The sequence below is a fragment of the Aeromonas sp. ANP5 genome, from assembly GCF_963870295.1.
Lineage (GTDB): Bacteria > Pseudomonadota > Gammaproteobacteria > Enterobacterales > Aeromonadaceae > Aeromonas > Aeromonas veronii.
Window position 1 is genome coordinate 115343 of the sequence record NZ_CAWMRY010000003.1, and the last position, 112936, is coordinate 228278.

Annotated in this window: 108 protein-coding genes, 7 tRNA genes and 1 pseudogene (1 of these 116 only partly in view); 54 read left to right on the top strand and 62 right to left on the bottom strand. The window is 57.5% G+C overall.

Annotated elements, in window-relative coordinates; all coding sequences use genetic code 11:
- The first annotated feature begins 50 nt into the window (after nucleotides 1–50).
- The 5 genes from AACT07_RS02965 to AACT07_RS02985 all read left to right on the top strand — a co-directional run bounded on the left by AACT07_RS02965 (nucleotide 51) and on the right by AACT07_RS02985 (nucleotide 6194).
- Nucleotides 51–1076: an ABC transporter permease subunit gene (locus AACT07_RS02965; RefSeq protein WP_069526540.1), complete on the top strand. Its 1026-nt coding sequence runs from the start codon at nucleotides 51–53 to the stop codon at nucleotides 1074–1076.
- A gap of 2 nt (nucleotides 1077–1078) precedes the next feature.
- Nucleotides 1079–2122 carry an ABC transporter permease gene (locus AACT07_RS02970; protein ID WP_021230406.1) on the top strand — a complete coding sequence of 348 codons (1044 nt, stop codon included), beginning with the start codon at nucleotides 1079–1081 and terminating at the stop codon, nucleotides 2120–2122.
- A gap of 151 nt (nucleotides 2123–2273) precedes the next feature.
- Complete coding sequence (locus AACT07_RS02975; protein ID WP_069526541.1) at nucleotides 2274–4091, top strand: extracellular solute-binding protein; 1818 nt, start codon at nucleotides 2274–2276, stop codon at nucleotides 4089–4091.
- 31 nt (nucleotides 4092–4122) lie between these two features.
- The gene (locus AACT07_RS02980; protein WP_069526542.1) at nucleotides 4123–5181 is read left to right on the top strand and encodes an ABC transporter ATP-binding protein; all 1059 of its coding nucleotides are present in this window, start codon (nucleotides 4123–4125) and stop codon (nucleotides 5179–5181) included.
- The gene (locus AACT07_RS02985; protein WP_069526543.1) at nucleotides 5178–6194 is read left to right on the top strand and encodes an ABC transporter ATP-binding protein; all 1017 of its coding nucleotides are present in this window, start codon (nucleotides 5178–5180) and stop codon (nucleotides 6192–6194) included. Before AACT07_RS02980 ends, AACT07_RS02985 begins: the two co-directional genes overlap by 4 nt.
- Before the next feature lie 101 nt (nucleotides 6195–6295).
- Here AACT07_RS02985 and AACT07_RS02990 read toward each other — a convergent pair whose 3' ends face one another.
- Complete coding sequence (locus tag AACT07_RS02990; protein WP_069526544.1) at nucleotides 6296–6907, bottom strand: YitT family protein; 612 nt, start codon at nucleotides 6905–6907, stop codon at nucleotides 6296–6298.
- Nucleotides 6908–7150: 243 nt separating this feature from the next.
- On the opposite strand from AACT07_RS02990, the gene AACT07_RS02995 reads away from it, so the two are divergent.
- The 6 genes from AACT07_RS02995 (at nucleotide 7151) to AACT07_RS03020 (ending at nucleotide 12151) form a co-directional block, all read left to right on the top strand.
- A complete protein-coding gene (locus AACT07_RS02995; protein ID WP_069526545.1) occupies nucleotides 7151–8530 on the top strand; it encodes a UDP-glucose dehydrogenase family protein in 1380 nt (459 codons plus the stop codon).
- Complete coding sequence (locus AACT07_RS03000) at nucleotides 8527–9549, top strand: NAD-dependent epimerase (protein WP_069526546.1); 1023 nt, start codon at nucleotides 8527–8529, stop codon at nucleotides 9547–9549. The genes AACT07_RS02995 and AACT07_RS03000 overlap by 4 nt, the downstream gene beginning before the upstream one ends.
- A gap of 97 nt (nucleotides 9550–9646) precedes the next feature.
- A complete protein-coding gene (locus AACT07_RS03005) occupies nucleotides 9647–10252 on the top strand; it encodes a DUF2076 domain-containing protein (protein ID WP_069526547.1) in 606 nt (201 codons plus the stop codon).
- Nucleotides 10253–10456: 204 nt separating this feature from the next.
- The gene (locus tag AACT07_RS03010) at nucleotides 10457–10645 is read left to right on the top strand and encodes a hypothetical protein (RefSeq protein WP_040068682.1); all 189 of its coding nucleotides are present in this window, start codon (nucleotides 10457–10459) and stop codon (nucleotides 10643–10645) included.
- A 210-nt stretch (nucleotides 10646–10855) separates the two neighbouring features.
- On the top strand, nucleotides 10856–11152 hold the full coding sequence (locus AACT07_RS03015; RefSeq protein ID WP_171903439.1) for a hypothetical protein: 297 nt from the start codon (nucleotides 10856–10858) through the stop codon (nucleotides 11150–11152).
- 144 nt (nucleotides 11153–11296) lie between these two features.
- Nucleotides 11297–12151, top strand: a complete 855-nt coding sequence (locus tag AACT07_RS03020; RefSeq protein WP_069526548.1) for a lytic transglycosylase domain-containing protein — start codon at nucleotides 11297–11299, stop codon at nucleotides 12149–12151.
- Between the two features lie 9 nt (nucleotides 12152–12160).
- Here AACT07_RS03020 and AACT07_RS03025 read toward each other — a convergent pair whose 3' ends face one another.
- A complete protein-coding gene (locus AACT07_RS03025; RefSeq protein ID WP_069526549.1) occupies nucleotides 12161–12724 on the bottom strand; it encodes a YgjV family protein in 564 nt (187 codons plus the stop codon).
- Nucleotides 12725–12781: 57 nt separating this feature from the next.
- The gene (locus AACT07_RS03030) at nucleotides 12782–13357 is read right to left on the bottom strand and encodes a Crp/Fnr family transcriptional regulator (protein WP_069526550.1); all 576 of its coding nucleotides are present in this window, start codon (nucleotides 13355–13357) and stop codon (nucleotides 12782–12784) included.
- Nucleotides 13358–13599: 242 nt separating this feature from the next.
- Here AACT07_RS03030 and ettA point away from each other — a divergent pair, with 242 nt between their 5' ends.
- The 3 genes from ettA (at nucleotide 13600) to AACT07_RS03045 (ending at nucleotide 17299) form a co-directional block, all read left to right on the top strand.
- Nucleotides 13600–15267 carry an energy-dependent translational throttle protein EttA gene (gene ettA, locus AACT07_RS03035; protein WP_005338959.1) on the top strand — a complete coding sequence of 556 codons (1668 nt, stop codon included), beginning with the start codon at nucleotides 13600–13602 and terminating at the stop codon, nucleotides 15265–15267.
- A 93-nt stretch (nucleotides 15268–15360) separates the two neighbouring features.
- Entirely contained in the window at nucleotides 15361–15690 is a 330-nt protein-coding gene (locus AACT07_RS03040) for a hypothetical protein (protein ID WP_005343410.1), read from the top strand.
- Nucleotides 15691–15955: 265 nt separating this feature from the next.
- Nucleotides 15956–17299 carry an NCS2 family permease gene (locus AACT07_RS03045; RefSeq protein WP_005343409.1) on the top strand — a complete coding sequence of 448 codons (1344 nt, stop codon included), beginning with the start codon at nucleotides 15956–15958 and terminating at the stop codon, nucleotides 17297–17299.
- A gap of 172 nt (nucleotides 17300–17471) precedes the next feature.
- Here the strand turns inward: AACT07_RS03045 and gltX are convergent, their stop codons facing one another.
- Entirely contained in the window at nucleotides 17472–18887 is a 1416-nt protein-coding gene (gltX, locus tag AACT07_RS03050; protein WP_069526551.1) for a glutamate--tRNA ligase, read from the bottom strand.
- A 252-nt stretch (nucleotides 18888–19139) separates the two neighbouring features.
- On the opposite strand from gltX, the gene AACT07_RS03055 reads away from it, so the two are divergent.
- The 3 genes from AACT07_RS03055 to AACT07_RS03065 all read left to right on the top strand — a co-directional run bounded on the left by AACT07_RS03055 (nucleotide 19140) and on the right by AACT07_RS03065 (nucleotide 22491).
- On the top strand, nucleotides 19140–21242 hold the full coding sequence (locus AACT07_RS03055; RefSeq protein WP_069526552.1) for a methyl-accepting chemotaxis protein: 2103 nt from the start codon (nucleotides 19140–19142) through the stop codon (nucleotides 21240–21242).
- 99 nt (nucleotides 21243–21341) lie between these two features.
- The gene (locus AACT07_RS03060; protein WP_042080585.1) at nucleotides 21342–22010 is read left to right on the top strand and encodes a LysM-like peptidoglycan-binding domain-containing protein; all 669 of its coding nucleotides are present in this window, start codon (nucleotides 21342–21344) and stop codon (nucleotides 22008–22010) included.
- Between the two features lie 271 nt (nucleotides 22011–22281).
- A complete protein-coding gene (locus AACT07_RS03065; protein ID WP_005338972.1) occupies nucleotides 22282–22491 on the top strand; it encodes a cold-shock protein in 210 nt (69 codons plus the stop codon).
- A gap of 228 nt (nucleotides 22492–22719) precedes the next feature.
- On the opposite strand, the gene AACT07_RS03070 is transcribed toward AACT07_RS03065, so the two are convergent.
- The 8 genes from AACT07_RS03070 to orn form a co-directional block, all read right to left on the bottom strand.
- Nucleotides 22720–22795: transfer RNA gene (locus AACT07_RS03070), tRNA-Gly, on the bottom strand.
- A gap of 24 nt (nucleotides 22796–22819) precedes the next feature.
- A tRNA-Gly gene (locus tag AACT07_RS03075) sits at nucleotides 22820–22895 on the bottom strand.
- A 24-nt stretch (nucleotides 22896–22919) separates the two neighbouring features.
- Nucleotides 22920–22995: transfer RNA gene (locus AACT07_RS03080), tRNA-Gly, on the bottom strand.
- A 24-nt stretch (nucleotides 22996–23019) separates the two neighbouring features.
- Nucleotides 23020–23095, bottom strand: a tRNA-Gly gene (locus AACT07_RS03085).
- Between the two features lie 25 nt (nucleotides 23096–23120).
- Nucleotides 23121–23196: transfer RNA gene (locus AACT07_RS03090), tRNA-Gly, on the bottom strand.
- A 33-nt stretch (nucleotides 23197–23229) separates the two neighbouring features.
- Nucleotides 23230–23305 (bottom strand) — tRNA-Gly (locus tag AACT07_RS03095).
- A 37-nt stretch (nucleotides 23306–23342) separates the two neighbouring features.
- A tRNA-Gly gene (locus AACT07_RS03100) sits at nucleotides 23343–23418 on the bottom strand.
- A gap of 178 nt (nucleotides 23419–23596) precedes the next feature.
- A complete protein-coding gene (orn, locus tag AACT07_RS03105; protein WP_042080584.1) occupies nucleotides 23597–24142 on the bottom strand; it encodes an oligoribonuclease in 546 nt (181 codons plus the stop codon).
- Between the two features lie 91 nt (nucleotides 24143–24233).
- On the opposite strand from orn, the gene rsgA reads away from it, so the two are divergent.
- Genes rsgA through AACT07_RS03130 form a run of 5 tightly spaced genes read left to right on the top strand, consistent with a single transcriptional unit; the run spans nucleotide 24234 to nucleotide 27068 of the window.
- Complete coding sequence (rsgA, locus tag AACT07_RS03110) at nucleotides 24234–25268, top strand: small ribosomal subunit biogenesis GTPase RsgA (RefSeq protein WP_069526553.1); 1035 nt, start codon at nucleotides 24234–24236, stop codon at nucleotides 25266–25268.
- Nucleotides 25269–25296: 28 nt separating this feature from the next.
- Nucleotides 25297–26169: an archaetidylserine decarboxylase gene (gene asd, locus AACT07_RS03115; protein WP_069526554.1), complete on the top strand. Its 873-nt coding sequence runs from the start codon at nucleotides 25297–25299 to the stop codon at nucleotides 26167–26169.
- A complete protein-coding gene (locus AACT07_RS03120; RefSeq protein ID WP_005349372.1) occupies nucleotides 26166–26435 on the top strand; it encodes a VF530 family protein in 270 nt (89 codons plus the stop codon). The genes asd and AACT07_RS03120 overlap by 4 nt, the downstream gene beginning before the upstream one ends.
- Complete coding sequence (locus AACT07_RS03125; RefSeq protein WP_005338984.1) at nucleotides 26425–26676, top strand: DUF2960 domain-containing protein; 252 nt, start codon at nucleotides 26425–26427, stop codon at nucleotides 26674–26676. Before AACT07_RS03120 ends, AACT07_RS03125 begins: the two co-directional genes overlap by 11 nt.
- Before the next feature lie 2 nt (nucleotides 26677–26678).
- The gene (locus AACT07_RS03130) at nucleotides 26679–27068 is read left to right on the top strand and encodes a hypothetical protein (protein WP_069526555.1); all 390 of its coding nucleotides are present in this window, start codon (nucleotides 26679–26681) and stop codon (nucleotides 27066–27068) included.
- A 97-nt stretch (nucleotides 27069–27165) separates the two neighbouring features.
- On the opposite strand, the gene AACT07_RS03135 is transcribed toward AACT07_RS03130, so the two are convergent.
- The 5 genes from AACT07_RS03135 to gpt form a co-directional block, all read right to left on the bottom strand.
- On the bottom strand, nucleotides 27166–28455 hold the full coding sequence (locus AACT07_RS03135) for a glutamate-5-semialdehyde dehydrogenase (protein WP_290438962.1): 1290 nt from the start codon (nucleotides 28453–28455) through the stop codon (nucleotides 27166–27168).
- Nucleotides 28455–29558, bottom strand: a complete 1104-nt coding sequence (gene proB, locus AACT07_RS03140; RefSeq protein WP_069526557.1) for a glutamate 5-kinase — start codon at nucleotides 29556–29558, stop codon at nucleotides 28455–28457. Before proB ends, AACT07_RS03135 begins: the two co-directional genes overlap by 1 nt.
- Before the next feature lie 179 nt (nucleotides 29559–29737).
- A complete protein-coding gene (gene crl / locus AACT07_RS03145; protein ID WP_005339003.1) occupies nucleotides 29738–30130 on the bottom strand; it encodes a sigma factor-binding protein Crl in 393 nt (130 codons plus the stop codon).
- Between the two features lie 62 nt (nucleotides 30131–30192).
- Nucleotides 30193–31461, bottom strand: coding sequence for an esterase FrsA (gene frsA, locus AACT07_RS03150; protein WP_005349360.1), 1269 nt, complete (start codon nucleotides 31459–31461; stop codon nucleotides 30193–30195).
- 172 nt (nucleotides 31462–31633) lie between these two features.
- A complete protein-coding gene (gpt, locus tag AACT07_RS03155; protein WP_005339007.1) occupies nucleotides 31634–32101 on the bottom strand; it encodes a xanthine phosphoribosyltransferase in 468 nt (155 codons plus the stop codon).
- Nucleotides 32102–33048: 947 nt separating this feature from the next.
- Between gpt and AACT07_RS03160 the strand changes: the two genes are divergently transcribed.
- The gene (locus tag AACT07_RS03160) at nucleotides 33049–34500 is read left to right on the top strand and encodes an aminoacyl-histidine dipeptidase (RefSeq protein WP_069526558.1); all 1452 of its coding nucleotides are present in this window, start codon (nucleotides 33049–33051) and stop codon (nucleotides 34498–34500) included.
- 81 nt (nucleotides 34501–34581) lie between these two features.
- On the opposite strand, the gene djlA is transcribed toward AACT07_RS03160, so the two are convergent.
- From djlA to AACT07_RS03175, 3 genes are read right to left on the bottom strand one after another with little or no spacing between them, the layout of a single operon-like run.
- The gene (gene djlA / locus AACT07_RS03165) at nucleotides 34582–35415 is read right to left on the bottom strand and encodes a co-chaperone DjlA (RefSeq protein WP_005358354.1); all 834 of its coding nucleotides are present in this window, start codon (nucleotides 35413–35415) and stop codon (nucleotides 34582–34584) included.
- 19 nt (nucleotides 35416–35434) lie between these two features.
- On the bottom strand, nucleotides 35435–36103 hold the full coding sequence (gene murU, locus AACT07_RS03170; RefSeq protein ID WP_069526559.1) for an N-acetylmuramate alpha-1-phosphate uridylyltransferase MurU: 669 nt from the start codon (nucleotides 36101–36103) through the stop codon (nucleotides 35435–35437).
- Entirely contained in the window at nucleotides 36100–37110 is a 1011-nt protein-coding gene (locus tag AACT07_RS03175; protein WP_069526560.1) for an aminoglycoside phosphotransferase family protein, read from the bottom strand. The genes murU and AACT07_RS03175 overlap by 4 nt, the downstream gene beginning before the upstream one ends.
- Nucleotides 37111–37381: 271 nt before the next feature.
- Here AACT07_RS03175 and AACT07_RS03180 point away from each other — a divergent pair, with 271 nt between their 5' ends.
- Nucleotides 37382–38608, top strand: a complete 1227-nt coding sequence (locus AACT07_RS03180) for a tyrosine-type recombinase/integrase (protein WP_069526561.1) — start codon at nucleotides 37382–37384, stop codon at nucleotides 38606–38608.
- Between the two features lie 166 nt (nucleotides 38609–38774).
- On the opposite strand, the gene AACT07_RS03185 is transcribed toward AACT07_RS03180, so the two are convergent.
- The 6 genes from AACT07_RS03185 to AACT07_RS03210 form a co-directional block, all read right to left on the bottom strand.
- Nucleotides 38775–39440: a KilA-N domain-containing protein gene (locus AACT07_RS03185; RefSeq protein ID WP_069526562.1), complete on the bottom strand. Its 666-nt coding sequence runs from the start codon at nucleotides 39438–39440 to the stop codon at nucleotides 38775–38777.
- Between the two features lie 103 nt (nucleotides 39441–39543).
- A complete protein-coding gene (locus AACT07_RS03190; protein WP_069526563.1) occupies nucleotides 39544–40173 on the bottom strand; it encodes a hypothetical protein in 630 nt (209 codons plus the stop codon).
- Between the two features lie 867 nt (nucleotides 40174–41040).
- A complete protein-coding gene (locus tag AACT07_RS03195; protein ID WP_069526564.1) occupies nucleotides 41041–43746 on the bottom strand; it encodes a DNA-directed RNA polymerase in 2706 nt (901 codons plus the stop codon).
- Nucleotides 43747–43879: 133 nt separating this feature from the next.
- Nucleotides 43880–45079, bottom strand: a complete 1200-nt coding sequence (locus tag AACT07_RS03200) for a ParB N-terminal domain-containing protein (protein WP_069526565.1) — start codon at nucleotides 45077–45079, stop codon at nucleotides 43880–43882.
- A gap of 763 nt (nucleotides 45080–45842) precedes the next feature.
- A complete protein-coding gene (locus AACT07_RS03205) occupies nucleotides 45843–46055 on the bottom strand; it encodes an Hha/YmoA family nucleoid-associated regulatory protein (protein ID WP_069526566.1) in 213 nt (70 codons plus the stop codon).
- A gap of 223 nt (nucleotides 46056–46278) precedes the next feature.
- Entirely contained in the window at nucleotides 46279–46857 is a 579-nt protein-coding gene (locus AACT07_RS03210; protein WP_069526567.1) for a recombinase family protein, read from the bottom strand.
- Between the two features lie 417 nt (nucleotides 46858–47274).
- Between AACT07_RS03210 and AACT07_RS03215 the strand changes: the two genes are divergently transcribed.
- Nucleotides 47275–47511, top strand: a complete 237-nt coding sequence (locus AACT07_RS03215) for a hypothetical protein (protein ID WP_069526568.1) — start codon at nucleotides 47275–47277, stop codon at nucleotides 47509–47511.
- Nucleotides 47512–47563: 52 nt separating this feature from the next.
- Here AACT07_RS03215 and AACT07_RS03220 read toward each other — a convergent pair whose 3' ends face one another.
- On the bottom strand, nucleotides 47564–48415 hold the full coding sequence (locus AACT07_RS03220) for a hypothetical protein (protein ID WP_069526570.1): 852 nt from the start codon (nucleotides 48413–48415) through the stop codon (nucleotides 47564–47566).
- 361 nt (nucleotides 48416–48776) lie between these two features.
- On the opposite strand from AACT07_RS03220, the pseudogene AACT07_RS03225 reads away from it, so the two are divergent.
- Nucleotides 48777–48995 (top strand): annotated as a pseudogene (locus AACT07_RS03225) (PAAR domain-containing protein); the annotation flags it as partial.
- 36 nt (nucleotides 48996–49031) lie between these two features.
- Nucleotides 49032–49853, top strand: coding sequence for a hypothetical protein (locus AACT07_RS03230; protein WP_253182220.1), 822 nt, complete (start codon nucleotides 49032–49034; stop codon nucleotides 49851–49853).
- Nucleotides 49854–50371: 518 nt separating this feature from the next.
- Here AACT07_RS03230 and AACT07_RS03235 read toward each other — a convergent pair.
- Nucleotides 50372–50716, bottom strand: a complete 345-nt coding sequence (locus AACT07_RS03235; protein ID WP_069526574.1) for a hypothetical protein — start codon at nucleotides 50714–50716, stop codon at nucleotides 50372–50374.
- The gene (locus AACT07_RS03240) at nucleotides 50716–51288 is read right to left on the bottom strand and encodes a helix-turn-helix domain-containing protein (RefSeq protein WP_069526576.1); all 573 of its coding nucleotides are present in this window, start codon (nucleotides 51286–51288) and stop codon (nucleotides 50716–50718) included. The genes AACT07_RS03235 and AACT07_RS03240 overlap by 1 nt, the downstream gene beginning before the upstream one ends.
- A gap of 168 nt (nucleotides 51289–51456) precedes the next feature.
- On the opposite strand from AACT07_RS03240, the gene lptD reads away from it, so the two are divergent.
- From lptD to AACT07_RS03270, 6 genes are read left to right on the top strand one after another with little or no spacing between them, the layout of a single operon-like run.
- Entirely contained in the window at nucleotides 51457–53901 is a 2445-nt protein-coding gene (gene lptD / locus AACT07_RS03245; protein WP_069526578.1) for an LPS assembly protein LptD, read from the top strand.
- A 26-nt stretch (nucleotides 53902–53927) separates the two neighbouring features.
- On the top strand, nucleotides 53928–55226 hold the full coding sequence (surA, locus tag AACT07_RS03250; RefSeq protein ID WP_069526625.1) for a peptidylprolyl isomerase SurA: 1299 nt from the start codon (nucleotides 53928–53930) through the stop codon (nucleotides 55224–55226).
- Nucleotides 55226–56221 (top strand): 4-hydroxythreonine-4-phosphate dehydrogenase PdxA, encoded by a 996-nt coding sequence (pdxA, locus tag AACT07_RS03255; protein WP_069526579.1) that lies wholly within the window; start codon nucleotides 55226–55228, stop codon nucleotides 56219–56221. Before surA ends, pdxA begins: the two co-directional genes overlap by 1 nt.
- Complete coding sequence (gene rsmA / locus AACT07_RS03260) at nucleotides 56211–57023, top strand: 16S rRNA (adenine(1518)-N(6)/adenine(1519)-N(6))-dimethyltransferase RsmA (RefSeq protein ID WP_005339016.1); 813 nt, start codon at nucleotides 56211–56213, stop codon at nucleotides 57021–57023. The genes pdxA and rsmA overlap by 11 nt, the downstream gene beginning before the upstream one ends.
- A gap of 4 nt (nucleotides 57024–57027) precedes the next feature.
- A complete protein-coding gene (gene apaG / locus AACT07_RS03265) occupies nucleotides 57028–57390 on the top strand; it encodes a Co2+/Mg2+ efflux protein ApaG (RefSeq protein ID WP_069526581.1) in 363 nt (120 codons plus the stop codon).
- 6 nt (nucleotides 57391–57396) lie between these two features.
- Nucleotides 57397–58218 carry a symmetrical bis(5'-nucleosyl)-tetraphosphatase gene (locus AACT07_RS03270; RefSeq protein WP_069526582.1) on the top strand — a complete coding sequence of 274 codons (822 nt, stop codon included), beginning with the start codon at nucleotides 57397–57399 and terminating at the stop codon, nucleotides 58216–58218.
- A 120-nt stretch (nucleotides 58219–58338) separates the two neighbouring features.
- Here the strand turns inward: AACT07_RS03270 and AACT07_RS03275 are convergent, their stop codons facing one another.
- From AACT07_RS03275 to AACT07_RS03285, 3 genes are all read right to left on the bottom strand, one after another.
- On the bottom strand, nucleotides 58339–58839 hold the full coding sequence (locus tag AACT07_RS03275; RefSeq protein WP_064338711.1) for a 2TM domain-containing protein: 501 nt from the start codon (nucleotides 58837–58839) through the stop codon (nucleotides 58339–58341).
- 123 nt (nucleotides 58840–58962) lie between these two features.
- A complete protein-coding gene (locus AACT07_RS03280) occupies nucleotides 58963–59409 on the bottom strand; it encodes a bleomycin resistance protein (RefSeq protein WP_083249904.1) in 447 nt (148 codons plus the stop codon).
- Nucleotides 59410–59412: 3 nt separating this feature from the next.
- Nucleotides 59413–60402 (bottom strand): luciferase-like monooxygenase, encoded by a 990-nt coding sequence (locus tag AACT07_RS03285; protein ID WP_069526585.1) that lies wholly within the window; start codon nucleotides 60400–60402, stop codon nucleotides 59413–59415.
- Between the two features lie 304 nt (nucleotides 60403–60706).
- On the opposite strand from AACT07_RS03285, the gene AACT07_RS03290 reads away from it, so the two are divergent.
- Nucleotides 60707–61048 carry a hypothetical protein gene (locus tag AACT07_RS03290; protein WP_069526586.1) on the top strand — a complete coding sequence of 114 codons (342 nt, stop codon included), beginning with the start codon at nucleotides 60707–60709 and terminating at the stop codon, nucleotides 61046–61048.
- A 183-nt stretch (nucleotides 61049–61231) separates the two neighbouring features.
- On the opposite strand, the gene AACT07_RS03295 is transcribed toward AACT07_RS03290, so the two are convergent.
- The 4 genes from AACT07_RS03295 to rplU all read right to left on the bottom strand — a co-directional run bounded on the left by AACT07_RS03295 (nucleotide 61232) and on the right by rplU (nucleotide 64958).
- The gene (locus tag AACT07_RS03295) at nucleotides 61232–62602 is read right to left on the bottom strand and encodes a YjiH family protein (protein ID WP_069526587.1); all 1371 of its coding nucleotides are present in this window, start codon (nucleotides 62600–62602) and stop codon (nucleotides 61232–61234) included.
- Nucleotides 62603–62968: 366 nt separating this feature from the next.
- A complete protein-coding gene (gene cgtA, locus AACT07_RS03300) occupies nucleotides 62969–64171 on the bottom strand; it encodes an Obg family GTPase CgtA (protein ID WP_005358317.1) in 1203 nt (400 codons plus the stop codon).
- Between the two features lie 200 nt (nucleotides 64172–64371).
- Nucleotides 64372–64629, bottom strand: a complete 258-nt coding sequence (rpmA, locus tag AACT07_RS03305; RefSeq protein WP_005339028.1) for a 50S ribosomal protein L27 — start codon at nucleotides 64627–64629, stop codon at nucleotides 64372–64374.
- A gap of 17 nt (nucleotides 64630–64646) precedes the next feature.
- The gene (gene rplU / locus AACT07_RS03310; protein WP_005304210.1) at nucleotides 64647–64958 is read right to left on the bottom strand and encodes a 50S ribosomal protein L21; all 312 of its coding nucleotides are present in this window, start codon (nucleotides 64956–64958) and stop codon (nucleotides 64647–64649) included.
- A 242-nt stretch (nucleotides 64959–65200) separates the two neighbouring features.
- Here rplU and ispB point away from each other — a divergent pair, with 242 nt between their 5' ends.
- A complete protein-coding gene (ispB, locus tag AACT07_RS03315) occupies nucleotides 65201–66172 on the top strand; it encodes an octaprenyl diphosphate synthase (protein ID WP_069526591.1) in 972 nt (323 codons plus the stop codon).
- Nucleotides 66173–66253: 81 nt separating this feature from the next.
- Here the strand turns inward: ispB and AACT07_RS03320 are convergent, their stop codons facing one another.
- The 10 genes from AACT07_RS03320 to AACT07_RS03365 all read right to left on the bottom strand — a co-directional run bounded on the left by AACT07_RS03320 (nucleotide 66254) and on the right by AACT07_RS03365 (nucleotide 77047).
- Nucleotides 66254–66442: a DUF2065 domain-containing protein gene (locus AACT07_RS03320; RefSeq protein ID WP_005339036.1), complete on the bottom strand. Its 189-nt coding sequence runs from the start codon at nucleotides 66440–66442 to the stop codon at nucleotides 66254–66256.
- Between the two features lie 105 nt (nucleotides 66443–66547).
- Nucleotides 66548–67432, bottom strand: coding sequence for a protease modulator HflC (hflC, locus tag AACT07_RS03325; protein ID WP_005339038.1), 885 nt, complete (start codon nucleotides 67430–67432; stop codon nucleotides 66548–66550).
- Nucleotides 67433–67435: 3 nt separating this feature from the next.
- The gene (hflK, locus tag AACT07_RS03330) at nucleotides 67436–68587 is read right to left on the bottom strand and encodes an FtsH protease activity modulator HflK (protein WP_005339041.1); all 1152 of its coding nucleotides are present in this window, start codon (nucleotides 68585–68587) and stop codon (nucleotides 67436–67438) included.
- A 91-nt stretch (nucleotides 68588–68678) separates the two neighbouring features.
- Nucleotides 68679–69965, bottom strand: a complete 1287-nt coding sequence (hflX, locus tag AACT07_RS03335; protein WP_005339043.1) for a ribosome rescue GTPase HflX — start codon at nucleotides 69963–69965, stop codon at nucleotides 68679–68681.
- Nucleotides 69966–70028: 63 nt separating this feature from the next.
- The gene (hfq, locus tag AACT07_RS03340; RefSeq protein ID WP_005339045.1) at nucleotides 70029–70292 is read right to left on the bottom strand and encodes an RNA chaperone Hfq; all 264 of its coding nucleotides are present in this window, start codon (nucleotides 70290–70292) and stop codon (nucleotides 70029–70031) included.
- Nucleotides 70293–70364: 72 nt separating this feature from the next.
- Nucleotides 70365–71294, bottom strand: coding sequence for a tRNA (adenosine(37)-N6)-dimethylallyltransferase MiaA (miaA, locus tag AACT07_RS03345; RefSeq protein ID WP_083249905.1), 930 nt, complete (start codon nucleotides 71292–71294; stop codon nucleotides 70365–70367).
- Nucleotides 71284–73140, bottom strand: coding sequence for a DNA mismatch repair endonuclease MutL (mutL, locus tag AACT07_RS03350; RefSeq protein WP_069526627.1), 1857 nt, complete (start codon nucleotides 73138–73140; stop codon nucleotides 71284–71286). Before mutL ends, miaA begins: the two co-directional genes overlap by 11 nt.
- Before the next feature lie 199 nt (nucleotides 73141–73339).
- Nucleotides 73340–75028, bottom strand: coding sequence for an N-acetylmuramoyl-L-alanine amidase (locus tag AACT07_RS03355; RefSeq protein WP_069526592.1), 1689 nt, complete (start codon nucleotides 75026–75028; stop codon nucleotides 73340–73342).
- Nucleotides 75029–75051: 23 nt separating this feature from the next.
- The gene (tsaE, locus tag AACT07_RS03360) at nucleotides 75052–75525 is read right to left on the bottom strand and encodes a tRNA (adenosine(37)-N6)-threonylcarbamoyltransferase complex ATPase subunit type 1 TsaE (protein WP_005358296.1); all 474 of its coding nucleotides are present in this window, start codon (nucleotides 75523–75525) and stop codon (nucleotides 75052–75054) included.
- 10 nt (nucleotides 75526–75535) lie between these two features.
- Nucleotides 75536–77047, bottom strand: a complete 1512-nt coding sequence (locus tag AACT07_RS03365) for a bifunctional ADP-dependent NAD(P)H-hydrate dehydratase/NAD(P)H-hydrate epimerase (protein WP_069526593.1) — start codon at nucleotides 77045–77047, stop codon at nucleotides 75536–75538.
- 60 nt (nucleotides 77048–77107) lie between these two features.
- Between AACT07_RS03365 and queG the strand changes: the two genes are divergently transcribed.
- Together queG and ppgK are read left to right on the top strand one after the other, a co-directional pair.
- Nucleotides 77108–78262: a tRNA epoxyqueuosine(34) reductase QueG gene (gene queG / locus AACT07_RS03370; RefSeq protein WP_069526594.1), complete on the top strand. Its 1155-nt coding sequence runs from the start codon at nucleotides 77108–77110 to the stop codon at nucleotides 78260–78262.
- A 111-nt stretch (nucleotides 78263–78373) separates the two neighbouring features.
- Nucleotides 78374–79114, top strand: coding sequence for a polyphosphate--glucose phosphotransferase (gene ppgK / locus AACT07_RS03375; protein ID WP_069526595.1), 741 nt, complete (start codon nucleotides 78374–78376; stop codon nucleotides 79112–79114).
- 104 nt (nucleotides 79115–79218) lie between these two features.
- Here the strand turns inward: ppgK and AACT07_RS03380 are convergent, their stop codons facing one another.
- Nucleotides 79219–79674: a hypothetical protein gene (locus AACT07_RS03380; RefSeq protein ID WP_043822996.1), complete on the bottom strand. Its 456-nt coding sequence runs from the start codon at nucleotides 79672–79674 to the stop codon at nucleotides 79219–79221.
- A gap of 505 nt (nucleotides 79675–80179) precedes the next feature.
- Between AACT07_RS03380 and metN the strand changes: the two genes are divergently transcribed.
- The 4 genes from metN to rfaH all read left to right on the top strand — a co-directional run bounded on the left by metN (nucleotide 80180) and on the right by rfaH (nucleotide 83280).
- The gene (gene metN / locus AACT07_RS03385) at nucleotides 80180–81223 is read left to right on the top strand and encodes a methionine ABC transporter ATP-binding protein MetN (RefSeq protein ID WP_005349261.1); all 1044 of its coding nucleotides are present in this window, start codon (nucleotides 80180–80182) and stop codon (nucleotides 81221–81223) included.
- Complete coding sequence (locus tag AACT07_RS03390) at nucleotides 81204–81857, top strand: methionine ABC transporter permease (protein ID WP_005339070.1); 654 nt, start codon at nucleotides 81204–81206, stop codon at nucleotides 81855–81857. Before metN ends, AACT07_RS03390 begins: the two co-directional genes overlap by 20 nt.
- A gap of 25 nt (nucleotides 81858–81882) precedes the next feature.
- Nucleotides 81883–82683 (top strand): methionine ABC transporter substrate-binding lipoprotein MetQ, encoded by an 801-nt coding sequence (gene metQ / locus AACT07_RS03395; protein WP_005339072.1) that lies wholly within the window; start codon nucleotides 81883–81885, stop codon nucleotides 82681–82683.
- A 96-nt stretch (nucleotides 82684–82779) separates the two neighbouring features.
- The gene (rfaH, locus tag AACT07_RS03400; RefSeq protein WP_005339074.1) at nucleotides 82780–83280 is read left to right on the top strand and encodes a transcription/translation regulatory transformer protein RfaH; all 501 of its coding nucleotides are present in this window, start codon (nucleotides 82780–82782) and stop codon (nucleotides 83278–83280) included.
- A 59-nt stretch (nucleotides 83281–83339) separates the two neighbouring features.
- On the opposite strand, the gene AACT07_RS03405 is transcribed toward rfaH, so the two are convergent.
- From AACT07_RS03405 to arcB, 4 genes are all read right to left on the bottom strand, one after another.
- Nucleotides 83340–85316, bottom strand: a complete 1977-nt coding sequence (locus tag AACT07_RS03405) for a HAMP domain-containing methyl-accepting chemotaxis protein (RefSeq protein WP_069526596.1) — start codon at nucleotides 85314–85316, stop codon at nucleotides 83340–83342.
- Nucleotides 85317–85590: 274 nt separating this feature from the next.
- The gene (locus tag AACT07_RS03410; RefSeq protein WP_005349248.1) at nucleotides 85591–85794 is read right to left on the bottom strand and encodes a hypothetical protein; all 204 of its coding nucleotides are present in this window, start codon (nucleotides 85792–85794) and stop codon (nucleotides 85591–85593) included.
- A gap of 315 nt (nucleotides 85795–86109) precedes the next feature.
- Complete coding sequence (gene dgt / locus AACT07_RS03415; protein WP_069526597.1) at nucleotides 86110–87474, bottom strand: dGTPase; 1365 nt, start codon at nucleotides 87472–87474, stop codon at nucleotides 86110–86112.
- 51 nt (nucleotides 87475–87525) lie between these two features.
- Complete coding sequence (gene arcB / locus AACT07_RS03420) at nucleotides 87526–89838, bottom strand: aerobic respiration two-component sensor histidine kinase ArcB (RefSeq protein ID WP_005339096.1); 2313 nt, start codon at nucleotides 89836–89838, stop codon at nucleotides 87526–87528.
- A gap of 206 nt (nucleotides 89839–90044) precedes the next feature.
- Between arcB and AACT07_RS03425 the strand changes: the two genes are divergently transcribed.
- A complete protein-coding gene (locus AACT07_RS03425) occupies nucleotides 90045–91031 on the top strand; it encodes a DUF2860 family protein (RefSeq protein WP_019446216.1) in 987 nt (328 codons plus the stop codon).
- 67 nt (nucleotides 91032–91098) lie between these two features.
- Here AACT07_RS03425 and AACT07_RS03430 read toward each other — a convergent pair whose 3' ends face one another.
- The 4 genes from AACT07_RS03430 to AACT07_RS03445 form a co-directional block, all read right to left on the bottom strand.
- Complete coding sequence (locus AACT07_RS03430) at nucleotides 91099–91797, bottom strand: DUF3334 family protein (protein WP_021231953.1); 699 nt, start codon at nucleotides 91795–91797, stop codon at nucleotides 91099–91101.
- An 89-nt stretch (nucleotides 91798–91886) separates the two neighbouring features.
- Nucleotides 91887–92333 (bottom strand): HIT domain-containing protein, encoded by a 447-nt coding sequence (locus AACT07_RS03435; protein ID WP_069526598.1) that lies wholly within the window; start codon nucleotides 92331–92333, stop codon nucleotides 91887–91889.
- Between the two features lie 73 nt (nucleotides 92334–92406).
- The gene (locus AACT07_RS03440; RefSeq protein WP_069526599.1) at nucleotides 92407–93048 is read right to left on the bottom strand and encodes a DUF2057 domain-containing protein; all 642 of its coding nucleotides are present in this window, start codon (nucleotides 93046–93048) and stop codon (nucleotides 92407–92409) included.
- A gap of 71 nt (nucleotides 93049–93119) precedes the next feature.
- Complete coding sequence (locus AACT07_RS03445) at nucleotides 93120–94019, bottom strand: LysR family transcriptional regulator (RefSeq protein ID WP_069526600.1); 900 nt, start codon at nucleotides 94017–94019, stop codon at nucleotides 93120–93122.
- Between the two features lie 97 nt (nucleotides 94020–94116).
- Between AACT07_RS03445 and AACT07_RS03450 the strand changes: the two genes are divergently transcribed.
- Nucleotides 94117–94719: a short chain dehydrogenase gene (locus tag AACT07_RS03450; RefSeq protein ID WP_069526601.1), complete on the top strand. Its 603-nt coding sequence runs from the start codon at nucleotides 94117–94119 to the stop codon at nucleotides 94717–94719.
- A gap of 128 nt (nucleotides 94720–94847) precedes the next feature.
- Here AACT07_RS03450 and AACT07_RS03455 read toward each other — a convergent pair whose 3' ends face one another.
- From AACT07_RS03455 to dapA, 3 genes are all read right to left on the bottom strand, one after another.
- A complete protein-coding gene (locus tag AACT07_RS03455; protein ID WP_040065098.1) occupies nucleotides 94848–95951 on the bottom strand; it encodes a phosphoribosylaminoimidazolesuccinocarboxamide synthase in 1104 nt (367 codons plus the stop codon).
- Between the two features lie 167 nt (nucleotides 95952–96118).
- Nucleotides 96119–97246: an outer membrane protein assembly factor BamC gene (gene bamC / locus AACT07_RS03460; RefSeq protein ID WP_047436190.1), complete on the bottom strand. Its 1128-nt coding sequence runs from the start codon at nucleotides 97244–97246 to the stop codon at nucleotides 96119–96121.
- Nucleotides 97239–98126 carry a 4-hydroxy-tetrahydrodipicolinate synthase gene (gene dapA / locus AACT07_RS03465; RefSeq protein ID WP_069526602.1) on the bottom strand — a complete coding sequence of 296 codons (888 nt, stop codon included), beginning with the start codon at nucleotides 98124–98126 and terminating at the stop codon, nucleotides 97239–97241. Before dapA ends, bamC begins: the two co-directional genes overlap by 8 nt.
- A 205-nt stretch (nucleotides 98127–98331) precedes the next feature.
- On the opposite strand from dapA, the gene AACT07_RS03470 reads away from it, so the two are divergent.
- From AACT07_RS03470 to AACT07_RS03480, 3 genes are all read left to right on the top strand, one after another.
- Nucleotides 98332–98865, top strand: a complete 534-nt coding sequence (locus AACT07_RS03470) for a glycine cleavage system protein R (protein ID WP_064337273.1) — start codon at nucleotides 98332–98334, stop codon at nucleotides 98863–98865.
- Between the two features lie 24 nt (nucleotides 98866–98889).
- Entirely contained in the window at nucleotides 98890–99354 is a 465-nt protein-coding gene (gene bcp, locus AACT07_RS03475; RefSeq protein WP_069526603.1) for a thioredoxin-dependent thiol peroxidase, read from the top strand.
- A 163-nt stretch (nucleotides 99355–99517) separates the two neighbouring features.
- Nucleotides 99518–100018, top strand: a complete 501-nt coding sequence (locus AACT07_RS03480) for a YfbU family protein (protein ID WP_005341125.1) — start codon at nucleotides 99518–99520, stop codon at nucleotides 100016–100018.
- A 59-nt stretch (nucleotides 100019–100077) separates the two neighbouring features.
- Here AACT07_RS03480 and yfbV read toward each other — a convergent pair whose 3' ends face one another.
- Complete coding sequence (gene yfbV, locus AACT07_RS03485) at nucleotides 100078–100518, bottom strand: terminus macrodomain insulation protein YfbV (RefSeq protein WP_005339116.1); 441 nt, start codon at nucleotides 100516–100518, stop codon at nucleotides 100078–100080.
- Nucleotides 100519–100822: 304 nt separating this feature from the next.
- Here yfbV and AACT07_RS03490 point away from each other — a divergent pair, with 304 nt between their 5' ends.
- The 5 genes from AACT07_RS03490 (at nucleotide 100823) to AACT07_RS03510 (ending at nucleotide 107578) form a co-directional block, all read left to right on the top strand.
- Entirely contained in the window at nucleotides 100823–102025 is a 1203-nt protein-coding gene (locus tag AACT07_RS03490; protein WP_005349210.1) for an acetate kinase, read from the top strand.
- A 55-nt stretch (nucleotides 102026–102080) separates the two neighbouring features.
- Nucleotides 102081–104261, top strand: a complete 2181-nt coding sequence (gene pta, locus AACT07_RS03495) for a phosphate acetyltransferase (RefSeq protein ID WP_005339119.1) — start codon at nucleotides 102081–102083, stop codon at nucleotides 104259–104261.
- 377 nt (nucleotides 104262–104638) lie between these two features.
- On the top strand, nucleotides 104639–104959 hold the full coding sequence (locus AACT07_RS03500; RefSeq protein ID WP_069526604.1) for a ComEA family DNA-binding protein: 321 nt from the start codon (nucleotides 104639–104641) through the stop codon (nucleotides 104957–104959).
- 96 nt (nucleotides 104960–105055) lie between these two features.
- A complete protein-coding gene (gene galU / locus AACT07_RS03505; protein ID WP_005339121.1) occupies nucleotides 105056–105967 on the top strand; it encodes a UTP--glucose-1-phosphate uridylyltransferase GalU in 912 nt (303 codons plus the stop codon).
- 213 nt (nucleotides 105968–106180) lie between these two features.
- A complete protein-coding gene (locus AACT07_RS03510; RefSeq protein ID WP_047436211.1) occupies nucleotides 106181–107578 on the top strand; it encodes a peptide MFS transporter in 1398 nt (465 codons plus the stop codon).
- A gap of 74 nt (nucleotides 107579–107652) precedes the next feature.
- On the opposite strand, the gene AACT07_RS03515 is transcribed toward AACT07_RS03510, so the two are convergent.
- Complete coding sequence (locus AACT07_RS03515; RefSeq protein WP_069526605.1) at nucleotides 107653–108624, bottom strand: response regulator; 972 nt, start codon at nucleotides 108622–108624, stop codon at nucleotides 107653–107655.
- Between the two features lie 240 nt (nucleotides 108625–108864).
- On the opposite strand from AACT07_RS03515, the gene AACT07_RS03520 reads away from it, so the two are divergent.
- From AACT07_RS03520 to AACT07_RS03530, 3 genes are all read left to right on the top strand, one after another.
- Nucleotides 108865–109563 (top strand): DnaT-like ssDNA-binding domain-containing protein, encoded by a 699-nt coding sequence (locus AACT07_RS03520; protein ID WP_069526606.1) that lies wholly within the window; start codon nucleotides 108865–108867, stop codon nucleotides 109561–109563.
- Nucleotides 109564–109634: 71 nt separating this feature from the next.
- Nucleotides 109635–110489: a DnaA ATPase domain-containing protein gene (locus AACT07_RS03525; protein ID WP_005349200.1), complete on the top strand. Its 855-nt coding sequence runs from the start codon at nucleotides 109635–109637 to the stop codon at nucleotides 110487–110489.
- Nucleotides 110490–110622: 133 nt separating this feature from the next.
- Nucleotides 110623–111258: an SDR family oxidoreductase gene (locus AACT07_RS03530; protein WP_069526607.1), complete on the top strand. Its 636-nt coding sequence runs from the start codon at nucleotides 110623–110625 to the stop codon at nucleotides 111256–111258.
- A gap of 110 nt (nucleotides 111259–111368) precedes the next feature.
- Here AACT07_RS03530 and AACT07_RS03535 read toward each other — a convergent pair whose 3' ends face one another.
- Together AACT07_RS03535 and AACT07_RS03540 are read right to left on the bottom strand one after the other, a co-directional pair.
- On the bottom strand, nucleotides 111369–112565 hold the full coding sequence (locus AACT07_RS03535) for an ABC transporter permease (RefSeq protein WP_069526608.1): 1197 nt from the start codon (nucleotides 112563–112565) through the stop codon (nucleotides 111369–111371).
- Nucleotides 112565–112936, bottom strand: partial view of an ABC transporter permease gene (locus AACT07_RS03540; RefSeq protein WP_069526609.1) — the end only. The gene runs 783 nt beyond the window's last position; only the last 372 of its 1155 coding nucleotides appear in the window; its start codon lies off the right edge, out of view; the stop codon is at nucleotides 112565–112567. Before AACT07_RS03540 ends, AACT07_RS03535 begins: the two co-directional genes overlap by 1 nt.

Below are 112936 nucleotides of genomic sequence, written 5' to 3' on the forward strand. Positions count from 1 at the left end.
CACCGGATTTGACTGGCCGCAAAAAAGAACAACAAGGACGAGGTTCCACCATGCTGTCGTATTTCCTACGCCGGATGCTTTTGATCATTCCGACGTTTCTCGGTATCACCCTGCTCGTCTTCACCATCACCCGTTTCGTGCCGGGCGGACCGGTCGAGCGCATGCTGCTGCAAGCCCAGGTTTCCCAGAATGAATCTGGCCGCTCCAGTGGCAGCAAGGGGGCACAGGCCCTCTCCGATGAACAGATCGAGGAGCTCAAGGCCTTCTATGGGCTCGACAAGCCGATGCTGATCGCCTACTGGGAGTGGCTGCAGAAGCTGGCGGTGCTGGATCTGGGCGAATCGACCCGCTACTACGAACCGGTGTGGGATCTCATCAAGGAGCGGCTCCCCGTTACCGCCTTCTTCGGGCTGGCAACCTTTCTGCTGAGCTATGCGGTCTCCATTCCGCTCGGGGTGGCGAAGGCGCTCAGGCACAACAGCCGCTTCGACTCGTTAAGCTCCATGCTTATCTACATGGCCTATGCCCTGCCCGCCTACGTGGTGGGGATCTTCCTCATCACCGTCTTCGCCTTCCATCTGGAGTGGCTGCCAATGGGCGGTTTTCCGGGGGATGACTTCGAATACATGGAGAGCAGCTGGGATCAGATCCGCACTGTCTTTGCCCACGCCCTACTGCCGCTTATCGCCTACGCCATCGGCGATTTCGCCATCCTCACCATGACCATGAAAAACAGCCTGATGGAGAACCTGTCGGCCGATTATGTGCGTACCGCCGTGGCCAAGGGGTTGCCGTTTCGCAAGGCGGTCACCGACCACGCCATGCGCAACAGCCTGATCCCCATCGCCAGTCACCTGGGGTCTGTGCTCACCGTTTTCTTTGGCGGCTCCTTCCTCATCGAGACCATCTTCAACATCGACGGCATCGGCCTGCTCGGTTACGAGGCGATCGTCGAGCGGGATTACCCCACCGTCATGGGCATTCTGGCCATCACCTCCATGCTGATGCTGATTGGCAATATCGTCTCCGATATCTGCGTTGCCCTTGTTGATCCCCGCGTGCGGTTTGGAGACTGACCATGAAGCTCAATCCGGTTACCTTGAAAAAACTCAAGCGCTTCAAGTCGATCAAGCGCGGTTACTACTCCTTCATCATCTTCACCACCCTGGTGCTGCTCTCCCTGCTGGCGGAGCTGCTGGTCAACAGCCGGGCACTGATGGTGAGCTATCAGGGCCAGCTGCACTTCCCCACCTATGGCGATGTGATCCCCGGTCAGCAGTTCGGGCTCGATTACGAGTACGAAACCAACTACCGCCAGCTCAAGGCCAAGTTTGCCGCAGAGGGCCAGGGCGACTGGGTGCTGCTGCCGCCGGTACCCTGGAACCCCTACGAGCAGGATTTCAAGGAGGATGCCTACCCGCCTTACGCCCCCAGCGTGGCCGAGCGCCACTTCCTCGGCACCGACACCAGCGGCCGCGACGTGCTGGCGCGGCTGGTTTACGGCTTTCGCATCGCCATCGGCTTTGCCTTTATCGCGCTGGCGGCCAGTTACGCCATCGGAGTCACCATCGGCTGTCTGATGGGCTTTCTCGGCGGCCGCTTTGACCTCATTCTGCAACGCTTTATCGAGATCTGGTCCCAGGTGCCGTTTCTCTACGTCATCATGATCCTGGTGTCGCTGGCCAAGCCCAACTTCGGCCTGTTTGTCGCCATCAACGTGCTGTTCGGCTGGATGGGGATCACCTGGTATATGCGCACCCTCACCTACAAGGAGCGGGCGCGGGACTATGTGATGGCGGCGCGGGCACAAGGGGCGACCACCGGGCGGATCATCTTCAACCACATCCTGCCCAACACCCTGATGATGATCGTCACCCTGGCGCCGTTCGCCGTGGTGGGCAATATCTCCACCCTGACAGCACTCGACTATCTGGGCTTCGGGCTGGCACCGCCGACCCCGAGCTGGGGAGAGCTGCTCTCCCAGGGCATCAACAATCTGGATGCCATCTGGATCGTCAGCTCGGTGGTGGCCGCGGTGAGTCTGGTGCTGATCATGGTCTCCTTTATCGGCGAGGCGATCCGCGAGGCGTTCGATCCGCGCAAATTTACCCGTTACCAATAAGCCAGACGGTACCAGCGCGCATCGGCAGGCGTCGGGTAACGAACAGTGATTAATGAAGGACGGGCCGCCGCCATCGGCGGTCCCGGGAGCAAGGGATAATCCCGTTATCAATCAAGACCCCCAGTGCAGGGGCCAGACCTGGAAGTCAAACATGAAAAATAAAATCAAATGGATAGGTGCTCTCTTTGTGCTGGTAAACGGATCCTGGGTCTGGGCGGCCAGCCTGCCCGCGGATCTCAAATGGGAGACCAATGAGACGGATCCTGTGTTCGCCTCCCCCAAGGCACTGCCGGGCGGCAGTCTCAATATGTTTGTGGAGAGCTTTCCGCTGACGTTCCGCACTGTGGGGCCTGACTCCAACGGATCGTTCCGTTCCTTTATTCTCGATAACCAGTTGCGACTCATCAGCTTTCACCCCAATACCGGCAACCCCATCCCCTCGCTCGCGACCCACTGGGCCATAGCGCCAGACAGCCAGACCGTCTACTTCAAGCTGGATCCCCGCGCCAAATGGTCGGATGGCAAGCCGGTCAATGCCGATGACTACACCTTCGGCTACGAGATGATGCGCTCCAAACACATCAAGGGGCCCTGGTTCAACAACTACTACACCACTGAAGTGGTAGCGGTAGAGAAGATCGATGATCACACCATCCTGGTCAAAGCGGGCAACCGCAAGGCCAAGATGGACCTGCTCAACACCACCGAGCTGTGGCCCCAGCCCAAGCACTACTACAAGCTGACCCCCAACTGGGTGAAGCAGTACAACTGGGCCGTGGTGCCCACCACAGGCCCCTACGTGATCAGCGACGTCAAGAAGGGCAAGTCGGTCACCTTCAGCAAGCAGAAGGATTGGTGGGCAAAAGACGATCGCTACAACCAGCACAGATTCAACATCGACACCATCAAGGTGCAGGTGATCCGCGACCACAACATCGCCTTCCGCCACTTCCTGAAAGGGGAGATCGATACCTTCGAGATGATCCTGCCCAACTGGTGGCATGAAAAAGCGGTCACCCCGGAGTACAAAAAAGGCTACGTGCAAAAGGTAATGGCCATGACCGATACCAAACAGGGCGGTCAGGGTGTGCACCTCAATGTGGCCAACCCCAAGCTGGCGGATGTGAACGTGCGCCTCGGCATCCAGCACGCCTTCAACATCGACAAGATGATCGAGACCGTGCTGCGCGGCGACTATGACAGAGCCACCACCTTTGACTCGGGCTTTGGCGAGTTCACTGACATCACGCTGCCGGAGCGGGCTTATGACATCGGCAAGGCGCGGGAGTACTTTGCCAAGGGCGGCTACAACAAGCCGGGGCCGGACGGCATCCTGCAAAATGAGAAGGGTGAGCGGCTGACACTGGCGCTCACCTACACCAGTCAGGAGCACTCCAAGCGACTGACCGTGCTGAAAGAGGAGGCCAAGAAAGCGGGTCTCGATCTGGAGCTTAACCTAGTGGATGGCGCCACCGGCTTCAAGGTGATGCTGGAGAAGAAACACGAGGCGGCCTGGCTCGGTTGGGGCGGCGGCGGTCTCTATCCGCAATATTGGGAATTTTTCCACTCCGCCAACGCCAACAAACCGCAGACCAACAACCTGTTCAACGTAGCGGACAAGGAGCTCGACGCGCTGATCGATGCCTACAACGTCGAATTCGACATGGCCAAACGGGCCAAGCTCTCCCAGCAGATCCAGCAGCGCATCTATGATCTCGCCATCTTCGTGCCCGGGGTGCAGCTCAACTATGTGCGCGCCAGCAGCTGGCGTTATGTGATGCTGCCGGAAGTGCCTGCCACCAAGAACACGCCGGATCTGCTCTACTGGCCGATGGACGGTTATCCTCACAGTAGTGGCGGTCTGCTCTGGCTCGATCCCAAGGTGAAGGAAGAGACCCGCAACGCCAAGGAGGCAGGGGAAGCGCTGGCGCCCATCAACCTGCTCGACAAGACCTATGCACGTCATTGATATTCAGGCCATTGCGAAGGGAGCAGCCGTTATGCCCAACACTCAGGCCCCCATTCTTGACGTACCGGATAACGGGGGGGAGTTCGCCGCTGATAGCGGCCAGCACCCAGCCCCAATCCTCGAAGTACGCGATCTCGAGGTGGAGTTCGCCGTCGATGACGGCAAGATCAAGGTGCTCGACGGGGTCAGCTTCAAGGTGGCTCCAGGTCAAACGCTGGGGATCGTCGGCGAGTCCGGCTGTGGCAAGAGTGTCACTTCACTCGCCATCATGGGGCTGCTGCCCAAGCCCCACGGTCAGGTAGTCGCCGGTTCCATCCGCTTTCAGGGGGAGGAGCTGCTGTCGCTTGCGCCGGATCAGATGTACAAGGTGCGCGGCAACCGCATCTCGATGATCTTTCAGGAGCCGATGACGGCCCTCAACCCGGTGCAGACAGTGGGGGAGCAGCTGATGGAGGTGTTTCGCCTCCACCGCCCGGAGTATGACAAGGCCCAACGCAAAGCCGCGGCCATCGCCATGCTGCAGAAGGTGGGGATCCCGGAACCGGCCCAGCGCTTTGCGGTCTATCCCCACAACCTCTCCGGCGGTATGCGCCAGCGGGTGATGATCGCCATGGCGCTCTCCTGCGAGCCGGACCTGCTTATCTGCGACGAGCCGACCACGGCGCTGGATGTCACCATTCAGGCCCAGATCCTCGAACTGATGAAAGAGCTGCAGGCCCAGACCGGGATGGCCATCATCTTTATCACCCACGATCTGGGGGTGGTTGCAGAGCTGTGTGACGAAGTGGTGGTGATGTACGCCGGCCGCGCGGTAGAGCAGGCCGATGTGTTCGAACTGTTTGACCATCCCCGTCACCCCTATACCCACGGTTTGATGAGCTCAATCCCGCGCCTGGAGGATGAGCCCAAGAGCCTGCTCAAGACCATCAAGGGACAGGTACCGGCCCTGCACGAGATGCCCGCTGGCTGCCGCTTCTCCAACCGCTGCCCCCACGCGACCGATCTCTGCATCAGCGCCATTCCGGCGGTGGAGCAGTTAAATCTGCACCACCATGTCGCCTGTCACTACTGGAAGGAGTTGACCGTATGAGCACTCTGTTATCGGTCAGGGATCTGAAACAGCACTTCCGGCTGGGAGGCGGGTTCCTGCGCAAGCAATATACGGTTCACGCGGTGGATGGCATCAGCTTCGACCTGAAACAGGGGGAGACGCTGGGGCTGGTGGGTGAGTCGGGCTGCGGCAAGTCCACCCTCGGGCGCAGCCTGCTCAAGCTGTTCGAGCCGACCGCGGGCACCATCACCTTCGAGGGGCGCGATATCACCGCCCTCAGCCCGAAGGAGATGCGCTCCCTGCGTCAGGAGATGCAGATGGTGTTTCAGGACCCTGCAGAATCTCTCAACAGCCGCCACACCGTGGGCCAAATTTTGGAGGAGCCCTTTATCATCCACGGTAAAGGCAACACTGAGCAGCGCCGCGCCTGGGTGCAGGAGTTGCTGGCGAAAGTGGGCCTGCCGGGCAGTGCGGTGGATCGCTACCCCCACGAGTTTTCCGGCGGTCAGCGCCAGCGGATCGGCATCGCCCGCGCCATCGCCCTCAAGCCCAAGCTGCTGGTGTGCGACGAGGCAGTCTCGGCCCTCGATGTCTCGGTGCAGTCGCAGATTGTCAACCTGCTGCTCAGCCTGCAGCGGGAGATGAACCTCTCCATCATCTTCATCGCCCACGATCTGTCGGTGGTTAAACACATCTCGGATCGGATCGCGGTGATGTATCTGGGACGGATCGTCGAGCTGGGGGATGCCCAGTCGCTTTATCTGGCGCCGCGCCACCCTTACACCCAGGCGTTGATCTCCGCCATTCCGGTACCGGACCCGCGCAGGCGCAGCCAGCGCATTCTGCTGACCGGCGATGTGCCCTCCCCCATCTCGCCGCCAAGCGGCTGCCACTTCCACCAGCGCTGTCCACATGCGACCGAACTGTGCAAAAGCAAGGCGCCCAAGCTTGAGGCGTGTGATGAGGCCCATCATCAGGTGGCCTGCCACACCCCGCTCGCCGTCGGTGGTCACGCTATCAGCGGCGACAGCAGGCTGGAGCAGGCGAGCTAGGCGCAGCGAACAAACACCAGGGTAGAAACAGACGAGGCGGCCATCAGGCCGCCTCGTGCTATCGGGTCACTCTTGTCTTATCGAGCCACGGCTGCCGCTCGTCAGGCAATCTGGTAGCGGCCCGGCTTGTGGTTGAGTGTCAACACCAGATTACAGATAATCGCCGCCACGATGGAGAGCGCCAGGATCCAGGGCTGCACCACGAAAAACGAGGCAACAACAATGGCGCAATCGAGCCCCATCTGCAGCTTGCCCGCCCGGATGCCAAAGCGATCCTGAATAAAGAGCGCCAGTATGTTGAAGCCCCCCAGACTCGACTTGTGGCGAAACATGATGAGCAGCCCCATACCAATCAGGGTGCCGCCGATCAGCGCTGCATAGAGGGGCTCTATCTTGCCGATCTGCAGCACCCCGTTGAGGTGATCGGTCATGTAGGAGACCGCCGCCACCGAGACAAAGGTGTTGAAGGTAAAACGTGGCCCCATCCGCAGCCATGCCAGCGCATAGAAGGGCAGGTTGATGCCGAAAAACAGCAGGCCGAAGCTGATACCGGTCACCTTTTGCAGCAACAGCGCCAGCCCGGCAGTCCCGCCAGTGAGCAGACCAACCTGATGAAACAGAAAGATGCCGAGGGAAACAAAGCCGGCCGCCGTCAGCAGGGCCAGCACATCCTCATAAATAGGATGAGCAGTGCGAATCGAGGTGTTGTCCATAACCTGTATCCAAGCGAAGTAAAGAGAGAGTGTCTGTCGCCTGCCGTTGCGGGCGGGCTGCGAGCCCTGTCCACAGGGCTTCGTTATGGGGTCCAGTCTATTTTTTGTGAAAAGGATCACAACAGTCAGGCTGAACGCCCCATTCTGGTGCCTGTCATCTGGCATTGACACTCGCTGCACCAAGATGCAGCATGCCGCGGTTTAAGCGCGCCATCCCCCCATTCACAGCACGAGGCACTTTTCATGAAGGTCACCATTTTTGGCACAGGCTATGTCGGGCTGGTGCAGGCCGCCGTTCTGGCCGAGGTGGGCCATCAGGTCTGCTGCGTGGATGTGGATGATGAGCGGATCGCCGCCCTCAGGCTGGGGCAGATCCCCTTCTATGAGCCGGGGCTGGCCCCGCTGGTCGAGAGCCATCTTGCCAGCGGCCGCTTGAGCTTCACGGTCGATCCCGCCATTGGCGTGGCACACGCCGACCTGCTGCTGATCGCCGTGGGTACCCCGGCTGACGAGGATGGCTCGGCCGATCTGCAACATGTGCTGGCGGTGGCCGACACCATAGGCCGACTGATGAGCAGCCCCAAGCTGGTGGTGACCAAAAGCACTGTGCCGGTCGGCACGGCGCAGCAAGTAAGAGAACACATTGAGCAGCAGTTGGCCGTGCGTGGGCTGGCCTTCACCTGCGATGTGGCGGCCAATCCCGAGTTTCTGAAGGAGGGAGCGGCGGTCAACGACTGCATGCGGCCGGATCGCATCATCATCGGCTGTGACAGTGAGCGGGCACTTGAGCAGTTGCGCGCCCTCTACGCCCCCTTCAACCGCAATCACGACCGGATCGTAGTGATGGATCTGCGCAGCGCCGAGCTCACCAAATACGCCGCCAACGCCATGCTGGCCACCAAGATCTCCTTTATGAACGAGATGGCGGCCCTCGCCGAGCAACTGGGGGCCGATATCGAGGCGGTGCGCCAGGGGATGGGGGCCGATCCCCGCATCGGTTACCACTTTATCTACCCGGGCTGCGGCTACGGCGGCTCCTGCTTCCCCAAAGATATCAAGTCGTTGCGCCATACCGCGGCGAGTGTCGGCTGCGACGCCCCGCTTTTAGCGGCGGTCGAGCAGGTCAACCAGCGCCAGCAACAGAAGATGGCGCAAACCCTGCGGACCTGCTTCGGGCCGGATCTGCGCGGCCGCACCTTCGCCCTGTGGGGGCTGGCGTTCAAACCCGGCACCGACGACATGCGCGATGCGCCGAGCCGCCCGCTGCTGGCCGCCATCTGGGCTGCCGGTGGCAGGGTGCAGGCCTTTGATCCCAAGGCAATGGGGCGTGCCCGCCAGATCTACGGCCAGCGGCCGGATCTGCTGCTCTGCCCCACTCAGGAAGCGGCACTGGAAGGGGCCGATGCCCTGCTGATCTGCACCGAGTGGCAGGCGTTTCGCGCCCCCGATTTCCAGCAGCTGAAAGCCCTGCTCAATCAGCCTGTCATCATCGATGGCCGCAACCTCTATGACCCGCGCCAGCTCAGCGAACTCGGGTTTGACTATCACGCCATCGGGCGACCACATCTTCCCGCCAAAAAACAGCCTGCCAACACCAGTTGCAACCCGGAGACTCAACCATGATCTATCTGGTCACCGGCGTCGCCGGTTTTATCGGCTTTCATGTGGCCAGCCAACTGTGCGCCGCAGGTCATCAGGTGGTGGGGATCGACAACCTCAACGACTACTACGAGGTGAGTCTGAAAGAGGCGCGGCTGGCCCAGCTGGCCAGTTTCACCAATTTTCACTTCGAGCGGCTGGATCTGGCGGATCGTGAAGCCATGGCGACCCTGTTTGCCAGCCACCGTTTCGAGCGGGTGATCCATCTGGGCGCGCAGGCGGGGGTGCGTTACTCCATCGACAATCCGTTCGCCTATGCCGACAGTAACCTTACCGGCATGCTGACGGTGCTGGAGGGGTGTCGTCACCACGGGATTCAGCACCTCATCTACGCCTCCTCCAGCTCGGTCTATGGCATGGGGGATCAGATGCCCTACTCCACCGCGCAGCAGGTGGATCACCCGGTCTCCCTCTACGCCGCCACCAAGAAGAGTGGCGAGCTGATGGCCCACGCCTACTCGGCGCTCTATGGCCTGCCCACCACAGGGCTGCGCTTCTTTACCGTCTACGGCCCCTGGGGCCGCCCCGACATGGCCATCATCAAGTTCACTCGTGCCATCCTCGCGGGCGAGCCCATCGACGTGTATAACAACGGCGATCTCAGCCGCGACTTCACCTACATAGACGATATCGTCGCGGGGATCCTCGCCGTCGCCGATCAGCCGCCCCGCCCCAATTCCGATTGGCGCGCCAGCGAGCAGAGCGCGGCCGAGAGCTCGGCCCCCTACCGCATCCTCAATATCGGCAACGGCCAGCCGGTGCGGCTGCTCGACTTTATCGAGGCGCTGGAAGAGGCCATCGGCAAACCCGCCATCAAGCGGATGCTGCCGATGCAGGCAGGTGACATGCACGCTACCTGGGCCGACAGCGAACCGCTGCACACCCTCACCGGCCTGCGCCCCGCTACGCCCCTCAAGCAAGGTGTTGCCGAATTTGTCCGCTGGTATTTCGACTACTACCAGCCCGCTGACGAGCGTGGGTAGCCCCTCGGTCATTGATGAGTTAATCAGATACCACTGATGCCCCGCGGGTTTTAGGATGGCTGAACGCACTGTCTGCGCACCATAGCGAGGATTTGAGATGCAACAACAGGAACAGGGTCTGATCGATGGACTGTTCGACCGCCTCAAGCAAGCGCAAGCCAGGGATAGCAAGCGAGACCAACAAGCGGATCAGCTGATCCGCCAGCATCTGGCAGAGCAGCCCGATGCACCCTACTACATGGCCCAGGCGCTGCTAATTCAGCAGGCTGCCCTTACTCGCCTCAACGAGCGGGTCAAGGAGCTGGAAGCCAGCCAGAGCGCCCCAAATGGTGGCAGTTTTCTCTCCGGCCTGTTTGGTAGCGAAAGCAGCCCTCCTCCGCGCTTTACGCCGCCACCGGCATCCGCTCCTGCCCAGCCAGCATCCCGTGCCAGCTCCTTTTTGGGCGGCGCCCTGCAAACCGCCGCGGGTGTGGCCGGTGGCGTGATGCTGGCCGATATGATCGGCGGACTGTTTCACAGCAACCGGCCCGAGGAGATCATCGACATCATAGAGCCAGCGCCGATCGCCAATCCGGTCGATGCGGAACCGGTGCGCTGGGACGGCTGGGATTCACCTCCCGATGCTGGCAGCAATTTTCTCGACGACGATAGCCAGAGTAGCGGCTGGGCCGACAGTGACGATAACAACGGCGGTTTCTTCTGACCGTCAAACCATTACTGGCCCCGCATCTGGCGGGGCCCAACTCGATACGAAACCCATGACTACGGAAAGTGTGATGACACCACGGATCGGCAGCGGCATGACGCGATATACTCAGCGCGCTTCGTGCCACCCGGGAACAACTCCCGACCCCAGGCGCTCTGTCCGTGGCCACGCAACACCCCCATGACGACAAGGAGCCACCTCATGATCCGAACCCTGCTTTTGACCGGTGCCGCCATTGCGGCCTATGCCCTGACCCAGAGCCACTCTCTGCTTCCCCTGCTCAGCCTGCTGGCCCTGCTTTCGCTCTGGGTTGTCAGCGAAATTGGTCTGATATATCGCCAGTTACCAGCTGCCCAACCAGACGAATCTACCTACCACTTGGATGTCTGAGTTTGTTAAGAAATCCTTATGCCAACGCTTCTTCATCTAACAAGGTCGATATCATGAACTCAACTCCCCCACTTTATTCGAGCCTGATACTACTTGCTTGCCTGCAAAGTGCTTCGCTGTGGGCGCAATCCCCATGCCCAACAGGGGATAACTGCTCAACACTTAGTAACAACCAACCAGTCTCCGTACTGGGTAGCAACGGTGGTAACGGTGGTAACGGTGGTAACGGCGGCAACGGCGGCAACGGCGGCAACGGCGGCAACGGTGGTAACGGCGGCAACGGCGGCAACGGTGGTAACGGTGGTAACGGTGGTAACGGCGGCAACGGCGGTGATGGAGCTGATGGAGCTGATGGAGCTGATGGAGCTGATGGAGCTGATGGAGCTGATGGAGCTGATGGAGCTGATGGAGCTGATGGAGCTGATGGAGCTGATGGAGCTGATGGAGCTGATGGAGCTGATGGAGCTCAGCCTGACCAATAATACGTCCCTTGCAATCTATTTTTAGATTGAGGGCACAATTGGCTAGCCTATAAGTTCCATACCGTTTTGCTCTCTGAAATCTCCACTCTATAACAACAGGATCCACTGGGTTCGTGGCGATAGCAGCCATGTTCCTCTACATCTTCTGTACTCAAACAGGAGATAACCCATGAGGCACATCAGCGAAAACGGACTGTTTTTGCTGCTTTTTTTGTCGTTGTTACTGGCAGGTACGCCGCGGGCGATGGCACAAGGCAGGGATTTCAGACAGGCCCCCAAGGCGCTGACGGCGATCAAGCAGGGTCAAGTGGCCCAGCAACACGGCAATCTGCAAAAGGCCATCGCCCTTTACTGTGTCGCCGCCAGCACCGGCAATCCCGAAGGATATTTCCGGATCGGCCGCCTGCTCGCCACCGGCCCCGCCTCGGTACGCAGCGCAAAGCTGGCCAACAGCTACCTCGCCATGGCAATGCGCCTTGGTAACCGACAGGCTGCCCGCTACTACAACGCCCGCATCGGCAATGCTCCCATGGGTGATCAGTGCGGTGTCGGCATGCGCGGCGGACAAGGGAGTTATTCCGCCTTGCCCAGCACACCGTTCAATGTCGAGGCATATCTGGCACGCCAGTCACCGGGCAAACAGAAGCTGGTCACCATGCTGCGTCACGCCGCCAAACACCATAAGGTGGATGCCCGGCTGGTACTAGCGATTGCCATCGCCGAATCCAATCTCAACAGCCGTGCCGTTTCCCCCAAGAATGCCCAAGGGCTGATGCAGCTGATCCCCGAAACCCAGCAACGGTTCGGGGTAACCCGGCCATTCGATCCAGCCCAGAACATCAAGGGTGGCGTCAGTTATCTCAAATGGCTGGATCGCCGCTTCGATGGCGACTGGGTACTGATCTCGGCAGCCTACAATGCCGGGGAAAAAGCGGTGGAACGCTATGGCGGGATCCCACCCTATGACGAGACGCAGGAGTATGTGAAACGGGTGCTCTACTTCGCTGGCCACAAACAGCCCTGAGCGGGAAAATCAGGAGCTCGCCCGACCGGAAGGCGGCACACGCCCCTTTCTGCGACCACTGTGGCGGCCACGCCCCCAATAATCGAAGCCATAGTGGCGGTAGTAACCCACCAGATTGCTGACCAGAAACAGCCCCTCCATCAGCACGGCGACCGGAGAGCCCACCAGCAGGTTGTTACCCAGCCAGCAGAGGGTACCGAGCAGCATCCAGCGCCGCAGTTGGCGATCGTCGGGGCAAAACGCGGCCCGGGTTTGCAGCAGGCTCGCCAGCAGCCCGATCCATGAGAGCAGGCCCTGATAGGTCGCCAGCGCTGCTGCACAGGCCAACCCCATGAAAAACCACATCAAGATGCGGCGAACCAGCCAGATGCTCACCAGAAAGCGCATGCTGGCCAGCAGCAACAGGCTGGCGGCAGACCACTGTCCGAGCAGGGCAAAGTGACCGGCATTGAGGGCGCAGGAGAGGGCCAGACAGGCCAGGATCCTACGGCGATCCCGCAATTGAAACGACAACAGATCGAGCAACAAGGCCAGGCTCACCACCAGCTGCGACCACAGAAACAGCGACATCATCCACACCTCATCCGTCATTTGGATGGCGCAGCTTGAGGGGATGGTCGGAGAGCGGCATTAACCCGTGTTAATGCGCCTGCGGATCCGTGACAGGGTGACCGGACTGATACCGATATAGTTGGCGAGCTGCACCTGAGTGAGCCGCATCGGCCAGTGGGGGAAGGTGTGGCAGAGCTCCCGATAACGTTCCTCGGGGGAGTGGAGCAGCAAAAACGCCTCCTTGCGCTCCTTGTAACCCAGCTGCTGGCGCAACAAGGCCATGCAGACCGGCTGCCAAACGGGCTCATCCAGCAGGGCAAGCGGCACCCGCACCACCTGCAACTCCGTCAGCGCCTCCAGCTGGTAGCGGGCGGGCGCCCCCGTGAGCCAGCTGTCATAGAGCAGGCAGAGCTCCCCTTCGAAGTAGAACTCCTTACAGCGCTCCTGTCCGTCCCGGGTGTAGTGGCAGGCACGGGCGATGCCCGCTTCGATATAGAAGGCAGCTTCCTGCTCTGCCCCTTGCGCCAACAGTGCCTGACCGGCGCGCAGTGTCTGCCGTGGCAAGCGCAGGCTGATGGCTTCGCTCAGCGCGGCGTCCAATCCCATTGTGCAGAGAAAGGCGGCCAGTGAGGGGGCTTGAGGAGATGGGTTCATGAGGGCTCCGGGACAAAACGGCAGCCCACATCATGCCCAAATTGCACGACTGATGCAGCAAGGCGTGACCGCTGCGGCAAAGGGGGGACATAGCCGGGTGCCACCTTTGCCCCCCCTCGTCCGTTGGTTTACAATCGACGGGTTTTTTGGAACCCGGTTGACCTGTGTCGACCTGGCCCCACCACGACATCAGTCTGTTAATGCCAAGACATTAACCTGCTGAAAAGGAAGAGAATTAGCCAATGGCTCAATTTATTTACACCATGAACCGGGTCGGCAAGGTAGTGCCGCCCAAGCGTCATATTCTCAAGAACATCTCCTTGAGCTTCTTCCCGGGCGCCAAGATCGGCGTGCTGGGTCTGAACGGCGCCGGTAAATCGACCCTGCTTCGCATCATGGCGGGTATCGACACCGAGATCGAAGGGGAAGCCCGTCCACAGCCCGGCATCAAGATCGGCTACCTGCCGCAGGAGCCGAAGCTGGAGCCGGAGCAGACCGTACGCGAAGCGGTCGAAGAGGCCGTTGGCGAGGTGAAGCGCGCCATGGCTCGCCTGGACGAGGTCTATGCGGCCTACGCCGACCCGGATGCCGACTTTGACAAGCTGGCCCGCGAACAGGGCGAGCTGGAGGCCATTATCCAGGCCCAGGGCGGTCACAACATGGAAAACCAGCTGGAGCGTGCGGCCGATGCCCTGCGCTTGCCGGCCTGGGATGCCAAGATCAAGCACCTCTCCGGTGGTGAGCGCCGCCGTGTGGCACTGTGCCGTCTGCTGCTGGAAAAGCCTGACATGCTGCTGCTGGACGAACCGACCAACCACCTGGATGCGGAATCCGTGGCCTGGCTGGAGCGCTTCCTGCACGACTACGAAGGCACTGTAGTGGCGATCACCCACGACCGTTACTTCCTCGACAACGTGGCGGGCTGGATCCTGGAGCTGGACCGCGGCGAAGGTATCCCCTGGGAAGGCAACTACTCTTCTTGGCTGGAGCAGAAGGACGCCCGTCTGGCGCAGGAAGCCAGTTCCGAAGCGGCCCGTCGCAAGTCCATCGAAAAAGAGCTGGAGTGGGTTCGTCAAAACCCGAAAGGGCGTCAGGCCAAGTCCAAGGCCCGTATGGCTCGCTTCGAAGAGCTCAACACCAACGACTACCAGAAGCGCAACGAGACCAACGAGCTGTTCATTCCGCCCGGACCGCGCCTCGGCGACAAGGTGGTGGAAGTGGCCAACCTGCGCAAATCCTACGGTGATCGGGTGCTGATCGACGATCTGTCGTTTGCCATTCCGAAGGGTGCCATCGTCGGCATCATCGGCCCGAACGGTGCCGGTAAGTCGACCCTGTTCCGCATGATGTCGGGTCAGGAGCAGCCGGATTCCGGCGCCATCACGCTGGGTGAAACCGTGGTGCTGGCCTCTGTCGATCAGTTCCGCGACAGCATGGATGACAAGAAGACGGTCTTCGAAGAGGTCGCTGACGGTCAAGATATCCTGCGCATCGGCAACTACGAGTTCCCGAGCCGCGCCTACATCGGCCGCTTCAACTTCAAGGGTTCCGACCAGCAGAAGCGGGTTGGCGAACTCTCCGGTGGTGAGCGCGGTCGTCTGCATCTGGCCAAGCTGCTGCAGACCGGCGGCAACGTGCTGCTGCTGGATGAGCCGACCAACGATCTGGATATCGAAACCCTGCGCGCCCTCGAGAACGCCCTGCTGGAGTTCCCGGGTTGTGCCATGGTCATCTCCCACGACCGCTGGTTCCTCGACCGTATCGCCACTCACATCCTGGACTATCAGGATGAGGGCAAGATCGAGTTCTTCGAAGGTAACTTTACCGAATACGAAGAGTGGAAGAAGAAGACCTACGGCGCCGAGGCGATCCAGCCCCATCGCGCCAAGTACAAGCGCATCGCCAAATAAGGCTGACTGCGTGTTGAGGGGAGCTTCGGCTCCCCTTTCTCTTGCCTTTTGACTTACAATCCTAGACGGATGCCTTTGCATGGATGTAGCACGATGACGACCCCTATAGAGAAAAAACTCACCATCCAGATCCGGGTTGAACCGGGTTGCCTCGGGCCGGATGGCAAGGAGCACATAGAGACCTTCTGTGCCGCTGCCGCCAAGATTTTTGCCGCCGTGGAGCCCGAGCTGGTGAGCTGGGTGCTGATCCCCCGCTACGACAAGCAACTACCGGAGCAGGAGTTCTTTATCGAGGGGCGCAAGCTGACCGAAGAGCAGGCCAGCCTCTTTCTGCGCCGCTTCGGCCGTGAACTGGGTGAAGTGCAAGACCGGCTCGACTCGGTACTGGCCCAGCTGGTCGAGCGCTACTTCAAAACCCTGTAAGCCCCCAATTTTCGATAAAAGGTTCTCTGCTGAGAACCTTTTTTTCATGCTCAAAAAGCAAACGTTTGAATTTTTACTCTATTCATTGATCTGCTTCGCAGATCCGGGGTTTGTAAACGGCGCCGCCTGTGTAAAAATGTGCGCGCTGTCACGGTATCAGGACGAGTCTGGTTACTTAACCGCCAGAAACAGGGCAATTTACCCCGCATGGATGGGATAGCCCGTTCCCCTGCTGCTTATTTCACGTCACCTATTGGAATCCAACATGAATCAACAACACCAAGCTGCCAATCAGGCCGCCGGGCAAGGATTGCTTGAGCGCCTGTTTGCCCTGCAAGGCCATGGCACTACCGCCCGCACCGAAGTGATTGCCGGTATCACCACCTTCCTGACCATGGTCTACATCGTGTTCGTCAACCCGCAGATCCTATCTGCGGCGGGCATGGACACCCAGGCCGTGTTCGTCACCACCTGCCTCATCGCCGGTATCGGCAGCATCCTGATGGGCCTGTTGGCCAACCTGCCGATCGCGCTGGCCCCCGCCATGGGCCTCAATGCCTTCTTCGCCTTCGTGGTGGTTGCAGGTATGGGCTACTCCTGGCAAGTGGGCATGGGCACCATCTTCTGGGGCGCCATGGGTCTGTTGATCCTCACCCTGCTGCGGGTGCGCTACTGGCTGATCGGCAACATTCCGCTCACCCTGCGGGTTGGCATCACCGCCGGTATCGGTCTGCTGATCGCCCTGCTCGGCCTGCACAACGCCGGGATCGTCGTGGCCAGCCCCGCGACTATGGTAACCGTGGGCAATCTCACCTCCCTGCCCTGCCTGCTGGGTCTGCTCGGTTTCTTCCTGATCTGCATCTTCTCCGCCCGCGGCGTCCACTCCGCCGTGCTGATCGCCATCGTGGTCACTACCGGTCTGGGCTGGCTGTTTGGCGATGTCACCTTCAAGGGCTTTGTCTCCATGCCCCCCAGCATCGAACCGGTGTTCGGCCAGCTGGATCTGATGGGATCGCTCGATATCAGCCTCGCCGGGATCATCTTCTCCTTTATGCTGGTCAACCTGTTCGACTCCTCCGGCACCCTGATCGGCGTCACCAACCGCGCCAAGCTGGCCGATGACAAGGGCCACTTCCCGCGCATGAAACAGGCGCTGATGGTGGATAGCGTGAGTTCCGTCGGCGGCGCCTTCATGGGCACCTCCTCGGTCACCGCCTTTATCGAGAGCAGCTCCGGCGTTGCCGTCGGCGGCCGTACCGGTCTGACTGCCATCGTGGTCGGCCTTCTGTTCCTGCTGGCGATCTTCTTCTCTCCGGTCGCCGCCATGGTGCCGGCCTACGCCGCCGCTGGCGCCCTTATCTATGTGGGTGTGCTGATGTGCTCCGAGCTGACCCGGGTGAAGTGGGAAGATCTGACCGAAGCGGTACCGGCCTTTATGACCGCGGTGATGATGCCGTTCAGCTTCTCCATCACCGAGGGGATCGCCGTGGGCTTCATCTCCTACTGCGTGATGAAGGCAGGCACCGGCCGCTGGCGCGAAATCAACCCCTGCGTGCTGGTGGTAGCCCTGCTGTTCGTCCTCAAGTTCGTCTGGGTCGACAGCCACTAAGCGGCACTCTGTCCCAATAAAAATGCCAGTCAGCTGACTGGCATTTTTTTATCCAAAGTATTTTCGGCCTGTGCTCTGGCCATAAAAAAATCCGAAACCTGTGGTTTCGGATTTTTGCTATTCAGTATGTGGCAGAGCGGAGTTATCCCCTCGCCTGCCATATCGGCAGCACTTACTCGGCAGCCATGCGGGCTTCGATGTAAGCCAGTGCGCGGTCGATACGAGCAAGTACGCGCTCTTTGCCGACCAGCGCCATCACGGCATCGATGGCGGGGGATTGGCCCAGACCGGTGACGGCTACGCGCAGCGGCATACCAACCTTGCCCATACCCTGACCCAGTTCGGCGGCGGTCGCTTCAATCAGCTCGTGCAGCGCTTCGGTGGTCCAGCTATCCAGTGCAGCCAGCTTGGTCTTGGCCAGAGCCAGCGGCTCGGCAGCCACGCCGCGCAGGTGCTTCTTGGCAGCGGCTTCGTCGATGGCCTCGTACTCTTCGAACAGGTAGCGGCTCTGGGCGGCCATCTCGACCAGGGTGTTACAGCGCTCGGCCAGCAGGGTAACTACCTCGGCCAGCGCCGGGCCATTGCTGGTGTCGATCTTCTGGTTTTCCATGTGCCATGCCAGATGCTTGGCAACATAAGCCGGATCCAGGCTGCGCATGTAGTGGTTGTTCAGCCACAGCAGCTTGTCGGTGTTGAAGGCAGAGGCGGACTTGGAGATGGCATCCAGGCTGAACAGCTTGATCATCTCTTCCAGGCTGAAGATCTCCTGATCGCCGTGGGACCAGCCCAGACGTACCAGATAGTTCAGCAGCGCTTCCGGCAGGTAGCCGTCGTCGCGGTACTGCATCACGGAAACGGCACCGTGGCGCTTGGAGAGCTTGGCACCGTCATCACCCAGGATCATGGAGACGTGGGCAAACTCCGGCACCGGCGCGTTCAGCGCCTTGTAGATGTTGATCTGGCGCGGGGTGTTGTTGATGTGGTCTTCGCCACGCACCACGTGGGTGATCTCCATATCCCAGTCATCGACAACAACACAGAAGTTGTAGGTCGGGGCACCGTCGGTACGGCGGATAATCAGATCGTCCAGCTCGGTGTTGGCGAACTCGATGCGGCCACGGACATGGTCATCGAACACCACTGAACCTTCGGTCGGGTTGCGGAAACGAATGACATGCGGCGCATCGGCCGGGTGATCGTGGGCGTGGTCGCGGCACTTGCCGTCATAACGGGGCTTCTCGCCGTTGGCCATCTGGCCTTCGCGCAGTGCTTCCAGACGCTCTTTGGAGCAGTAGCACTTGTAGGCGCGGCCATCGGCCAGCATCTCGTCGATCAGACCGTTGTAGCGATCGAAGCGCTTGGTCTGGTAGTAGGGGCCCTCATCCCAGTTCAGCTCCAGCCATTCCATGCCCTCAATGATGGCGTCGATCGCCTCCTGAGTGGAACGTTCCAGGTCGGTATCCTCAATACGCAGCACGAACTCACCGCCCTGGTTCTTTGCAAACAACCAGGAATAGAGTGCGGTACGGGCACCGCCGACATGCAAAAAGCCGGTCGGGCTGGGAGCAAAACGGGTTTTGACTTTCATCTTTAAGCCTTGTGTAGAGGGCCTTGGGCCAATTCGTTAGAAAAAACCGTCGCATTTTAGCACCGACAATCACGGATGGGAAAACCATGACGCCATTGCGGGCTAAAGTAGGGGATTAAATTTACTGGCGGGGCGCTTGCCGCCTGATATTTGAAGGGGATCGCAAAACAGAAGTTCTATTTCCTATTTGCTACAACCACTGTCGGCTTCGGTCGATATCCAAATAACACCGCTACTAAAAAGGAAGAGACGATGCAGTTCCGTTCTATCCAGAATCGCATTCTAGTGATGGCCGGGATCGCCATGACCACCGCCTTGGTCATCCTGATCCTGCTCAACCAATACTCGGGTCAGCAGACTCAACAACTCACCATCAGCTCCAGCCGTGAAGCGCTGCAGCAGGAGGCCTGGCAGAAGGTCAGCGCCAATGCCCGCGCCGAGGCGGCCACCATCACCCAACTGCTACAAAAGGCATTGGCATATGACCAACAACTTGCAGGAGTGGTTCAACTGGCCATTTCCAAGGAGCTACCACTGACGCGCCCCAACGTTGTTGCACTAATGAAAAAAACGTTGACCACAGATCCTCAGATATATGGCGTCTTGGCGGGATTTGAGCCCAACGCACTGGACGAGCAAGATAGTAATTATGTCGGCCAGAAGGAGCTGGGCAGTGACAGTAATGGCCGGTTTGTTCCCTATTACTACCGTGACGGGGGTACTATAGGCACAGACCTGCTTTACTCCATTACCAAAACAGATACCGACAGCTTCGGTAACCCAGCCAACGACTATTACAGTTGCCCCCAACAGCATAAAAGTGCATGCCTTATCGATCCCTATGTATTTGATGTCAATGGCAAGCAAGTCATGCTGAGTACCATCTCATCCCCACTGTTTATTGGCGGAGACTTCAAGGGGATCATCGGCGTCGATCTTGAGGTTACTGCCCTTAACCAGCAGGCCAAGAGCCTCAACAACAACATCTATGATGGCCAGGGGGAGACCCTGATCGTCAGCGCAGCTGGTGTGATTACAGGTACCAGCGGCAATGACAATATGCTGGGTAAGCATGCCAAAGAGTTGTTGGGCAACAACTGGAAACAGTACCTGCAACAGCAGGAGCAACGTGAAGAGCTCAACGACAATCTGCGTATTTCTGTACCAATCTCGGTTCCGGGAATGAGCCGCAACTGGGCCATCATCGTCACCCTGCCCTACAAGGTGGTTCTGGCGGGCGCCGATCAACTGGAAAGCCAGCTCAATGAGATGAACCGGGCCGCGGTGACCCAGCAATTGGTAGGCGCCGTTATCGTACTGGCGCTGGCGCTGGCCACCATGCTGGTGATTGCCCGCAGCATCACTGGCCCCATCCGTCAGATGGTCAGCCTGGTGGATGACATCGCAGATGGTGAAGGGGATCTCACCAAACGCCTCACGACCCGCTCGGTGGATGAGCTGGGGGATCTGGCCAAGGGGATCAACCGCTTTATCGACAAGCTGCAAGGGCTGCTCGGGGATGTGCTCAAGACTGCCAGCGAGGTGAACCGCTACGCCGGTGACACCGATCGCATCGCCGGTCAGACCGACAACAACCTGCAGCACCATCAGGCGGAGATGGAGCAGATGCTGACCGCGGTACAGGAGATGTCCTACGTCAGTCAGGAGGTCGCCACCCACGCCAACAATACCGCCGACTCGGCCAAACAGGCGCAAAGCGCGGCGGATCAGGGCAAGGAGCGCTTCCAGCAGGTGATCCAGTCGATGCACAAGGTCGCAGCAGAAGCCGGAAAAGGGGCAGAAGTGGTGGAAGGGCTGGCTCACGACAGCGCCCAGATCACCAGCATCCTCACCGTCATTCAGGGTATTGCAGATCAAACCAACTTGCTGGCCCTCAACGCCGCCATCGAGGCAGCCCGGGCTGGCGAACAGGGCCGCGGCTTTGCGGTAGTGGCCGACGAGGTGCGCAAACTGGCTGGCAATACCCAGCAGGCGGTGCAGAATACTCAGGAGTTGATCGAGAAGATCCGCCTGAGCTCTACCAATGCAGTCAATGCCATCACCCAGAGCCAGCAGTTGACCCATCAAGCGGTGGGCGAGGCGGATCTGGCGGAAGAGGCGCTCGGTAGCATCTACCAGGCCATCTCCACCATCAACGACATGACCTATCAGATCGCCTCCGCCGCCGAAGAGCAGAGCTCGGTCTCCGAGACCGTCTCCGGCAACCTGTCAAAAACCAACGCACTGGCCAACGACATTGCTCAGGATGCGACCGAAACGGCCAAAGCCAGTCAGGCATTGCGTCAGGCGGCCGACAAATTGCAGCAATTATTGGGTCAATTTCGTCTCAGCTGATAATTTTCCGCCTCAGGACTCTCCCCCTCGGGGGCGAGTCCGTTTACCATAGGCGACGAATTTGCCTGATGGCAGGCAATGTAGTGAGAGGTAAATGCCGTGCCCACCCCGGACCGTCGCCCACGAGGCCATAACAGACGAGCCCAGCAGCGTCGCCAAGACGAATCACAAGGATCCCTGCTCCATCGCATCAATGCCGCGACCCTGTCCCTGCGCCAACGTTTTGGCCAAGGGATGAGCAACCTCGGCCAACGTCGCCAGGATGCCAAAGCAGGCAAATTCAAGCTGTCCAGCCCGCTGCCCCGCAAAAACACCATAGGTCTGCTGATCCTGATCCCGCTCTGGTTGCTGGTACTGGCCTGGGAGCCGGCACCATCCGCCCCCAAAGCAGCCCCTTCCGGCTCACTGGAAGTGCCGCTGGCCGTGCCTGCTCAAGCTCTAACTGTCGGCAGTGGCGCGGCAGGCAGTACCCCCGCGGCAGCCAAGCCGGTCGAAGAGAAGGTCAACGGCACCTGGCTGCAACACGATGTGCAGGCGGGTGAGACCCTCTACTCCATCTGGCGTAAATTCGAGTTGCCGGGTGCCGAGCTGAGCCGCCTGATCGCCATCGAGGGGCCGGATCGCCCTCTGACCCGCCTGCAATCGGGCCGCTCTATCTTCATCCTGGTGGACGACACCCGACGCATCCAGCGGGTGGAGATCCGCTCCTACGGTCAGGCGGTCTACCGCTACGACCGGCAGGGCGAAGGGTTCGCCCTCAAGGAATAACAAAAACGGGAGGCGCTGGCCTCCCGTTTTTTCAGTCAAATCTCTTCAAATAAGCTACTGACTTCACAATATTTTTAGCTTGTTCAAAAAACGACAGGGGTCAAATTGACAAGGATCGGCGCTAACGTACAATCGATTGTGCTTTAGACAGGGATTGTTCTGCGTGCTACTGGGACAAAGAGACGTGGTCAGTCATGAGCCAACCCCTGCTGCAAGGCAAATGCAGCCCCACAGGGCTTAGTTTCATTTTGTTATTGATAGGATTTTGCACATGTCTGACATTCGCACCGGCCAGGTAAAATGGTTCAACGAAACCAAGGGTTTTGGCTTTATTGAACAATCCCAGGGTCCGGACGTATTCGTTCACTTCTCCTCCATCCAGAGCACCGGTTTCAAAACCCTGGCTGAAGGTCAAAAAGTCCAGTTCACTGTGACCCAGGGCAAAAAAGGCCCTCAGGCTGAGAACGTTACTCTGGTCTAAGCCCGCGCCAGTGAATCATGCAGGAGGAGCCAAGGCCCCTCCTCTTTTTTGCCCGCAATTCTTCCTGCCAACCACCTTTCCCTCGTACAACCCGCACAATGAACCCGTACCATCTTCCTGTTTGCAGAAGGCGGCGGAGACACGCTGAGTAAACGCCAGATACGACAAAGCATCGCAGTGCGATGTGAGGGGCAATTCAGAGGGATTATGAAGACTTCGAAGAGAGATTGGAGCGGGAAACGAGACTCGAACTCGCGACCCCGACCTTGGCAAGGTCGTGCTCTACCAACTGAGCTATTCCCGCAACAGAATGTCATTTACAAGTGATTGGAGCGGGAAACGAGACTCGAACTCGCGACCCCGACCTTGGCAAGGTCGTGCTCTACCAACTGAGCTATTCCCGCAACGGAATGTCACTTACAAATGTTTGGAGCGGGAAACGAGACTCGAACTCGCGACCCCGACCTTGGCAAGGTCGTGCTCTACCAACTGAGCTATTCCCGCAACAGAATGTCATCTGCAAGTGATTGGAGCGGGAAACGAGACTCGAACTCGCGACCCCGACCTTGGCAAGGTCGTGCTCTACCAACTGAGCTATTCCCGCATCGGAATATCACTTACAAATTTTTTGGAGCGGGAAACGAGACTCGAACTCGCGACCCCGACCTTGGCAAGGTCGTGCTCTACCAACTGAGCTATTCCCGCAACAATTTGGTTGTCTTTAGGCTGGCTGATGATTGGAGCGGGAAACGAGACTCGAACTCGCGACCCCGACCTTGGCAAGGTCGTGCTCTACCAACTGAGCTATTCCCGCATCGGGCTGGTTTGCACCAGTGCTATCATCAGATTTTTGGAGCGGGAAACGAGACTCGAACTCGCGACCCCGACCTTGGCAAGGTCGTGCTCTACCAACTGAGCTATTCCCGCAACTACCTTAAAACAGGCCGTACAGCATTTGGTTGCTTGCGCTACTGTACGGGAGCCGAATTATAAGAGCAGTCATTCCAATTGCAAGGGCTTTTTTGTCTGGTTGCGCGCGTTCGCTCAAAAGCTGGCCGAACTGTCGATTTTAGCAGCCAGCGCATGACAAACCCTTGCCGGGGAATCAGATCTTGAAGACGTGGCTGCGATAGAACTGCAGCTCGGCGATGGATTCGCGGATATCGTCCAGCGCCTGGTGGGTGCCGCTCTTCTTGAACTGATCCAGCAGTTCCGGCTGCCAGCGGCGTACCAGCTCCTTGATGGTGCTGACGTCGACGTTGCGGTAGTGGAAGAAGGCTTCCAGCTCGGCCATGTGCTTGACCATGAAGCGGCGATCCTGACCGATGCTGTTGCCGCACAGCGGGCTGGTGCGCTCCGGCACCCACTGGCGAATGAACTCGAGGGTCTCGGCAATGGCTTTCGCCTCGTCGTGCTGACTCGCCTTGACCCGGGCCACCAGACCGCTCTTGGTATGGGTGTTGACGTTCCAGTCGTCCATCTTGGCCAGCTCTTCATCACTCTGATGAATGGCGATGACCGGCCCTTCGGCCAGTACGTTCAGATCCTTGTCGGTGACTATGGTGGCAATCTCCAGTACCACGTTCTCTTCGGGGTCGAGACCCGTCATCTCCATGTCGATCCATACCAGGTTCTGCGCGCTGACTGTCATGATTGCTCTCTCTATTGGGAGGAATGGCGGAATTTTGCCAATTTGCATGTATCATACTGGCTTTGGATCTGTTCATAAACTGGCGAATCGAGTGGCAAAGAAAGCAAAACTCAATCTGGGTCAACAAAGGCGCGTCCAGGCCAACCGCGAACGGCGGCTGCAAAAAGATCACACCACAGTGGTGGATGACACCCTGTTTGGCCCCGCCATCGAAGGGGTGGTGATCAGTCGTTTTGGTCAGCACGCAGACGTGGAAGCGGTCGATGGCACCATCCACCGCAGCAACCTGCGGCGCAGCAGCATCAGCAGTCTGGTGTGCGGCGACAAGGTGGTGTGGCGTCCCGGCCTCAATGCCGCGACAGCGGGCGTCATCGAGGCGGTGCATCCGCGCCACTCGGTACTGACCCGGCCGGACTTCTACGACGGGGTCAAACCCATCGCCGCCAATATCGACCAGATCATCATCGTCTCGGCGGTGATGCCCGAGTTCTCCACCAACATCGTCGACCGCTATCTGGTGGCTGCCGAGGATGTGGAGATCCGCCCCCTCATTGTGCTGAACAAGGTCGATATGCTCGATGATGCCGCCAGAGCGCGCATCGAAAGCCAGCTCGAAACCTATCGCAAGCTCGGCTACGAGGTGCTGCTGGTGAGCTGCGAGAGCAGCGAAGGGCTGGATGAACTTAAAGCCGCACTGACCGACAAGATCAGCATCTTCGTTGGCCAGTCCGGGGTGGGCAAATCCTCGCTCACCAACGCCCTGATGCCGGGGCTGGATGTACTGACCGGCGAGATCTCCGAGAACTCGGGGCTCGGCCAGCACACCACCACCACGGCGCGGCTCTACCACTTCCCAAGCGGTGGCGATCTCATCGACTCCCCCGGGATCCGCGAGTTCGCCCTCTGGCATCTGGAGGCCGACCGCATCACCTGGTGCTTCGTTGAGTTTCGAGACTATCTGGGTGGCTGCAAGTTCCGCGACTGTACCCACAAGGACGATCCCGGCTGTGCCCTGCGCGCCGCGGTCGAGGCGGGCGCCATCAGCGCCGATCGCTTCCACAACTATCACCGCATCCTGGAAACCATGCAGGAAGCCCGTCACGGTCGCCAGCAAGCGCGCCTGTGACCCTAATAAACCTACGTTGATGATGAACATGAGCATTACTGACAACCTGAAAATTGCCGGTCAATACTGTCTGCCCAAGCACGCCCTCTCCCGTCTGATCGGCAAATTTGCCGCCGCCGAAGCGGGTAACATCACCACCAAAGTGATCGAGGCCTTTATCAAGCAGTATCAGGTCGACATGAGCGAGGCGCTGCACGAGAGTCCAGCCCACTACAAGAGCTTCAACGAGTTCTTCACCCGCGAGCTCAAGCCCGGTATCCGCCCCGTGGTAGAAGATGCCATGACTCTGGCCCTGCCGGTGGATGGCACCGTCAGCCAGCTCGGCCCGATCCAGCAGGGGCGCATCATCCAAGCCAAAGGTCACGACTACAGCGCCCGCGAGCTGCTGGGCGGCTATGAGGATCTGGTGGCGCCGTTCAAGGATGGCGACTTCGCCACCATCTATCTGGCGCCCAAGGATTACCACCGCATCCACATGCCGCTGGATGGCGTGCTGGAGAGCATGGTGTTCGTGCCGGGGGATCTCTTCTCCGTCAACCCGCTCACCGCCGAGAACGTGCCAAACCTGTTTGCCCGCAACGAGCGGGTGGTGGCCACCTTCCGCACCCCGCACGGCCCGATGGCGCTGGTGCTGGTCGGTGCGACTATCGTGGCCAGCATCGAGACCATCTGGGCCGGCAACATTGCGCCGACCAAAGAGAAGAAGGTGGTGCGCTGGGACTACGCCGGCGACGAGGCCATTACCCTGCAAAAAGGTGCCGAGATGGGGCTGTTCAAACTGGGCAGTACTGTCGTCTGCCTGTTTGGCCCGGGCATGCTGGCCGGTTTCGAGCCCCATCTGGCCAATGGCGTCACCACCCGCATGGGTCAGCCCTTTGCCAAGCTGGCGGAGCAGGCATGAGCGAGCAACCGAACGCCTCGCAGAAGAACAACCCGCTGCACGGGCTGACGCTGGAAGCCATCGTCACTGCGCTGGTCGAACACTACGGCTGGGAAGAGCTGGGGCAGCAGATCAATATCCGCTGCTTCACCGATAATCCCAGCATCAAGTCCAGCCTGAAGTTCTTGCGCAAGACCCCCTGGGCTCGGGAGAAGGTCGAAAGCCTCTACCTCTACGTCCAGCGCAAGCAAGCCAAATCGAAGAAGGAAGGGCAAGATGGCCTTTAAGATTACGTACACCTATAAAAAACAGGCCAAAGAGATCGGCTACGCGAACGATAAGTTCCGCAGCATCTACGACGCCATCGCCGCTGCCGAAGGGCTGGATCTCACCAGTTTTCACGCCATGGAGGCCCAGCTGGCTCAGGTTTGCCGCCGTGACAAAAAGAGCGTGAAAGATTATCAGGAGAACTACTTCAAAGAGTTGGGATTCTCCAACATCGTCATCGAACGGGATCTTCAGGAGTAACCATGCGCACCTTGACTCTGATGGCCGCCTCTCTGCTACTGGCGGCATGCAGTACACCGGAACAACATCTGGTTGGCAGCGATCGCGACAGCCACGGCTGTATCGGCAGTGCGGGCTATCAGTGGTCAGCACTGACTGGCAAATGTATGCGCCTGTTTGAAGAGGGTATCCGGCTCAATCCAACCGATGCCAGCCAGACCAGCAGCGCCTTCGTGCTGTTCAGCGCCGATCAGACGCAGGCCGAACTGCATCTACCAAGCGGCGAGCTGCTTGCGCTGACCCGTCAAGGTGCGGAGGGCAACTGGTCGTGGCAGGGCAGCGGCTACACCCTCTTTATCTGGAAGGGTTATGTGCTCAAGTCCGGTGACAAGGTGCTCTATCACGGGGAATAACCCCGAGGAATAGCGCACTGCGTGGTATCGGCGCGATACCCGCGAAAAAAATGCCGACCCAAGGGGTCGGCATTTTTGTATCTGACACAACCGGTTATCAGGCGCGGCTGAGGTAATCGGCCTGCCCTACCCACTTGTAGCTGGTAAGCTCGGTGAGCCCCATGGGGCCACGGGCGTGTAGCATCTGGGTCGAGACCGCCACTTCAGCGCCCAGACCAAACTGGCCGCCATCGGTGAAACGGGTCGAGGCGTTGACATAGACAGCCGCCGAGCCGGCGCCATTGACAAAACGCTCGGCATTGGCCAAATCATTGGTCAGGATGGCATCGGAGTGGCCGGCGTTGTGCTCGCGCATATGGGCCAGCGCCTCGTTCACATCCGCCACCAACTTGACCCCCAGGGTCAGCCCGAGCCACTCGGTATCGAAATCCTCCGGCCCCGCCTCGCACAGGTTATCGGCACCCGCCAACTGCGTCATGGCGTTGGACGCGGCCACCAGCATCACCTTGCGCTCGTTCATCAGCGTCACCAGCTGCGGCAGGAAAGCCGAAGCGACTTTCTCGTGTACCAGCAGAGTATCGAGGGCATTGCAGGCGGAGGGGCGCTGCACCTTGGCGTTGTCGATGACCGCCAGAGAGCGCACCAGATCGGCACTCTCGTCGACGAAAATATGGCTGATACCGAACCCGCCGATGATGACCGGGATGGAACTGTTCTCCTTGCACATCTTGTGCAGGCCGGCACCGCCACGGGGGATGATCATGTCCACATAGCGGTCGAGACGCAGCAACTCGCCGACCAGCGCCCGATCCGGGTTGTCGATGTACTGCACCGCCACCTCGGGCAGACCGGAGGCCGCCAAGGCATGCTGGATCACCCGCACCAGCTCCAGATTGGAGTGGAAGGTCTCGCGCCCGCCACGCAATATGCTGGCGTTGCCAGTCTTGAGGCAGAGGCTGGCGATGTCGATGGTGACGTTGGGGCGTGCCTCGTAGATGACGCCGATAACCCCGATGGGCACCCGACGACGAGAGAGCCGCAGGCCATTTTCCAGCACCCGGCTATCCATTTCGGCGCCGACCGGGTCATCCAGCGTGATCACCTTGCGCACATCCGCCACAATCCCGGCCAGCCGGGCCGGATTGAGCAGCAAGCGATCCAGCATGGCTTCTGACAAGCCAGCCTCACGACCGGCGGCAATATCTTTCGCGTTGGCAGCGAGGATCTGTTCACTGCGCGCCTCCAGCTCGTCGGCGATGGCGGCCAGCGCCCGGTTCTTCTGCGCCGTGCTGATGGAGGCCAGCTGATAGGCAGCTTCACGGGCCGCCTGCCCCATTTTCTCCAGACTCATCTCGGTTCCCTTTTGTTCATGCCGTGCCGCCCTGATTAGAGCAGCACCATATCGTCTCGATGGATGGCTACTGAACCATATCCATAGCCCAGTACCTGCTCAATCTGATCCGAGTGGACGCCGCGCAACTTCTCCAGCTCCAGATGGTCGTAACGGCAGATGCCGCGGGCCAGCTCAGCGCCCTTGGGATCGAGAATGCGCACCACATCGCCCCGAATAAAGTCGCCCTTGACCGCGACGATCCCCTTGGGCAGCAGGCTGGAGCCTTTCTCCTTCATGGCGGCCACTGCGCCCTGATCCACATGCACTTCGCCGTGAGGGGGCGGGCCTGCCAGGATCCAGCTCTTGCGCCCTTCCAGCGGGGACGCCAGCGCCGGGAACAGGGTGCCAATCCGCTCGCCCTTGGCAAGACGGCCGATCACCTCCGGCATCTGGCCGGTCGCGATCACCACGTTGACACCAGCGCGGCGTGCCACATCGGCGGCCTGCAGCTTGGTAGCCATGCCTCCGGTGCCGAGGCCGCTGACACTGTCACCCGCCAGCGAGCGCAGGGTATCGTCGATAGTCTGCACCTCTTCAATGAGCTGGGCATCGGGATTGGTGCGCGGATCGGCGGTAAAGAGCCCCTTCTGGTCAGTCAGCAGGATCAGCAGATCCGCATCCGCCAGAATGGCGGCCCGTGCGGAGAGGTTGTCGTTGTCGCCGACCTTGATCTCGGCGGTCGCCACCGCATCGTTTTCGTTGATGACCGGAATAATGCGGTGGTCGAGCAGGGTGCGCATGGTGTCGCGGGCATTGAGGTAGCGCTCCCGATCTTCCAGATCGGCGCGGGTCAGCAGCATCTGGCCGATATGCAGACCGTAGAGGTTGAACAGATCCTGCCATACCCGAATAAGCTGGGTCTGACCAACCGCCGCCAGCATCTGCTTGTTGGGCAGGGTTGGCGCCAGTGGCGGGTGACCCAGATGTTCACGCCCGGCGGCGATAGCCCCTGATGTGACGACCACGACCCGATGGCCTTGACGGTGCAAGGCCGCACACTGTCTGACCAGCTCGACCATATGGGCACGATTGAGCTGGGAAGACCCCCCTGTGAGCACGCTGGTGCCCAACTTGACGACTATGGTTCTGTTTTCCATGGGAGCATAAAGGCTAAAAAGTAAGGAATATCTTTATACCCACGGCCATGGAGCCCTGCAAGGCAATTAACGCCGGGGTGAGGAGATGAAGCAAATGCCCGGATGATTGCGGGCGGAAGGGAAGATGGCTGACTGATGGCCCGGCAAACAGCGGGATGCTGCTCGCCGGGCATCAGGGATCAAGCTGCGGTCACGGTCAACTCATTGGTGACCTGATCCGCTGGCGCTAACTGACACTCCAGAGCCGTCAGTTTGTCGCTGATGAGCTTGTAGAAACGGTTGAGGGTCCGCTCCACTTCTACCTGGTGCTTCTTGGGGATCGGCTTGTCCAGCCACTCACCATCAGCATTGTAGAAACCGAGCTGATAGTGGTAACGGAAATGGTGATCGTCCTGCTCCAGCACCAGCCACCAGCCCCAGAACTCCCGTTTGTCCGGCGCCGGCTTGGCGCTGACGCAGACCGACAGGCAGTCGAAACGATAACGCCCCTCTTCGCAGAGATCTTCGCGCAAATAGGGGCCAATGGCAGCAAACTGCCTCAGCAGTCGCTTGTAGGTCACTCTTTCAGACATGTTAACCTCCCTGTTAAACAAGCCGCGCCACCTCGGGATGGCGTCAGTTCTTTAGCGCAATGTCAGGTACATAAATGCTGTTTCAGCCACTCGACGATTTCGTCCAGCGCCTTGTCATACACCTCCAGCAAAGGCTGCTTGTCGAATACGATGGCCTTGCCGTTACGACTGGCCGCCGCCAATGCCCGTACATCCTGCTCGGGACAAATAAAATCTCGCTTGTGTCCAATACTCAATATCGGCACCGATGTGCGAGTCCCCAGTAATCCTTGAGTTTTAAGTGAAAAAACCTGGCACTTGGTACGCATGCCGTCCCACTGCGCCGCATCAGCCCCCAACCGGTTGGCCAAACTGTCCCGCATCATGCGCGGGCACTTGGCAAACAGCTCCTGATTGGTAAACACCTGATTGACCCCGGCGCCGACACAGACCACGGTGCGCAGCTTGAACGGTTCGATAAAGGCCAGTCTGGCTGCGATATTGCCCGCCAGACGCATCCCCACCATGGCGATACGCTGATGATCGACCCAGGCCACTTCGGAGAGGTAATGGAGCACCGCCTGATGGAGACGGCTGGTATCCTGCACCAGCGGCCAATGCTCGGCATAACCGACCCCGGGCATATCAAGGGAGAGCATGCCGATACCGTTGGGCTCGAGCCGTTTGAGATAGAAGTTGAGGAAATCGAGCTGCAGGGAGTCGATCCCGCCGCTGATGATCACCAGCGGCACCGGTTTTTCGGTCGTCGGCAGGTGGAGATAACCCTGAATATGCTTGCCGCGAAAAGGCACCTGGATCTCTTTGAGCGGCACCTTGAACAGGCGACCCGCCTCGCGATAGGCCATGTTACCGAGCAGCTGGGCCTGATCCGCCAGCTCGTCATCCTTGAGATGGGGATAGCTGGCGATGGAGTAGTAGCGCACCGCCTTGAGCAGCTGTTTCAAGGCGCCAGAAGGATCACCCTTCTCGCGCAGTTCGCGGCCCTGCTTGAAATAGTTGCCAGCCACCTGGCTCCACTCGTAGATCCAGTTGCCGGGCACATAGCCCTTGATGGTATCGAGATAGCAATCGTGGGTGCGCTCGCCGGTCGCCATGGCGATGCGGGCCAGGGTCTGCTCCACTTCGATGGGATCAGCCCCCTGCCAGGTCCAGGAGGGGCGGCGCAGCAGGCGATACCAGCTCTTTGACATGGATCCGTCGATAAACATCTCGTCTGACTCGGCTTGCGCCAGATCAGCCGCACTGGAGTTGGAGATCTCGGATGTTTCCAATACCTTCTTGACGCGGGTAAAGAGCTGTTCGGTCAGGTTTAGGTCTTCGTTCAAGTCCAAGATAGTATCCCATTCATATCAGGCAATAGCTCATCTTAACCACTTTTACTGCCCATCAGCCACCCTGCAACAGATTGATACACAAAAAAACAGGGCTCCAAATTGGAGCCCTGTGAAACCATTATTGCCGGTCGCGACCAATGGACGCAGTGAGCGTCACATCCCGCTCCCGTTACTTTTCGTCGCAGATCGGTGTGGCGAACTCCAGTGCCATATCCCACGGCTGTTCGATCCAGGTATCCTGCGGGATCGCCACTTCGAAATCGTCCAGCAGCGCTTCGCCCATCGGCTTGGCGAAAATCGCGATGAACTTGGCTTTCGGGTAGAGCTCGCGGATCGCCTTGGCGGTAGTGCCGGTGTCGACCAGATCTTCCACCACCAGCCAGCCTTCGCCGTCACCAGCGGTGGTGGCAGCCTTCACGACCACCAGCTCGCGCTGGCTGTCATGGTCATAGCTGGAGATGCAGAGGGTTTCCACATTACGAATGCCAAGTTCACGGGCCATCAGGGCTGCGGGCACCAGGCCGCCACGGCTGACCGCAATGATACCTTTCCACTGGCTGACAGGCAGCTGACGACGGGCCAGACGGCGAGCTTCACGTTGCAGGTTGTCCCACGACACATAGAACTTTTTCGGCATGTTATCGATCTCGAATAGTTATTTAAAAACAATCACTTAAAATAACAACATCCGCAATTATCCCTGCGGATGCCAGTAAATGGCGGCCCTTGCCCGACTGAATTCAGATTGCACTTCGACTGCCTCAGGGCTAAGCCTCGGCAGCAAATCTGATAACAATGGAAGCAAGATGGGCTTATCCGGCGATCGGTTAGATGATGTGTCCAAACCGCGGACAGGCTGTTGGGCCGATATGATAGCACCGTTTGCAGAGAAAATGCCTGGCAAACGTATGCCAAAAACAGGAAAAATCGGCATCACCCTCTCCATTCGGCACATCTAGAGCGCCAAACGACTAACCTGCCGTCCCTGCTGCCGAGTCCAAATGGGCTGTGCGGCAAATCGCAGATAAAAAAATAGCAGGGGGAGGATTTACCTCACGCACCTGCTGCTTTCTCGCCTCTGCCTGGTTGGGCAGCTCGTCTTAGCGACGAGTGACGAAGGGGTTAGGGTAGCTGAAACCCTGGGTATACAAAGAGGGGGCAAACCAATAGGTTGAGTTGCTGCCTGGCATATTGAAACTCCTGATTGCTTAACAAGTTACGTACCTTTAATGCGGGCTCAAATCCTTGAACGAACACTCGGTTCCATGGAGGCGCACTTGCTTTGCTTCAGTTCCCTGGAGGCTTTCATCGTCATCCTGACGGGTGGCGAACCACGGGAGCTAATTTACCAGTCGGTGCGTTAAATTCAATATTTTTGTGAGATCGGTCACACATTTTCTTTTCTATCGGTCAGCGTCGTCCGAACCTGACGATCGTACTGCCTGGTTGCCATCAGCCAGCACAAGCTGCCTGCGATTTGCGCTGATTGCTCACATTTTTGTGTGATTGACTGTATTATCGTTATCCTCTTCCCCGGCCCGCTGATGGGGCCCTGTTAATTCCGTGCTGGTAAGGAGTCCCGACGTGGCACAGCTTAGCTCTCTCTCTCCCAAACTGATTTGGCATTTCTTCGAACAGATCTGCTCCATCCCCCACCCTTCCAAACATGAAGCCAAACTGAGCGCCTGGATCATCCAATGGGCTCAAGGGGAAGGTCTGGCGGTCAAGCAGGACAAGGTCGGCAACATCATCATCAAGAAACCGGCCACCCCGGGGATGGAAAACCGCAAAGCCGTGGTACTGCAGGCCCACATCGACATGGTGCCGCAGGCCAACGCCGACACCAAACACGACTTCGCGACCGATCCCATCGATGCCTATGTCGATGGCGAGTGGGTCACGGCCCGTGGCACCACCCTGGGTGCCGACAACGGCATCGGCATGGCCGGTTGTCTGGCCGTACTGGCTGACAAGACCATCAAGCACGGTCCGCTGGAAGTGCTGCTGACCACAGACGAAGAGACCGGCATGACCGGCGCATTCGGTCTGGAAGCGGGCTGGCTGGAGGGCGAAATTTTGCTCAACACCGACTCCGAAGAGGATGGCGAGGTCTATATGGGCTGCGCTGGCGGTGTGGATGCCAATATCCGCTTCCCGCTCGAGCTGGTTGACGCCAGCGAAGGCGAAGCGTTCGAGCTGGCCGTGAAAGGGCTGCGTGGCGGCCACTCAGGTTGCGATATCCATCGCGGTCGTGGCAACGCCAACAAACTGCTGGTGCGTCTGCTCAAAGCAGCCGAGCCGCTGGGTGTTCGTCTGGCCGAGATCCACGGCGGCACCCTGCGCAACGCCATCCCGCGCGAAGCCCGTGCCACCCTGCTGGTGCCTTCTGCCAGCGTAAACGAGTTCAAGGCGATGGTTGACCGCTACACCGGGATCTACCAGACCGAACTGGCCGCCACCGAGCCGAACCTGACCGTGCTGGTCAACAACGCCGCCAAACCGGCCAAGTTGATGAGCGTCTCCCTGCAGCAGCGCCTGCTGGATGCCCTGATGGCCTGCCCGAACGGCGTGATGCGCATGAGCGATGCCATGCCCGGCGTGACCGAAACCTCTACCAACCTGGGGGTCATCAAGACTCAGGATGGCGAAGTGTACGTCCAGTGCCTGATCCGCTCCCTGATTGACTCCGGCCGCGAGAGCATCGAGCAGATGACCCGCTCCCTGTTCACCCTGGCAGGCGCCAGCTGCGAATTCACCGGTGCCTACCCGGGTTGGGCGCCGAACGTGGACTCCCCCATCATGGCGCTGGTACGCAATAGCTACCAGACCCTGTTCGGCACCATGCCCAACGTGATGGTGATCCATGCCGGTCTCGAGTGCGGTCTGTTCAAGAGCGCCTACCCAGAGTGGGACATGGTCTCCTTCGGCCCGACCATCCGCGGTGCCCACTCCCCTGACGAGAAGGTACATATCCCGGCGGTCGAGCGTTTCTGGCAACTGCTGGTGCACGTGCTGGAAGCGATTCCGGCCAAGTAAGCCAGCCCGGATAAAACAACAAAACAAAGCCCCGCACTGCTGCGGGGCTTTTTGTTGTCTGTTCCAACCTGACGTTGGCGCTTACCGGATGCCGCGCGCCTCGCGGATCCACTCCCAGGCTTGCTGGATCTCCTGGGTCTTCTCCTTGGCCATCTCCATCATCTCCGGCGGCAGCCCTTTGGCGGCCAGCTTGTCCGGATGATGCTTGCTCATCTCCTTGCGGTAGGCGCGCTTGATATCCTGATCGCTGTCGCTCTCGCTCACCCCAAGCAGCTGGTAGGCATTCTTGAGGCGATCTGCAGAGGGTGCCGCCTGCCGATACTGCTGACCACCGGAATGGCCCCCCTGATACTGGCCATGAGCCTGATTGAAGAAGTTCATCTGCGCTTCGGCCATCGCCAGAATGCGGGCCAGCTCGATGCGGCTGAAGCCCAGTTCGTCGGCAATGGTGTGCAAAATGGCGCGCTCGCCCTCCTCCACCCGCCCGTCGGCAAAGGCCGCCTGCAACTGCACTTCGAGGAAGAAGCGCAGAATATCGCGCTGCCCCAGACTGGCACGGCGGAACTCGGCCAGGGTCTCGCGTAGCGGGAAGTCGGCCTCTTTACCGAGACGAAACGACTCCTGCGCCCGGGCACGCTGTTCGCCCGCCAGCCGCATCCGATCCATCAGGTTGGAGGCAACCCGGATCTCCTGTTCGGTCACCTGGCCGCTGGACTTGGCAATATGGCCCATCACCGAGAAGGTGGCGTGGAAGAAGACGGCTTGCTGCTCCTGACTCGGGCCGCGACGAAACGCCCCCTGCAACCCCATGCCACGGTCGAAACGGTGGCCGATCCAGAGGCCAATCAGGGCGCCGATGATATTGCCGAGCAGAAAACCGAAGAAGGCGCCCAGCACCTTACCCCAAATACGCATGGTTCAAGACCTCTTGAAGTTAATGAGTGCGGGCCTGGAGCTGGTCATCCAGCTCGTGCAGTCGATCGACCGTGCCGATATCGCGCCACTCGCCAGCGAGCAGGCTGCCGCCCACCCGCCCTTGCGCCATCCAGTCACGGAGCAGGGGCGCCAGTTTGCGGGCGCCGCCCGCGAGACCGGCAAAGGCCGCCGGATCATATAGTCCGACCCCGCTGAAGGTAAACGCTGGCGTATCCATGACTCGCCCCCCTTGCAGGGCAAAGTCCCCGCTCGGGTGCTGGGGCGGATTGGGTACCAGCCAAAGGTGGGCCAGATCATTGCCAAGGGGCTGGCTGACCAGAGTGTGATAATCGAGATCGAGCCAGGTATCGCCGTTGATCACCAAAAAGGGGTCAGAGCCCAGCAGCGGCAGCGCCTGCACAATGCCGCCCGCGGTCTCCAGTGCGCTCTCCTCGGCTGACCAGTGGATGGTCACCCCAAGCGCACTGCCATCACCCAGGCTCTCGACCAGCTTGTGGCCGAGCCAGGCGTGGTTGATCACCAGCTCGGTCACGCCAGCTGACTTCAACTTTTCGATATGGTGGACGATGAGCGGCTTGCCCCCCACCGCCAGCAGCGGCTTGGGCAGCAGGTCGGTCAGCGGGCGCATCCGCTCGCCACGGCCAGCGGCCAGGATCATTGCCTTCATGGTTTCACCCCAGCGTTGGCGATCCCCGGCAACACCACCTGCTCCAGCCACTGACCAAAACGGGCCAATACCGGATAGGCACTACCGTGAGTGCGACAGACATCCACCACGTAGCCGAGGGTGCGGGGAATATCCTTGAGATAGCCGGACTTGCCGTCGCGATGATAGAGCCGAGTAAAGATTCCGGCAGCTTTGAGGTGGCGCTGCATGCCGGTCAGGTCGGCATCACGACGGAAACTGGCATAATCGAGCTCGCCAAGCAGACCCGCCTGTTGCAGGGTGGCAAAGCCGTGGCACATCCCTTCATCGATCACCTCGTCCGGCCAGCGCACGTAGCAATCTTTCAGCAGGGAAACCAGATCATAAGTGAGCGGCCCGATGACCATATCCTGAAAATCGATGATGGCCAGCCGGCTGCTCTCGGGGGTATCCCCGCCACACACCATCAGGTTGCGACTGTGAAAATCTCTATGCATCACCCCCTGCGGCTGGGCCAGATTGCAGGCGGTGAGACAAGCAAAGGTCTCGTCCAGCAGTTGCTGCTCTTCATGGCTCAGAGTCAGTTGCAGATGATGGCCAAGCAGCCACTCGGGGAAAATGCTGTTCTCCCGCGCCATAAATGCCGCATCGAAGGGTTCAAGCGCCAGTTCAACCGCCCCCAGGCGGGGCAGCAAATCAATCGCCTTGCCATACCAGGCCAGCACATTGTGCTCGTTCAGGCAGCTGATCAGCTGGGTATCGCCCAGGTCACTGACCGCCAGCAGACCCTGCTCATAGTCCACCGCCTTCACCTCTGGCGCCAACAGCTGACGCGCCTGCAAGGCGGCCGCGTTACGAACAAATTCATGATTTTTTTCGGTTTTCGGATTGGCATCCACCCACACCAGACCACCACCGCGATAGTAGCGGCGGAAGCTGGCATCACCGGAAATGAGGGTAAGCGTGAGAGTGGCATCACCGGAAATACGGCGTGCCCACTGCAATAGCAGGGAATCGCGATCGTGCATAAGTAGAGGACCAAGGTGGAAAGCAGCACTTGGCTGTTAGCCCTGGCCGCAATAATGCTTTATCATTGCCGGCTAACATAAAGCAATGACATGCAATGTCAACTCGATGAAACCTGTCGTAAAATGCATGCCTTGGATCAACCGTATCTATCACGGATTGCACGAGTCTTTCAGACCTACAATCCCAATAGATTCAATGCTGTATGTTATGCGGAGTGTTATGGATTGAGTAATTACGATTTGCCCCAAGATACCATAGGAGGGCTACGCAATGAAACATCTGCAACTCCGGCGCTACCGTTACTACCTGCATTGGAATGTCCCAAAAGAGCTTAGGGATCACAGCTTCTTCCGAGGCAAAGCGATTTATGCCAAGTCCCTCCAGACCAGCGATTTGCAGCAAGCAAGGCGAATGCGGGACGCTATCGTTTCGGAGTTCATGGGCTTACTAGAGCGAGTAAGAGAAGTTCCCAGACAACGGCATTTCAACACAATCCTCTCAGAGATACGGCAGACAGTTGAGTCATACCGCCCTTCAGACGCTCTCTGTGCAGCCTCCGACGCACCATTGGCCCCGATGATAGGTGTTCCCCTTCCCCCCGCACACATTAGCTTACGGAAAGCTGTAGACGGCTTCATAAAAGGGAATGAAGACAAGGTACACAAAGCCATTCTCAGCAAAGCACGCTCTGGGGCCAAAAGCCTCTTAACTGTTTTGAATAAGCGGGATGTTCCTCTTTCTAGCATTCAAGCGAGGGATGTAACTCTCTGGCTTCAAAGTATCAGTACAGATAAAAGCGATTGGACACGTAAAGGCTATCGCTCCGCATTATCATCATGTTGGGAATGGTGTTACTTAAATAAGCAAGCAGAAGGAACAAATCCATTTTTAGGAGCAAGATTCAAATCTGGAATTGCACCAAAGAAGTATGAACCATTCACACATGAACAATTATCAGTGATCATAAGCCGAGCATCACCTCAGTTGAAGGCCCTGATAAAGTTCGGGCTAGTTACTGGCTGCCGGATTGGGGAGCTTGTATGTCTAGGCGTTAATGATTTCGAGATAAAAGGGAATGTTCACATAATAAAAATAACTGATGGGAAAACTTACAACTCTATTCGCGGCATCCCACTACCGGAGCATTTATGGCATGAATTAAAGGACTACATCATCAATGGTCTTTGGCTTGATCGTTATGGGAAAACCTCTCCAGCAGGATGGTCAGCAAAGTTTGGTAGACTTAAAGCTGAAGTTACGGGGGAAAGGGATAAGAAAAATTGCTTCCATAGTTTCAGAGGCATGACCATTACAGCTTATGAAAATGCAGGTATCCCAGAAGGGATAACCTCACAGATAGTGGGGCACAGTAAACAAGGTTTAACCTTATCCTATGGACTTTATTCATCTGGATACAATTACATTCACCAGATAGCAGCAGTCGAGAAAATGTTAAATGAAGATACAATGAAAAACTTTTTAGCTCTATTAAAATAATTTAATAAGTTAACCATAGTAGAAAAAGTAACCGCAAAAAACCCTGTGGCTCTTGCTAGGGAGGCCACAGGGGAAAACATGAATTACCGAAAACAGTCCAAGCAAATAATTAATTACCGGAAGAGGTTTTCTCTCCTATAAGTGAGGGGATACTCCCCATTTATTATTAGGAGAAAAACTCCCCGTTCTTTGGGGTTTTAACATTGAGCATGAAAGCAGTCTTTTGATAATCCAGACCAGCCTTCAGCCCCTTGCTCACCAAATCCATAGCAGCAATTACAGCAGTAAGAGCTTCAGGGCATTCAGCTTCAGCCAAATAATTCTTAGCTGACCCATTCTTACCCGTCAGGACAGATGGGACATAACCAGTAGCCCCCTTACAGGCCAAACGATGATAATTACTGAAGGCATGGCGGCCCATAGCCCCTCCGCATTCCTTAATCGTATCGTTCATTTCCTGCCGTACCTTCTCGTACTTATCCAGCAGTTCAGGAGACACAGCTACAGATTCAGCAATAGCAGCAGCTTTATAGATGTTTCCCTTGGTCAGCTCATCAAACGCATCAAATACTGCGTCCTCGAACTCTTCAGAGCAGTATGCAGCGAATGCCAGCAGCCCCCGCTTATTTACCCATGTACCGCCATTTCGGCCCCGACTGGAAATTAGGGAGAATTTACCTATTTTATCTTCGTCAAGGTAACGAATCCAACCGTTCAAAGCGTTTACATGCCCACCTTCTTCAGCCCATGCTTGGCTTAGGACTGTTGCGCTATAGAGCCCTTGTTCATCTGAAGGGATTGTGAATTGTGTATTTTTAAATTTAATGTTCATTGTTTATGTCCATCCATGAGAGGGGCTAGGCTTCACCATTTAGATCCTAATGGAAATTATCCGAAATTCGGACATTTGCTTACCTAGCCCCAGATTCTATTTCTTACGCTTGTGTTTTACCCAGAAGCTCACGGAAGTTTGTGCAAGCCTTGGGGAGATTCTTGATAATGTATTCTGCACTCTTACGGGAACGTACCTTAAAGGATGTCCAGCTAATCAGCATGGCTACCAATTCAGTATTACCTTCATCAATAACGTCCCAGATTTCACCTGCACCAACAAGATCATAAATAGCGTCCATAATTTCTTGCTTGTAGGCTTTATTCTTGTCTGCCATTTCTACGGCATGATCCAGTTGCTCAGATGCTTTCTCGTAATCTTTGTAGTATTCATAGCTAGGGGCCAATGTAAATTCACCAATGTCGTAATCAGTGCCAGAAACATAAGATTTGTTGTCAAGGTAATAGGCATAAGCAGCAAGGCCAAGCAGGTTAGTATAAGTACCCATAGGCTTATCATTCCCTGACTTGATAATGTCAAGTTCAATGAGTTCAGCGCCGAGAGTATCAACGTGCCATGAATACCAATCGAAGGGAGCGGCTTTACGGTTAGTAATACCTTTCAATTCACAGTAGGCACGGTGAAGGTCATTCAGGTAATACATGCCATCAAAAATACGGACTTCAGCAATCGTGGAGCACAGTTCTACAGTTTGGATGTTTTGAGTTTTCATTTATTGGTTTCCTTTATGTTGTGCCTCTCCTGCCGTCCCTTCTCTTACTGCCCCACACGCTTAAACCAATAGGCAAGCAAGAGCAGCAGAAAAAGCACGACATAAAGAAGCGTGTGATGTTGTAGCCAAAGGGATTGGCTTGTCTTGAGATAGGGGGGATTAAGTGTATCCTCTGGCTAGTTGTGCCTGTTCAGACAGAGGGATTTATGAAAGAGAGTGCGATGGAAAAAAGAATAGAGAGAGCGAACCAACAATGGCAAAGAATTCAACGAACTAAACGTGCAATGCCATACTTGATCTATCAACTTGGCCCAAGTCTTGTGCCTTGCCATCCTCAGTGGCATGGCTTGGTACTACCTGTTGATGATCCATGGTGGGAAACGCACTTCCCACCCAATAGCGAGGAATGCAAGTGTTCGGTGCGTCAAGTTTCAAAGTATGAGTATCAGAAGATCCTGGCATCAGGCAGTGCCAAGACTCAGGTTGAAAGCTAGTTTAAATTCCGGTTCACAACACAGTCGGTGAGCAATTCAATAGCCTCTATACAGAGGAAACATCTGGCATACCTACAAGAAGGGGTTAACTTCACGCTGGCAGCTATCTGAGCGAGGCTTCATTTGGTGTGTCCAGCCCACTCCATAACGTGCTCTTACGTGAGATTGTTATAGTTCGCAGGGTAATCCCCTTGAAGATTTCACGTAGGAGCGCGTGTTGATAGCTACGCAGCCAGTAGATCTTTAATCTTCTTGTGTTTATTTATTGCTGTTCTTTTTTCTTGCATTAAAAAGAAAAGGCCCACTGAGTCCAGCGAGCCTTTACGGATCGTATTTCTCTCCTATAAGTGAGGCTAAACGCTATGACTTAAAGCTATGCAAAAGCGTATTGAGATTCCAAGATCTCTTCTATGTTGAGCTGCCCTTTACTATGCGGCTTGGGTAGCTTTTTAAGGTCGTCTTCCATCATCTGTCCCTTCAAATCCTCAATGATTTGCCCAAGCGGATCAGCCTTATAAAGCTCAACCATCTGTTCTCGAACAATACGGAACATCTGATCGGTATTAGCTGCATGTGTCCCGAAAGAATCGTGGATCAATGCGAAGTGCTTAATGCCTTCCTTCATGCAGGCGCATACAGTCATCATCAAGTGCGTGGCATCAAGAGAATGAACAACGTTAGGGGCTATTGCGTCCCTCTGTTTATTTTTATCTAGCTTTTCTGTCTTGTATTTAAATGATACCTGCATTCTCGGAGCCTTTTTACCCTCTCCATCCTCTCCATAAGTTGGATCGTAAAAAGATAGCCCCTTAACCACGCTATCAAGGCGGCCTGTCTTTTCATCCCTGTATCGCTGTTCAACACGGAATCCAAGCGGTGTTGTCCACCATACATCTGTACCAGCCTTATTGATCAAGCTGGCGAGCTTCTTCAGTTCTGCCATCACCTGTGCAGGGACAACCACAGTCTCAACCACAGCTTTATAAATTAGCCAAGCAAGGAAGCAGCCCGCCGTGTTCAGTTCGGCTTCGTCTTCCCAAGGGAACACATCCTTTACAGCTTTACCTTGTGTGTAGGCGATCTTCTGGGCCTTTTCATAAGCAGGATCTAGTATGTCTGCACGAAGCTGCTTCCCGAACCCGTATTCAGCAGAGCCGTAGGGATAGGTCATTACAGAACGCTTGGTAATAGAGCGTAAGAGCTTCCCATTCTTCCAAGCATCAGGCCAAGAGATCCACTTATCCGCCTGTCCCTGCCATCCCTCGTTCTTGACTCGCAATTCCCCAGAGACAACCTGATCCAAATAAGCGGCCACTTTGTCAGCCACAATTTGGTAAATGTCACTAGGCTTATCACCTGCCAAAAGGTTTACAGCTCGTCCTGTAGTCTCACAGCGGGTAGCCATGCCAAGGTGTTGAAGACCCGAACAGGAGCCATCTAAAGCGATAGGCATACGGCTTTCATACTTGGTAGGCCCGCCCTGTGTCTTCAATGCTTCATCTATTTCAAAGCAACAGGCTAGGAACTGGAACGGTTTATCAGCAGCTTCCCATTCACGGTACTGTAGCGGGCCACTGGCGATCATCTGGATCATGTCGATGTTCGCATCAGTCCACTTTACACGGTCAGCATGTGCGGCCTTATCTTCGCCCCAGACGTTCGCTGTGTGCCAGCGTAGCCAATACCAGCCCCGTTCCCCAAGCTCAATGCCTACGTCAAATTGAAGCATGGCCTTAATGTAGTCTGGCCCTTGTGGGTTGATCCCGCCTTGAGTTACAGCATAGACACGGCCACGGAAATCTACTTGGTGAGGCATGTAGCAAGATGAATAGGCAGACAGCTCCTTAGCTGTAGCCAAATTACGGGCAACGTCCATCCATTCCGCAGCATGAGAATGGTTGTTCTTATGCCGTAGTTCTTCCCGCTTCCTCCATTCAAGATGGTCGTTTACCCAACGCTGCTGGGACTTTGATAATGTGGCAATCCACACCTCCCTGTTATTGAATGCTTCGTTTTTCGTCTTGGCTTCATGCCATGTCTTTAGTATTTCTGCTGCTTCGTCAGAATAACGAGGTTTAGGCGTTTCTGTATGCGCTACCAGTTCAGGGAGTGACCCGATAGAAATCCCAGCATCTAGCGCATACTGTATCAGGTTCATTATCCGCTTATTGATTCGCCAGCCTGTATCTTGCGCATAGTTCACTGCATTAAAGACCGTTGCAAGGCGGGGATCGTTTCTTTCATCCAGACTCTCTAGGTAACTGCGTGTTGCTACCTTTACAAATGGAATTGGTAGCTGTGCTGTTGATAGGTAGCCACCACCAATAACTAGACCATTCCCCCAATTAGTTGGAGGTACGATCATTGGCGTATTGTAGTAGGCAATGTCTAGCTGATGCTTAATACCGTCAGCGATCCATTCACCAACCTTGCCGTTTATCCGCAGATAATACTCCGTCTTCTTTCCCCCTTGTACCATCTCTTCATAGAAGTATTTAGTCACTTCCTTAATAATGAGCATCACACGTAGACCAACGTTACCTTCAAACGTCTTTGTTTTAAGGGACTGGTCAACCCCAGCGACTTTACTAATAAATGAAAGGGTATCTACGCGCTTACGTTCCTCCCCTTTCTGACGCATACGCTTAATCGCCTTCTTGTATTCTTTGGCGTGGTTAGTTTGCAGCTCTTGCAGCAAGAACATGTGAGAAAGGCGCGCACCAATCTTCATACTTACGTTACAGCGGGACTTCCTTCCCATACTGAAATCAATACAGTCTGACAGAGCCTCAGCAATAAATAGGTGCAGGTTCTCTTTTGTCAGCTTACTTAATGCTTTACAGGATTCAGCGTCATTTGTCGGCTTACCTTTCTCATTTGCCTCACGCCACCTACTGATCTTATTCTCAAATACATTAATAAGCCGTTCCAGAGAGTGCTGAATAAGGTAATGTTCTGGCTTCCTCTGTGAGTGTCGGCCATCTTGAGCCAGCTTATCCATTTGTTTCTGGACACGGTTACGGGCTTCACGTTGGCACCTTTCTTCCCTAGCAATTTGGACATAATAAAGGTCGATCATTTTTTCTTCTCGTTGTTTTTGGTTTTGGATTTTCTCTCCTATAAGCGAGGGGAAAGGCCCATAGAAGAGAAGAAGGTGATGGGATGTTGTGATGGGTTGTTGAGGGGTCGATTGATGGGATGGTTAGGAGGCGTTATTGCTCACTATTTGCGATTTGACGTTTACTGAACTCCTCACGCGCAATCCGTTTAATTTCAAGCTGCTTGCGCTTCAGTTGTTTTACCTTCTCAGGGTCTTCAGAATTCGCTGTGTGCATTGCGATGAAGAATGCTTTAACCTCTGGGACTCCTACACTGACAAGCGCATTTTTTATGGTATTGAAACGTGTTGCGCCTACACTAGGCATCGCTTGTTGTTCTGCCGGAGCACACTTTTGACCAGTGCTGTCTGAAAGTGTGGTTTCCTCTTCTGGTGATACAGGTTCAGCTTCAGAAGTGATGATAGGTAGACCACTATGATAAGGAGCTACCGGAGCACACTTTTGACCAGTGCTGTCTGAAAGTGTGGTTTCCTCTTCTGCTTCCTCAGCCTCTTGTAGTGCCTTGGCTACTTGCTCTGCTTCTTCCTGCAATTTCTTAGGGTCGTTCTTCTCCTTACCAGCATCAATGATTTTCCTGATACCTGATTCGGACATACCAACCTCATTGGCCAGCTCTTTTACAGTGCTAGTCCCATTATCGAAACTAAGGCGAATGTAGGCATCACGAAGATCTGTGTGCTTCTGATGAAGGGTTTTGCCGTCCTCCCCTTTTAGATCCCTGTATGCTGTTTTCAGCATTCTTCCTGTTATTTTATTGTCGAACACCTTTTCACGGATAATCTCAAGGGAGAGAATTCCCTTATGACGAAATGCAGTGTCCCCAGAATCATAAAGCTTATCCAATACTGAATGGACATCCTTAGCTGTATTCCTCAATCCATGATGCAGGTTTGTTTTCATGGAATAGGCGGCCATCTCATTTTCAGACGCATACTCCTTCAATTCCCATTGTCCAGCGGGAATCTCTTCACGATTTAATTTCTTGTACGCTTCAAGACGGTGGAACCCATCAAGCAGATAGTGTTCACCATCGAACAGACCAATGTGTATTGGGGAATGCCATTTCACATTCTTCAGAATAAGGGCCTTATAATCTGAAATAGACACCCTGCTCATTTCAGTTCTGTATTGGTATTTTTCATCCACGATAATAGAAGCAATGTTGATAGGTGCTGCTGTGCATTCCTTCTCACTGGACTCTACCTGTGCTTCTACCGGTGCTGCCTCTTGTGCCACCTTATTCGCTTCCTTCTTCACTAGGCGTAGGCTCTTACCTTTTTGCTTCTTCCCCATTTCTATTTACCTTGCTTGCCGTGAGAATGTGCTGCACATCCTAGACACAAGGGAATAAAAGTTGAAGTATTTCAAATAGAACTATAGGAATGTACTTGATTTGACATAGAGGGATCTGGTTGCTCTGAGTCTCTGTTATCCCTTCATTATTAATACTACGTTATGGATAATGGACTCATTCCCCTTTGGCACTATTCCTACTATGTCAAGATAGGTAGGTATAATTACAATTACTAATCTTCAGATTGATTATTCTCGGGCTATGCTGAAGCTTCTCATAGAGTCTACTAGGTAGATACTATTATTAATTACATTGTTATAACCATAATAGATACACCCTATAGCTATCTAAATGTTACCCCAGAGGAATCTTTTATCCTATAAGTGAGGGGACACTCTGAGGTACAGGGAAGACATGGATAGGCCACACTTTCAGACAGCACTGGTCAAAAGTGTGCTCAGGGGAACAGAGGGAACAGCCAGGTCAAGCAGGTGATGGGACGGAAGGAGGGCGGAAGGGAGCAAGAGGGAACGGGAAGGGAACGGAAAGTTGACCAAACAGGGGCTTGCAGATGGACAGCGAAAGATTCAGCCACCAGAGCCCGCCTATTCGCCTCTCAGATCATTCTGGGCTGCGTGAGTGGCATTACATGGCCTTGTCACAGTCGATCTCAGAGACGCTTCTGGTGGCCTTCTCGTTCATTTCGTGGAGATTATTAAAAACAAGAAAGCCCCTGCTGCTACAAGGGCTTATGAGTAATGGTTAATCGACCAAGGCCCAAACGTAAGTAGGCACCTTGCCAGCATCCCAGATCCTACCGCTGGCGATCTCTGCCCTCCGGTGATCCACTGCTGCTAATACTGTTGCCGCTTCTGCTGTGCTCTGTGCCAGTGCCTTCTCGTACATCCTCTCAGCCACCTGCTCAAGGCTTTCTATGCTCTTGAACTTCCGCAGCTTTATCAGTAATTCGATCATCTTAAGCAATCCTCCCCGAAGCGATACAAGCGTGACACCATGCTGTGTGGAATGCGTCAGTCCAGCCGCTCACAGTGTATGTAGATCCGTTGATTGCGATCCGATAAAATCCGTTCCCAAGTGCTTCAATCCTCATTCTAACTCTCGCAGGTTGTATGGTTGATTGATCCGCTAGGTCTATCGACAGTTGGCGCTGTTGATAGGCCGCTCCCTCTTCTCTTGCTTATGCTTTCTCTTCACCTTCCCAGTAACGTTTAACGGTTCGTGTACTTACCCCGAGCCTTTCGGCTGTTTTGGATTGGCTCAGGCCCTCTCTTTGAGCCTTGGCGACTGCCTCTCTGGTTTCGGTAGCCGCAGGGCGCCCCATCTTCTTACCTTTAGCCTTGGCCCGTTCAATGCCTTCTCTGGTGCGCTCCTTGATCCTCTCTCGCTCAAACTGAGCAAAGGCAGCCATCAGTTGCATCATCAGCATTCCTTCCGGCCCTGTGATGTTCTTCACTGGTAGGTCAAGGCTGACTACCTCAATCTGCTTTTCTTGGAGTTGCTTGATCGTGGTTTGTACGTCAATGCTGTCACGGCCAAGACGATCTAGCTTCAAGACCACAAGGCGATCACCTGCCTCTAGCTTGTGCTCTACCAGAGCCTTGAACTCAGGGCGTTGCATAGCCTGCATACCGCCAGACACAACTTCACTGATTACCCTGCTGTCCTGAACCTCATAGCCCGCCTTACGGATAGCAAGGATCTGAGCCTCTGTATCCTGATCGAATGTGGATACTCGGCAATAGGCAAATGTACGCATCTCGTTTCTCTAAGTGGTGACAACAATTGGTGACATAATCTCGGGGTGGTGACAACAAGTCAAACCCCTAAATTAATGCCGTGATCAATTAGACCTAAACGAGGTGACATAAAACGATGGTTTGTTGCCGCCGTCAGATGGTTAATGAGTGAGCAGATGCAGCCGTATTCCTTTGGCCTTGTCCTACATGAGAGAGAACGTGATTGCTTGTCCGTGATTAGGCATAAAGTAAAACAGCGGTGATACCTGTACCTGCTCGATGGGGGGTACGGGGATAAATGAAGTCGGTCATCTACTCAAGATGGGGTCACACAAAATTTTTCAAAATTTATACACAACTCCCAATAGTAGAAAGTCAAATTAAAACTCTATAGACTATTCCTGAATACCAACCTTAATTACTAGATGGATACTAACTTGAAAGTAAATAAAATAACCTTCCAAAATGTAGTGATGATGTTCAAAAGTGCTGAAATAACTGAAGATGGGAATTTAGAAATTAATTTCGATGTAAGAATTTATGAGCAGGCACAAAACTTTTCGATTTTAAATGAAAAGTACAAAACAGCTTTCATGATTGTCGATGGCAGGATGATGGGACTGTCATTTCTGACATCCAATGGCTTCGATTCCATAACTTATCACATAGAATAAATAAAAGCGGAGCATTTAGCCCCGCTTATAATCTCTCTATCACACGATAGTTTTATTTTTTCAAATCAGAGAGAGGCTTGTTAACTACATCCTCAAACTGCTTGAGTGTCTCCTGATACTCTCTTAATTCACGAGGAATAAGTGTATCAACAGTTTTAAGCATCCGCTCCAAATTCTCTGGCAGCTTGGGAGTTGCAGCATCAATCCCTTTCATTAGCCGTTCCACATTATCAGGCAGCTTAAAAGTTGCAGCTCCAGCACCTTGAATCAGCTGTTCCACATGATCAGGTAGCTTAAAAGTCGCAGCTCCAGCACCTTGAATCAACTGTTCTACATTATCAGGTAGCTTAGGAAGTGCAGCACCAGCATCTTTCAGCAATTCTCCCAAACCAGCAGGCATAGGCGGAACTTTTGGCAAATCCCTAATTTGAGCACCCATCAGGCCGGAAACCACATTAGCATGTTTCAACAATTCAGCATGCCGATTATTAAAATTTGCAAACTGCTCTGAAATAGCAGCCCCTACTTTTACCGCATCAATACTAGGAATAGGGTGATTATCAAGAACAGTTTTAAATTTGGGGATTTGATAGTTTTCTACACCCTTGCCAAGGGCATTATAATTAGCAAGAACATCACCAATCTTATTATTCTCAACAGTTGATCCAAGTTTGGTAAAATTTAAAGCTGAAGACTGCGGATTATTATTAAGCTGCTGCATGGCATTATTAAGCTGCTGCATGGCATTGTGCCACCCACCAGAAATACCATTGATTTCAGCGATGATGTCTAACGCTTGAGCTAGTTTTATTCCCTTTTCCTTGACGAGCTTCTTGGCTTTTTTACGGCAAAATTCGATAGTATTACCGGAAGGGAATTTGATGTGATCGTTTTGGTGTTTCATGATACGCCTGTCCTTCATCAATTTAGATGCGCTAGCCGACATACGCCCTATAGAAGAATAGGGTTAATTGAATTGTCTTGCAGTCTGCTGGTCACTCACCTTCGCCTAGGTCGGCTAACTGGGCGCAGAAATACCCACGCATTTATAGTGCCATAGACAAGACGGACTCAGCAAGATCTTTTTGTTGGTTTTGTCAGCTAGCTTTACAAGACATGAACCCTCTCACTTGAAACGTGACCAGCAACCCAAAGACGAAAACTGTGCGTCTTCTGCTGTCACGATCAGATTTGTCTGTATGGCTTCAGTTAAGGCCCACCATGTAAGGTGTTTGGTTCCCAGTAGTTAAGGTAGGAATCCGAACATGCAAAACGTAATTCAGAAGGGGGCTGCCACGACAACAGGCGGGGTTGTCTTGGAAGGCAATGATGGGATCTTGGTCGAGGGTAAAATCTTCACCTCAATAGGCCAGATGGCTAGTTGCCCCCAATGCAAACAAGGCCAAGGCCCTATAGTTCCTGATGGCCCACGCACAATAGATCTCCCCGCTGGCCCAGCTGCTTTGCATAACGATGTTGTGGCGTGTGGGTGTCCACCTGGCAGCAACAGAGTGATAGCCATGCAAGGTAGTACCTTCGGTGGGGCTCAAGGTGGTGCTGCTTCTGCAAGAGCTGCTAGCGCGTCTCCCGTTTCATCCGCAACTTCAACACCAGCTTCCCCCAGTTCAGCCCCGACAATTGATGCAGCTAACGCCTATTGGCCCCCGTATGATTTCGCCCAAGGCAAAGAGCTGGAGGTTGTTTACACCCAAGGCGTAATCGAGACGGCGATTCTGACACTCCATGAAGCCAATGAGTTCTACACCAACTTGTGGGTTGAGATTAACGGCAAGAGCACCGCTGGCTATGGCAAAAGCGGATACGACATGGTTAAGGCCACCTTTGAAGGGGCTGCATTAGCAAAAGGGCTGGGTGGGCTCGGTGTGCAGGCTTATACCAAGAACATCAAGGGCGTGGATTACGTTATTATCAAGGGCTATAAAAAGCACCTGAAGACCTTATTGGCAGGCAACATTTGGAAGGCTAGCAATCCCAACATTGTCCGGCTTGGCCTTGGAAAGCATGGGACACGCTACACGATAAAAGTTGGCATTGTTGTAGATGTTGCCTTTGCTGCTGCTGTGAACGCTGTTGATGTTATTGTACGTGACGCATCATTTGCAGAGTTCGTGGGTAACACTGTCTCGGACATCATAAAAGCATTGATCGTCGCAGGCATAATCATCGCGGCAGCTCCAACAGTTACGATCACCGCTGCATCCGGCACAGCCCTTGTTGCCTTATCGGTCGCTCTGGGTCTTGGCGTAGATGCCGTAGATGGCTATTTCGGCTTATCTGAGAAGTTCACAAAGTACGTCAAGGAGACGATGGGTGAAGGGTAAGAAACCGCTAGGGCGCTTAGTCATTGCGTTGTGTGCGTGGGCTATAATCGTCTTCATGCTTGTAATAACCAAGCCTTGGGCAATCATTGTAGCCGCATTCCGCCCACTGGCTGACCCTGTTGAATTGCTCGGCTATCCGCAAGTTATTGCTGTGTTTGTATGTATCCCGTTCTGCATCTGGTATCCCATTAGGCTAATCCAGAAAGCTAGAGAGGGCGACATAACCAGCCCGCTTAACAGCCGCTGGGATCTCCGAGTAACCATTATTGCTATTGTCCTCGGGCTGCTGATGGTAATCCCACGGTATCAATTAGGGGTTCGAGTCAATGATGCGGGCTATGTGACATGTGATAAGCCCAGCTCCCAATCAGCCAAGAACTCCTCTCGCACCTACGCATCATCAATTGAACGGTGTAAGTTGTGACTCTCAGGGCTCCCGTTCAGATGTTGACGCTATTGTCTGTATCAAGTCGCCAACGCCATACGGGAGTTCTATTCAACATGAGCAATTAAGCTACTTACCAGCCTTTTCTGGTGAAATCACTGCCAAACATCCATAACGGCTTTGGAATCTGGCCGCTGACTGCTGCATTTGCCTTCGCCAAGATAGGCCGAATAAACTCAGGCTTCTTCAATTTCTCTTCAATCATCTTCTTTTCACGCTGATAGGCTGCCTTAGAAAGAGGCTTAAGACCTGCCTCCTCCCTTTGTCTGACAATCCGCTCTAACTCATCGCGTAATGCTTGACGTTGGTATTCTGTTACCGCAGCCCATACAACTTTACTTCTCTGGGAACGTTCATCTTGCAGCCTACGCTTTTGGCTGATAAGCCTTTCATACAGATCGTTAGTAAAATCTGTCATCAGCAGCCCCGTGGAAAAAATGGATTCACATCTACTGGAATGCTACCCAAACAAATCCTTTCATTCTGTGAGAGAATTAACATTCTGCTTTTGATTTCAGCTAAAGCAGCCTTGTTCTGCTCTATTGCATTGGCTGATTTATAGCCATGACTTTTCTGATGAGAGAGATCCTTGTTACTTTGTCTTTGTTTACTAAAGTCGAAAGACTTAGCCGGACGCCTCTTACTGGGGGTACGGAAAGAACGTTCACAAAGCGAGCGAACAGCAGCCCCTAACTTATACACAGAAGCCAAATTCCAGTTGTCTACCTGAGCATGTTTACGGTGCTCGGTCTCAAGAATCTGAGACTCTTCTAACCGGCGTAATGCATTACGAACCGTTCTGACCGTACAGCCCACCCCCTTGGCTATCGTCCGCATGTATAAACAAGCAGACCACCCCTGAGCCTTGTTCATGTGACGGGCTAAAAATAGAGCAACCTCCTTGGTGTAAGCAGTGCCAAAAGTGGTCACAGGGAGCTTGGCGAGGGTAGCGACAATCTGGTCGCTGTGTGATAGGCTTGTCGGCTGCATGGTGTACTTTCCGTGCTATGGAACCATGACACTCACAGCCAACAAACAGTTGATTTCAAAGGAAAAAGCCTTTCCTCTCCTAACATGCAATGTCAACTCGATGAAACCTGTCGTAAAATGCATGCCTTGGATCAACCGTATCTATCACGGATTGCACGAGTCTTTCACATGACAAAATGGACACTGGGGTACCGCTATCCCATCGCCCTGACTATCAGCCTGGCCCCCGCACTCACCTCTATGATGGTGCAGGCGGCTCCGTTCGAAGCGCCGCCAGCCACCGGCATTCTCGATAGTCTCTGCTATGACTATGTTCCCAAGATAGAGAAGCCTGCATCGGATCAGGATGCCAACGCACAGCCGGTCGAGGTTGATGCTGACCGTCTCGAGGCCAAACAGGGCGGCACCGCCGTCTATGAAGGTGACGTCAAGGTTCGTCAGGGGGTTCGCAAGTTTGACTCCGACTATGCCCAGCTCGACCAGAAGAGCCGGGATGTCATCGCCATCGGCAACATCTATTACAACGACGGTCAGGTGACCGTCACCAGCGACAAGACCCTCAAATCCAACCTGGATACCAAGAACTCCGAACTGGAAGAGGGCAAGTATCAGGTGCATGGCTCACCGGTGCGCGGCTTTGCCAAGCGCGTGGTGATGACCAACAACAACCAGAACATCACCATGGAGGGGGCTCAGTACACCACCTGCCCCCCCGGTCAGGAAGTGTGGACCCTCAAGGCGGGCAGCATCGACATTGACCAGAAAGAGGTGTTCGGCGAAGCCTGGAACGCCAGCCTTTGGCTCTATGACTACCCGGTGTTCTACTTCCCCTATATCAACTTCCCCATCAAGGATGAGCGGAAGACCGGTCTGCTTTACCCGGGTTACAAGCAAAGCTCCAGCAACGGCATGGATATCACCCAGCCCTTCTACTGGAACATTGCCCCCAACTATGATGCCACCATCACCTCCCGTTTTATGGACAAACGCGGCCTGATGGAGCAGGTGGAGTTCCGCTATATGCCGGACCCTGCCCACACCGGCACCCTCTATTTTGAAAATCTGGCGGATGACAAGCAGTACAGCCCGAGCAATCCGAGTCTGGCGGGCCTGTCCGATGGCCATCGCTACCTGATGAACGTCCGTCACGGCTCCGCCCTGATGGATGGCAGCCTGCGTTTTGGCATCGACTACACCCAGGTGCGCGACAAGGACTACAACTATTTCAACGACTTCAGCCCGCAAGTGGGCACTCAGGTCGACAGCCAGTTGCAGCAATCCTTCACCGCCGGCTATTACCAGCCTAACTGGAACCTCACCTCCGAGGTGCGCCGCTACCAGATCCTGAGCCCATATGCGCTGCTGCCCCACGAGATGCTGCCGCGTATCGACTACAACTACTATCAGCAAGGCAAGTGGTTCGATCTGGCCTGGAACAGTGAACTGACCAAGTTTGGCTATGACAGTGGCAGTGCCGCCACTCTGCAAGCAGGTGAGCGCTATACCGCCACCCGCCTGCATCTGGCGCCAACCCTGACCGTGCCCTTGGTGGATGCACCGGGTTACTACCTGACCAGTCAGTACAAGCTGATGTTTACCTCCTACAACCAGGAGGTACCCGATAATCTGGTTAGCCAGGACCGCAGCCGCTTCACCGATGCAGACAGCAAACAGCTGACCCTGAAAGAGGGCACCATTACCCGTACTCTGCCCTCCTTCCGCCTCAAGGGGGGCGTCAACTTCGATCGGCCGCTCGACTGGTATGATGGCAAGGGCACCCAAACCCTGGAACCCGAGTTCCAGTACCTCTATATCCCTTACAAAAATCAGGACGAGATCGGGATCTACGACTCCACCACCACCCGTCAAGATTACTACAGCCTGTTCAGTGACCGCCGCTTTGCCGGTCTCGACCGCATCAGCGATGCCAACCGGGTCACCGTTGGCCTGACCAGCCGGGTCTATGACAATGTGGGTGATGAACGGTTGCGTCTGGCGGTGGCCCAGGCCTTTGAAATGACACCACCCAAGGTGCGCCTCTACCCTTCAAATCCGGAAAGCACCAACGCCCGCTCCCTGCTCTCGTTCGAGGGAGATGCCCGCATCACCGATGAGTGGTTTGCCCATGCGGGGACCCAGTACGATACCTCCGAGGGTGAATTTACGGCTGGCAACGGTGCAGTCGAGTACCGAACCGGCAAGCTGACCACTCAGGTCAACTACCGCTACATCAAGGATGGCAACCTGGACTATCGCTATCCGACCAACACGGCGCTGGCAGAAGATCTGAGCCAGGCGGGTCTGGTGATGATGGCGCCGATCGCCGATCAGTGGCAGATGTATGGCGGTTACTACCGTGACATCAAGCAGGATGTGAACATTGACCGCAAGATCGGTGTCAAATACGACTCCTGCTGCTGGAGCATCAACATGAGCCTGGAGTGGCACAATCAGCCGGACAACGTCACCCTGAAGCCAACTTCGGAAAAAGTCATTGGTCTGCAGTTTGAAATGAAGGGACTTGGCAGCGTGGGTACCGGTGGCCGCAGCGTCACACTGGATACCGAGCTGTTGCCCTATGTTCGCCCGTTTAATCTGAAAGGCCAGCAATGATGCTGGCCCAGCCTTGAGAGATGGATATGAAAAAGACCCTGATTGCCCTGCTGACCGCGGGAATGTTCGGTGCCATGAGCCAGGCCGCACTGGCTGCGCCCGAGCTGATGGACAAGGTTCTAGCCGTGGTCAACAAGGACGTGGTGCTGTCCAGCCAACAGGACGCACTGGTCAACAAGGTAAAACTCTCCGCTCAGGAGAGCGGCCAGTCCCTGCCTGACGATGCCACCCTGCGCAAACAGGCGCTGGATCGCCTGATCCAGGAGAGCCTGCAGTTGCAACTGGCGGAGCGCCAGGGGCTGAAGATCAGCGACACCCAGCTGGAACAGGCTATTCAGGGCATCGCTGCCGACAACAAGATGACCCTGGATCAGCTGCGGGCCCAGCTCGCCCGTGAAGGGATGACCTATGCCCAATATCGGGAAGAGGTTCGCCGCGAGATCCTGATGAACGAGGTGCGCCGCAACCAGGTGCGCCGCCGTATCAACATCTCCGAGCAGGAGGTGAAGCAGGTGGTGGAGATCCTGAAGAAACAGGGTCAACAGCAGAACGAATACCACGTCGGCCATATCCAGATTGCCCTGCCGGACAACCCCACTGCCGCCCAGCTGGATGCCGCCAAGAGCAAGATCGAGCGCATTCTGACCGCCCTCAAGCAGGGTGCCGACTTCCGCAAACTGGCCATTGCCGAGAGTAACGGTCCCAAGGCGCTGGAAGGGGGCGACTGGGGCTGGATGAGCCCGCAAGAGATGCCGACCCTGATGGCGGAAGCGGTGCAAGGTGCCAAGAAGGGCGACATCGTCGGCCCGCTGCGCTCCGGCGCTGGCCTGCACATCGTCAAGGTGTTCGACACCAAGGGTCAGCAGCAAGTGATGCAGACCGAGGTGAAGGCACGTCACATCCTGATCAAGCCCTCCATCATCTTGAGCGAAGAGAAAGCCAAGGGGATGCTGGATGGCATTCTGCACGACATCAAGAGCGGCAAGGCCAGCTTCGCCAGCATGGCGGAGAAGTACTCCGAAGATCCAGGCTCTGCGGTGCAGGGGGGCGAACTGGGCTGGTCTGATCCCAACGTCTATGTCCCCGAGTTCCGCGACATGGTCAACCGTCTGCAACCGGGCCAGATCAGTGCCCCGTTCCGTACCAGCCATGGCTGGCACATCGTGCAGGTGGAAGATCGCCGCAGCCAGGATGCGACCGACAAGGCTCAGGAGCAGCGCGCCTACCAGCTGATCTACAATCGCCGCTTCGTGGAAGAGTCCCAGGCGTGGCTGGATGAACTGCGTGACGAGGCCTACATCCAGATCGAAGGAGCCGGTAGCTGATGAGCTGCCGTCGCCTTGCCGTTACCCCGGGCGAACCGGCCGGGATCGGCCCGGACTTAGTGCTGCAGATTGCCCGGCAGGATTGGCCCCACCAGTTGGTGGTGATCGCCGATCCGGCGCTGCTGCGCGAGCGAGCAACCCTGCTTGGGCTGCCCATCGAGCTTGAGCCCTATGACGCAACCGCCCCTGCTCATCCGCAGCGGGCGGGCACCCTGACCGTCTGTCCGGTCACCCTCGGCGCCTCTGTGGTGCCGGGCGAGCTGAACGAAGGCAATGGCGCCTATGTACTGGCGACCCTGCAGCGCGCCTGTGATGGCAACATGAGCGGCGAATTTGCCGCCGTGGTGACCGGACCGGTGCACAAGGGGATCATCAACCAGGCCGGGGTCTCGTTCAGTGGCCACACCGAGTTCTTTGCCCAGCAATCCAACACCGCCGATGTGGTAATGATGCTGGCAACCGAGGGGCTGCGGGTCGCACTGGCGACTACCCATATTCCGCTGGCCTATGTAGCGATGGCCATCACCGAGGATCGCCTCGGCAAGGTGATCCGGATCCTCAACGAGGATCTCGCCACCAAGTTTGGCATCGCCAAACCCCGTATTTACGTCTGCGGCCTCAACCCTCATGCCGGGGAAGGTGGCCATCTAGGACGTGAAGAGATTGACGTGATCGAACCCGCCCTGGCTACTTTGCGCCAGGAAGGGATCGATCTAGTCGGCCCGTTACCGGCCGACACCCTGTTCCAGGAGAAATACCTCAAGGATGCGGATGCGGTACTCGCCATGTACCACGACCAGGGGCTGCCTGTGCTCAAATACAAGGGCTTCGGCAGTTCGGTCAATATCACCCTGGGGCTTCCCTTCATCCGCACTTCGGTGGATCACGGCACCGCGCTGGATCTGGCAGGCAAGGGCCTGGCCGATCCGGGCAGCCTTGTCACCGCGATTAACCACGCCATCAAGATGGTAGAGAAAAAAAGATATGAGCAGTAAGGTGCACATGGGCCACACGGCCCGTAAGCGTTTCGGTCAGAACTTCTTGCACGACCGGTATGTGATCGATCAGATCGTCGCAGCCATCAACCCGCAGCCGGGTCAGAATCTGGTGGAGATCGGTCCGGGTCTGGCCGCGCTGACCGAGCCGGTTGCCGCCCAGATGGACAAAATGACCGTGGTCGAGCTTGACCGGGACCTGGCAGCTCGCCTGCGCGAGCACCCGACACTCAAAGACAAGCTGACCGTCATCGAAGCGGACGCCATGCGTTTCGACTTTGGCACCCTGATGGGTGAAGGCAAGGGGCCGCTGCGCATCTTCGGCAACCTGCCCTACAACATCTCCACCCCGCTCATCTTCCACCTGTGCGAATTTGCCGACCGGGTTGAAGACATGCACTTCATGCTGCAAAAGGAAGTGGTGTTGCGTCTGGCCGCCGGCCCGGGCAGCAAGGCTTATGGCCGTCTGAGCGTAATGACCCAGTACTACTGCCAGGTGGTGCCGGTGCTGGAAGTGGGCCCGGGCGCCTTCAAACCGGCGCCGAAAGTGGACTCTGCCGTAGTTCGCCTGATCCCGCACAAGAATCCGACCATAGTCGCAAAAGACATTCGTTGTCTGAATCGCGTCTGTACCGAAGGCTTTGGCCAGCGTCGCAAGACCATCCGCAACAGCTTCTCCAACTTCATCACCGACGCCCAGCTGACCGAGCTTGGTATCGATGGCAACCTGCGCCCGGAGAATCTCTCCCTCGAGCAGTTTGTCATGATCGCCAACTGGCTGGCGGATCAGCAACAGGCCTGATCCTGTGGCACTCCCGCACATCGAGATCCGCCCATACCCCGTGTATGTGGCGGGCTCCAAAGACCCTTACCAGTTTCACTATCTGATCGAGATTGAGAATCTGGGGCCCGGCCCGGTGCAACTGCTGCATCGGCGCTGGCTCATCACCGATGCCAATGGCAAGATGCTGGAAGTGGCAGGCCCAGGCGTGGTCGGGGAACAACCCGTCATTGCCGAAGGTGAGACCTACCGCTACCAGAGCGGCGTGCCGCTGGCGACCCCGTTTGGGGTGATGGAAGGGAGCTATACCCTGCAAGATGGCTCTGGTCAGCAGTTTGAGGCGCCCATCGCCCCCTTCACGCTGGCCATCCCCAATATTATCAACTGAGGTTTCATGGCGAACTGTTTTGTCGGTGACATCCAGGGCTGTTACGACGACTTGCGCCGTCTGCTGGATCTTGCCACGTTCGATCCCGAAAATGACGTGCTCTGGCTCTGCGGCGATCTGGTCGCCCGCGGCCCGGACTCCCTCAATACCCTGCGTTTTGTCAAAGGGCTGGGCAACCGCGCCGTTACCGTGCTCGGCAACCACGACCTGCACTTGCTGGCGGTCGCCGATGGCGTTGCACCGCTCAAGAAGAAAGACAAGCTGCAAAGCCTGATGGATGCCCCTGATCGGGATGAACTGCTGGAGTGGCTGCGCCACCGCCCGCTACTGGCCGAACATCCGGATCTGCCCATCATGATGGTGCATGCCGGGATCTCCCCCGCATGGGATGTCCGCACCGCGCGCAACTGCGCCCGCGAGGTAGAGAGCCTGCTGCGCGGTGACCAGTACAGCTGGCTGCTGCACAACATGTACGGCGACCAGCCCGATGGCTGGAAAGATGATCTGGTCGGGATCGACCGCTACCGCTACATCATCAACACCTTCACCCGGATGCGCTTCTGCTATTTCGACGGTCGTCTCGACTTCAAATGCAAGAAGGGGCCCAAGGAGTCGACCCCGGGGCTGCGTCCCTGGTTCGAACAGCGCGAACACCACGTGGATGACCCCATTCTGGTGTTCGGCCACTGGGCGGCCCTGATGGGCAACACCGGCAAGAGCGATATCAAGGCGCTCGATACCGGCTGCGTCTGGGGCAACAGCCTCACCCTGTGGCGCTACGAGGATGATGCCCTGATCGCCACCCCCTGCCCGGTTCACGCCAGCTAGGGAGTGCGCTGCAATCTGGCGGTCGCTGCCGCACGGATGGCAACAACCCGCTCCAATAACAAAGCCCGGCAGGTTGCCGGGCTTGCTGTTTTAGGTTCCCTGTTTTCCGGCGGAATGAAGTTACAACTTGCGCCCCAGCCGCTTCTCGATCTGGCGCCGCTCCCACTCGGGGCCAAACAGCTTGAAGGGCTGAAACACCCGAACAGCATGGGAGGCAAGTCCCAGCCCCCAACCCAGGGTTGGCCACCATGCCCAGATGTACTCCGGATTGCTCAGGTAGTTGATGACAAACAGCCCGCAGATCACCACCACATAGCTGGCGACATGGTGATAGAAGCCCTTGAGCTCCTCCACATAGCGCATTGCCGACCGCTCCTCTGCCGATACCTGCACCGCATCCTGACCCATAGTGTCACTTCCTCTCATCTCGCGCTCCTGTTGCTCTGATCCATCCAGTTGAGCCACATCGAGTTCAAAGACGGCGGCCAGGGCCTTGAGAGATTCCAGTCCGGGTTGCTGCCCCTGCTCGATCCGCTGGATAGTGCGGACACTCAAACCAGTCAACGTTGCCAACTGATCCTGAGACCAACCCCGTTGCAATCTCAACTTCCTGACGATCATCTCGAACTCCTTGTGGTAATTGACAGGGCCAGCATAGGGCTTGCGCCGCGAAAGGTGACACGACAGATAGCCGACATACATCTGACAGTCCTTTAAAATCAGATGGTTAAGATTTTGATCTTGTCAGTCAGCCGCTCGTTCCCCCAGATATTGCACAAACCGTAACAGATAACCATCGGGATCCTGCAGCAAAAATTCGCGCTGCCCGGCCAGCATCTCGCCCACTGGATACCAGACCTCAGTGGGCTGCCGGAAAAGTGCAATCTCGGCGGCCTGCAAGCGGTCGAGTAGCGGCTGGATCTCGGTCAGCTCCATCTGCAGATTAATTCCCCGACCGAACGGTGGCTGCAGCGCCCCGACCTGCCAACCCGCCGGATGTACCTGCTCCAGCATCAGCTGTATTTGTTGCTGCTCAAGATAAGCAAAAGGAGGGTCATCGCGCCGATAGCGGACCGAGAAGCCCAACAAACCGGTATAGAAAACCAGAGATCGAGCCAGATCGGTAACCGACAGCTCCGGTACCATGGGATTCCAATACACCTCATCCACCGCGACAGTAGGGTTCGTCATGGCTTACAGGCTCTGCATCAGCTCGGCGGCAATTTCAAAGGAGCGCAGTCGGGCCTGATGATCGACGATGGGCCCATTGAACATCAGCTCATCGGCACGGGTTTCCGCCAGCAGCGCCTTGAGGCCATGACGAACCTGCTCCGGGTTGCCCACCAGAGAGCGGGCAAGGGTCTGCTCCATCGCCATCAACTCACGAGGTGCCCACTCATCGCCAAGCTGGACGACCGGCGCGGGCAGCTTGCCCGCATCACCGCGATGGAGGCGCAAGAATTGCTGCTGCACTGTAGTGAACTGGAAGCGGGCCTCCCGCTCGCTGTCGGCGGCGATCATGTTGATGCAGACCACCGCATGGGGCTTGGGCCAGCGAGCAGAGGGGCGATACTGGCTACGGTAGACCTCCAGCGCCTGCAGCAACATGGCGGGCGCAAAATGGGAAGCAAAACCGAACGGCAAGCCCATCGCCGCCGCAAGTTGCGCGCTGTAGAGGCTGGAGCCCAGCAGCCAGATGGGCAGATGCAATCCCTGACCGGGCACCGCCTGCACCACGCCAATCTCGTCGCCAAAGTAGCTCATGAGCTCGCGCACATCGGCCGGAAAATCATCCACCTCGCCACTGCACATACGCCGTAGCGCCCGCATGGTGCGCTGATCGGTACCGGGGGCGCGGCCAAGGCCAAGGTCGATGCGGTCGGGATAGAGAGAAGCCAAGGTGCCAAACTGTTCGGCAATCACCAGCGGCGAGTGGTTCGGCAGCATGATGCCACCCGCGCCGATCCGCAAAGTGGTGGTGGCTTCGGCCAGATGGCCGATCAGCACCGAGGTGGCGGCACTGGCAATGCCCGGCATGTTGTGATGTTCGGCCAGCCAGTAGCGCTGGTAACCCCAACCCTCGGCATGGCGGGCAAGATCCCGTGAACGGCGAAACGACTCGGCAGGCACGGAACCTTCGGCAACAGGCACCAGATCGAGCACGGAATAGGGGATGGCAGACATGGGTCACTCCATTGATTTACAGGCCAGTAACAAGTGGGGCAATGTAGCACGAGATACCTGAATGAATCACTATCTCCTGCCACACTCTGCCTGCCAAGCGGCAGCAATCGAACGGAACAAATCTCAGGCAAGTATTGTTTGAACGCTCATCCTGCTGGCCTCGCAAGCCCGGGGGGGATCATATTTTCTTACATTTGCGGGCTGGCCTGAGCGCCCCCAGCTGGTTATAACGGTGCCCCTATAGCGAAGGGGGAGCAATAGACTCCTCCTCACTCTTTGTCACACCACACAGTTCAGGTTATCTATGTCAAAACATCTCGTTCTGCTGGGCGCGCTGACGCTGTCCGGTTGCGCCCCCGCCACTGTCACTGAGCTCACCTCCGCAGATTCCTCGCTGCAACGATTCCAGATCGAGTGCAGTGCGCCGGATGATTGCCAGCAACAGGCAAGCTTGAGCTGTCCGCAGGGCTATCAGGAAACCGATCGCAGCCAGCACACCTTCACCAAGGTTCAGATGAACATGGGGGGCACCGACCCGATGAGGGGATTTAGCCCGAGCTTCCCCCAGATCAGCACCTACACCATCCATACCCTGCTGGTGCAGTGTCCCCGCAAGCCGGCACAGCCCCACCCGCAGGGACACTGATGAGCAAGGGCCCGCAGGCCCTTCTCTCTTGTTACCCACACTCAGCCCACGGCGAATGACCCACACCTTGCAAGGCAGGACGTTTTGCGAATAACCCGCGTAATCCATCAAGCCCGGAGAAAAGAGGAAAAGCCATAAAAAAACGGTCAACCGAGGTTGACCGTTTTTCACTGCGCTGCGCCCTTAGAACAGCAGGTGTGCCACCCCGGCAATAACCGGCAAGGTAACCAGAGTGCGCAGCAGGAAGATAACGAACAACTCCCACAGCTTGACCGGGATCTTGCTGCCCAGCAGCAGGGCGCCCACTTCCGACATATAGATCAGCTGGGTTACCGACATGGCGGCAATCACGAAGCGGGTCATGTCGCTCTCGATGGTCGAGGCCAGCACCGCCGGAATGAACATATCGGCAAAACCGACCATGATGGTCTTGGAAGCCGCTTCCGCCTCCGGCAGTTGCAGCAGCTCCAGCAAGGGGATAAACGGGGCGCCAAGCCAGTTGAAGATAGGGGTATGTTCGGCCAGCATCAGGGCACAGGTACCGATCGCCATCACCACCGGCAGCACGCCAAACACCATATCCAGTGCATTCTTCACCCCTTCCCGTGCGACTGCGCCGAGATCAGTCATGCTGTCAGCCTTGGTCAGCGCCCGCTCGAAGCCATAGCTCATCACGCTGTGCTGGTGCGGCACTGCTTCCTGCTTGCGGCACAGGGGAGTGCCATCGGCATAGATGTCCTTCTTCCAGCAAAGTGGCGGCAAACGCGGCACCACGATAGCGGCGACCACCCCCGCAAGACAGACGGTCAGGTAAAAGGGGACGAACATGTGCTCCAGCTTCACCTGGGAGATCACCACCAGACAGAAGGTGATTGAGACCGCAGAGAAGGTGGTGCCAATCACCGCAGCTTCACGCTGGGTGTAGAACTTCCCTTCGTACTGCTTGCTGGTCAGCAGGATGCCGACGCTGCCATCGCCAAGCCAGGAGGCAAAGCAGTCCACTGCGGAGCGGCCCGGCAACCGAAAGACAGGACGCATGATGCGGGTCATCATGGTGCCGACAAATTCCAGCAGCCCGAAATCGAGCAGCAACGGCAGCAGCAGGCCGGCAAAAATGAAGACCGAAAACAGCACCGGCAGCAGATCGTTGAGCACCAGTCCACCGGTTGCGCCGGAGTAAAGCACCTCTGGCCCCACCTGGAAGAAGGTCAGCAGCACGAAGATACCGCCCAATACCCGCACGCAGGCCCAGAAAGGGGAGACATTGAACAAGCTGTTGAGGAAAGGACGACGCACCAGAATCGCCGGCTTGAACAACCAGGCAATCACCGTCATCAGCATGGTGGTGGTGATCACCGCACTGACCATGGCGACCAGATAATCGGCAAAAACACGCTGCACCAGCTTGGCCAGCACGGCCACCGGGATGGTGACGTTACCGTCATAGACGACCGGCGTCATGAACAGCAGGATCCCGATAAGTGACGGAACCAGAAACATCAACAAATTACGGCGAGTATTGACCGCAGGTGCTTCGAGACTCTTTTCCAACATGATATGACTGCCCTAATGTTACTTTTCCCTAGCCCGGCCAACCTGCGTATTCATGCATTAACCAGCAAAGCCGGCGCAAGAATACTCTAAAAAAATGCACAAACAAGCCATTAAGGCAGAAATTTGCGCATAAATATTTCCACGGGCAAACCTTCCATTAAAACAATAAGATACAGCGGCGCATATCGATTCAATCGACATCGCCAGATGATTGTTTCGTTATTGTTAATTTTGGTGGGCAGTATAATCGGTTATCAGTGGCAGGCAATAAGTGGCATCACAAATATACCTAATGAGTTGCTGCTCGATAGACATAAAAAAACCGGAGCCTGTTCAGGCTCCGGTTTTCAATGAGAGTGACGGGGATCAGTCACGGACGTAGATGACTTCAACGCCATCATCTTCGTCGTCATCCCAATCGTCATCATCAAGCCCTTCATCGAAGGCAAGAGAAGCAGCCAGTGCTTCCGCTTCAGCCTTGGCCAGCTGGTTCTTGTGGTAGTCGTCCCACTTGAACTCCACCTTCTCGATGGCGTCTTTGGCATCTTCCGCCAGCTGACGGGGCATGGTATCCAGTAGATCCAGAATGTCGTAGCAGACCTTCTTGGTGCCTTCCTTGCTGATGGCAGTGATGGCATAAACCGGACCTTCGTGGTTCAGGGCCACCTTGACGCGATCCATCACCTCCTGGGCTTCCTCTTCCAGGATCAGATCCATCTTGTTGAACACCAACCAGCGCGGCTTGCCAGCCAGTTCCGGGCTGTACTTCTCCAGCTCCTTGACGATGGTCACGGCATTTTCAGCAGGGTCGGAGCCATCAACCGGGCAGATATCCACCAGGTGGATCAGTACGCGGCAACGCTCGAGGTGTTTCAGGAAGCGGATACCCAGACCTGCACCTTCGGCAGCGCCTTCGATCAGACCCGGGATATCTGCGATCACGAAGGAGCGGGAGTTCTCACCACGCACCACACCCAGGTTCGGTACCAGGGTAGTGAAGGGGTAATCAGCCACTTTCGGGCGAGCTGCAGAAACGGCGCGAATAAAGGTAGACTTGCCTGCGTTGGGCAGACCAAGCATACCGACATCGGCCAGCAGCAGCAGCTCCAGCTTCAGGGTACGCACTTCACCCGGAGTACCGTTACTCTTCTGGCGGGGAGCACGGTTGACGGAGCTCTTGAAGCGGGTGTTGCCCAGACCGTGGAAACCACCTTTGGCAACCAGCAGCTTCTGCTCGTGGTGGGTCAGATCCCCCAGCAGTTCACCGGTATCTTCATCGGTCGCACGGGTACCGACCGGCACACGCAGGATCTTGTCCTTGCCGCGGCGACCGGTACAGTTGGCGCTCTGGCCATTCTCACCGCGCTCGGCAGCATGGAAACGCTCGAAACGGTAGTCGATCAGGGTATTGAGGTTTTCGTCGGCGATCAGATATACGTCGCCACCATCACCGCCGTCACCGCCGTCCGGACCACCGTTGGGAATATATTTTTCACGGCGAAAGCTTACACAACCGTTACCACCGTCACCGGCATCGACTCGAATCTGGACTTCATCAACAAACTTCATAGGTAACCGTCACCTTAATTCGAAAAACCGATACGCAATTATAGTGGTACAGACCCCTGCGGGCGATACGCATCTTGCCAATCATGCCCGTCAGAGCCAAAGTCAGCTGCGTTCCGTTTTTTCGTCAACGACATCAGAAAGACGTCAGAAAAACAAAAGCCCCGCCTGTTGGCGGGGCTTCGGATCCTTGCGGTCCGTAATTACTCAGCAACGATGCTAACGTACTTACGATTCAGCGGACCTTTAACTTCGAACAGGATTTTACCAGTCGCGGTAGCGAACAGGGTGTGATCCTTGCCCAGACCAACGTTGGTGCCAGCGTGGAACTTGGTACCACGTTGACGAACGATGATGCTGCCAGCCAGAACTGTTTCGCCGCCGAAACGCTTCACGCCCAGGCGTTTAGCTTCAGAATCGCGACCGTTGCGGGATGAACCGCCAGCTTTTTTGTGTGCCATTTATCGGACTCCTCTAATTAAGCGCTGATGCCAGTGATTTTGACTTCAGTGAACCACTGACGGTGGCCCGCTTGCTTACGATGGTGCTTACGACGACGGAACTTGACGATAGTCACTTTCTCGCCACGGCCGTGAGCCACAACTTCAGCTACAACCTTGCCACCTTCAACGAAAGGAGCACCTACTTTAAAAGTGTCGCCTGCAGCAACCATCAGAACTTCATTGAAGTCGATGGTAGCGCCAGTCTCAACGTTCAGCTTTTCCAGACGAACGATTTGACCTTCGGCCACACGGTGTTGTTTTCCGCCGCTTTGGAATACCGCGTACATTTGATTAACTCCGTAAAGGCATGTCTTTTGCTCAAGGCTAGACATGCGCAAAAACCTATAACAATGGGCGGGCATTCTACGCAAATCGATCTGCTCAGGCAAGGCCAATTTAGCAAAAAGTTTATTTTGTGCGCATATCTGCCGCCGTGGATAAACGCCTAACTGTAACCCATTGTGAAATCGTGTAGAATCCCTGCCATTACTAAAATCGCAGTTATTGCTGCTGTCACGTTACGAGACTTATGGACCAACAGACTATCCGTGCGCTCTGTGCCGCCGACATGACGGCGGTCAATGAACTGATCCTGGCCCGACTCCAGTCCGACGTTAGTCTGATTAATCAGCTGGGTTTCTACATTGTCAGCGCCGGCGGGAAACGGATGCGCCCCATGCTGACCGTGATGGCTGCGCGTGCGCTGGGCTATGAGGGTGAGGATCACCTGAAACTGGCCGCCATCATCGAATTCATTCACACCTCTACCCTGCTGCATGACGACGTGGTCGACGAATCCGACCTGCGCCGTGGCCGGGAGACAGCCAACGCCATGTTTGGCAATGCCGCCAGCGTGCTGGTCGGTGACTACCTCTATAGCCGCTCCTTCCAGATGATGGCCGAACTCTCCAACCTGCGGGTGATGGAGATCCTCTCGGATGCCACCAACACCATCGCCGAAGGAGAAGTGTTGCAGCTGATGAACTGCAACGATCCGGATACTACCGAAGAGAGCTACATGACGGTCATCTACTGCAAGACCGCCAAGCTGTTCGAGGCCGCCACTCGCCTTGCCGCCGTGCTGACCCATCAGCCCGAGCCCGTCGAGCAGGCCATGACCGATTACGGCAAGTATCTGGGCACCGCGTTCCAGATCATCGATGACGTGATGGACTACTGCTCCCAGAGCGAAGAGATGGGCAAGAACGTCGGCGACGATCTGGCCGAAGGCAAACCGACCCTGCCGCTGCTGCGTGCCATGGAAGTGGGCACGCCGGAAGAGCGCCAGCTGGTGCGCGATGCCATCCTGCACCGCAACGGTATGGAACATCTTGAGCAGATCCTCGGCATTCTCGACCGCACTGGCGCGCTGGAGTACTCCCGCATGCGTGCCAGAGAAGAGGCCGACAAGGCCATTGCCGCCCTCGCCATCCTGCCGGACTCCCCGCACAAACAGGCGCTGGAAACACTGGCCCACATGGCCGTGCAGCGCAGTGCCTGAGTAAACGAGATGCATGAAAAAAGAGGCCTTCGGCCTCTTTTTTATTGTCTGCTATCTGCTGAACTGTTCATTGCGACAGACTCAGCGACTCAGCATCCAGAGGATCACACTACCTGCCACCACTAGCGAGCCGCCGATACGGCGCAACTGCTCCGGTGGCTGATCGCTCAGCAGCCGCAACATCTGCTGCCATGCCCTGGGCATCAACAGCGGGCCGAGCCCCTCGAACAACAACAGCAATCCCAACCCCATCAGCATGGATGTCAGCATCCGACCTCCTTCAATGCAACCAGCCCCTCGGGTCAACGGCTGGCATTGGCACCAAAAACAAAAGGGTCTGACAATGCAGACCCTTTGAATGTGACCTCGTGGCGATTACTGCTTGGTGCCGTGAGGAGACTTGAGGTAACGGAAGAACTCGCTGTCCGGCTTCAATACCATCAGGTCGTTGCCACCGGCAAAGCTCTTGCGATAGGCCTCCATGCTACGCACGAAGCTGAAAAACTCGGGGTCTTTCTTGTAGCTGTCGGCATAGATCTTGGCGGCTTCCGCATCCCCTTCACCACGCAGCTGGCGAGCGTTACTCTCGGCGTCGGCGATCATGACGGTCACCTTGCGGTCGATATCGGCACGCAGGATTTCAGCCTTCTCGCGACCCTGAGAGCGGTGCTCACGGGCCACAGCGGTACGTTCGGCACGCATCCGCTGGTAAATGGAGTTGGAGACTTCCACCGGCAGGTTGATCTGCTTGATCCGCACATCCACCACCTTGATACCGAGCTCGGAGGAGCGCGCCATCTTCTTCAGGGCATCTTCCATCACGGTACTGCGCTCACCGGAGACGATGTCCTTGATGGTGCGGTTACCGATCTCTGAACGCAGACCATTGTTGATCTTGCGCTTGAGCAGATCTTCAGCCTGCAGCTTGTTGCCACCACCAGTTGCCAGGTAGTACTTGGAGAAGTCCTCGATCTTCCACTTCACGTAGGAGTCGATGATCAGGTCTTTCTTCTCGGAGGTGACAAAACGGTCGGCCTGGCTGTCAATGGTCTGGATGCGGGCATCCATCTTGCGAACCTGGTCGATGAGCGGCACCTTGAAGTGCAGGCCCGGCTCATAGAGGCGGGGTTCACCGGAGTCAACCCGCTTCACCTTGCCAAACTGCACCACAATCCCCTTCTGACCTTCATCAACGATAAAGACAGAGGAGAAGCAGACCATGGCCGCGACAGCGATTGCACCAATAGCTAGCTTTTTCATCTATCAGTTTCTCCCTGAGCTGAAGCGGTCACCGCTGCGCAGCGGCATTGTCGGGGTAGAGTTGGCACCCTCGTTGGAAACGGGGACCTGCTCTGTGACCGGGGCGACAGTGGCACGATCAGACTGGGCAGCCTTCGGCTTGCCAGACAGCTTGTCGAGCGGCAGGTAGATCATGCTGTTGTTGCCAGCCGGCATGTCGACCACCACCTTGTTGGCCTGCTGATAGAGCTCTTCCATGGTTTCCAGATAGATACGCTCACGGGTCAGCTCGGGGGCAGCCAGATACTGGGGCAGCAGCTCGTTGAAGCGAGCGACTTCACCCTGGGCTTTCAACACGATCTGGGATTTGTAAGCTTCCGCTTCCTGCTCCAGACGCTTCACCTGACCACGGGCCTTGGGCTCCACTTCACGGGCATAGGCTTCTGCTTCACGAATGAAGCGCTGTTCATCTTCCTGAGCGGAGATGGCGTCATCAAAGGCGTCTTTCACCTCTTCCGGCGGACGTGCCGGAAGGAAGTTGACGTCGACGATCTGCAGACCCATCTGGTAAGGCTCGATGATGCCATCGATCACCTGCCAGGTCTCCTGACGCACCTTCTCACGACCGGTAGTCAGGACGTCATCCATCCGGGTATGACCCACCACGTAGCGCAGTGCGCTATCGGTGGCCTGACCCAGACTCTCGTCGGCATTGGTCACGCTGAACAGATACTGCTCGGGATTGACCACACGGTACTGCACGTCCATCTCGACCCGTACCACGTTCTCATCCTGAGTCAGCATGAAACCGGAGGCAGGCAGGGAACGCACGGACTCGACGTCCACCGGGATCACCTGATCGATAAAGGTCGGCTTCCAGCGCAGGCCCGGCTCGACAATATGGGAAAACTTGCCAAACCGCAGCACGGCACCACGCTCCGCTTCGCGAATGGTGTAGAAGCCGCTGACAACCCACACCACCACAGCCACAACCAGCGCGATGGAGATACCAAAGCGACCTACATCGCCGCCAGATTTGCCGCCACCAAACAAGCCACCGAAACGGCGACTCACTTTGCGCAGCATTTCATCCAGATCAGGGGGTCCCTGATTCTTGCCGTTATTCCCCCAAGGGTCACGGTCTTTGCCGTTGTTACCAGGCTCATTCCAAGCCATCAGCGTCTCCATTAATACATGCGGATGGATATCATCTCTATCGGGCCATCATACGTTGAGAAGCCCCTAAGGGTTCATCTTCATCGACGAATCAATGCCTGATAAAGCGTTGTAAACTCTCACCTTCCTGTTTCACGAGGCGGTTCCAGTCGGCCACTTGCAAGCGGACTTCCAGCACGAAATCCCCCTCCTCGCTAAAACCTTCCTGCTCAATCCCTTTCAGCTGATAGAGCGCACTGCGCAATCTCGCGGCAGAAGGAGGCAACTGCAGGGTGTGATGCACCATGGAGCCAGCCAGCAATTCGGTCAGCGCCGTAAACAGATGCTCACAACCTTCACCAGTCTGGGCCGACAACCAGACGCGCAACGGGCGCCCCTCGTCATCTCGCTCCAGACCTGCCGGACGATCCGCCAGCTTGTCGATCTTGTTGCAGATCATCAGCTGGGGCCTGTCATCGGCTTCAATCTCGGCCAATACCTGCTGCACGGAGTCGATATTCTCCTGCATCTGCTCATCGGCACAGTCCACCACATGCAGCAGCAGATCCGCTTCACGGGTCTCCTGCAGGGTCGCCTTGAAGGCCGCGACCAGATCATGGGGCAAGTGCCGAATAAATCCAACTGTATCCGCCAAAATCACATCACCCACATCCCGGATCACCAGTTTACGCAGGGTGGGATCCAGAGTTGCGAACAATTGGTCGGCAGCATACACGCTGGCAGCTGTAAGTTGGTTGAACAAAGTGGACTTTCCGGCGTTGGTATAACCAACCAGTGACACCGTCGGCACTTCGTTGCGGTTGCGGGCGCGGCGTCCCTGCTCCCGCTGCTTGGCCACCTTGTCGAGCCGACGCAAAATCGCCTTGATGCGTTCGCGCAGCAGACGTCGGTCAGTTTCAAGCTGGGTTTCACCCGGGCCACGCAGACCGATCCCGCCCTTTTGACGCTCAAGGTGGGTCCAGCCTCGCACCAGACGAGTGGAAAGATGGCGCAACTGGGCCAGTTCGACCTGCAGTTTACCTTCGTGGGTTCGGGCGCGCTGGGCAAAGATATCGAGGATCAGGCCGGTTCGGTCCACCACCCGGCACTGGAACAGACGCTCCAGGTTGCGCTCCTGGGCAGGGGTCAGGGCATGGTTGAAGATGACAACGTCGGCATCCAGCATCTGGACTTGGGACGCGATCTCTTCAGCCTTGCCACTGCCGACAAAAAATTTGGCACTGGGCGCACTGCGACTGGTGGTAATTACCCCCAGCGCATTGACTCCGGCCGAGCTCACCAACATCTTGAGCTCTTCCAGATCCTCCCGCTCACCCTCATCACTGAAGTTGACATGCACCAGAACGGCCTGTTCGCCAGCTTCATAACGGTCAAACAAGCGCTTGCTCCTTAACAGGAATCATGATGAATCTGAGTTGGCGAGTCGACTCGCCCAGGGATATCACGCCTCGGCATCACCCTGTTCATCAGCCGCGCCACCCGGAGTGGGCTGGTGATGATTGACGGCACGGGCCGGAACGACAGTCGAGATGGCGTGCTTGTAAACCATCTGGCTCACGGTGTTTTTCAGCAGGATAACAAACTGGTCAAAAGACTCGATCTGACCTTGCAGTTTGATGCCGTTCACCAAATAGATAGAAACAGGAATCCGCTCACGGCGCAGCGCATTCAAAAACGGGTCTTGGAGAGATTGCCCCTTAGCCATTTTTCTTTTCCTTATAGTTTGTTGTTTTTAAACACCGAATATCAATATAACAACCTGATTATACAGGGAGTGTCAAGCCGCACCAGCGCGAGCAAGCACGCGGTCGAGATTGCCAGACTCACCAGATTCCAACCAGGTCACATCGGGCCAGCCGCGCAACCAGGTCATCTGTCGTTTTGCCAATTGGCGTGTGGCAACAATGCCACGATAACGCATCTCATCATACCCCACTTCACCGCACAGGTAGTCCCACATTTGGCGATAACCCACACAGCGAATGGAGGGGAGATCCGGGGTCAGATCGCCGCGCGCCATCAGCGCACGAACCTCCTGTTCAAAGCCGCCTTGCAGCATCTTGTCAAAGCGCAGTTCGATACGCTGATGCAGCACGGCGCGATCGCTCGGGGCGATGGCAAACTGCAGCACCCGATAGGGCAAGCCCTCCCCCTGCACCTGCGTCAGCTCGGTAAGGGTCTTGCCGCTGATGCGGTAGACCTCCAGCGCCCGGGAGAGTCGCTGCGGGTCATTAGGGTGGATCCGCGCCCCGGCCACCGGGTCGATGCGCACCAGCTCATCGTGCAGCGCCTGCCAACCGAGGCGTGCAGCCTCTTCCTCAATCCCGGCTCGAATGGCGGGATCGGCAGAGGGCAATGGGGACAATCCCTCCAGCAGCGCCTTGAAATAGAGCATGGTGCCGCCTACCAGCAGCGGAATGCGGCCACGGTCGGCGATCTCTTTCATCTCCCGCAGGGCATCCTTGCAAAAATCGGCTGCCGAATAGCTCATGGCGGGGTCAAGAATGTCGATCAGCCGGTGCGGGGCCCGCGCCAGCTCATCGGCAGTCGGCTTGGCCGTACCTATATCCATGCCGCGATAGATCAGCGCAGAATCGACGCTGATGATGTCGCAAGGCAATGCCTGGCACAGTTCAATGGCGAGATCCGTCTTGCCGGAGGCCGTCGGCCCCATCAGAAAAATTGCGGTCGGCAAGTCACTCGCCATGTTCAAACTCCTCCAGCACGGTCGCCAGCGAAAGGGGGCGCACCATGCGAATGTCTGCCAGTTGGTCACTGAAATCAGTCACAAGTTCCGTCAGCAGACGACTGGCAGTTGAAAAATCGTATATCTTCTCGCGGCTTATCCCCTGCTCCACCAGCCATTGGCATAATACTTCAGCCTGCTGACCAGCATCACTGTCAGATCCGCCCTCGATAATTTGCAGCAATTCGGGTAACAGACGCACCAGATCGGTCTGGCGCAGCAGAGCCGGCACCCGAGTCAGGATCATGGTGTCGCCCCCCCCGCTTTTCAACTCCAGCCCCATCCGTTTCAGCAAACGTTCCTGCTCGGTCACCAGCGCGATCAAATTCTTCGGCAATTTGAAGGAGACCGGCAGCAACAGCGGCTGGGCCGCCAGTCCCTGGCCCCAGGTCTCCAGCAGCCAGTGGCGTAGCAGCACCCGCTCGGCGCGTACCAGCGAAAGCAGCGCCAGCTGATTATCCCGCTCGATCAACAGGTAGGCCTGCTCCACCAGTGTCAGGGCGCGACATCCCCCCTGTTTAGGTGACGGCACTGGATCAGTGGGCTGCGCAGGAGCAGCCTCAGCTGCGATAGGCAGCGTAGTGAGCAGAGCGCCCATGCCGCGCATCGCCTCACGGCTTGGGGGCTCGGGCGGTTGATAATTGCTGGCTCGGCCAGCCCCCTCCCGTACCTGTGCAGGTGCCCGGTAGCTGTGCTCGGCACCGTACCACTCAGGGCGTGGCGCCTGACCGGGATATTCAATCTGCGGACTGACCGGCAACTCGACCAGGGTTTCGGCCATCGGCGCGTCCTGATGAGCGGCGCTGACTCCTTCGCGGCGCAGCGCAGTAAACAGCGCCTGAAAGATAAAGTCGTGGATGAGCCGCGCCTGATGGAAGCGCACCTCATGCTTGGCCGGGTGGACGTTGACATCTACCTGACGGGGATCCAGCTCGATATAGAGCACATAAGCGGCGAAGCGATCGGGAGGCAGCAGCTCGTCATAGGCCTGACGAATGGCGTGATTGATGAGCTTGTCGCGCATCATCCGGCCGTTGACATAGGTGTATTGCAGATCGTTTTGCGGTCTTGCCCCCTCCGGAGTCGCCAACCAGCCCCACAGCCGCACATCGCTGTGCTCGCTCTCCACCGCCAGCGCATGGTGCATGAAGGGGGTGCCGCAAACGGCGGCGAGGCGACGCTCCTGCTCCGGCACGGTATTGGCGGCCTTGTACTGGCGCACCACCTTGCCATTGTGGCGCAGGATCAGGGTGGCATCGAAGTGGGAGAGCGCGATGCGGCGCACCAGCTCGTCGATGTGGGCAAACTCGGTCTTTTCGCTGCGCATGAACTTGCGCCGCGCGGGGGTATTGAAGAAGAGATCCACCACCTCCACCGTGGTGCCCACCGGATGGGCCGCCGGCTTGATGGTGACGCTCATCTCGCGCCCTTCCGCCTGGGCTTGCCAGGCTTCGGACTGCTCGGCGGTACGGGAGGTGAAGGTGAGACGGGAGACCGAGCTGATGGAGGCGAGCGCCTCGCCACGAAAACCGAGGCTGTTGATCCCTTCCAGATCATCCAGCGTGGCCACCTTGGAGGTCGCATGACGCGACAGCGCCAGCACCAGCTCATCTTTGGCGACGCCACAGCCGTTGTCACGGATGCGGATCAGCTTGGCGCCCCCCTTATCGATGTCGATCTCGACCCGGTCGGCCCCCGCATCCAGGCTGTTTTCCACCAGCTCTTTCACCACAGAAGAGGGCCGCTCCACCACCTCTCCGGCTGCAATCTGGTTGGCCAGAATGGGTGGCAAAATACGGATCGGCATCATTTACTCCTGAATTTCTATCTTGCGGATGGTCAGTCTCTTAAGGCTCCAGGAGGGCCGCTCCACCACCTCTCCACCAACCGGAATCTGGTTGGCAAGGATAGGGGGCAATATACGGATCGGCATCATTTACTCCTGAATTTCAATCTTGCTGATGGTATTCGCTAACAGCGGGAGCGGCATCACCCGCTCCCGCGCGTCAGTTTTGCGGAATGTAGAGCACCTGCCCTACCTGAATATTCCGCGACTTGAGCTTGTTGATCTCTACCAGCCGAGCCTGACTCACCCCATGTTTCTCTGCAAGGCGGGAGAGGCTCTCGCCCCGCTTGACCACATGGCGGATCATCTGCGACTTGTCGTCACTGCGAACGGGGGCGGCAGCGCGGCTCTGCCCTTGCTGGGGAATATAGATTGTTTGACCAATCTGAATATCCCGGCTGCGCAGCTGGTTGATCTCCACCAAAGTAGACTGACTCACCCCATGCTTCTCGGCAAGGCGGGAGAGGCTCTCGCCCCGTTTGACCACATGGCGGAGCATCCGCGATTTGTCATAGTCCCCCACACTGCTGACCGGTGCACCGCTCTCCTGCGCTGCCGCCGAGTAAGGCTTGATCACCCCGGCGCCAGAGCCGCTCCCAGCACCGCCGTCGCGGGCGGTGGCGGGCATCTTGTTGGTCACTACCGGCTGCGACTGTGTCTGCCTGGGCTGGCTCACCGGCTGCCGGGCTACCGGTGCAGGGCGAGTAGCGGCAGGTTGGCTCACCTGCCCCTTGCCGGTCAGCATGGCCCCCTTGGTCGGGTGGGCGCGGTAGTAGTTGCGGATCCCCTCGAAGATGGCGCGGGCGAGCTGGTCCTGATAGCTGGCGGTGGCCAGCAGCTTCTCTTCCGCATGGTTGGAGATAAAACCGGTCTCCACCAGCACCGAGGGAATATCCGGCGCCTTCAGCACAGCCAGACTGGCGTGCTCCGGCGCCTTCTTGTGCAGTCGGGCAACCTTGCCCATGGAGCGCAGGATCTGGCGGCTGACGTCATACCCTTCGGCACGGGACTTGTCCATTGAGAGGTCGAGGAAGGTCTGTGCCAGATAGGGGTTGGGATCGGATTCCGCCAACACCTTGCCGACACCGCCCAGCAGCTCGCCCTGCTTCTCCTGCTTCTCCAGCCAGCTGCCCATCTCGCGGTTGGCACGGTTGGTCGAGAGGACCCAGACCGAGGCGCCGCGCGGGGTCGAGTTATGAAAACTGTCTGCATGGATAGAGACCAGCAGATCCGCCTTGGCCTTGCGGGCAATCTCGGAGCGCTTGTTGAGATCGACGAAGTAGTCGCCACGACGGGTCATCACGGCACGCATCCCCGGCTCGCGGTCGATCAGTGCCGCCAGCTTCTGGGAGACCGCCAGCGTGACCCGCTTCTCGTAGGTACGGCGCGGGCCGATGGAGCCTGGGTCTTCCCCGCCGTGGCCCGGGTCGATGGCAATCACCACCCCTTTGCCCTTGCCACCGACAGGCGTAGATTGCACCGCTGCCGCCGAGCGCTTCTCTTCATAAGGCAGGTCGATGACCAGACGGTGGCCATAGGGTCCGGCAGGCGCCAGCGGAAAGACCACCGGTTTGATGGCGGAGCTGAGATCCATCACCAGCCGCAGACCGCCCTTCTCCAGCGGAGTGCTCTGGCGGATCTTGCGCACCAGTTCGCTGTTGTTCTCGATCCGGGCCAGATTGGCGGCGTTGCTCGCCCCTTTCAGATCGATCACCAGCCGATCCGGGCCGGTGAGGGTGAAGTAGTTGTAATTGGGGGCGCTGCTCATATCGAGCACCACCCGGGTGTTATCCGGTGATGGCCAGATTCGTACGCTCTTGAGCTGATTCGCCCAAGAGGGTAACGCCATCAAAGAGAGAGCAATAACAAGGATCAAGCGCACGTAGATGACAACCGTTCCAGAATGGCTTCGCCAATAGCAGAGCGAGCCTCTATCAGAACCTCGCGCTGCTCGCCTACATAAGTGAGGGTAATTTCCAGGTCGGGAGCCGGTAACCAGCCCTCGCCCTTCTCGGACCACTCCACCAGACAGAGAGTGTTGGCGGCAAAATAGTCCCGAATGCCCATGAATTCCAGCTCTTCCGGATCTGCCAGGCGATAGAGATCAAAATGGTAGACCTGCCAGCCATCGAGCTCATAGGGTTCGACCAGGGTGTAAGTCGGGCTTTTTACCTTGCCCTGATGGCCAAGGCCCTGCACCCAGCCGCGGGTCAGGGTGGTTTTACCGGCGCCAAGCGTGCCATGCAAAAACACTGTGGTCGCCTGCTGGCAAGCCTGTGCCAGACGGCCACCCAGTGCCACGGTTGCCGCCTCGTCCGGCAGTGTCATCATCAACTGTTTTGCCATGTTCTTCTTTTTAACTTGTAATGGTGTCGGGATTAACCAGTTTGCGGATCAGGGGCAGCAAGTCTGACGCCAGCATGCCCCGCTCGCCGTCAGCGGCGGCCTGATCTGCAGCCTCGCCGTGGATCACGGCGCCCAGCCAGCTTGCCATGGTGGCAGACCAGCCCTGGGCCAAAAGGGCGGCGATTATACCAGATAACAGATCGCCCATGCCGCCACTTGCCATGCCGGGATTGCCTTCACAACAGAGAGCGACCCGCTCGCCGTCATAAATAAGTGTTCCCGCCCCTTTTAACAACACCACACCGCCATAACGCCGCTGCAGCGCCTGCACGGCGGCAAACCGGTCGGTTTCAATCTCGGCAATGGTGCATCCCAGCAGGCGCGCCGCTTCGCCGGGATGGGGCGTGAGCACCCAATTATCCTGATGGCGGGGAGATTGCGCCAGCCAATTCAATCCATCGGCGTCCAAAACCAGTGGCAGCCGTTCGGTGAGATAACGGACGATTTGCGCGCTTCCCCACTCATCCTGACCGAGGCCGGGACCGATGACCCGCACCGACGCCCACCCCTCGTCACCAGCGCTGGTGAGGCTCATCAGTTCGGGTTGGTAGAGGCTGACCGGCGGATGATCCGGATGCTGACACACCCTCACCAGCCCGGCCCCCGCCCGCAGGCAGGCGCGGGCAGCCAGCACGATGGCCCCCTGCATGCCGCGATTGCCCCCCACCAGCAGCACCTTGCCATAAGAGCCCTTGTGGGAAGCGCGCGGGCGCGGGGTCAGCTGAGTGCTGAGCAGCGGATAATCGATACGCCAGGCAGCGGGCAGCATAGTGTCATCAGGCGTCACGCCAAGGGGATCGCAGTCGAGCTGGCCGACGCAATCCACCCCGTCGCCAGTGAGCATCCCCTGCTTGATACCGATAAAGGTGAGGGTGCGAGTGGCCTGCACCACGGCCCCCATGGCACGGCCGGTATCGCCGTTGAGGCCGGAGGGGAGATCCACCGCCAGCACGGGCACAGCCAAGCTATTGATTGTTGCGACGACCTTTGTCAGTAGTGGCGAGAGGGGCGTGTTGACGCCGGTGCCAAACAGGGCATCAACCACCAGATCCGGGGCGGAGTGTTGGGTATCATCAAACTGCTCGGCCAGCCAGACCCGACCACCGGCCGCCAGCCACTCATCGGCGGCCCGTCTGGCATCCCCCTTAAGCTGGTCGGGTGCTCTGGCGGCAATCACCACCACCTCGATGCCAATCTGGCGGGCAAGGCGGGCCAGCACATAGCCATCACCGCCGTTATTACCGGGGCCGACGAAGATCCACCAACAGCGACTGTCGGGCCAATGCAGGGTGGCATAGGTGCGCAGCGCGGCACCAGCTCGCTCCATCAGGGCATAGAGAGGTTGCCCCTCATCCGCGGCCCAGTTGCGCTCCAGTGTGCGGATCTGTTCAGTCTGCCACAGCCCCTGTGGTAAACTGCACCCCTCTTTTGTGCCCAACGCGCCCCTGATGATCTCTACCATGACGGCTCCCGCCTCTTATCAATCGACCCACGCCAGCAAACACCGGCCAGGCCAAGCCGCATGAGCGCACCTGACTTCCACCAGCTGGCTCACGATATCAAGCTCTGGGCACGGGAGCTAGGTTTTGACCAGGCGGGCATCACCGACACCGACCTGCGTATCGAAGAGCCGAGATTGCAGGCCTGGCTGGATGCGGGCTATCACGGCAGCATGGATTACATGGCGCGCCACGGCATGATGCGGGCGCGCCCCCACGAGCTGCTGCCGGGCACGGTGCGGGTGTTGTCGGTGCGGATGAACTACCTGCCGTTCGAGGCGGGTTTTGCCGCCACCCTGCGCGATCCGACCCTCGGCTATATCAGCCGCTATGCTCTCGGTCGCGACTACCACAAGGTACTGCGCAACCGGCTCAAACAGCTGGGTGATCGCATTGAAGCGCGCTGCGCCGAGCTGTTTCAAGGCTCTGAAGAGACCTTGGGTGAGTGGCGCCCCTTCGTCGACTCCGCCCCCATCCTCGAGCGGCCACTGGCAGCCAAGGCGGGCCTCGGCTGGGTTGGCAAACACTCACTGCTGCTCAACGAATCGGCCGGCTCCTTCTTCTTTCTCGGTGAGCTGTTGCTCAACCTGCCGCTGCCGCTCGACCAGCCAGTGGAGAAGGAGCAGTGCGGCAAGTGCGTCGCCTGCATCAACATCTGCCCGACCGGCGCCATTGTTGCCCCTTATGTGGTGGATGGCCGCCGCTGCATCTCCTATCTCACCATCGAGAACGACGGTCCTATTCCGGAAGAGTTCAGGCCCCTGATGGGCAACCGCATCTACGGCTGCGACGACTGCCAGCTTATCTGCCCCTGGAATCGCTACGCCGATGCCAGCCCGGAACCCGACTTCAGCCCGCGCCCCAGCCTGCACCGACCGCCCCTGCTGGCACTGTGGCGCTGGAGCGAGAGCGAGTTTCTCAAACAGACCGAGGGGAGCCCGATCCGCCGCATCGGTTACCAGCGCTGGCGCCGCAATCTGGCTGTCGCCCTTGGCAATGGCCCGGCGACTCCCGAGGTGATCGCGGCCCTACAACTGGGGCTGACCACCGCCGAACCCATGGTGGCCGAACATATCGAATGGGCGCTGGCCACCCTTGCCCGGCGTCAGGATGAAGAGAACAAGAAGACCCGTTTGCTGATCCGCTGCATCGAAAAAGGTCTGTCGGATCACGCATAAGTGATCTGCCCCTTGCCGGATTGCAGCACTTTTTTCATGCTCTGCCGACCTGCAGTGCCCATAACAGCGTGGTCACTGCAAACTGGTCGGCACACAACAAGGACAACACAGATGCATATGTTGGGAGTGGATATTGGAGGCTCAGGGATCAAGGGCTGTCTGGTCGATACCAAAACCGGCGAATTGATTGGCGAGCGCCATCGCATTGCCACACCGCAACCGGCCACCCCGGCCGCCATCGCCCATACCCTCAAGGCGCTGGTCGAACATTTCGACTGGAAAGGACCGGTGGGCTGCGGCTTTCCCGCCACCATACACAACGGGGTTGCCAAGAGTGCCGCCAACATCGACAAGAGCTGGATCGAAACCGATGCCGAGCATCTGTTTGCCGATGTCACCGGCAAGCCCTGCTATGTGCTGAATGATGCCGATGCAGCCGGTCTGGCCGAGATGCGCTTTGGCGCCGGCAAGGATCGCAAGGGGGTCATCATCCTCATCACGGTCGGTACCGGTATCGGCACCGCCATCTTCGTCAACGGCCATCTGCTGCCCAACACCGAGCTGGGCCATCTGATGCTGGAAGGAATGGTCGCCGAGCACTACTACTCCGATGCGGCGCGCAAACGGGAGGATCTCTCCTGGAACCGCTGGGGCAAGCGCTTCAACAAGTATCTGGCGCGCCTTGAGTTTCTCTTCTCCCCCGACCTCTTCATTCTGGGGGGCGGCAGCGCAGCCAAGCTGGATAAGTTTGTCGATCGCATCGAGACCCGGGCACCGCTGATTCCGGCGGCCAGCCTCAATCAGGCAGGCATTATCGGGGCCGCCCTCTACGCGGCCGAGCAGCAGGGCTAACCGACGCTCACTGCAAGTCAGCAGATACCAATGGAAAGGGCCCGGCACTGCTGCCGGGCCCTTTTGTTTTGCTGTCATCTTGCGTGTTTGGTGCTTATCACCCGTTACATGTCGTCGAGTCGGTGCACTCCGTGCACCAGTCGAGTCAGGCGGGTCTGCTCCAGCCCAGCCAGATTCTCGAGCAAAGCGGTGGTGGCCGGTGTCGGGCACTCCCGGGCCAGATGGCTCAGCTCGCCCACCAGCTGCTCTTCCCAACGGCATACCTGAGTGACGATATCCTGGGTCTGGACTGATGCCGGCAGCTCGAAGCGGGTAATGGCAGGCAGCATATCCTCGCTGAAACTCTGGTTCAGCCAGGTCTCCCTGACCGCCTCTCCCAGCTGAGCAGCATATTCGTGCAGATGGGCACTGGCCGCATCCTCACGTCCTTGCAGATAGACCAGCAACATCCGGCTGCGTTCGCTGTCCACCTGACTGGTCAAACGCCCGTAACAGAGTCCGAGCTGGTGATGAACCTGCTCAAGATAGTGCAGCAACTCTTTGATCTGTTGGAATCTCATCGCACTGCCCTCCATGCTTGTCGACAACATCAGTATAAAAAAACGGCGCCACCGACCCAATCCCTATCCGTGCCCCCCTTGCGCTGCATCAAGGTTGACGCCGACAAAGTGGCCGTCAGGTGAGCCTGTCACGAATAGGGAACGATTTGTGCAGCAATTTGTGCAACGATGGAGGAGCATTAAGCTCGACAGCAGATGTGAACAGAAACGGGCTGGCACACTAATAAAACCAGCATATACCCGATATAAACCATCTTTAATTCGGTCATATCCCGTATGGACGAAACAGGATCTGGCAGAGCAACAATACCATCCTGATCGTTATCCGCCTGACAGAAATCCTTATCACTTTTTTAGACGTCTAGACGTAAAAACATGCGTTGACATGGCCATCCAGACATCTTAGCATCATCCTCCATGATGACAGAGTAACCCAGTGGAACCTCTGCCCAATTTCCCCGCCTGTAGCGCCCTGTGCTTTAAGGCTGTTAGCACGGAAGAATCCATGATTAAGTTGATCGGTCTCAACAAAGTCTACGGTACAGGCAGTGACGCCGTGCACGCCCTGCGTGATGTGAGTCTGCATGTACCCCAAGGCAAAATTTTCGGGGTGATCGGTGCCTCCGGTGCCGGCAAGAGTACCCTCATTCGTTGTGTCAACCTGCTGGAGCGCCCGACAGAGGGACAGGTGATTGTCGATGGCCAGGATCTGGTCGCCCTGAGCGAACGGGATCTGACCCAGGCTCGCCGCCAGATCGGGATGATTTTCCAGCACTTCAACCTGCTTGCCTCCCGCACCGTGTTTGCCAACATCGCCTTTCCGCTGGAGCTGGCAGGCTGGAGCAAAGAGAAGATCCAGCAACGGGTTGCCGAACTGCTGACGCTGGTCGGGCTGGAAGCCCGTGCCCAGGCCTATCCATCCGAGCTTTCCGGCGGTCAGAAACAGCGCGTCGCCATTGCCCGCGCACTGGCACCGGCCCCCAAGGTGCTGCTCTGCGACGAGGCCACCTCGGCCCTCGACCCGCAGACCACCCGCTCGATCCTGACCCTGCTCAAGGAGATCAACGTCAAGCTGGGGCTCACCATTCTGCTCATCACCCACGAGATGGATGTGGTGAAAGGGATTTGTGACGAAGTGGCCATCATCAGCGACGGCCGTCTGATCGAACAGGGCGAAGTGGCCTGGTTCTTCAGCAATGCCAAGACCCAGCTGGCCCGTGACTTCATCCACTCCACCATCCATCTGGAGGTACCGCAGGAGTATCAGGATCGGATGAGCAGTGAGCGGGTGCCGGGCAGCTACCCGCTGGTGAAGCTCGGCTTTACCGGCAGCACGGTCGATACGCCGCTCATCTCCGAGGCGAGCCGCCGTTTCAACATCGACATCAGCATACTGAGCGCAGACATCGAATACGCAGGTGGCGTCAAATTCGGTTTCCTGCTGGCAGAACTGTTCGGGGATGAAGCCCAGTGCGAGGCGACCCAGCAGTTCCTCATCGACAATCACATTCAGCTGGAGGTAATGGGTTATGTCCGAAGCCATGATTAATCTGCTCATCACGGCCCTGGGCGACACCCTGATCATGGTGTTTGCCTCCGCCCTGTTCGGCTGCCTGCTGGGTCTGCCGCTCGGCGTGGCACTGCATGTGACCAAGGCGGGCCAGATCCTGGCCAACCCCTTGCTCAACCGTACTCTGGGCATGGTGGTCAACGTGGGTCGCTCGGTGCCCTTTATCATCCTGCTGGTCGCCATCATTCCGCTGACCCGGCTGATTGTCGGCACCAGTATCGGCACCATCGCTGCCATCGTGCCGCTGACTGTCGGTTGCATCCCTTTCATTGCCCGTCTGGTGGAAGGGGCCCTGATGGAAGTGCCGGACGGCCTGCTTGAAGCGGCCAAGGCGATGGGCGCCAAGCCGCTGCAAATTATCACCAAGGTGCTGCTGCCCGAGGCTCTGCCCGGCATCCTCAACAGTGTCACCATTACCCTCGTCACTCTGGTGAACTACTCGGCCATGGCAGGGGCCATCGGTGGCGGTGGTCTGGGGGATGTGGGTATTCGTTATGGTTATCAGCGCTTTGACCCGACCGTCATGCTGGTGACTGTGGTTATCCTGGTAGTACTGGTTCAACTTATCCAGAGCGCGGGTGAGCGCCTGGTCAACAAATGTGATCATCGTTAATCGTCGATTTCTGACAGGAGGTTTTATGAAATTTGGCATCAAATCCGTTGCGGCTGCCCTGCTGGCTGGTCTGGTTCTGGCCGGTTGCGGTCAAAAAGAAGAGAGCAAGGTTCTGAAAGTGGGCGCTATTGCCGGACCGGAGACCGAACTGGTTGAAGTGGCTGCCAAGGTAGCCAAAGAGAAATACGGTCTGACAGTCGAAGTGGTCAACTTCTCCGACTACGTCACCCCGAACGTGGCGCTGAACGATGGCAGCATCGACGTCAACGCTTTCCAGCACAAACCCTATCTGGATGCGCAAGTACGTGATCGCGGCTTCAAGCTGGTGCCGGTTGGCAACACCTTCGTCTATCCGATTGCCGGTTACTCGAAGAAAATCAAGGCGCTGAGCGAGCTGCAAGATGGCGCCCAGATCGCGGTACCGAACGATCCGACCAACCTGGGCCGCTCCCTGATCCTGCTGGCAAAACAGGGTCTGATCACCCTGAAGGATGGTGCCGGTCTGGAAGCGACCGTGCTGGATATCGCCAGCAACCCGCGCAACTTCAAGATTGTCGAGCTGGAAGCAGCCCAACTGCCGCGCTCGCTGGAAGATGTGGATCTCGCTATCATCAACAACACCTTCGCCGGTCAGATTGGTCTGACCCCGACCGAGAACGGCCTGTTTGTTGAGGACAAAGAGTCCCCCTACGTCAACCTGATCGTCGCCCGCGACAACAACAAGGATGACGAGAAGGTCAAACAGTTCGTACAAGCTTTCCAGACCGATGATGTCTACAAGAAAGGTCTCGAGCTGTTCAAAGGCGGCCTGGTAAAAGGTTGGTAATTGCTCACTCGGCAAAAAAGGCCACGCAATGCGTGGCCTTTTTTATTGGCGCCGCTATCATATCCGCGAGCACGGCAACACGAACATACTCATAACATGAAAAAATGGTATCTGGCCTACTGCAAGCCAAAAGAAGAGGCCCGCGCCCGCGCCCACCTCGATGCCCAGGGTATCGAATCCTATTACCCCATGGTGGAGATCGAGAAGCTGCGCCGGGGCAAGCGAGTTCCGGTACGGGAACCCATGTTCCCCAACTATCTGTTTATCTTCGTTGATTTGGAAGAGGTGACACCGGTCACCCTGAAATCGACCCGCGGCATCAGCCGGATCATCCACTTTGGCAGTGAATGGACCCCCATCAGCAGCAAGCTGGTCTATCAGCTGATGAGCCGCGATGATAGCGACGAGGCGAGAGCTAGCTACGCCAGCCTGCCCTGCTCGGGCGACAAGGTGCTGATTGAAGAGGGGCCGCTTGCCGGCTTCGAAGCCATCTATATGGAGCCGGATGGAGAGAAACGGGCGATTTTGCTGGTCAGCCTGCTCAACCGGGAGACTACCAGCAGCTTCGACAACCACACCTTCAGACGTCTGGACTAAACCCACGGGCCAGACGGCCCGGTGAATGGCAATAGCAATGGCGGGATGATCCCGCCATCTCACGCATCAAGATCAAAGCGGGCGATGACCGCCTGCAGCTTGCCGGTATCGCCAGCCAGTCTGGCTACGATCTCCTCCCCCTGCTGACTGCGCTGACAAGATTGCCGACTGAGCGCGGCAATGTCGTCGACCGTCCCGGATACCTCGGCGGCCACCCGCGACTGCTGCTCGGTTGCCACCGAAATGGCCTCCAGCTGGCCCGACAGCGACTGTACCAGCTGGTTCATGGCACTCAGGGTATCGGTCACCAATCCAACTGCATCCCGCCCTTGCTCTACCAACCGGGTACCGCTGCTGACGGTACTTACCGTCTGGCGAGTCTGCTGGGAGATGGCCGCAATAGTCTGGCTGATCTCGGCGGTTGATTGATGGGTGCGGGTCGCCAGCTGGCGCACCTCGTCGGCCACCACCGCAAAACCGCGCCCCTGCTCGCCTGCCCGCGCCGCTTCTATCGCCGCATTGAGTGCCAGCAGATTGGTCTGCTCGGCTATAGTGGCGATCACCTCGGTGATCTGCCCCACCTGTTCACTCTGATGCTCCAGCAGCCCCATGGCTTCGTTGGCCTGTCCAATCATGGCGGCAATCTGCTGCATGGTATCGCTCATTCGTGCCAGCGCGGCCTCTCCCTGACGGGTCTGCTGCCGCACCTGATGGGCACCATCCGCCACACCGGCAATGTTGCCAGCCACATCACGAGCACTCACCGACATCTGATCGATAGCCGCCGCCACCGCATCGACCCGCTGATCCTGCTCCGTCAGATCCGCCACTATGGCTCTGGTAGTGCTGCCCACATCGAGACAGGCCACCTCGACCTGCCCCACTGCGCCCTGCAACTCCCCGACCAGATGATGTAACTGGGCAGACATCCGGTTGATGGAACCAGTCAATTCTCCCAACTCATCCTGCCCTGTGATTGGCAAGGGCTCGGCCGCCAGCCGGCCATCCGCAACCTGCCCCGCCCGGGTCACCAGACAGGCAATGTCACGGGTCAGACGGCGACTAAAGAGCCAAGCGACCACCATGCCAAGCACGATGGCGCTGCCGGTAGCCAACAGCAGTGTCTGGTTGATGGCCCTCCCAGCTCCGGTCATCTGCGCCGAAATCTGATCCACCTCGGCACGGGTTTTCCCCACCTGCTGGACCAGCTGCTCGCTGAGGCTGGACTGCATCGGCTCGATGTCGGTGGCCATCAGGTAGTTTGCCTGATCCCAATCCGGCGCCTGGCGTTTCTCGATCACCTGCCCCACCAGCTCGGAGAAAGGGGTCACCATCTCTTCAAACAGCTGCCAGAGGCTCTGCTGGGTGTCGGTAAAGAGCGCGGCTTGCTGTTTAACCTCAGCCACACGCTGCTGATGAAACTGGTAGTAATCCTGATACTTGCTGCGGTATTCGGGGTCGCCTGAGATAAGAAAATCCCGCAGGGCTGAGAGGGCGTTGGCGAGGCTGTTGTAGGCATCCCCCACCTGTTTGAGCAGCATGCGGCGATCGCCGGAGAGTTGATCCTGCGGAGTGCCAACTTCTTCATTGGCAAAGGATTGCAGCTGATCGAGCGCAGCCTCCGCCAGCGGCCCCGCCTCCTGCAGCATCAGGGTGTGAGCGGGCAGATTCTCTTCACTCTGGGCGATGGTCCACACCTTCTCCTGATGGCTTTTGAAGGTCTCGAGAGACTTGGCGAGCGCCGGACTGAAGGCCTGATGGGCAATGGCCTGCCAGGCCGACTCCCACTCCTGCTTGAGGCGGGAAGCCTGAGCCGGATCCTTGCCGAGGATCAGATAGCCACGCAAGGCAGAAACGGTGGCAACCAGCGCCTTCTGGCTCGCCTCATCCCGCTGCAAAGCGGGCAGCGCCTGCTCCAGCAGGGTGTGTTGGGCCTGATTGATCTGGGTCAGCCGGTAATAGACCAGCGTGGAGGAGAGCAGGATCAGCAGGTTGATAAAACCGAAGCTGAGCAGCAACTTGCTTGAGATTTTCATGAACATCCTTGTTCAAACGGAGGGATCCAGCCAACAGAATCAGATAGATATCAGTGTAGGCAATCTATCTTGCCAAGTCCGGTGCCAATTAGCCAATTCACTGCGTAATGACTTGACGGCCCACAACAACGTGGCCAGATCGCCGTGCATAGAACTACGACACAGCAATTCAACCTCAACGTTTATCCTTGCCTGACCCTCACAGGACCAAACAAAAATGGCAGACCGGAGTCTGCCATCAATGCCAAGAAAGGGGCCATACAAGCCCCTTTCATCAGGTTATTCGATTCCCGAGGCGGAAGCCGGTTTGATACTCCCGCTCGCGAACGAGGGCGATTTGACCCTGATATCCTTCCAGCCCGATATCCCTGAGCAGGGCGGGTGACAAATTGACCTGCACGAGACGACGCTCAACCCGAGCAATCCTTCTCTGGACCAGGGATTCAACACTGCGCAGTAAAACCAGTTCGATAGACATGACATTCTCCAGTTGAACATGCGGTTCTCCCGGAGAAAGTGGATATCACCCTGCGGGATGAACCGCGGGTGATAAAAAGACAGGGGTTACCTGTTTACGCCACGCGGTAAAAGAGCACGAGATTTCACGCCGCACGCAGTGCCGCGAGAGAATGCAATATTAAGCATCAGATGTTGCATTTTTGTCTCCTTACCGGGTAAAAGTTGAACAGGTTGCAGAAGTCTAAAAAATATCCGAATTTAAAACAAGCCTCTTGCGACTCCTTTTTAAACGTTTTTACGGCATTTTATGCTGCCCGAAGGGGAGCTTGGGGCATCAGATCCCCGAGAGTAGCCGGTACTCTTCCAGTACATAGGTATCCGTCATGCCGCTAACATAATCGAGCAGCAGCCGCACCCGGTAATACCACTCCTGCTCGTTCTGGCAGGCAAAACGTGGATCCGGGGTGGCGATCGCCAATCGATAGGCCTTGAGATGGCGGGCCGAGAGGCGGTGATAGAGGCGGCGCGCAAAGAAAAGCGTCTGACTCCCCTCCCCGGCCAGCAGACGGGCAAACTGTGGCGCTGGCAGCGACAACAGGCAGGCATAACTGGTCAGCACCCCGCGCAGCGCCGCATACCCCTCCAGCTCAAGCGCTTCCACCTCGGGGCGCATAAAGACCAGCTCGCGGGCCACCCGTTTGAGGATATCGAGCACCCGCGCCGCCGGCTCCTGACCGTGCAGCAGCGCTTGCGGATAGGAGCCCTGCAAAATGGCCTGATGTTCGCTGACATAGCTCTGCGCCGCCAGCGCAACCAGATCCCGGGTAAGTTGCTGGCGAAAATGGGGGAAAAAGCCCCGACCAGAAGCCAGCGCCTCATCCAGCAAGGTGCCCATGTAGTCACTCTGGTCAGCAGCTCGCAGCGCCGCCAGCAGTTCACCCTGAGTCAGGATCCGCCGATCTACCGCATCTTCCAGATCGGCGATGCAGTAGGAGATGTCATCGGCCGCCTCCATGATGTAAACCAGCGGATGACGGCAGCCGGGGGCCAATCCCAGGCACTGGCCGAGGGCCCGGTAGAGCGGCTGCTCGCTAAAGAAGATGCCCCGCTTGCTGCTCCAGCCATGATGCTGGCCATAGCTCACCCCGGGCTGGGGCTGCTGCGGGTATTTGCAGAGCGCTGCCAGTTGTCCGAGCGTCAGGTTGAGCTCGTGCAAGCTGTGCACCAGCCGCAGACTCTGGGCGTTGCCATCAAACAGTTGCAGATCCTGACGCAATTCCGCCCACTGGGCCGAGGGGTGCTGCGCCAGCGCCTGCTGATAGAGGGGATCGAGCATCTCGCCGAGCCACTGGCTCATCACCTGCTCGCCAAAGTGGCCAAACGGCGGGTTGCCCACGTCATGAAGCAGGCAGGACATCTCCACCAGATTGATAAAGGCCCCTTCGCAGACCATCCCGACTGGCAAGGCGGCCAGAATGCGGCGGCTGATCTGGCGACCGGTCTCCTGCACCTCCAGCGAGTGGGTGAGGCGACTGCGCACCGAGGCCTTCACATCGAGCGGAAAGACCTGGGTCTTCTGCTGCAACCGGCGCACCGGCGCCGCCTGCACTATACGGGCGCGATCCTGCTCGGTCGCCTCCAGCAGATCCTCGTCCCCCCAGGGGTGGATGCGCGCAGGGGTAATCAAACGGCTATACATCTCGCAGCTCCTTGCCAGCAACTTCCATCAGACTCAAGACAACCTCCAGCATCAAGACAGCAACCAGCGCCGCAGACGGGCGATATCGCCGGGATATTCCCGGCGCAGCGTCTCAATCCAGTCTTCCACGTTTTCCCACCAGGCGGGGTGATCCGGGCTCTGAATAAGCTGGGCTGTCTGCTGCAGTCGGCGCAGGCCAATGGAGCCTGCCGCCCCTTTTATCTTGTGTGCCTCTTCCACCACCCCCGCTTGATCCTTAGCAATCATGTTGGAGTCAAGCACCGCCATGTAGTCCGGCATCATCTTCTCGAACAGATCGACGCTGGAGAGCAGCACCGGTTTACCCACGGTATCGGCGTAATCGGTGAGGAAGGGGATATCCAGCAGGGCATCCTGATTGCCCGCATCCGCCTGCTCGTCCGCTTCATCCTCGGCCAGATCGGCAAACAGGTGGCCAATCACCTCCCGCACTGCTTTGGAGCCAAGCGGCTTGTTAATCACATCCTGCATGCCGTGATCCCGGTAGTACTGGCGATCACCGGTGGAGTTGGCGGTGAGTGCCACCATGGGCGGCAGGCTGTCGCCATAACGCTCCAGCAGGGTTTTCGCCACATCGAAGCCGGTCATGTCCGGCAGCTGGATATCGAGCAAAATGAGGTCGAAATCATCCGGGTTGGCCATCGCCAACGCCTGGGTGCCGTCCCGTGCCACCTGCACCTGATGACCCAGCTTGCCCAGCAGGGCGCAGGCCACCGTCACGTTAAGCTCCACATCCTCCACCAGCAGGATATCGAGGGAGGGCATCTCCTCCTCCTGCTCTGGCAACACAGGCTCGGCGCAAGCCACCTCCAGCTCGGCGGTAAAGCAGGAGCCTTCGCCCGGATCGCTGTCCACATAAAGCTGGCCGCCCATCGCCTGCACCAGCTGACGGGAGACCGCGAGGCCAATGCCGGTGCCGGTGGCGTGCTTCTTGCCCTGCACCTGATAGTACATGGCGAAGATCTTCTCCTGCTGGGCGCGCGGGATGCCGATGCCGGTATCCTCCACCTCGAAGTGCAGGGCCAGCTTGCCCGGCTCATCGGCGGGATGGGAGAGACAACGCACGGTGACGCCCCCCTCATCGGTAAACTTGACCGCATTGCCCACCAGATTCCACAGCACCTGACGCAGGCGGGTACCGTCAGCCATCACAAATTGCGGCATGTCGCCATCGCGATCGAAATGAAGATAGAGCCCCTTCTGCTCCGCCTGAATGCGCGACAGGGTCTCCAGCTCGTCGAGGAAGGCAGGCAGATCGATACGGGTCGGCGCAATTTCGAGACGACGGCGATCGAGTTTATCCAAGTCGATGATGTCGTTGAAGATATTGCCAAGGGTCACCGCACTCAGGTGAATGGTCTTGAGCTGCTGATGCTGCTTGGGATCGAGGGGAGTATCCATCAGCATCCGGCTTAAGCCCACGATGCCGTTGAGCGGGGTGCGCAACTCGTGGCTGATGGTGGAGATAAAGGTGGTCTTGTCGCGACTCGCCTTCTCAAGCTTGTCCTGATACTGCTTGCGCTCGGTGATATCGCGGCCAAAACCGAGCAGCCCGAGTCGCTTGCCGAAGCGGTCGAAGAAGGGCACCTTGCGCAGCTCGAAGTAGGCTTTACGGCCATCGGGATACTCCAGCCACTGCTCGTAGGTGAGCGGCTCGTTGCTGGCAAAAACCTGCTTGTCGGTCTCCACCACCTTGTTGGCGATCTCCTGCTTGTAGACATCGAACGGGGTCAGACCAATCAGCTCGGCCTCCACCTTGCCGGTCAGCTCCTCCATGGCGCGGTTGCAGCCGGAGAACTGCTCATCCTCGTTGCGGTAGTAGACCAGATCGGGGGAGCAGTCGATAAAGGAGCGCAGCAGGGCGGTGCGCTCCCCCAGATGGAGCTGGGCTTTCTCCCGCTGGAACACCTCGTTCTCGAGATCCTCGATGGCCTGCAGACGCAGACTCTCGGCCCGGTTGGTCTCGGCAATCTGGGCGTTGAGGCGGCTGATGTTCTCCTGCAGCTGGGTATTGAGCTCCAGATCCCGCTCGCGCATATCTTGCAGCTTGCGCACCATCCGGCTCAGTCGTTGACGGGAATCCTCCAGCTGATCCACCACGATGGAGAGAAAATAGACCGCCCAGGGGGTCACCAGCAGGCCAAAGAAGACCGAGCGAACGAAGTCGATCACATCGATATTGCCGCGCAGGAACAGGGTCACCCCCATCTGGATCGCGACCGCCAGCACGATAATGCCCGCCGCCAGGAACATGCTGAAGCGCACCAGTCCCAGCTTGGTCATCAGATCGACATAATATTGCGCCCAGGATTTAATCTGTTTCATCTTATTGTTTTCCCCCGATATTCGCGGTACAGAATACCAGCACAACCGAGTGAACTCTTCTTAATCTCGCACAATTAATTAACGATTCGCCGAATGAAATGAGTGGGTTAGGATAATTGGCAATATTGAGTCAGTTGCCATTAAGGTTTTTTCTTTATACTCACCGGCCGAAAAAATTCACCACCATTTAATTTAGGAGTTATCCGATGCGCAACACCACCTTGCTGGGCCTGGGCCTGCTGGTCGCAAATAGTGCTTATGCTGATTTGGGTGAAATTCCCAAGGAGTCTGGCTGGTCCGGTTTCCTGCTCGGCGGGGTCAGTGTCATCAATTACGAATCAAATTTTTATAGCGGTGATGATGAAAACCGCCGCCTGAGCGGACTGGGCAGTGCCGAGAGCAGCTCCGCCGTTGCCCCGCTGCTCAACGCCGATATCCGATACACCTTTGCCGATACCCGCACCCAGGTCTTCCTCGGTAACCTGATCCAGGATGCCATCCGTTTCGACTTCACCCAGCAGCTCGGTATCCGTCAGGAGATGAGCGACAAGGGCATCGTAGCTGGCTCCGTGGTCTTTAATGCCATGCCGACCGAGCAGTGGAGCGATCCCTTCGCTGTAGGCGTTGATCGCCAGTCGACCGATATCAAGTCAAAAGGGGTTCGCTTCGCCTGGGACAGCATCTGGGGTAGCAACTTCAATGGCAGCCTGACCACCCGCAACATCGAGGTGGATGAGGAGCGCAGCGGCAGCCAGTACGGCGCCGATACTGCAGCCAAACTGGATCGCAACGGCAAGATCCACGCCCTCGACCTCTCCTACAAATGGCAGCTGGCACCCGGTCAGATGCTGGAGCCAGCCTTTATCTACCGCCAAGCCGACCTGGACGGCAGCGCCCAAAGCTACAAGAGCAACGGCCTGCAGTTGACCTACGGCATGCGCGCTTCCCAGTGGTCTTTCGTCAGCAACGCCTATCTGGGCCAGACCAAATATGATGAGGCCAACCCGATCTTTGGCCAAAACGCCGACTCCGACGAGTTTGCCCTGACCGGTACCTTCTTCTGGCACCGCCTGTTCGGTATTGCGCCGCTCTCCGCAACCTTTACCGCTGGCTACGCCAAGTCCGATTCCGACATCAACTTCTACGATTCTGAATCCGTGATGTTCAACACCGGCCTGCTCTACAACTTCTAACAACTGTTGTGCGCACCGATACAACAAGGCCACCCGAAGGGGGCCTTGTTGCTATCCGGCGTTTGACTCAAATACCCAGGGAGTCGAGCAGATCGTCGTGATCGTTGGCGACCGGGGCCGCAGCCTGAACCGGCTTGGCGGCATCCTGCTTGGCCTGGGCGATCAGCGCATCGGGATCCAGCTCCTCGTGCTCCATCCCCTCATTGTGGATACGGATGAACTCGGTTTTGTCCATCGCCAGCTCCAGATAGAAGATGTTGTTGCGGGCGGTGAAGAAGGTGACGCGGCGGGACTCCGGGCTGTCGAGATTGGTATCGACGCTCAGCATCACCTGCTTGTTGAGCGCCAGCATCTTCGGCTGGTTCTGGGTGATGTGGGTCTGCAGATCCCGGCCCACCTTGACGGTAAAGCTGCCGACGATCTGGTTCATCAGCTCGCCCATCACGTTGCTCACCTCGTCAGAGGTGTGAGAGATGGCGAGATCCTCCTTGGAGAGCCCCATGCTCAGCATGTAGCTCTCGTACAGTTCCATGGCGGCGGCGGCGGAGAAGTTGATCACCACCAGACCGGAAAAACCGCCATCGAACAGCACGAAGCAGCCGATATCCGGCTTGAGGCAGGTCTTGCTGATCCGCTGCACCATGCCGGAAAACCGCACCTGACTCATGGTCGCAGCACTCAAAACGTCCGTCACCGAGTTGCACAGGCTGAGCAGCACATCCTCTGTGGTCAATACGGCATCGTCATCGGATCTTGTCACTATCATGGGACCTTCCTGAACATCGAAAATGGGCTTATCTATACCATAACTCTAACAGATGGCGCGGCCCGGAGACTGAAATAGCGACGCGCCTCTCAGTTGACTCCGTTATCAGCAGCCACAGGGGTGAAACCACTCAGCTTGGCGAGCCGGGCACGCCATATATCGGCCTGCTGCGCCAAAACTTGTGGCTCGTAAGGCAAGACCGGATGGGCTCCCCAGATGGGGCCGGGCCAGGCGCGATCCGTCGCAAAGCGGGCGACATGGTGAAGGTGGAGTTGCGGCACCAGATTGCCCAGCGCTCCGATGTTGATCTTGTCCGGGCTGAGGGCCTGTTCCATCAGGGCGGCGACGGCGCAGGACTCCTGCATCAGCTGTTGCTGCTGCTCCGGCGCCAGATGGTGAATTTCCCGCAGGTTGGCTACTCGCGGTACCAGGATAAGCCAGGGATACTGGCTGTCTTTGGCCAGCAAGACACGGCAGAGGGGCAGATCCCCGAGCCACCGGGTATCTGCCTGCAGGCGTGAATGCAATTCAAACATGAAAACCTCGTTGAGTACGATGAACAGAGCGCCTGAAAAAGGAGTGTCCACGTTACTGCAACGGGCAGAAAACTTAAAGCTGTGGCACGGCCCAACCGATAAAGCGCTTGCGCAGGGCAGGATCGGCTTGGAGGAACAGCTGCTGCAACTGCCCTTCCAGCTCGCTGGCGGCCACAACGGGTTGAGAGCCGCCAGAAACTGCATTGACTGACGGAGCCGCAACCACTCCCGCTGTCAGCGCCGCCTTGCCGCCGCTGCGGTTGTATTCAGCCAGTTTGCCGTTCCAATCCACCCCAAGCAGCATGCCGCTGGTCACCAGCACATCCTGCTGGATGGCAAGCGCGCGGCCATTCTCCTGCAGCGCCACCACCGGAGCCTTGGCATACGACTGCATCCCCCGCTCGTCCCCCGGTACGCTAGCCGTCAGCTGCAAATGCTGATTGCTGCCCTGATAGCGCACCACCTGCGGCTCGGAGCGTACCTGCCGATCATTCTCGCTGCTGCTGCGACTGGGGATCACCCCCTCGAAGCGCACCAGCAGTTGCTGCTCGCCATCCGCCAGGGTGGCATGCTGCTCGTCCTGCAAGGTACCGTTGCTCACCGCGAGGATGCGGAAATTCTCCGGCACCTTCACTTCCACCATGGCCTGCACACTGCCAGCCCCCAACACTGCACAGAGCAGCACAAAACCGGTCAACCCTCTATTACTCTTCATTCCCGCTGATCTTCCTGATGCCGATGATGGGCGCAGGGTAGCAGCCGAAGATGACAGAAAAATAACGCCGCTCAGAGCAGGTAGTGGGGTCGCTCGGCAAACCACTGGGCCAGCACCTGCTTGAACAACCGGATCTTGCGTGGCACCCGTCGCTGCTGGGCATGCAGCACATGGAGCTGATGCAGGCCGCTCTGCCACTCATCTAGCACGGTCACCAGCTCTCCTGCCCTCAGCAGCGACTCCACCAGCATCAGCGGGCACTTGGCATAGCCCATACCGGCGAGCGCCAGTTGCAACACGGTACTGTAGTGGTTGGCTCGCACCTTGCCCTGCACCAGAATGTGGGCCTCCTCCCCCTCACGGATAAAGTGCCACTGCTCCCAGGCCGGATTGTGCCCCTGCAACAGGCAGCTGCGCCCGCTCAGCTCATAGGGAGTGGCAGGACGCCCCTCTCGCGCCTCCAGTGCGGGGCTCGCCACCACCACATCCTTGAGCCGCCCCAGCGGCAGGGCCACCAGATTGTCCGGCACCTCGTTCATGGCGCGCAGGGCGATGTCGTTCTCCCCCTGACTCATGTCGACCATCTGGTTGGTGAAGTTGAGCTCCACCTCCACTCCCGGGCAGAGCACGGCAAAGCTGGCCAGCAGCTCGCTCACCATGCGATCGCCGGTGCTGACCGGGCAGGTAAAACGCAGCCGACCGCCATCCTCTTCGGTCAGCGCCTGAATATCCTGCTCCGCCTGCCGTGCCAGCGCGAAGATCTCCCCCGCCTGCTGATAGAGCGTCTTGCCCGCCTCGGTCAGGCTGAGGCGGCGGGTGGTGCGCTGCAACAGTTGCGCATTGAGGGAGGACTCCAGCGCGCTAACGTGGCGGCTCAGCATCCCCTTGCTCACTCCCAGCGTATCGGCAGCGGCCGAGAAACTGCCGCGCAGCACCACCTCATAAAAGCTGGCCAGATGGGCGATATCCATCATTAGCTCCAATATGGAAACAATGGGTTTATTTTACGCGCTTTTTCGCCTTTTCTGTTGCGCTAGAATCGACACATCCCAACCAGGAGTGATGCAGATGAAAATTGTGATTGTGGGTGCCTCCGGCACCGTCGGCTCCGCGGTCAGTGAACTGCTTGCCAAAGATCATCAGGTGATCCGGATCGGCCACAGCCGTGGCGATGCCACGGTCGACATGCGCGATCCCGCCTCCATCAAGGCGCTGTTTGCCCAAGTGGGCCAGTTTGATGCACTGGTTGTCGCCAGCGGCAGCGTGGCCTTCAACGGCCTGACCGAGATGACCGACGAGCAGTGGCAGGTGGGACTGGAGAGCAAGCTGATGGGCCAGATCAACCTGACCCGAGCCGCCATTCCCTATCTGACTGACAAGGGTTCCATCACTTTGATCAGCGGTATTCTGAGCGAGGAGCCGATCAACTGGGGCGTGAGCGCCAGCACCGTCAACGGCGCTATCGATCACTTTGTGAGAGCGGCCGCCTGCGAGTTACCCCGCGGCCTGCGCATCAACGTGGTAAGCCCGACCGTGCTGGCGGAGTCGATGGACAAATACGCTGACTTCTTCCCGGGCTTCGTACCGGTACCCGCCGCCAAAGTGGCGCAGGCCTACAAGAAGTCGGTGCTGGGCATCCAGACCGGCCAGGTGTTCAGAGTGAACGGTTGAGCGCTGCTCGCTTACCGCCAGACCAGCAATAAAAATGGGCCCCATAGTGGGGCCCGTCTGTTTCTCTGCCTCTCTCCTTCGCCGCCAGCAAACGTTTGTTTGTTGGCGACAAAAAAAGAGAGCAACCCTTAGTCGATCAGACCGTACTGATCGCGCAGCACCTCGATGATCTCCTGCTTGGGATTGGCAGAACGCGCCAGCTTGTGGCCGATTATCTTCTCGGCGATCCCGACATAGGTGTTGGAGATATCCATCATCACTTCGGTCGGCAGCTTGTTGTCGCGGGCCAGGGCAAAACGTTCCGGCATGCGGTTCTTGTTGAGCAGGATGTCCGGATCCGGGAAGTGGTTGAGCAACCACTGACGGAAACCCTCTTTGGACTTCTCGACAATCTGACCGTCGCGCAGGGCCGCGCCATCCCAGATACGGGAGCTGTCGGGGGTGCCCACTTCGTCCATGTAGATCAGCTTCTCGTTGCCGGCGGCATCGTGGACGTAACCAAACTCGAACTTGGTATCGACGAAGATCTGATCCAGCCCGGCCAGCGCGTCGCTGATGACGTTGAAGCCCTCTTTGAGCAGCACTTCGTAGCGGTCGATGTCGGCCGGTTTGCTGAAGTTGAAGCCTTTATAGTGGCGCTCGATATCGGCACGGGAGACGTTGACGTCATCGGCTTCCGGCACGCCATCCAGCCCTTTCAGCACGCCCTTGGTAGACGGGGTGATGAGGATTTCCGGCAGCTTCTGATCCTTTTTGAGCCCTTCCGGCAGGGTGATGCCGCAGAACTCGCGCTCGCCATCCTTGTAGGCACGCCACATGGAGCCGGTGATGTACTGGCGGGCAATCGCCTCGATCATCACCGGACGGGCTTTTTGCACGATCCAGACGAAGGGGTGCGGAATATCCAGAATGTGGCTGTCGGCCAGTCCCTTCTCCTTGAACAGCTTGAACCAGTGGCTGGAGATGGCGTTGAGCGCCGCCCCTTTGCCCGGCACGCCGTTCAGGCCATCCACACCTTGCCAGATGCAATCGAAGGCCGAGATGCGATCGCTGATCACCATGAGGGCGAGGGGCGCATCGGCCGGCACATCATAGCCTTTCTCTTTTATGAGCCGGGCACTGTCTTCGGGGGTCAACCAGTAGACGCTGCGCACTTTGCCGGAATGGACAGGTTTATCGGTACGGATCGGCAAATCGTCATTCACCGCCAATACTTGATCTGCAAGACTCATGGCTAATAACACTTCCTGTTTGTGGGGGGTAAACATCGCGAGTTCCTCACCTGCGCGCTCTGTTTGCAACGGGCTGGCAAGGGGGCTCGCATCATCGAAAACCGCTCGGAATCCCCGCGTTTTCAGGGGGATTCAGATAACAAAACAGGGGCACAAGGCCCCTGTATTTATTCTGCTTTTGCTGCTGCCTGATCGGCCAGCCCCTTGGCGAACGCCTCGGACAGGCTGATATACATCTGGGAGATAACCCCGGACGATACCGGCTTCTTGTCCTTGTCGAACAGGGTAATGGAGGTCTTGCCTCCCGCCATTTCGCCAAGCTGGAAGCGGTATTTCTCCTCCTCCAGTTTGAACGGCTCGCTCCCTTTCGCCTTCCAGAACTCGGCGCCCGGCTCTTCGTACTCGACGTCGATCCAGCCCAGAGACTGCTGGGTATCCTTGATGGTGAAACCGTAAGCGGGCAGTACCTGGTTGAGGCGACGCCACACCTGCTCAAAGGAGCCTTCGGCAATCCAGGCGCTCAGTTCGTTGTTGTCCAGACCCAGTTGCAGACCCATGCCATCGTTGGACTTGTGCTGCTCGCGGGCTTTCAGCTGGCTGTCGTAATAGAGAGAGAACTGGTTCAGTACCCGCGCGGCATAGCGCTGGGCATCGGCAGGGGTCAGCTTGTTACTGGTCTCGCCATCGATGGTCTCTTCGTGATCCAGCACCCGGACCGACATGTTGACGGCGTGGCGCTGGGCGTCGTTGCGTACGGTGAACTGGTAACGCTGACGGATTTTGAAGTCTTCGTCATCTTCACCCCAGCCATCGAGAGCGACCGTGTTGTCAAACCAGCCGGTCTGCAATACGCCATCCTGCTGATCCAGCTTCTCGGTGGTGACCTTGTATTTGGCCAGGAAGTTCATCAGGAACGACCAGGTATCGCGCTCCACGCTCTGGCTGGTGCTCAGGGCATAGAAGGCAACGGTCGGTTCGGTTGCGCTCTGCACCACCTGACTGCCCGGTACCACGGTCAGCAGTTGAGCGGGAGGGCGCACATCAACCTGGGCGCCGAGGGCACCTTCACGGCTGCTCTCGGGAAGCGGCGGGATATCGTACTGGCTGTTGAAGGTGGGGGCACTCAATCCTGCGGGGATCAAGAACGCGCGGCCCTCGAGGCGGGCATCTTCATAACCGAAGTCGCGGTTGGCCATTTTGCGATCCTGGGGGGTGCTGCAACCGGCCAAGACGGCCACAGTCGCAACGCTCAGCACCAGACGGGCTCTATTTCCCTTTCCATTAGATTTAAACACTCGCCATCAACTCCGCTGTGGTCAGTGCTCGCGCCATCAGCTGTTCGCCCTCGGGGGTGAGGTCAACCAGCGGCAGGCGCAAGGTGGCTGTTGCAATCAACCCCAGTTGGGCACAGGCCCATTTCACCGGGGTGGGGCTCGGTTCGCAGAACAGAGTCTTGTGCAACGGCATCAAGAGATTGTTGATGTCATGCGCCTGCCCGGCATCACCGGCCAGCGCAGCACGACACATGTCGGCCATCTGGGCCGCTGCAATATTGGTGGTGACCGAAATCACGCCATCGCCACCTTGCAGCATAAAATCACAACCAGTGGCATCGTCGCCACTGTAGAGAGCAAACTCCGGCCCGCACAGCTCGCGCAGCAGCGGAGTGCGGCTCAAATCGCCGGTTGCCTCTTTCAAACCGATAATGCCGGGAACCTTGGCCAGACGGGCCACGGTCTCCGGTTTGAGATCGCAACAGGTGCGACCGGGCACATTATAAAGAATTTGGGGCAGACCACTAGCATCGGCGATCGCACAATAGTGGCGATAGAGACCTTCCTGAGTGGGCTTGTTGTAGTAAGGAGTCACCGAAAGGCCCGCCACCACGCCTGTTTTGGCCAGTCGCTTTGCCAATTCAATGGCATGGGCAGTATTGTTGGAGCCGCAACCGGCGATGACGGGAATGCGTCCGGCGGCATACTCAACGGTCTTTTCAACGACGGCGATATGCTCCTGCTCGCTCAGGGTCACCGATTCCCCTGTGGTACCCACCGCAACAATGGCGCTGGTCCCGGCGCTGACATGATAGTCGACCAGTTTGGCCAGACTGGCCCAATCGACTTCACCTGAAGCCAGCATGGGGGTAACGAGCGCAACAATACTACCGCGTAACATGGACTTTTCTCCCGATTTTCAGGGGCGTAATGGTAAAGCTGACCCCTTTGAAAAACAAGGGAGAGAGGGGGCAAGCCGTGATACCATCCGGAACAAAAAGTAATGGACGAAAGTCGGCAGCGTCCCTCAGGGAGTGGTCATCAGGGCCGGAGGGTTGACTTGCCAGCGCGGCTTTCGCAACGAAATAACGGACGAGAGAAGATTTATGACTCACTACCTGGTCGTAACGGCCATCGGCACGGACAGGCCTGGCATCGTCAATGAAGTGACCCGCCACGTCAGTGGCTGTGGTTGCAACATTGTGGACAGCCGCCTTGGCATCTTCGGCAATGAATTTACCTTTATCATGCTGCTCTCGGGCGACTGGAACAGCATGATGCAACTCGAAATCAGCCTGCCCCTGCGTAGCCAGGAGTGGGATCTCATCACCATGATGAAACGCACCGAACGCCACCAGTCCCTGCAGTATGACATCCGCGCCAGTGCCGACCTGTTGATCCGCGACGAGCCCGGCATCGTAAGCCAGTGCACCCAGTTCTTCAGCGAACATGGCTGGAACATTCAGGCGATGCAATCCATGACCCTGGAGCAGCAGCCGTTCAACCTGCTGAAGATCAGTTTTCAGCTCAATCTGGCCAGAGAGGGTGAAGTGGAAGGTTCGCAAACCGCCTTCGCCGAATTCTGTCGTCAACTGGGTGCCGAATCGTTCGAGTTTATCGTCAATCGCAAACACGCCTGAGGGCGTTTTACCCGAGGAGACCCCATGCAACCACTACAAGCTGGCAGCCCCGCCCCCGATTTCTCCCTGCCCGACCAGAATGGCAATCAGGTCAGCCTCGCTGGCCTGCGCGGCAAGAAGGTGCTGGTCTATTTCTACCCCAAGGCGATGACCCCCGGCTGCACCACCCAGGCCTGCAGCCTGCGCGATGTGAACGCCGAGTTGGCCGCCCTCAATGTGGTGGTGCTTGGCATCAGCCCTGATCCGGCCAAACGGCTGAAAAAGTTCGAAGAGCGGGACCAGCTCAACTTCACCCTGCTGGCTGATGAAGACCACGCCGTCGCGGATGCCTTTGGCGTCTGGGGCCCGAAGAAATTTATGGGCAAGGAGTATGACGGCATTCACCGCCAGAGCTTCCTGATCGACGAAGAGGGCAAGATTGCCCACCACTTCGACAAGTTCAAAACCAGCGATCACCATCAGGTGGTACTGGATTTCCTCAAGAGATAACCCTCCCCTGCGTCATTGAAAGGCCTGCCATGCAGGCCTTTTTTATCTGGCCAGCCGCCCCTTGCCAGCGGATTTTTCTCACCAACTCCCCCGCCCAGATCAAAAAATTCATTTTATATATGGGTTAACGTGACCCCAGAATCATCTTCCAGCGAGATATCCCATGAACATGAGCAACACTGAGCGTTTGATCCTGAGCAACCAGTACGAAATTCTGGCGAAACTCAATCCGGAGAAAGCGGACGTCTACCAACGCGCCAGCACCATCATCGAGCGCGGCTACTGCCTGCAGATCCTCGAGCTGGAGAAGAGCTTCGGCCATCTGGATCTGGCAACCTGCCAAGAGGTGATCGACACCCTGGAGCTGCACCACGCGCTGGCCATCTCATGGGGCAATCTGGATGCAGCCGATCAGGGCGAGATCAACGCCAGTCGGCTGGAGTTCAACGGCTACAGCCGCAGCCAGGAGCGTGAGCTGGCTGACTACGTCTGCTTCCTGCTGGAGGTGGACAAGCGCTTCCCCGAGCTCAAGTGCCCGTGCGACGAGCTCTCCAGCGACATCGCCATGCGCGACAAATACCAGCGGATGCTGCAGGTGTGGCGTCAGTGTCCACGTCAGTACAAGCTCTCCATCCAGGAGATCCGCAAGGTGCTGGCGGCCTGATCCGCATACCAACCGCAACAAAAAAGGCGCCACTGGCGCCTTTTTGCATCTGAAACGGGTTATTCGTAGAGAAAGGATTTATCGAGCTGCTGGAAGGCGGCCTTGAGGGTATCGGCCAGCTCTTCATAGCGCGGCTGGGAAACCAGCTGGCGGCGGCCACCCTGCTCGTTCATCTTGCCGTTGATCTCCCGATACCAGCTCGCCAGCGACGGGGGCAATCGGGTATCGGCACGCTGGCCGAGCCAGTAGTAGCCCTGCAGCGGCAAACTGAGCAGAAACAGCACGGAAGTGATGACAGAAGGCCAGTAGTGCAGCTCGCCAAACTGGAACTGCAGCATCACGCTCAACACCGCCAGTGCGGGGATCACCTTGAGGGCGAACTCGGTCGCCTTGATCACCCGATTTTCAGGAAACATCGAATTGAGCTCGGGACGGCGCGGCCAAAGCGTCATATAATGGCGGCCTTGCTGTAACTTAGTTCCAAAAATGTTCATGCTCATACTACCTCCGAGCGCTTTTTGAACGTACTAACGGCAAAACCTCGACAAAATTTGATGCAAAGTAACAAAGGTTGAGGATGACTTTGTTATTTTTCAACAATCGGGTTATCCTTTGTACGCCCATTTTTGCGTCAAAAGCTTCTTGCTATTGACCTGTCAGGGACGTCTGGATTTCGGGTCTTGTATCACTATACAAGGGGCAAGCAACAGATTGCCAACCCTCATAAGGATAAGTTGAAAGTTTTTGGCCGCACCGCGTCCAACGCATCCGCCTACACAACCCAATCTGCGATAGGATTTATTCATGAGTAAGCTGGTTCTTGTTCTTAACTGTGGCAGCTCTTCCCTGAAGTTTGCCGTCATTGACGCAACCACCGGTGATGACCTGCTGTCCGGCCTGGCCGAGTGCTTCAACCTCGACGACGCCCGCATCAAGTGGAAACTGAATGGCGAGAAAGGCAGTGCCGATCTGGGCGCGGGTGCCGCTCACCAGGAAGCGCTGGACTTCATCGTCAACAAGATCCTGCCGCTCAATCCGGAACTGTCCAAGAACCTGATCGCCATCGGTCACCGTGTTGTTCACGGTGGCGAGCGCTTCACCTCTTCCGTTGTCATCTGCGAAGACGTGATTGCCGGCATCGAAGCCGCCGTTCCGTACGCACCGCTGCACAACCCGGCTCACCTGATCGGTATCCGTGAAGCTCGCCGCGTATTCCCGGCGCTGGCTGACAAGAACGTGGCCGTATTCGATACCGCGTTCCACCAGACCATGCCGGAAGAAGCCTTCCTGTACGCCCTGCCGTACAAGCTCTACAAAGAGAACGGCATCCGTCGCTACGGCGCTCACGGCACCAGCCACTACTACATCAGCCTGGAGGCTGCCAAGCAGCTGAACAAGCCGGTTGAAGAGCTGAACATCATCAACTGCCACTTGGGCAACGGCGGTTCCGTCTGCGCCATCAAGAACGGCAAATCTGTTGATACCTCCATGGGTCTGACCCCGCTGGAAGGCCTGGTGATGGGTACCCGCTCCGGCGATCTGGACCCGGCCATCATCTTCTTCCTGCACGACAAGCTGGGCATGAGCGTTGCTGATATCAACACCATGCTGACCAAAGAGTCCGGCCTGCAGGGTCTGACCGAAGTGACCTCCGACTGCCGTTTCGTTGAAGACAACTACGACAGCAAAGAAGAAGCCAAGCGTGCTATGGACGTTTACTGCTATCGCCTGGCCAAGTACATCGGCGCCTACGCTGCCGCCATGGACGGTCGTCTGGACGCCGTTGTTTTCACCGGTGGTATCGGTGAAAACTCCGCCCCGATCCGTGAAATCACCCTGAACAAGCTGGGTCTGCTGGGCTTTGACGTTGATCACGACGCCAACCTGAAGGCTCGTTTCGGCAAGGGTGGCGAGATCACCAAGGCTGGTTCTACCAAGGCCCTGGTTATCCCGACCAACGAAGAGTGGGTTATCGCCCACGACGCGCTGGAACTGGTCGGCGCTTAATTGACGCAGTAACTCGAGGCCGCCCACCAGGGCGGCCTTTTCCTGATCCCAAAAAATGAACAAGGGGTATAAAGTGGCACGCACTATTATGCTTATCCCGGTCGGCACTGGTGTCGGCGTAACTTCCGTGAGTCTGGGCGTTGTTCGCGCCATGGAGCGTCACGGTGTCAATGTCAGCTTCTTCAAACCGGTTGCCCAGCCGCGTCCGGGTGAAACCGGTGCCGAGCGCTCAACCGCCGTTATCCGCGCTGCTGCCAACATCAATCCGCCCGAGCCCTTCACCCTCTCCTACGCCGAGAACATGATCAGCTCCAGCAACACCGATATCCTGCTGGAAGAGATCGTTGCCCGCTTCGAAGAGCACGTGAAATCCAGCGGTGCCGAAGTGCTGGTTGTCGAAGGTATGGTGCCGACCGACAAGCAGCCCTTTGCCAACAAGCTTAACTACGACGTCGCCAAGGCGCTGGACGCTGACATGGTATTCGTGACCCACCCGGGCCATGACTCCAGCCAGAAGCTGAAAGAGCGCATCGAACTGGCCTGCTCCAACTTCGGTGGTGTCAACAACCCCCGCATCGTTGGTTGCGTGATCAACAAGGTTGGCGCGCCGGTTGACGAGCATGGCGTAACCCGCCCTGACCTGACCGAGATGTTCGAAGCCCATCACCACGCTTCTGACGCGGCTCACAACCTGGAAGTGCTGCAAGTGTTCGGCAAGAGCCCGCTGCGCATCCTGGGTTGCATCCCCTGGAACACCCAGCTGATCGCCCCGCGCGCCAAGGATCTCGCCAAGCATCTGGCCGCCAAGATCCTGCACAAGGGTGAGCTGGACAGCCGTCGCCTGCAGACCGTGACCTTCTGTGCCCGCTCCATCCACAACATGGTCGAGCACTTCCGTCCGGGCAGCCTGCTGGTCACCTCCGGCGACCGCTCTGACGTCATCGTCTCCGCCTGCCTCTCCGCCATGAACGGCGTCAAGCTGGGCGCCCTGCTGCTGACCGGCAACTATCATCCGGAGCCGCAGGTCATGGCGCTGTGCCAACAGGCCATGGCCACCGGCCTGCCGATCATGATGACCGGTACCAACACCTGGCAGACCGCCGTCAGCCTGCAGAACTTCAACGTCGACATTCCGGAAGATGACCGCGAGCGTATCGAGCTGGTACAGGACTACGTCGCTGGCCACATCGACAAGCACTGGATCGAGTCACTGACTGTCAGCTCTACCCGTTCCCGTCGCCTGAGCCCGCCGGCGTTCCGTTATCAGCTGACCGAGCTGGCCCGTCAGGCCAACAAGCGTGTCGTGCTGCCGGAAGGCGACGAGCCGCGCACCATCAAGGCTGCCGCCATCTGTGCCGAGCGTGGCATTGCCCGTCCGGTACTGCTGGGTAACCCGGAAGAGATCCGTCGCGTTGCCGAACAGCAGGGTGTGGTACTGACCGATCGCGTCGAGATCATCGATCCGGCCGTTGTGCGCGAGCGATATGTGCCGCGTCTGGTCGAGCTGCGCAAGAACAAGGGCATGACCGAAGTGGTTGCCCGCGAGCAGCTGGAAGACAACGTGGTACTGGGTACCATGATGCTGGAGCGCAATGAAGTTGACGGCCTGGTATCCGGCGCGGTGCACACCACTGCCAACACCATCCGTCCGCCGATGCAGATCATCAAGACCGCTCCGGGCTCTTCCCTGATCTCCTCCATCTTCTTCATGCTGCTGCCTGACCAGGTTCTGGTCTACGGTGACTGCGCGATCAACCCGGATCCGACTGCCGAGCAGCTGGCCGAGATCGCCATCCAGTCCGCCGACTCTGCTGCCGCGTTCGGCATCGAGCCGCGCGTCGCCATGATCTCCTACTCCACCGGTACCTCTGGCGCCGGTGCCGATGTAGAGAAAGTGCGTGAAGCGACCGAGCTGGCCAAGGCCAAGCGCCCCGACCTCATCATCGACGGCCCGCTGCAGTACGATGCGGCCATCATGGAGAACGTGGCCAAGTCCAAGGCACCGAACTCACCGGTTGCCGGTAAAGCCACCGTGTTCGTCTTCCCGGACCTGAACACAGGTAACACCACTTACAAAGCGGTGCAGCGTTCCGCTGACCTGGTCTCCATCGGCCCGATGCTGCAAGGCATGCGCAAGCCGGTCAACGACCTCTCCCGTGGCGCCCTGGTTGACGACATCGTCTACACCATCGCCCTGACCGGTATCCAGGCTGCCCAGGCTGACGAACAAGCCTAATCAGTGCCTGTCTGAAAAAACCGATCACAAAGGCTGCTCACCCCAGGTGAGCAGCCTTTTTTATTGGTTCTCTTTTGAAGACCAGTGAAACATGCCATCAGCGCAGTGTTGCACAGAACAATGCCATGTGATGTGCCAGAAATGTCTCGAGCGTAGCGCCGCGGGAAAGCGTGCCCGCCACCTTAAAGATGTATCTAAAATAGATTCAAGATCATAAGGTTGGATGTATGAGGGCATTCATAGCTAAGCGCTTATAGCAAATATTTCGCCATCGGCATGAGGATTTGACCTGTTAGAAATAACAGTGAAAAAGACCCGTTCGATACGCTATTCATCAATGTGCCACTCGGCAATATCCACATCATGGAGGAATGGAAATGCTGATGAAGAAGCTCTCTGCTGTCATGCTGCTGGCCTGCTTGCCCCTGTTCAGCCAACCTGTGCTGGCCGTAGATAAGGCAGCGCCCAAGCAAACAACCACGACCACGGTTGCCAAGGAGTCCGGCAAGCTGAATATCAATACCGCCACCCTTGCCGAACTCACCAGCCTGAAAGGGATTGGCGACAAGAAGGCACAAGCCATCGTCGACTATCGGGAAAAACAGGGAAAGTTCACCTCGGTCGATCAGCTGGCGGATGTCAATGGCATTGGCCCGGCCACGCTGGAAGCCAACCGTGACATGATCATCGTCAAATAACGTCCGAGCTCTGCATATACGAATGGGGCAGCCTGTGGCTGCCCCATTTTTCTTGGAGTATCATGGCCGCACTTTAATCCCGCTGGATAGTTTTCCATGAAAAAGACTCCTCTGACAGTTCGCAAGGCCGTGCTCCCGGTAGCCGGTCTGGGTACCCGTATGCTGCCAGCCACCAAGGCCATCCCGAAAGAGATGCTGCCGGTGGTCGACAAACCGCTGATCCAGTATGTGGTGCGCGAAGCCATCGCCGCCGGTATCAAAGAGATCGTGCTGGTCACCCACTCGAGTAAGAACTCCATCGAAAACCACTTCGACAAGAGTTTCGAACTGGAAGCGACCCTCGAGAAGCGGGTCAAGCGTCAGCTGCTGGAAGAGGTGCAACAGATCTGCCCGAAAGACGTCACCATCATGCACGTCCGCCAGGGCGAGGCCAAAGGTCTGGGCCACGCCGTGTTGTGCGCCCGCCCGCTGATCGGTGACAACCCCTTCGCCGTGCTGCTGCCGGATGTACTGATTGATGAAGTGGCCAGCGACCCGAAAAAAGACAACCTGGCCGAGATGGTACACATGTTCGAAGAGAACCAGATCAGCCAGATCATGGTGGAAGCGGTTCCCGAGAGCGAAGTGGACAAGTACGGCATCGCCGACATCAAGGGCGAGGCCCTGAGCGAGGGGATGTCCCTGCCGATGCAGGCGATCGTTGAAAAACCGCCGCGTGATGAAGCCCCCTCCAATCTGGCGGTAGTGGGCCGTTATGTGCTCTCTTCCAATATCTGGCCGCTGCTGGAAAAAACCCCTGCCGGCGCCGGTGACGAGATCCAGCTGACTGACGCCATCGCCATGCTGATGGAGCAGGAGCAGGTCAACGCCTACTTCATGAAGGGCAAGAGCCACGATTGCGGCAGCAAGCTGGGCTACATGAAAGCCAATGTGGAATATGGTGTGCGCCATCACGAGCTGAATGGTGAATTCATCGGCTGGCTGAAGCAGTTCGTCAAGCAGTTGTAATCGCTGATAAATCTGTTTTTTATAGACGTATTTAAGGGGCATCAAATGATGCTCCTTTTTCATTTTTGCAACAAAAAATCAATCAAGAGTAAATAAACTCTCAGCAAATCATAATGTTGTAATTTATTCACACATGCTCTATAAGGATTGAGGCGTGTTTCTCGCCCTTGCATAAAAAACTCAAAAAAATATAAGACACAGGTGGAAGTTCCAATGAATAACCCGTCAAAAGGGACCTTTTTAGGTCACCCTAAAGGGCTTTTTTTGCTCTTTAGTACCGAACTGTGGGAGAGATTCTCCTATTACGGCATGCGTGCCGTACTGGTGCTCTATCTGACCGACCTGACTGCCAACGGCGGTCTGGGCTGGAGTCAGGCAGATGCCCTCAAACTCTACGGTATCTATACCGGTCTGGTTTATATCACTCCGCTGATCGGCGGCTGGCTGGCTGACACCTTCCTGGGTCAACGTCGCGCCATCCTGATCGGTGCCGTGCTGATGGCCGCAGGTCAGTTCACTCTGGCACTGCCCCACGCCATGTTCCCGGATATGGTCAACACCATGTTCTACGCGGGCCTCGCGCTGCTGATCGTGGGTAACGGCCTGTTCAAACCGAACATCTCCACCATGGTGGGTGACCTCTATGAAGAGGGCGATCACCGCCGTGATGGTGCTTTCACCATCTTCTACATGGGCATCAACCTGGGTTCCCTGCTGGCAGGTGTGATCTGTGGTGCTGCCGCTACGGCCTACGGCTGGCAAGCAGCCTTCGTCGGCGCCGGTATCGGTATGCTGCTCTCTCTGGTGATCCAGGCCACCATGGCCCAACGTTTCCTGGGTGACATCGGTCGTGTCACTGCCGCCCAGCGCGCAGCAGCCCTGCGTACTACCGAGCAGAAAGCACCGCTGACCAAGCAGGAAGTGGATCGCATCAAGGTTATTCTGGTACTGGGTCTGTTCACCATCATCTTCTGGGCCGGCTTCGAGCAGGCCGGTGGTCTGATGAACCTCTACACCCAGGAGTATACCGACCGCATGATCGGCAGCTTCGAAGTGCCGACCGCCTGGTTCCAGTCCCTGAACCCCTTCTTCATCATCACTCTGGCACCGGTCGTTGCGGCCATCTGGATCAAGCTCGGCAAGAAAGAGCCGAACTCTCCGGTGAAATTCGCCATGGGTCTGCTGTTCCTGGCTATCGGCTTCCTGTTCATGGTCGGTGCCGTGCTGCAGCAGGGTGGTGACAACACCGTCAAGACCTCCATGTTCTGGCTGGTAGGTGCTTACCTGTTCCACACTCTGGGTGAGCTCTGCCTCTCCCCGATTGGCCTCTCCATGGTGACCAAGCTGGCTCCGCTGCGTCTGGCTTCCCTGATGATGGGTGCCTGGTTTGGCTTCGTTGCCTTGGCCAACTACGCTGCGGGCTTTATCGGCTCCTTCGTGGGTGAAGCCGGCCCGATCGCCATCTTCGGTGGCATCGCCCTGGCGGCGGTACTGAGCGCCCTGATCCTGCTGACCATGGCAAACCGCCTGGTTTACTGGATGCACGGTGCCGAAGGCCCGGCCAAAGAGCCGCAAGCTCAAGAGAAGAAACTGCACTCCGCCACCGTCTAAACGGTCAGGATTGTAAACAACAAACAGGGCGCCCATCGGCGCCCTGTTTGTTTTGGCCTGTTTATCAGGCGGCATCAGTGATGACGAACCTGCACATCCAGCGAGCCGCCGCTGTCGCTGCGAAACTGCAGGGCGAACGGTTCATGCCAGCTGCGTTTGTGCAGGGCGTAGTGGCTGCTGCGCATCAGACCAAGGGGTAGGCCGCCGGAGCGCATCAGCCAGTGGGGAGAGGTGAGCCCTGCGTTGGCAAACACCAGCCCATCATGCTGATCAAACAGCAGCGCCGCCATGGCAAAAGAGTGGCGAAGCCCGGACGCCATCAACTGATGGTTGAGGTAGTCGAGCAACCGGTGCGGCTGGCTCAGCAACCGGCTCTCGTTCTGCTGAAACTGGCGATAGGGGACGTTCATCAAGGAGCGCACCAGTGCCCCACAAAATGCCGCATCCGTCCCCATGATCGGCAGCTCCATCACCAGCACCAGCAGCTTGTCTTCCACCTTGAAGGTATCGGGAATAAACAACTGCCCCAGCCCCTTGAACGTGACCTGCCAGGGGCCCCACTCCTGCAAGCTCGGCGGCTTGAGCCCCGCCAGCAGGCGGCTGGCCGCCTTGTCATGGGCACTGAAATAGTCGATGTGATCCATCAGCTCCAGCTGCTGCGCCCGGTTGACGCTGCCGTTGAGACACTGTTCGATACTGCGCTCGACCAGCGCGTAATCCTCGAGGGGTTTGAGCAGATAGTCCCGCGCACCGGCACGCAAGGCGCTGGCGACCGCCTCCATGGTGCTCTGGGCCGAAATGACGATAACCGGAATATGGGGATAGCGCGCAGAGAGACAGGCGATCACCTCGTGGCCATCCATATTGGGCATATTGAGATCGCAGAGCACCACATCGGGATGGTAGAGAGCAGCGGCCGACAGACCCTCGATTCCGTCTTCGGCCTGAAACACCGTTGCCCCGTCCCGTGCGAGGTAACTCACTAACGAGTGGCGAAAAACGACCTCGTCCTCCACCACCAGGATCCGTAGCCCGGCTTTTGACATCTTGATAAAGCTCTTATTAGTCAATTGGTTATTTAGGCATTAAGACTAGCTCAAAAGTGCGGTCAGCGCGGAAACCCTGCGTCAAAAGTAGACCTCGATCATACGATGGCATCAAGAGAACCCTATCCGCCCGCGCAGCTCTATTCGCTTGGGTGGCCCCACGACTACGACCGCCATCCGAATTGTGCAAGTGGACGCCATAAGGGATAATGCCCCCCACTCCAGCTCGTGAAGAAGACCATGACCCCAGCCGAATACAGCGCCCTTGCCCACCCCAGATTGTCCCATCCGGCTCGTAGTCTCTATACCCTGCAGCTGCGCCGACTGGTGCTGGAAAATCAGGCTGCCAGGCTCAACTATCCCGAGCTGGGTCGGGCGCTGGCAGTGGCCGATCCGGGCGATCCCTGCGGCTTTTCGTTTCAGGTCAATGCCCGCCAGCTCACCGAGCTGTTCGATGAACTGATGGAGGCGGGCCTGCTGCAGGTCGAGGCACAGCCCGAGAGTGAGCACTACCATCAGTGCCCGTTCCAATTGCCACTGCTGACCCAGAAATTGCGCAGCCCGCTGCCGGAGCGCCCCTTCCAGATGCATTTGCAGTGGCGACCGGACGAGGAGCTGCCCGCCCTCGCCCGTCTGTGCGGGGTGATCGATGCCAGCTATAGCGAAGAGGATCTGGGGGAGTTTATCGCCTACTGGCTGGGGCGCCCCGAGGTGTTCGACTCCCAGCATCAATGGATGCTCAAGTTCATTCGCGCCCTCAAGACCCGCCGCTATACCCGTCGCAAACCGATGGAGGTGCAGGGCTACCAGCAGGTGACGTCGGCCCCGGCAGAGTCGGGCCCCAGCAAACGGGCACAGCAGATGATCGAAGAGGCCAAGAGACTGGCCCAACAGCAGACTCAAGAACCCGCAGCGCAGCAGGAGCCGGATAATGATTGATAGCGGCCCCCGCCTGCAGGCAGAATCAACCCCTTGTCTACCCATCCCTGATCGAGCAGAAGGAGCATTCCATGACTGACCCGCAAGATCCCCTGCGCCAGGAGCTGGAAGAGATCGAAGCCAAGCGCCAGAAGATCGCCAAGGCCAAGCAGGATCACCGCATTCACGACCCGGAATTGAGCCGCCATGTGGGTGGCCTGCTGGAGCGCATTCGTCGCCTGCAACAAGAGACCGGCGGCGGCCAGTATGACTACGAGACCCTGCGCAAGGAGTATGACGCCAAGGCCAACGCCGAGGTGCGCGAGCTGCAGAAGGCAGCCCGTCAGGAGCGGATCCAGAAGCTGATCGCCCAGGCCGACCTCAACCCTGACTGGGTATTTGACAAGATGGATGCCGGTGACCCGGCGCTGCAATATCCCATCGAAACAGCCCGTTACTTTATCAGCGGTTTCGAGCACTGGGAGAAGAGCGGTGGCGGCTGCATGCTCATCTACGGCGACTACGGCACCGGCAAGTCAACCCTGGCGGGGGCGGTAGCGCATGAGCTGATCGCCCGTCACCAGAAATCGGTGATCTTCCAGCAGTGGGCCTCCATCGTCGATCGGCTGTTCTTCAACGTGATCCCCGATCAGGACGAGCGCAACCAGTACCGCCGCGCGCTGGAAGAGGTGGATCTGCTGATCATCGACGAGGTATCGGCCAACCGCGCCAAAATGGCGGAGAGCCAGTCCAGCTTCCTCGGCCACTTGCTGCGCCGTCGCCGCAACCTGTCAAAGAGCGTCATCATCATCACCAACCACACACCACAGAGCCTGCATCAGGCGATCGGTGATTTCAGCTATGAGGCGATCAAGGCGTTCAATCCGGTGGATATCCACCTGAGCGGCCCCAGCCGTCGCCCCAGCATCGGCAACTACAACGGCTGATGCCTCTCAAAGAGTGCGAGTCGCTGACGGCTCGCACCTTCTCCTCCTTGCTGACTCACAAATAGAAACAACTCTCATTTACAGCAGGCGAACAAGCCACTAGGCTAGCCCCTTTTGCCAAAGGAGCTCATCTATGCCAACCACACTGATTTTCGGAGCCAGCCGCGGGCTGGGCCGCGCCTTTACTCACCACGCACTGAGCCAGGGCCATCGGGTCGTTGCGCTGGTGCGCAACCCCGAGATGGCCACAGAACTGAGTGCGCTGGGAGTCGAGGTGATCGAAGGGGATGCGCTGGATCTGGCTGCGGTGCAGCAGGCATGTGTCCGGGCAGGGCAAGATGCACAAGTCGTCTCTACCCTCGGCAGCTTCCGTCAGGCCGCGCCGGTGGACTATCAGGGCAACCGCCATGTAATCGATGCCATGGAGCAGGCAGGCCTGAAACGGCTGCTGCTGGTCACCTCCCTCGGCTGTGGCGACAGCTGGCAGTATCTACCGGAGCGGGCCCGCGCCGCCTTCGGTCACGAGGTACGTCTCAAGAGTCTGGCGGAGAGCTGGCTGCAGACCAGCTCCCTCGTATGGACCATTCTGCGCCCGGCGGGCCTGCAGGATGGCGACGCCACCGGCCGCGCCGAGCTAAGTCAGGGCAAGGAGGTACACGGACTGGTGCGCCGCGCAGATGTGGCCGCCCAAGGGCTGCGTCTGCTGGCGGATGAGACGGCAGTGGGGCAGATCTACGCCATCGGGGATCCCACGCTCCAGCGTGGCTAAAGCAGCAGTAAAACCGCTTAACCCCACCACATGACAAAACGGTCAGCCCAAGGGCTGACCGTTTTCGCTTTGCCGCACACGCCATCTCACGGGCGCTTGCCCTATCCCGTTTAACCGGCGGATGTTTCACCCAGCACGACTGACGGACGAGCACCTAGCAGCGACTGCTGCCGCTGGCGCAGCAGCAGGCAGGCCAGCACGCCGTAGAGCAGCGCCAGTCCCCACAACTGCCACCAGTAGTGGGCAACCTGCGCAAAGTCGGCCCCCATCTGGTTGAGGCGCAGAAAACCCTCGATGGCGGGGATAGTGGGCACCCACTGAGCCAGCCAGTTGAGGGGCGCCGGGATCAGCTCGAGCGGCCAGATAAAGCCCGCCAGAAAGACCAGCGGCAGGGAGGAGATCAGCACTACCTGAGTGGGCAGATCCCGCCGGGTAAAGATCGCCCCCAGCACAATCCCGAACCAGCAGGTCGCCAGCAGGAACGGCAGGGCGAACAGCCAAAGCTGCACAGGGTCAGCATGACGAGCGATATTGTAGTGATCGAAGCAGAAGCCGAGGAAGTAGCTCACCGGCAGCAGGAACAACCCCGCCAGTACCAGGGTTCTGGCCAGCAGCAGCGGCAATACAGGCGCGCTTTGCCAGTAACCATGCTCGCCGCGACAACTGCGCTGGTTCTGGGTCGCCCCCAGGATCCCCGCCCCCATCAGCAACACCTGATGGAGGATCAGCACAAATACCGCCGGCACCACGTAGTTGACGTAGCCCATGGTGGGATTGAACACCGGCACCACGTTGAGGGCCACCGCATTCCAGCCCATGGCCGCTTGTGGCAGCGCCTCGCCGTGGCTCAACAACCGCGCCACCTTCACCTGCGCGGCGAGAGTGCCGCCGGCCTGCGCCAGCCCCTCGGCAATGGTACCGTAGACCAGAAAGTAGGAGGCATCACCGGCATAACTCAGGGTGACGCTCTTGCCCAACATCAGATCCCGATAGAAGTGGTTGGGGATATGCAGGATCCCGCTCGCCTTCCCGGCCATCATCAGCTGGCGCGCCTCGGCCAGCGAATTGGCCCGCGCCACCAGCTTCACCTGCGGCGTGGCATCGGCCATAAACTCCAGCTGACGGGACAACTGACTGCCATCCTCGTTGACCACCACCACCGCCTCTTCCCGCGGCAGCTGATGCAGATAGGGCTGGGGATAGAGAAACGAGTAGAAGATCACCCCGCCAAACAGGGTGAGCATGATGGCGCGATCCGCCAGCAGGGTGCGCAGCTCTAGGCGCAACAGATCGACAAATCCCAGCATCACTCAGGCTCCTTTTCGGCGCTCGCCACTGCGGCTGATTGACGGGCCAGCTCGGCCTGCTGCTTGTAACGACGTACCACCAGCAGCAAGGGAAGCAGAAACAGCAGCAGCGCCCCCAGTTGCGGCAACGCCGATGCGAGAGGCAGACCGTAGTTGCTCTGACCAATCTGCAGCTCCACATAGTGAGAGACCGGCAACAGGCTGCGCCAGAAGCGGGCGAAATCCCCCATGGCGCTCACCGGAAAGGTGACCCCCATAAAGGCGAAACCGGGCGCAGTGTAAGCCCCCGCCAGCGACAGGGCACGGGCCGGATCCCGAATGATGCCGTAGAAAAAGGCCCCCATGGTGACGCAGGCCGCCGAGGCGAGCCC

Excerpts from the sequence above, each read along its gene's own strand:
- arcB (WP_005339096.1), bottom strand. The coding sequence starts at position 89,838 with ATGAAACAGATTAAATCCTGGGCGCAATATTATGTCGATCTGATGACC.
- AACT07_RS03380 (WP_043822996.1), bottom strand. The coding sequence starts at position 79,674 with ATGAGATTCCAACAGATCAAAGAGTTGCTGCACTATCTTGAGCAGGTT.
- AACT07_RS03515 (WP_069526605.1), bottom strand. The coding sequence starts at position 108,624 with ATGTCAAAAGCCGGGCTACGGATCCTGGTGGTGGAGGACGAGGTCGTT.
- AACT07_RS02995 (WP_069526545.1), top strand. The coding sequence starts at position 7,151 with ATGAAGGTCACCATTTTTGGCACAGGCTATGTCGGGCTGGTGCAGGCC.
- AACT07_RS03200 (WP_069526565.1), bottom strand. The coding sequence starts at position 45,079 with ATGGGGAAGAAGCAAAAAGGTAAGAGCCTACGCCTAGTGAAGAAGGAA.
- orn (WP_042080584.1), bottom strand. The coding sequence starts at position 24,142 with ATGACAGTCAGCGCGCAGAACCTGGTATGGATCGACATGGAGATGACG.
- AACT07_RS02970 (WP_021230406.1), top strand. The coding sequence starts at position 1,079 with ATGAAGCTCAATCCGGTTACCTTGAAAAAACTCAAGCGCTTCAAGTCG.
- AACT07_RS03290 (WP_069526586.1), top strand. The coding sequence starts at position 60,707 with ATGTCAAAACATCTCGTTCTGCTGGGCGCGCTGACGCTGTCCGGTTGC.
- AACT07_RS03285 (WP_069526585.1), bottom strand. The coding sequence starts at position 60,402 with ATGTCTGCCATCCCCTATTCCGTGCTCGATCTGGTGCCTGTTGCCGAA.
- AACT07_RS03240 (WP_069526576.1), bottom strand. The coding sequence starts at position 51,288 with ATGCAGCCGACAAGCCTATCACACAGCGACCAGATTGTCGCTACCCTC.
- AACT07_RS03275 (WP_064338711.1), bottom strand. The coding sequence starts at position 58,839 with ATGATCGTCAGGAAGTTGAGATTGCAACGGGGTTGGTCTCAGGATCAG.
- hflK (WP_005339041.1), bottom strand. The coding sequence starts at position 68,587 with ATGGCTTGGAATGAGCCTGGTAACAACGGCAAAGACCGTGACCCTTGG.
- AACT07_RS03490 (WP_005349210.1), top strand. The coding sequence starts at position 100,823 with ATGAGTAAGCTGGTTCTTGTTCTTAACTGTGGCAGCTCTTCCCTGAAG.
- rfaH (WP_005339074.1), top strand. The coding sequence starts at position 82,780 with ATGAAAAAATGGTATCTGGCCTACTGCAAGCCAAAAGAAGAGGCCCGC.
- AACT07_RS03355 (WP_069526592.1), bottom strand. The coding sequence starts at position 75,028 with ATGGCGTTACCCTCTTGGGCGAATCAGCTCAAGAGCGTACGAATCTGG.
- AACT07_RS03185 (WP_069526562.1), bottom strand. The coding sequence starts at position 39,440 with ATGAACATTAAATTTAAAAATACACAATTCACAATCCCTTCAGATGAA.
- AACT07_RS02965 (WP_069526540.1), top strand. The coding sequence starts at position 51 with ATGCTGTCGTATTTCCTACGCCGGATGCTTTTGATCATTCCGACGTTT.
- AACT07_RS03055 (WP_069526552.1), top strand. The coding sequence starts at position 19,140 with ATGCAGTTCCGTTCTATCCAGAATCGCATTCTAGTGATGGCCGGGATC.
- rsmA (WP_005339016.1), top strand. The coding sequence starts at position 56,211 with ATGAGCAGTAAGGTGCACATGGGCCACACGGCCCGTAAGCGTTTCGGT.
- dgt (WP_069526597.1), bottom strand. The coding sequence starts at position 87,474 with ATGTATAGCCGTTTGATTACCCCTGCGCGCATCCACCCCTGGGGGGAC.
- AACT07_RS03280 (WP_083249904.1), bottom strand. The coding sequence starts at position 59,409 with ATGACGAACCCTACTGTCGCGGTGGATGAGGTGTATTGGAATCCCATG.
- mutL (WP_069526627.1), bottom strand. The coding sequence starts at position 73,140 with ATGCCGATCCGTATTTTGCCACCCATTCTGGCCAACCAGATTGCAGCC.
- AACT07_RS03230 (WP_253182220.1), top strand. The coding sequence starts at position 49,032 with ATGCAAGGTAGTACCTTCGGTGGGGCTCAAGGTGGTGCTGCTTCTGCA.
- AACT07_RS03455 (WP_040065098.1), bottom strand. The coding sequence starts at position 95,951 with ATGAGTCTTGCAGATCAAGTATTGGCGGTGAATGACGATTTGCCGATC.
- AACT07_RS03410 (WP_005349248.1), bottom strand. The coding sequence starts at position 85,794 with ATGTCTATCGAACTGGTTTTACTGCGCAGTGTTGAATCCCTGGTCCAG.
- AACT07_RS03520 (WP_069526606.1), top strand. The coding sequence starts at position 108,865 with ATGACCCCAGCCGAATACAGCGCCCTTGCCCACCCCAGATTGTCCCAT.
- gpt (WP_005339007.1), bottom strand. The coding sequence starts at position 32,101 with ATGCCGAAAAAGTTCTATGTGTCGTGGGACAACCTGCAACGTGAAGCT.
- queG (WP_069526594.1), top strand. The coding sequence starts at position 77,108 with ATGAGCGCACCTGACTTCCACCAGCTGGCTCACGATATCAAGCTCTGG.
- AACT07_RS03210 (WP_069526567.1), bottom strand. The coding sequence starts at position 46,857 with ATGCGTACATTTGCCTATTGCCGAGTATCCACATTCGATCAGGATACA.
- AACT07_RS03190 (WP_069526563.1), bottom strand. The coding sequence starts at position 40,173 with ATGAAAACTCAAAACATCCAAACTGTAGAACTGTGCTCCACGATTGCT.
- murU (WP_069526559.1), bottom strand. The coding sequence starts at position 36,103 with ATGAAGGCAATGATCCTGGCCGCTGGCCGTGGCGAGCGGATGCGCCCG.
- AACT07_RS03295 (WP_069526587.1), bottom strand. The coding sequence starts at position 62,602 with ATGTTGGAAAAGAGTCTCGAAGCACCTGCGGTCAATACTCGCCGTAAT.
- miaA (WP_083249905.1), bottom strand. The coding sequence starts at position 71,294 with ATGGCGAGTGACTTGCCGACCGCAATTTTTCTGATGGGGCCGACGGCC.
- AACT07_RS03450 (WP_069526601.1), top strand. The coding sequence starts at position 94,117 with ATGAAAATTGTGATTGTGGGTGCCTCCGGCACCGTCGGCTCCGCGGTC.
- AACT07_RS03020 (WP_069526548.1), top strand. The coding sequence starts at position 11,297 with ATGAGGCACATCAGCGAAAACGGACTGTTTTTGCTGCTTTTTTTGTCG.
- yfbV (WP_005339116.1), bottom strand. The coding sequence starts at position 100,518 with ATGAGCATGAACATTTTTGGAACTAAGTTACAGCAAGGCCGCCATTAT.
- hflC (WP_005339038.1), bottom strand. The coding sequence starts at position 67,432 with ATGAAAAAGCTAGCTATTGGTGCAATCGCTGTCGCGGCCATGGTCTGC.
- AACT07_RS03430 (WP_021231953.1), bottom strand. The coding sequence starts at position 91,797 with ATGATAGTGACAAGATCCGATGACGATGCCGTATTGACCACAGAGGAT.
- AACT07_RS03120 (WP_005349372.1), top strand. The coding sequence starts at position 26,166 with ATGAGCGAGCAACCGAACGCCTCGCAGAAGAACAACCCGCTGCACGGG.
- AACT07_RS03005 (WP_069526547.1), top strand. The coding sequence starts at position 9,647 with ATGCAACAACAGGAACAGGGTCTGATCGATGGACTGTTCGACCGCCTC.
- AACT07_RS03445 (WP_069526600.1), bottom strand. The coding sequence starts at position 94,019 with ATGGATATCGCCCATCTGGCCAGCTTTTATGAGGTGGTGCTGCGCGGC.
- AACT07_RS03365 (WP_069526593.1), bottom strand. The coding sequence starts at position 77,047 with ATGGTAGAGATCATCAGGGGCGCGTTGGGCACAAAAGAGGGGTGCAGT.
- AACT07_RS03175 (WP_069526560.1), bottom strand. The coding sequence starts at position 37,110 with ATGCACGATCGCGATTCCCTGCTATTGCAGTGGGCACGCCGTATTTCC.
- AACT07_RS03205 (WP_069526566.1), bottom strand. The coding sequence starts at position 46,055 with ATGATCGAATTACTGATAAAGCTGCGGAAGTTCAAGAGCATAGAAAGC.
- AACT07_RS03220 (WP_069526570.1), bottom strand. The coding sequence starts at position 48,415 with ATGAAACACCAAAACGATCACATCAAATTCCCTTCCGGTAATACTATC.
- galU (WP_005339121.1), top strand. The coding sequence starts at position 105,056 with ATGAAAAAGACTCCTCTGACAGTTCGCAAGGCCGTGCTCCCGGTAGCC.
- metQ (WP_005339072.1), top strand. The coding sequence starts at position 81,883 with ATGAAATTTGGCATCAAATCCGTTGCGGCTGCCCTGCTGGCTGGTCTG.
- AACT07_RS03000 (WP_069526546.1), top strand. The coding sequence starts at position 8,527 with ATGATCTATCTGGTCACCGGCGTCGCCGGTTTTATCGGCTTTCATGTG.
- AACT07_RS03425 (WP_019446216.1), top strand. The coding sequence starts at position 90,045 with ATGCGCAACACCACCTTGCTGGGCCTGGGCCTGCTGGTCGCAAATAGT.
- AACT07_RS03405 (WP_069526596.1), bottom strand. The coding sequence starts at position 85,316 with ATGAAAATCTCAAGCAAGTTGCTGCTCAGCTTCGGTTTTATCAACCTG.
- dapA (WP_069526602.1), bottom strand. The coding sequence starts at position 98,126 with ATGTTACGCGGTAGTATTGTTGCGCTCGTTACCCCCATGCTGGCTTCA.
- pta (WP_005339119.1), top strand. The coding sequence starts at position 102,081 with ATGAACAAGGGGTATAAAGTGGCACGCACTATTATGCTTATCCCGGTC.
- AACT07_RS03470 (WP_064337273.1), top strand. The coding sequence starts at position 98,332 with ATGACTCACTACCTGGTCGTAACGGCCATCGGCACGGACAGGCCTGGC.
- AACT07_RS03125 (WP_005338984.1), top strand. The coding sequence starts at position 26,425 with ATGGCCTTTAAGATTACGTACACCTATAAAAAACAGGCCAAAGAGATC.
- surA (WP_069526625.1), top strand. The coding sequence starts at position 53,928 with ATGAAAAAGACCCTGATTGCCCTGCTGACCGCGGGAATGTTCGGTGCC.
- AACT07_RS03525 (WP_005349200.1), top strand. The coding sequence starts at position 109,635 with ATGACTGACCCGCAAGATCCCCTGCGCCAGGAGCTGGAAGAGATCGAA.
- AACT07_RS03025 (WP_069526549.1), bottom strand. The coding sequence starts at position 12,724 with ATGATGTCGCTGTTTCTGTGGTCGCAGCTGGTGGTGAGCCTGGCCTTG.
- AACT07_RS03180 (WP_069526561.1), top strand. The coding sequence starts at position 37,382 with ATGAAACATCTGCAACTCCGGCGCTACCGTTACTACCTGCATTGGAAT.
- AACT07_RS02975 (WP_069526541.1), top strand. The coding sequence starts at position 2,274 with ATGAAAAATAAAATCAAATGGATAGGTGCTCTCTTTGTGCTGGTAAAC.
- AACT07_RS02990 (WP_069526544.1), bottom strand. The coding sequence starts at position 6,907 with ATGGACAACACCTCGATTCGCACTGCTCATCCTATTTATGAGGATGTG.
- AACT07_RS03530 (WP_069526607.1), top strand. The coding sequence starts at position 110,623 with ATGCCAACCACACTGATTTTCGGAGCCAGCCGCGGGCTGGGCCGCGCC.
- AACT07_RS03045 (WP_005343409.1), top strand. The coding sequence starts at position 15,956 with ATGAATCAACAACACCAAGCTGCCAATCAGGCCGCCGGGCAAGGATTG.
- AACT07_RS03270 (WP_069526582.1), top strand. The coding sequence starts at position 57,397 with ATGGCGAACTGTTTTGTCGGTGACATCCAGGGCTGTTACGACGACTTG.
- lptD (WP_069526578.1), top strand. The coding sequence starts at position 51,457 with ATGACAAAATGGACACTGGGGTACCGCTATCCCATCGCCCTGACTATC.
- AACT07_RS03040 (WP_005343410.1), top strand. The coding sequence starts at position 15,361 with ATGACGACCCCTATAGAGAAAAAACTCACCATCCAGATCCGGGTTGAA.
- crl (WP_005339003.1), bottom strand. The coding sequence starts at position 30,130 with ATGTCTGAAAGAGTGACCTACAAGCGACTGCTGAGGCAGTTTGCTGCC.
- bcp (WP_069526603.1), top strand. The coding sequence starts at position 98,890 with ATGCAACCACTACAAGCTGGCAGCCCCGCCCCCGATTTCTCCCTGCCC.
- AACT07_RS03030 (WP_069526550.1), bottom strand. The coding sequence starts at position 13,357 with ATGAACCCATCTCCTCAAGCCCCCTCACTGGCCGCCTTTCTCTGCACA.
- pdxA (WP_069526579.1), top strand. The coding sequence starts at position 55,226 with ATGAGCTGCCGTCGCCTTGCCGTTACCCCGGGCGAACCGGCCGGGATC.
- AACT07_RS03010 (WP_040068682.1), top strand. The coding sequence starts at position 10,457 with ATGATCCGAACCCTGCTTTTGACCGGTGCCGCCATTGCGGCCTATGCC.
- AACT07_RS03440 (WP_069526599.1), bottom strand. The coding sequence starts at position 93,048 with ATGAAGAGTAATAGAGGGTTGACCGGTTTTGTGCTGCTCTGTGCAGTG.
- AACT07_RS03195 (WP_069526564.1), bottom strand. The coding sequence starts at position 43,746 with ATGATCGACCTTTATTATGTCCAAATTGCTAGGGAAGAAAGGTGCCAA.
- hfq (WP_005339045.1), bottom strand. The coding sequence starts at position 70,292 with ATGGCTAAGGGGCAATCTCTCCAAGACCCGTTTTTGAATGCGCTGCGC.
- AACT07_RS03320 (WP_005339036.1), bottom strand. The coding sequence starts at position 66,442 with ATGCTGACATCCATGCTGATGGGGTTGGGATTGCTGTTGTTGTTCGAG.
- asd (WP_069526554.1), top strand. The coding sequence starts at position 25,297 with ATGAGCATTACTGACAACCTGAAAATTGCCGGTCAATACTGTCTGCCC.
- ppgK (WP_069526595.1), top strand. The coding sequence starts at position 78,374 with ATGCATATGTTGGGAGTGGATATTGGAGGCTCAGGGATCAAGGGCTGT.
- tsaE (WP_005358296.1), bottom strand. The coding sequence starts at position 75,525 with ATGGCAAAACAGTTGATGATGACACTGCCGGACGAGGCGGCAACCGTG.
- gltX (WP_069526551.1), bottom strand. The coding sequence starts at position 18,887 with ATGAAAGTCAAAACCCGTTTTGCTCCCAGCCCGACCGGCTTTTTGCAT.
- djlA (WP_005358354.1), bottom strand. The coding sequence starts at position 35,415 with ATGCGTATTTGGGGTAAGGTGCTGGGCGCCTTCTTCGGTTTTCTGCTC.
- proB (WP_069526557.1), bottom strand. The coding sequence starts at position 29,558 with ATGGAAAACAGAACCATAGTCGTCAAGTTGGGCACCAGCGTGCTCACA.
- cgtA (WP_005358317.1), bottom strand. The coding sequence starts at position 64,171 with ATGAAGTTTGTTGATGAAGTCCAGATTCGAGTCGATGCCGGTGACGGT.
- AACT07_RS03435 (WP_069526598.1), bottom strand. The coding sequence starts at position 92,333 with ATGTTTGAATTGCATTCACGCCTGCAGGCAGATACCCGGTGGCTCGGG.
- AACT07_RS03235 (WP_069526574.1), bottom strand. The coding sequence starts at position 50,716 with ATGACAGATTTTACTAACGATCTGTATGAAAGGCTTATCAGCCAAAAG.
- ettA (WP_005338959.1), top strand. The coding sequence starts at position 13,600 with ATGGCTCAATTTATTTACACCATGAACCGGGTCGGCAAGGTAGTGCCG.
- metN (WP_005349261.1), top strand. The coding sequence starts at position 80,180 with ATGATTAAGTTGATCGGTCTCAACAAAGTCTACGGTACAGGCAGTGAC.
- AACT07_RS03535 (WP_069526608.1), bottom strand. The coding sequence starts at position 112,565 with ATGCTGGGATTTGTCGATCTGTTGCGCCTAGAGCTGCGCACCCTGCTG.
- ispB (WP_069526591.1), top strand. The coding sequence starts at position 65,201 with ATGGACCAACAGACTATCCGTGCGCTCTGTGCCGCCGACATGACGGCG.
- AACT07_RS03500 (WP_069526604.1), top strand. The coding sequence starts at position 104,639 with ATGCTGATGAAGAAGCTCTCTGCTGTCATGCTGCTGGCCTGCTTGCCC.
- rpmA (WP_005339028.1), bottom strand. The coding sequence starts at position 64,629 with ATGGCACACAAAAAAGCTGGCGGTTCATCCCGCAACGGTCGCGATTCT.
- AACT07_RS02980 (WP_069526542.1), top strand. The coding sequence starts at position 4,123 with ATGCCCAACACTCAGGCCCCCATTCTTGACGTACCGGATAACGGGGGG.
- AACT07_RS02985 (WP_069526543.1), top strand. The coding sequence starts at position 5,178 with ATGAGCACTCTGTTATCGGTCAGGGATCTGAAACAGCACTTCCGGCTG.
- rplU (WP_005304210.1), bottom strand. The coding sequence starts at position 64,958 with ATGTACGCGGTATTCCAAAGCGGCGGAAAACAACACCGTGTGGCCGAA.
- AACT07_RS03130 (WP_069526555.1), top strand. The coding sequence starts at position 26,679 with ATGCGCACCTTGACTCTGATGGCCGCCTCTCTGCTACTGGCGGCATGC.
- AACT07_RS03065 (WP_005338972.1), top strand. The coding sequence starts at position 22,282 with ATGTCTGACATTCGCACCGGCCAGGTAAAATGGTTCAACGAAACCAAG.
- AACT07_RS03390 (WP_005339070.1), top strand. The coding sequence starts at position 81,204 with ATGTCCGAAGCCATGATTAATCTGCTCATCACGGCCCTGGGCGACACC.
- AACT07_RS03480 (WP_005341125.1), top strand. The coding sequence starts at position 99,518 with ATGAACATGAGCAACACTGAGCGTTTGATCCTGAGCAACCAGTACGAA.
- AACT07_RS03510 (WP_047436211.1), top strand. The coding sequence starts at position 106,181 with ATGAATAACCCGTCAAAAGGGACCTTTTTAGGTCACCCTAAAGGGCTT.